This is a genomic window from Paenibacillus sp. cl6col, assembly GCF_900102125.1.
GTDB lineage: Bacteria > Bacillota > Bacilli > Paenibacillales > Paenibacillaceae > Paenibacillus_B > Paenibacillus_B suaedae.
Window position 1 is genome coordinate 164,241 of the sequence record NZ_FNAZ01000008.1, and the last position, 115,343, is coordinate 279,583.

Consider the following 115,343-nt stretch of genomic DNA (forward strand, 5'->3'; position numbering starts at 1 on the left):
GATCTTCTGTTGTCGACAATATCATCGATACGATAATGACCAAGAACAATGACAGCAACGTTAGCGTAACTGCTTTGAAGATACGATCCTTGGCGAGTCGATACCGGTAAATGACGATATCTTCTTTCCCGCGAATCATAGCAAATACAGCTCCAATGAGAATGGCGAACGTCGTCGTCTTAATACCACCACCAGTGGATCCTGGTGATGCCCCGATGAACATCAAAAGAACCATAAAAAATTGCGAGGCTTGGCGCATGGCTCCGATGTCAATCGTATTCGCTCCAGCGGTACGCGGGCTGACAGATTGGAACAGGGATGCCCAGAACTTCTCCCAACCATTCAAACTGCCTAACGTGCGTGTATTGGTAAATTCAAATATAAATATAACGACCGTTCCGATTACAATGAGCAATCCCGTCATCGTTAACACGATCTTCGTATGCAGAGACAACTTGCGAGTACGCTTATATTCCACCAAATCGGACAAGACGATAAATCCAATCCCGCCAAGGATAATAAGCAGCATCGATACCAGGTTAATAATAGGGTCTCCGACATAGCTGGTTAAGCTCGAAAACGGCCCACTGACAGAGCCGAATAAATCAAAGCCTGCGTTATTGAAAAAAGAAACAGCATGGAAGAAACCGAAATAAATGGCCTTGCCTAGCGGAAGATCAAATGCCCATCGCACGGAGAACAGTACAGCTGCCGTCCCCTCGATACATACCGCAAACAAGATCACTTTACGGATAAGGCGCACGATGCCTTCCATGCTGCCCTGATTAAGCGCTTCTTGCAATATAAGCCTTTCCTTCAGCGATATCTTCTTCTTCAGTGCTAATGCGAACAGCGTTGCCATTGTCATGAATCCAAGCCCGCCAATTTGGATGAGCAGCATGATGACCACCTGCCCGAATACGGTAAAATGAGTGCCCGTATCCACCACAATGAGCCCCGTCACACAAGTTGCTGACGTTGACGTGAACAATGCATCGAGGAATGGCAGCGGAATCCCATCCGCATTTGATATCGGAAGCATGAGTAGAAATGCACCCAATAATACAATTGCTGCAAACCCTACAACCAGAATTCGCGGTGGTGTCAGATTAAATCGAATGGCCTTTTTTGTTCCCTCCACGGGAGTCACCTCTTTTTTTCCCCACGAAAAAAAGCACTGGAAATCCAATGCTATCGCTGGTATCCTGACGTACATGCCTACGAGGTTAGCTGTCGGATTCGGGCACGTTCAGGCTGCCCTAATCGCAAGTGGATTCTATGCATCCACAACTGCGATATTCACCCCATTTATCGGGTCCCCCGCTTTCGTTCATTCACGAAACTCGGCTTGTATGCAATTCATAACGAGATTATATACGTTTCCCCTGCAGCATACAAAGTCAAGGAATGAACAAATTAACCAGAATAAGACGAAAAACTTGAAGAAATAGCGCTTACAATCCCCCATTTTCTTCAATTGTATTCAAAACACTCATTTTCGCTAGGTGTTTCTTCATTTTCTCTGCTGGACTTTACAAAGTTGAAGTAGATAAAATGAACAAATAAGCAACCATACGCTAAATGTGTGATGGAATGGAGGTTCCAACATGTCCTATGTATCCAAGCCGCTTCTGCTTTCTTCTGTGGCCGGATTTCTATTATTCCTCATTGTTCAGGTATTCATTCCCTTTCAGCAGACAGAAGCCATGATGGAATCAGCAGCCAGCCAATCCCTCTTAACCAAAGAGAAAGCAGCGCAAAAGGCACTCACATTTGTACAGGACTTAAAAAAGTTCCATATTTCAATTACACCTGAAGAAGATACTGCTCCAACCGTCATTTATCGCAGTCAATCAACGGTTTCCGGCTACATGAGCAAGGAGAAGCTGACCGCTTCATTTCAGAAATGGGAATCATCCAGTCCCTATGATACTTTTCAGGTATTATTGAATATGAATCGGGCTGGAAAATCCGGTGTCATGCGCATTGACGTTCACATGACAAGCGGTCGTATTATTGGATTCGAATGGGAGGAAAAGCCTCCTATCACCTCCTACATTAGCGGGGTTACGGGAAATCATGTGGATATGGCGTCAGCAGAAGATGCGGAGACTGCCTTGGATCCAGTGAACCGCAAGAAGCTTGCTGATACACTCTTGAAGCACATGGGATGGAATCCTACCCAATTAAAACTAATCGCATCATCGGCGGAGCTAGACACGGTAGAGTATAACGTGCCTGAAGCACGACTTGGTGAAGCCGCATTGAACGTGAAGGCCGTCTTCTCCCAAGATCGCATTGTCATGCTGAAGCCCTACTGGGTTATCCCGAACAGCTATCTAGCTGAAGAACTACATCAAACGAAGACTGCATCGTCCATTTACAATATCGGCTATATGTGGATGACGATCCTACTAAGTGCATGTTCACTGATCGCTTGCATCGTCTACCGTCATGGCCTGAAGTTCGGATCGAAGACATTGTTCGCCCTTACTGCCGTCTCATGCGGAATTTCTCTGCTGCATCTATGGAACGTGCTTCCGGGCCTCTTCGCTCTGGAACTCCGTACCCCTGTAGACGGGGTGAATATGGGGCTGCCCTTTGCCATTCAAGGCGCAATTACAGTAATTCAAGGCGTTATCCTCTACTTCTCTCTCCATGCGGGAAAGCGAGCATGGGAGTTGTCTGCGTACAGAGATGTTCTGCCTACCTGGAGTGATCGCGCATTTGGCGGCAAGCTCATACAAGCATTATGGATCGGAATCGCGTACACAGGCGTATTGCTCGGCATGCAAACGGTTATATTTTTCATTTTGGAATCAGGGTTTCATGCGTGGTCATCGACCGATGCCTCACAATCTCCGCTCAACCTGCGAATTGCACCACTGTTCCCTCTTCTAGCTTGGGTTGCAGCTATTTCGGAGGAAGGGATATACCGCTTGTTCGGGGTTGGACTGCTGAACCGATTGTTCCGCAACCCATGGTTAGCCGGGATTATCCCCACCCTTGTATGGGCATTCGGACATGTCACCTATCCGATCTATCCGTATTACTCTCGTCCGGTAGAGCTCTTGTTTATCGGCATGTTCTTCCTGTTCATTATGCTGAAGCATGGCTGGTGGACGGCCATGTTCGCTCACCTTATGCTCGACAACTTCTTAATGTCCCTGTCATTCATGCTTGATGGAACAATAGTCGGTTTCCTAATCGGTCTTGTGTACCTCCTTTCTCCAATTGGGATTGTATATGCGCTCGCGAAGATTCATCGCAACCAAGAACACGCTAGAGCGATCACGACATGGACATAAACATTAACACCGTTGAATGCAGTTGAATCCATTTGTTCGTACAGAAATAAAACGAGCACATGAGCACATCTCATACCCTTTCATTTTGGAAAACCAAGAGCCGTTCATATCGAAGGATGCATGTACGTAATGCACCTCTTCGAAGGAACGGCCCCGCTTATTTCACATTATTTCTTATTTCTTCTCAATAAATTTTTTCGCTTCCTTTACTGCCGTATCTAACGCTTTCTGTGCATCTTCACCCAGCATGACTGAATCAACTGCAGTAGACAGGTGACGGTTCATCTGGTTCCAGTTGCTGTTAAGCAAGAAGGCTGGCGTGTTGTCGGAACGCTCCAGCATGCGATAGAACGGTGCATACAGCTCGGATGTATCCAGCTTCATTTCCTGCACGACGCTCTTACGTATCGGCAGGTCAGCATCGCTCTTCATCTTGACGGCTTCTTCCGAAATAAAGAACTTCACGAACTCCCATGCCAGATCCTTCTGCTTCGATTGCTTCGCAATCGATACTGCACTTACCGAAATTACGCCTTTCACAGGCTTGCCAGGGAACGCTGGCATTTCAACAGTACCGAAATCAACCTTCGCTTCCTTAAACCCGTCTAGCGGCCATACACCGCTCTCCCACATTCCGATTTTACCAGCTTTGAAGATGTCGTTACCGCCAAGCTGCGTTTTTCCTCCTACGAGGACCCCGTATCCGTCCTTCACCATATTCCCGAACATTTGAACAGCCGCTACCGTATCCGGCCCGTTCATAATGCCTTCAATCGTCTTGCCGTCTTCGCTGATGAAGCTGCCCCCATTACTCCAGATGAATCCTTGCAGGTCATACGGGTCGTTCTCAGCACGGACACCGAATCCATACTGCTTCTTCGATTTATCTGTCAGCTTCGTTGCAATATCCTTGAAGTCATCCCACGTCCAGCCATCCTTCGGATATGGGACGCCCATTGCGTCGAACACCTTCTTGTTGTAATACATAGCCCGTGTCGTGAAGCCCGCAGGCATACCAAACGTCTTGCCATCTACCTTCACGTAGTTGAACAAGCCTTCGTATATATCGTCTAATTTCAGGCTTGCATCCTTCTCTGTAAAGGCATCCAGCGGCTCCAAGTTCGAATGGTATGTTGGGAAATCCCACATCAACATCACATCCGGCGGATTGCTCGCACCGAACGATGCCGCCAGCTTCTGATCGAAACCGTCTGCATAAGGTTCAATTTGTACTTTGACACCTTGATGCGATTTTTCGAACGCCTTCGCGATATTTTCTTGAACCTTCAGCTTCTCACCAGTATCCCATGTTGCAAAACGCAAAACGGTTTGTTTTCCCTTGTCTCCTCCGGAGGAGGAACCTTGTTCTCCAGATCCTCCGCCACAGCCAGCAAGCATAAGTGCAAAGACCGTTAACAGAATAACCAATCTTGACGTTCTCTTCATCTTGCTCATTCCCCCCAAATGGTTGCATCTCAAACATACCTTCACTTTAAAGACAATAAAGCGTTTTCAAAACGGCGAATTGTTCCGAATATGGGGTGATTTTGTTCGGTGAAAGGGCGTAATATCGTACGCCCCTCGTCATTTTTGAGCAAAATGTTCTCCCTTTTGTCCGCTTCGGTATTGACTCGGTGTCATTCCACAGCAGCGTTTGAACCATTTGCTAACATATTTTCCATCCACCATACCGATCCGTTCTGCGATATCCTGCAGCGTCATCGTTGTATTCAGAAGCAAATCCTGCGCTGTCTTAAGCCGCATACGGTATAAGAAGGAGACAAAATTCTCTCCGGTTACCTTCTTAAATAAAGTACTGAAATGACTTCGACTCAATCCAACTCGATGTGCTACATCACTGACGGACCAAGGCTCACTCACATTCTCTGCTACCAAGAGCACCGATCGCATCACCGTTTCCGGCCATGAATTGACTCGCAGCTCAAATTTGCGTTCCAACTCCGCCGCTCGGTGCAGCTCCTGAACCGCCTCCAGCCAGCCGTCCATGCCCTTTAACGGGCCACGACTGCTCCAATGCAGCTGCGGACAAGATGCTTTGCTCTCTTTCAACAGCCGTTCCACCTTCAGGCGAGCTGTAGGACGATAGAAATAGAAACATCGTTCTACACCGCAGGGAATATAGGCGCACGGGCCTTCCGTTTCTTGCAGCAGCTTATCGCCAAGATACTTCCAGTACTCCCCTCCACGGTTGGATGATTTGATAGCGGCAGGGAGCGATTGCTCGGAACTGTCGAATATTTTAACCAATATAATCTCATGAGGTTCATTCAACCAATACCATTGCGTCTCCCAGCGCAGCTTCAGCTCGCCTTGGAAGTTGTTGCGGAAGCCGCATAACCAGGCATAGAACGCCGCATTCCACTGTGCATCCTCTTCGTTAGAATTTGCAGTGCGAACCGCTGGAGGAGACTCCGAATTCCCAGCCAGCTCCTCCCCGAACTTTTGAAGATAATAATCCAGTTCCTCATCTTCGAAAGCCATTTTCAACAAATAGCCGGAAGCCCCAAGCATCATTCCCTTTTGTGCATATTCGAAATCTCGATGACAGCTCAGCAGCAAGACCCGAGTATGCGGCGACTTTTCCTTCACTCGCTTGGCGAGTTCAATTCCATCCATCTCCGGCATCACGATATCTGTAATGACAACCTCCGGCTCATGGAGAAGGAATGCTTCCCATGCCTTCTGACCATTTGGGGCATCGGCTACGACTACCATGTTGAATCTGCTCCAATTTACCGTTGCCATCAAGCCTCTGCGAACAATGCTCTCATCATCCGCGATCAGTACTTTAATAGGGTTGTCTGTCATCGGATTCCTCCTCCTTTTTGGGCCAGCGTATCGCAATCGTTGTACCGCTTCCTAACTGGGATTCGATGCTTAATCCATATTCGGAACCAAAGTGCAGCTTGAACTTCTGATCCACATTGTACATCCCGAGACCATGTCTCTGATTGTGGTCTTTCGGAGCTTGCAGCAGAGAGATTCGACGCTCTTCGCTCATCCCTTTACCATTGTCCGATAAGGTTAAATGCAGCTCTGACCCTGTATCTACTAGGCGGAGTGCAATTGTGCCATACCCATCCTCGAAGGCGTAGAAAAAGATATTCTCAAACAGTGGCTGCAAGCTCATACGCGGGATGACTGCTGCCAGCGCACTTGGAGCAATTTCAGACTCATATATAAATTCACCTTCATAACGAACCTGCTGGATTTGCAGAAAATGATCAATAAGCTCCAGCTCTTTCGATATCGGAACCAGTTCACGCGTCACGTCTAAGTTGGCTTCTAACACGATCGTTAAGTGAGCGAGCATTTTCCTTATATCATCATTGCCCTGCAGCCTAGCCTTCCACTGTATGGAGTTCAACGTATTGAACAATAAATGGGGATTGATCTGATAATGAAATGCTCGCAATTCGGCTTCCTTCTTGAGCTGCTCCTTAGCCGCTATTTCCTTCACAAGCTCTTCGATCTGTCCGATCATCTTATTGAAGCTATTCGCAAGCGTTCCCAGCTCATCCTCATCCTGAACTTGGATTCGTGTCTTCAAGCGACCAGCTCCTGCGGAGTTCATCGATTCCTTGATCCGCTTAATCCTGCCCGTTACACGAGTGGAGAACAAGTAGGCGAGCAGAAGAGCGAGAAAGCCTGACAAGCCTAAACCAAGTAAGGTATAAGACTTGATAACACTTGATGGTTGATTAAAATATTCATAGGGCAGTCTAGCTTCTATCGTCCAATCATTTATTTTCAAGTTCTGCTTCCACACGATATCATTTTCTTGCGCAGTATAATTGCCCGGCGAGTGATAGATCGTCTGACCACTTGCACTTTGCACCGTCACAATCGACTTCGTATCCTGTTCGAACATACGGAACAGTTCGATCAGCTTATCTGCCTTCATTTCAATAAGGATTTTGCTGTCCTGCAAGGGCCCTGCCTGATTGCGGATCGGCACAACCAAGCCAAGCAGCTTCTGATCCGGTGTATCCTTCTCATCGCGATAATGCAGTGGAGGGTAGAATCCTGCCCAATACTCTCCTGCATGATCGGCAGGTATCCGCTTCCACCATGGCTGTTCAACCAGAACATCCACATTCAAGATGCTGTCCCCGTAATAATATCCAGATTTCGTAATTATGAATATCCCGCGATCATGCAGCCTTTTAAGCGCTTTCAAGAAATCTTCCATGTTGTTCTTATCCTGCACTTGCGAATACGTCTTTGGAATCTCCGCATTGATGACACTCTTATATGGATTAAGCAAATATGAATAAATATAACCCGCAATCATGCTCATCTGATTTAATTCCGTATCCAGCTGATACTGCAGCTGATTAACACTGTTCTGACCGTATTTGCCGAACTGCTCTTGCAGAAGGCGTGAGGATTGTTGATAGGATAGCACGCCCTGAATCATGAGCGGAAGCAGTGATGCTGCCAAGAAGAACAGCACGAGCTTTAAGCGAAGGCTTCGCCTCGGATTGGGCGGCATATTGGCCATCCATTGCTGTAGCCGATGCAAGACACCCGATTGTGTCACATGGGTTAATCCAGTAAAAGTTTCACGTGGCGGTGCGATAGGAATCATCCCCTGTTGCTTATTGGACTAGTCATGATGCTGCGAAGCGTTGATGTATCAGAAGTGTAACATAACCAATTTTAATCTGACAATGGAGACGGAAGCACCGATTTGTCCTCATCGAGACATCGATTAGGCGGGAAGATGACAAAGATAACAAAACAGCTCCCTTACGCGCTAAGCGGCAGGGAGCTTGTTTCACCTCGTCTATTGAGCTGGCTGCATTACATATTCATTCGCTAGTATGAGGAACACACTCGACGTCCACGTAAATGCCCGATCGCGAAGTCCGCACCCTGTCTGTGCATCAAAATTCTCTGCCATGCCGCTGCGAGCAGCCATGCGGCAGAATCGCGTCGCTGCTTCTTGCGCCACTCCCCGCTCCCCACTGCGCTGCAATCCGTCGATCAGCAGCATCATGACTGGAGCCCAGATTGGCCCAAGCCAATAGCCGTCCGGTTCATAGAACGGACTTTTCAGGCTTTCTGTGGCGAATCCATTCGGACTGAAGAACCGCTCTTCATCGGCAACTGCCTTCACAAGCGCTTGGCGCACCGATTCCGGCAGACGATCACCTAGTAAGATCGGCATAAACGGAATCAAGCTGTCTCCTTGCGCCGGCTCATGTGTGCCTGAACGAACCGCCCTGAACTGGCCGTCATGCCAGAAATGCTCCAGCATGCGTCCGAGCAGGCTATCCGCAGCATTGCGCCATTCCTGCGCCTCGTATGGCTTGCCCAATTGATCGGCAATCTCCGCAAGAACCTCGAATTGGATAGTTAAATAAGCAGATAAATCCGGACTCTCAATAGGTCCCACACTGCGGAAAATCGTGCTATTATCCCAGCCGCTGTCATTGCCATGATTGTACTGAGGTATCCCGTCCCGATCATCATCACGGCAATTCATCCACCATTTGCTCCACCGTGCAAGCGGTCCATAGATTTCACGCAAGCGATCGGCATGGCAGAACCACTCATTACGCTCCATCATCCAGCGCAGCGTCCAGCCATGGATAGGCGGCTTGCAGCAATTCCACAAGGCGTACTTGTCATTGACGAAGTCCGGAAGCTGACCAGATTCATCCTGCTTGTCGAACATGATCATGAACTGATCCCAAGCCAGCTCTGGCTGATTCGCCGCGAGCGCCATTGCATTAAAGCAATGATCCCAGCTCCAAATGTTCGTCATCCAATTTTTCGACATGTACATCGCGGGACGAGACAAATGACCGGCCTCAGGCACCACACAGGACCATGTGATGTATGCAGCCAAGATGCGCGCCTGTTCCAACTCTTCCAAGGCAGCAGGCAGACTCTTATCGAGCCATACAGCAAATTCCTGCTCCACGCTGGCAGCAGCCTCGTCAAAGGAAACCAGCGACTCGAATGGACGAATGGATGGCGGCTCTATCCGATACTCTTCAAGCATGAGTTCTCCTTCAGCTGCTTTGTCTTGATTATCCCCACCTGGGAAGCATTCCACCACCGCATATTTGCATCTGGAACGTTCCCATGGAGCATCGACCGTAAGCTTCCCTTGAAGCGAAGTCAACATAAAGCGCATTTCCGTAGTAAAATGATTCACCTCGTAACGTCCATCCTGACGTGGAAGCACATAATCATAAGTACCCGCAACTAATGTCAGACGGATTCCCGTTTCACGCACACGTATCCGTATCGCTCCCGGCTCCGGCAGGCATAGTTCTGCCCTCCCTTGTCCACCTTCTCCAATAAGGGTTAAGGAGGATGGCGCGCTATGAACCGAATAAGGTACAACCTCGCCGCCAGCTACCAGCTCTAGGCGGAATACTGCACCGCTCGTCTCGTCACCACCACGAACGGTGCGCAAATACAAGCCTTCCTCTCGCTTGCCATTCTGCGGCAAATGCGATACCGTCAGAAAAGATCCAAATCGGCTAAATGGAATGTGCTGAATATCAAATGTAATCATTGCCGACATCCTTTACTCCTTATCCGGCAGGCCATTCGCCTGTCCCGTCTTTTTCAAGTAAGCTCGCCATGTAATGCACCATTCAGCCGGTTCATCCAGCGATTCCTCGATATTCCGATGTACCGTGCTGTGATGTGGTGCTGACTTGACGATCTCCGGTACGCTGCGAGCTTCTTCTGCAATATGGGCTAACGCTTGAATATATTCATCCAAGTCATCCTTGGAGTATGATTCCGTTGGTTCCAAGGTGAATGGCTGAGGTACAATATAAGGATGATGACTCGTCCAGTAATGCAAGCCGAAATCACACATTCTGCGCTGAATGTCTTCGGTCGTTACTCCTGTCTCACGCGTCAGCTGCTCCCAGCTATAGCGTACCTGCTCAAGCCGTCCACCTTTGACATATGGAGCGCTTGCGCCAGAAATCTGTAATATTTTATGGTACAAATAGTTATTGTTCAATACCGCAATTTCCGCAACATCCCGCAGCCCTCTTGCCCCCAAGCTGCGAATCCAAGCGTACGCCCGAACAATCGTCTGCGCAACGCCATGGAAGCTTCTGACCTTGCCAATACTCAGCTCTTGATTCGAGCGAAGCACGAATTGTTCGCCAACACGTTCAACAATTGGGCCGGGCAAAAATGGCTTTAGCTGCTCCGTAACGCCCAGAGCGCCTGCCGCAGGGCCACCGCACATATGAGGCGCCGCGAACGTCTTGTGCAGATTGAAGAAGCACATATCATATCCCGCTTCCTTCGCACGAGCGATGCCAAGAAGTCCGTTCGCGTTAGCTTGGTCGTAATAGCAAATGCCTCCTGCCGCATGTACAATGTCCGTGAACTCTTTAATGCGTGAATTAAAGATCCCTGTATCTTCAGGATTCGCTACCACGAAGCCTGCTGTTCGATTCGATACCGCCTGCTTGAGCTTCTCAATATCCGGGAATCCATCCTCGTCCGGATGCAGGGTAATGATCTTATATCCCTTCACCGCTGCGGTTGCGGCTTGAGAAGGATGAGAGAAGATCGTTGTAATAATCTCATCGCGCTGCTCGCCTTCTCCATTCGCCTCATGATACGCACGTACGATGGAGGCCATTGCGAACAATGCTTGTGTTCCGCTTCCAGGCTGGAAGGAGAAGGCGTCCATGCCCGAAATCTCACGCATCGCCTCATCCAGTCGATAGGTGATTTCCAGCATTCCCTGTACCGTGCTTACATCCTGCAACGGATGCAGCTCCGTCAGCTGCGGATTGCGAACGAGCAGCTCATTGACGCGCGGAATATATTTCATCGTGCAGGTTCCCTGACCGATTTCTACATTTAGATCACTGCCGAGTGTCTCCTGCGACAAGCGCAAGTAATGGCGAAGCACCTTGGCCTGACCGATCTCAGGCAGCTGCGGCGCACTGGCTCGCTGCATCGAGGCTGGTATGCTTGATACGACGTCACCAACAGCTTCGACAAGCTCCTGCTCCGCTTCTGGAACGAGAACGCCGCGCTCTCCTTCTCGATGCAGTTCAAATATTACCGGTTCATCCCATTTCGCTTGATGAAATTGTCTGACTGTACGATCCTTCCGAACGATTTGTTGCATCGCTTGTCACACCCCCTCTGCCATATTCACTGTCTCCGAAACCCCTGCTGCAGCTACTCCTGCAAGCGAACCATTGTCCTGCTCAGCATCCGTACTCAGTACAGCTCGAAGCTCTTCCACCAGATGATCGATCTGTTCCTTCGACATGACCTCAGTGACACAGAACAACGCGCTCTGTCCAAGTTCAGGGAACGTTCTGGACAAATCCAGACCGCCAAAGATGTGCTTGGTAAGCAAGTATTCATTGATCTCACTCACCGTCCGGCCTGTTGCGGTAAAGTCAATGACGAACTCCTTGAAAAAGGAATTTGCATAACGCAGATTTACGCCAGGCAATGCGTTCAATGCATTCGCTGCATAGCGGGATTTCTGCATAATCGTCTCGCCAACTTCGCGCATGCCATGTGGGCCAAGCAGGGCCAAATATACGCCTGCCGTAATCCCCCATAGTGCCGTCTGTGTGCCTACAGACTCCTTGCCCTGCTCGCGCTGTGCGAAGGAGGTACGTTCATAGGCAACGTCACCGAAGCCATACTCGCCTTCTACAACGGTCGGCACAATGCCGAACAGGCGGGATGGGTATTCCATGACGAACCGCTCGTCATCATGAGTTGCGATAAAGCCTGACTGACCACCGCCGTAGTTCATACGAATACCGAGCGGCTGCAAATCGCCACATACGATATCTGCGCCATAGCCGCTTGGCGGCGTCAGAACCCCTAGTGATATCGGATCAACGCCTACTACGCTGATGGCCCCATATTCATGAGCTAAGCGGCTAATTTCCTCGCCTTGCTGCTCAATGACACCGAAATAATTCGGATTTTCAATATAGACAGCTGCTGTCTGATCAGACAGCTTGCTCTTCAAATCGTTCAAATCCAGAAGCCCGCTATCCGACTCGGCTTGAACCGTGATGACTTGGATTTGTGGATGCAAATAGTTCTCAATAATCATGCGCTTATCAGGGCAGAGAATCTCCGGCACGAGTACCTCTGTACGCCCTGTCATTCGGGCAGCCATCCGCAGTGCGGTCGAAGCTGCCTGCGGCCAGTCGAATGTCGGTACGTTGACGACATCCATATCAACTATTTCAGCGACAAGACTCTGGTATTCGAACAAGGCCTGGAATCGTCCATGATCCTCGTAAGGCTCTCCCGCGTAGGCTGTCACGAATTCCGACCGTTGATTGATCTCATCGCATACAGCAGGCACAAAGTGCTGCCAGCAGCCTCCACCCAAGAAACTCGTTGCCTGCGAAGTACTCACATTCGCAGCAAGCAGTCGTTCAATATGACGCTTCAGCTCGAATTCATTCAATGCAGGTGGTAGCTCCATCTCTGACTGCATCCGCAAATGCTTCGGAATATCCCGATACAGCTCGTCGATATTCGCAATGCCTATCTCCTGCATCATCTGCGCTTTGACTTTCGGAACCGTGTTCGGAATATAAGGGTGCACATTCGATTGACGTTCCTTCATGACCTATGCTCTCTCCTTCATTATTCAGATCAAGTGTTACGCCAGTCCTCCGCCATCCACGACCAACACACTGCCGCTAACCCACTGGGACAGATCACTAGCCAAGAACAATACAGCGTTCGCAATATCCTGCGGTGTGCCGATTCTCTCCAAAGGTCTGCCTACCGCAGAGGAAGCAAGGAATGCTCCTTCTTCAACAGCAAGCTGAACCGCCTCTTCACGCAGCAGCGGCGTATCTGTATCGCCCGGACATACGCAGTTGACACGAATATTGTCCTTGCCGAAATCAATTGCCATCGCCTTGGTCAAGTTCACAACCCCTGCCTTCGCAGCACAATACGCCGCAGCTTGGTCGCCGCCCTTCAAGCCCCATCCGGAACCTGTATTAATAATGCTACCGCCTCCTCCAGCAGCCATTACCGGAATCGCGTATTTAGACAGCAGGTATGCCCCCTTCAGGGAGACGTCTATGACCAAATCCCAATCCTGTTCCTCCAGCTCAACGACCGTCTTGCGGCGAATGACGCCTGCATTATTAAACAGAATATCAATGCCTCCATACCATTCCTGCGTCATGCGAGCTGCACGCTCACAGTCTTCGGCCTTCGTTACATTGCAGGACACAAACTGTGCTTCTCCGCCAGCATTCCGAATCTCTTCGACTGTCTCCTGCCCTTGCTTTTCTCCAATATCAGCGATGACTACATTCGCTCCGAAGCGCGCCAAGCATTGTGCCGTAGCACGTCCAATACCGGATGCTCCTCCTGTAATGATCGCTGTCTTGCCTTTCAGGCCAAATACATCTATCTGCTGCGTCATTCATAATCCCTCCGTTATCTGCGTTATGTGCTCAAGTTGTTAGCCCTTCATGCCTGTTGTTGCAATTCCCGTAACGATATAACGCTGTGCTGCGAAGAAGATTGCAAGCGGCGGCAAGCAAATCATACTCGTTACGGCCATAATCGCATCCATCTTCACCTCATACATCCCTTTGAACTGCGACAAGCCCAGCGTCAGCGTGTACTTGCTCTGATCGTTCAAGAAAATGAGCGGACCCAAATAGTCGTTCCATGTGCCGAGGAAGTTGAACACCGCAACCAGAATCAATGCTGGAGCCATGAGCGGCACAATGAGACGTATGAACGATTGCAGCGGATTAGCGCCATCGATGCGTGCTGCTTCCTCTAGTTCCGGCGGAATCGTCATAATGAACTGACGAAGCAGGAAAATATAGAATGCTGAGCCGAAGAAAGAAGGAACAATCAACGGCTTCAACGTATTGATCCAACCAAGTGCGTTAAACTCCATATACAGCGGAATCATCGTTACTTCCCAAGGAATCATCATGGATGCTAGCAAAATAATAAATAATACTTTGCTGCCCTTGAACCGGAATCTGGCGAATCCATAAGCAACCAGTGCTGAGGATACAACCTGACCAATAAGTGACATAACCGATACAATCAATGAATTTTGTAAAAACACGTCAAACGGCTGTGAATTCCATGCTTTTGCAAAGTTGCCGAAATTCAAAGTGCTCGGAATCCATTGCGGTGGGAACAAGAACAATTCTTCGGGCGACTTCAATGATGTTGAGAGCATCCAATAGAAGGGCGCCAAGAACAACACGGTAAAAAAGATGAGCAGTGCGTAAGTTATTATTTTTTTCATCAGAATCTCCCCCTCCTCAGCCTTTGCCGCCCTTCATTTCACCTTCGTAATACACCCATGCCGACGAAGAGCGGAACACGAGCATCGTCAGAACAAGCACAATCGCGAACATGAACCATGCATTCGCAGAAGCGTAGCCCATCTTGGAATATTTGAAGGCATTTTCGTACATATACATCGCATAGAAATACGTGGAATTAAGCGGACCTCCACCCGTTAACACCAAGGCGAGCGTCAACTGCTGGAACGCAGAAATAATCGTTGTAATCAAGTTAAATAAGATGGTCGGACTAAGCATTGGCAGCGTAATCCGGAAAAATTGCGATACCGTCCCTGCACCATCAATGGCGGAAGCCTCATACAGCTCACGAGGGATGTTCTTAAGCCCCGCCAAGAAAATGAGCATCATGGAACCCTGTCCCCACAGGCTGGCGAACACCATCGCTACGAGAGACCATTTCGGGTCGTTCAGCCAGTTCGGCCCTTCTACCCCAATCAGCGATAAGGCATAGTTCAAAATTCCATATTCTCCGTCGTACACCCACGACCAAATCATCGCCAGCGCGACACCGGAAATAACGGAAGGTACATAGAACGCTGTACGGAAAAATCCACTGCCCCGCACGTTGCGGTTCAGCAGTATCGCAAGTCCAAGCGCAATTAGAATGTTAACGGGCACAAATATAATGGCGAACTTCACCGTAACCGTCAATGATGTCCAGAATAACGGATCATCCGTGAACATGTTAATAAAGTTATCCAAGCCGACAAACGTCTTCTCCCCAACAATTGGCCAATCAAAGAAGCTGATAATAAAAGAAAAAATGAGTGGACCGAGGGTGAATGCGAGAAAGCCGATTATCCATGGCATGATGAATAAGTAAGGCACGGCAGAATGCATGCGAAGCGAAAACGATCGTTTTTTTCTTATTTCCATAGGGGCTTCGTTCCTTTCTTTGTTGTTCGTCATCATAGGTTGCAGTGCAACAGGCGCTGCCGTACGATAATGTTGAGACTGGATGATCGGCTCTTTCTATAGCACAGCTCGAATTGATGGGCACATCGTAGGTATCATTGTAGATGAGATGTAAGCGTTTTTACACGGAAGGCTGTTTCTCATTGGGGGGGACTTTGTTTGAACATCCTCTCGCTCATCCAGGTATGGGGGTGTATTTGTTCGCTAAGTGACGTCTTTTTGTTCGATTGCAAGAAGATTGGTATGAGGAAGATCAATTCACTCATGTTTCACTATCAACAAGATCACACTTGAATCACTTGCGGGAAACGTGCGGGAAGTGCATCATTTAGCTATGTTGAGATAGGGGGTGTAGGTTGTACTATGGAAATTCGATATGAATCGGAACTTCCAACACCAGAGGAGATATATGAGTTGTATGAATATCTTCAATGGAACACTTATTTGGGGCTGTCACAAGAAAAGCTGCTAAAGGCGATGCAGCAAAGCTACTGCGCTATTTACGCCTATCATGAGGAGCAGTTGATCGGCACGGGAAGAATTATTTCAGATGGGATAATAAATGCGTACTTGTGTGGGCTGGGCGTTCATCCAGACTATCGAGGCCAAGGGATTGGGACTGCAATCAGTCGGTTGCTAATGGAGCAGTGCAGCAATCAAAACCTGCATCTTCAGTTTTTCTGTGAAGAAGAACTCGTTCCATACTATGAAAAATTAGGCTCTACCGTATTTGCCGTGGGGATGAAGCCTGCGAATAAGAGATAATGCGCAGTGGGTGCTTCGTTCGGAGAGCCCTCTACAAAAAAACATGACTGAGGCAGCCAGTGAGCCAAGGCCTCAGTCATGTTTCATACTTCTTATATCGTCGATCTTATTAGAGCATTCAGCACATACCACCGAGGCTAATCGGCGCTATTGTTCGGTTCATGCTCACGCTCGCTTCCATCCGGCTGATCCTCTGTATCAAGGAGTCCATCAGGTGTAAGCTGAGCACTATCTGATCGCAAGGCATCCAGAATCGTTTGAGCAAGTTTCTCTCCGATCCCTGCCTCGCGCAATTGTTCGATCGATGCTTCCCGAATCTTCTTCAATGATCCGAAATGCTTCAACAGATGCTTGCGCCGCTTCTCGCCTATACCTGGAATTGAATCGAGCGCTGACGCGACCATAGACTTCGCACGCCGCTCCCGATGGAACGAGATTGCGAAGCGGTGAACTTCCTCCTGAATGCGCTGTAGCATATAGAATTCTTGGCTGTCTCGTCCAAGTGCCACAATTTCAGGCGGATCACCGGCCATCAATTGCGCTGTCTTATGCTTATTGTCCTTCACGAGACCGCACACTGGTATCGTCAAGCCAAGCTCATTCTCCAGCACATCAAGGGCAGCGGACATCTGGCCTTTCCCACCGTCCACAATAATCAGATCAGGCATGTCGAGCTGTTCTTTCAAGACCCGCTCATACCGTCTGCGGATGACCTCGCGCATCGTTTCATAATCATCCGGCCCTTGCACTGTGCGTACCTTGTACTTCCGGTATTCTTTCTTCGCGGGTTTGCCATCGATAAAGACCACCATAGCCGATACCGGGTCTGAGCCTTGAATATTCGAGTTGTCAAAAGCCTCAATACGGCGGGCATTGTCGATGCCAAGCGCTTCTCCGAGTCGTTCAGCAGCACGCAACGTACGATCCTCATTGCGTTCCTGCATCTTGAACTTCTCATCGAGCGCAACACGCGCATTTTCCATCGCCATCGAAATCATCTGCTTCTTCAGCCCGCGCTTCGGAATGTGCACTTTGACGTTCAGCCACTGCTGAAGCTCCTCGGCACCCGCTATACTGCCATCCGAGCCGCCATCCGCTTCCTCATCGATAGACTCCGCCTGCGTAGGCTCATGCTCATCCTGAATTGCAGCATCTTGTGCATGCTCATCAGCATCAGGATCTACGCTGCCCGCGTCCTTCTCTCCTCCATCTTCCTCGCGAGTGAATAGTCCAAGGCGATCCGAATTAGGGAGCAGTATTTCCTTCGGCAGCGCAGGATTCTCACTATAAAATTGGGTAACGAACGACATGAAGTCTGCATAAGGTTCCCCATAGAATGGGAATTTGGTTGCATGCCGTTCGATCATTTTGCCTTGTCGAACATATAGAATTTGAACGCACATCCAGCCTTTATCTACGGCAAAGCCAAATACGTCGCGATCAAGCTGATCAGCCGTATTAATGTTCTGCTTTTCCATAATGGCACGAATCGCGATCAACTGATCCCGATATTCCTTAGCACGCTCGAATTGCATCTCTTCAGCGGCTTCTTCCATCTTCCGCTGCAGTTCCTTCTTAATCTCCTCATGTCCACCGCTTAAGAACTTCGCGATTTCCTGCACCATCTCTTCATACTGTGCCTCTGTTACCTCGTATACACAAGGCGCAAGGCATTGTCCAATATGGTGGTACAAGCACACTCGATCCGGCAATGTATTGCACTTGCGTAGCGGATATAAGCGATCAAGCAGCTTCTTCGTCTGCGTTGCAGCGAAGGAGTTCGGGTATGGGCCGAAATACTTCGCTTTGTCCTTCAGCACACGACGTGTAACCTCAAGCCGTGGATGGCGTTCATTCGTAATTTTAATATATGGGAACGTCTTATCATCCTTGAGCAGCACATTATATCTAGGATGATGCTGCTTAATTAGATTACATTCCAAAATGAGGGCTTCCATGTTACTGGAAGTGACGATATATTCAAAGTCGCGAATTTCCGAGACCAGCCGCTGTGTCTTGCCATCATGGCTGCCATTGAAATAAGAACGCACTCGGTTCTTCAACACTTTGGCCTTACCGACATAAATAATGGTTCCCTCATGGTTCTTCATAAGATAGCATCCTGGCGAATCAGGAAGCAAAGCCAGCTTATTGCGTATTCGTTCCAATGCCTGTTCCCGTTCTGCAAGTTCCTCTGGCGACAGCTCCTGCTGCTCGTCCGTAGAATAACGTTCGTTCCAACGCTCCTTCCAGCGAACTGCCCGCCAATTGGATTGGTTGTTGTCTATTTCGCTCATCGTCCTCCCCCTTTCTTCTATAATACGAATATATGATCCTATTGTATACGAGCGGAGACATAAGAAAAAGCCCTCCCACAACGGGAAGGGCTGGCAATCTATAGCTTGCGCTTCGACCACATCAAGCTCATTCAAGCTGTTCCGCAACAGAACAGACCTTCTATAGGTTGTCCTCTGTGGACAATCTCGATTATTGATGCTTGCTGATCAAGTTCTTCAATGCATCCTTGGAGTTCAAGCCTACAACCTTATCAATAGGTTGGCCGTCCTTGAACACGATGATTGTAGGGATGCTCATTACGCCAAAGCGAGATGCGGATTCAGGATTCTCATCCACGTTTACTTTTGCAACAGTCGCTTGACCGTTTACTTCGCTTTCCAATTCATCAAGAATAGGAGCAAGCATTTTACAAGGGCCGCACCATGGCGCCCAAAAATCGACCAATACAACGCCTTGCTGACCTTCAACTTCAGTCTTGAACGTTTGGTCGGATACGTTAACGATAGCCATATTTGGTTCCTCCTTTATGTGAGAAGCTTACAATTTGAGTCAACATGTAAAGTATACCACAGTTCAAGGTTTTATGTGAAATTCGCACCTCATTTTTGCATCCAATTTGTCACATCCTAAGAGAGCGCTGTCTTTACAGTAACGACGCAGTTCGGTATACTAAAAACGATAAGAAATTGGGTGAAAATACCTGTCGCTGCCATGACATACGTCATTGCAACAGACATGTAAGATAGGAGGCCCCTTGATGGAAGCGAGAGCAATTGATCCGCGTGAGCATGTGAACGAGGAACCGCGCAACGATTTCTCCGATCTGATGTTCGGGTTCGGTGCAATGGCCGGATTTATGACGGTTGTCTTCTTCGGCATGGTTATCGTGAAGTTCATCATCTCCTAACCCTGGCTACGGTGCGTTCCCTTCGTGGAACGCACCACAGTGGTATCCACAGCTCGTGAAATAAGCCCGGTTCGCACTAGATGCGACCGGGCTTTATTGTAATTTGTATGGAGCCACTGAAACAAGGCTCGTATACAACACTCATTGGATATTCAACTTTACTTTCCACGCTTGTTCCGACCTTGTACGTGCACCTCTTTGACAAATGGAGCGATCCGATTCATCAGTCGCTCGGCCTTATGGACATCCTCACCTTCACGCGTGAAGCTAAAGTGCTTCTGCAAGGCTTCCATATCATAATTCGACGTATAGAACGTAGGTTTGCGGTTCATCCGATAATTCAAGATCGAGCCAAGCACATGATCCCGAACCCATGGCGTTATATTCTCAGCACCAATATCATCGAACACGAGCAGATCGGTTTCCTTCATCATCTCAATGGTCTCCCGCAGCCTTTGCGGCTCCTGGAACATCGACTTGAGCTCTTCTACGAACTCAGGCATATACACGATAACCCCCGTATAGTTGGCACGGGCAAGCTCATACAATACATAGCTCATCAAGAAGGTCTTGCCGGTTCCGAACGATCCTACGAGATACAATCCCTCTGACATTAAGCCTTCGCTCTTCGTCTTCTCAATATATTCAATGATGCTTAAAACAGCAGGCGTCCGTTCAATATCATTCTCAAGTATTTCAGATGCCGAATACCCCCGCTTCAATGCAGTCTCGTCCACATAGAAGGAGCGTACTCGATTATGAATCGCCTGCTGGCGTTCACTTGCCAGCAGCTTCTTGCAGGGCACCTTCCGATCATAGATATAATTGTGCCCATTCAAGTTGTCAGCGCTCAACATCGTGTAATGTCCATGGAAGTCATTTGGGCATTGATCCAAGCCCGGACAATGGGAACAATGATCATATTCCGTTACATACTGATACAGCTTGTTCATATTGATGCGAAGGTCGCGTTCCGTCAGCTCTGGATACTTGGAGCGAAATTGCATGATCTGCGGATCAGTAAGCAGCTTTTCAATTTTTTGTTCCGCATGAGCTCTGCGGGCATTAACCGGCAATTGCTTCAATATATCTCCGATTGATTCCATACTTCGCACCTCCATTCTGATCTAGCTCTATTATACGCGCCCTTCGTCCAAACGTCGCGCTAACTCACGTGCGCGCTCCAACTCCTCGGGTGACAACCCTGATCCAGCTCCCGCTCCACTAGGCTGCACGACCGGAATCGAAGGCTTGGCGGCTTTGTTATTATAGCGGCCACGCGAACGAGGCTGTCTGCTTGCATCTGCACGAGAGGCTTGTGTTCGGCCTGCTCCATTCACCTGCGTCTGCTCACGCGTATACGTAACTGCTTGTTCATACGTACGAATCTGCTTGACCAGCATATTGGACACAATCGCCTCAACGAAGTTCCGGTTCAATCTGTGCTCCGATCCGCTTACCAGCATCGTCATCAAATAATGAATAAGAACATTGATAACCTCATCAGGCATCTTATAATTCAAGTCCATCTTGGTAAACATATCAAGGAATGAGTCCGGAACAGCACCCGGGAAGAACTTCTCAAGCAGCTGCGTATACGGTGTATTGCGAAGCAGCATATTGTATTGATGAATATCGCATTTATCACGGAATTGCGGCGGCACTTCTACATAGAATTCCATTTGCACCGCGACTTCCTCTTCATGATCTTCCTTCACTTGATCCTTCTGCTCAATCCGATGCTGCACTCGCTCGCGATGTTCGCTTCTTCGCTTGTTCTGACGGAAGTGAAGGTGGGCCCGGTGCTGAAGTTCCTCCAGTGCAACTACCCCATCCTGCGAGAAGACACCGTCTTCATCCAGCAAGCGGCACAGTTCCTGAAGAGTCAGCTCGAACTTGCGGACAACGTAATTAATTGTGCCCATACTTTCTTTATTGTATCGAAGTTGTTCTACGAACTTCCGATTATAGGATTGCTTCGGGAACCGCATAATAATATCTGCATAATTGATGTCAACGGATTCTGGATCGGAATCTGAAATTGTCGTTCGGCTCGGGGCTACTTCCTGGAGCGCCTGTTCCAGCTCGAAATCAATGACATGCGTATTTAGTCGGAACAGTTCATAGAAAGGAACAGATATGTTCTCCCGCTGCATATTGGAGGCGACTCCTTCATAGGGATCATCCGTCGTAAACTGCTGGCGCAAGGATAGCACCGCATATTTGCCGACCTTATCCCGTAAGAGAAGCGTCAAATGCTGTGTCTCGAAAAATTCCTTCGGAGACAGCGGACACTGCATCTCATACTCATACATACAATCATCCATATCTGGAAGCATCACTCTTGACGTGTTCAACAAACCTACAGCTTCAAGCTTGGAGGCTTGCTCTATGAAATACGTACGCCCCTTCTCACTTGGCTCCAATCCAAGAAGCAGGAACAACCGGCGCTGCGCATCTATAGCGGAATACCCCGTCTTGTCCGGTGCTACATGCTGGCAGAGAAGCTGATACATGCCGATCGCAAATGCCCCCACCATTGGCTGATACACATGGGACAGCATCTTCTGATCCAACTCGCTTAAGCTAAATTCTCGGTAAGTCACATAACGATGATGTTCTGTAAAATGGTGCATATTCGACATCCGCATCGTCGTATCTTTCTCTCCTTCCGCTCTTATCAGTCCACCTATTGTAACATAAATGGGGTTCGCTCGTCCGACAAAATCGTGGTAAAAAAGACACGCTATACCGATCGCAAACAGCATCAAAAAAAGCGCAGAGAGCAATTTATATGCTCATCTGCGCAGGTCGAAATATGAATATATTCTATTCATGATTTATATTTGTCTGCTCAAACAAAATCACGCTACAAGGCGATCGATCGCTTTCAATGAACGCTCCTGAATTGTGTAATACTTTATTCAATCCGATATCCACTCATCGAAATGATCAGATACAAACTGAATTTCGCTTTCATAATGCGCTAAATGTCCTTCTTCCACCATTTTTTGAAAGGCAGGATTTCCATCAGCGGCACCCGTTCTCAATGTATGGCACAGCGCAGTCAAACGCTCAATAATCCACCGCCGCAAATCGTTAGGCACCGGAATACCATACGCTTCAAAAAACAAATGAATTCGCCGACGGCGCTCTACAGCGTGCATATCTGCTCGGTATGCTACTGTATTACCAACACTATGATCCGGTGCGAAACTGGAAAGCGGAACCGATGTGTATAGAGAATACGCAATGTCCCACATACGCGGACCAGGGCCGGCCATGTCAAAATCAATTAGCGCCACAGGCGCCTCCTGTTGAAAGACTACATTATACAATGCAGCATCATTATGACAGATTACTTCATGCTCGCCTTCATCAGGATAGCTAAGCTGCCATTTTCCCCCTCTTAGGAAAGCGAACCCTTCTGTCGCATCATGGAACCGGCGCTGAAGACGCGCCAAGCCTACAAGCGTCTCGTCCGACCACATGTATGGTTCAAGGTCAGGGTAGTTGTTCCCTGGAGCTTCTCCAGAAATAAATGACAAGATTTCACGATCAGAGTCATCGATTCCGAGAAATCTAGGCGCCCCCTCAAAACCTTGCTGCTCCAAATGTAGCAGCAGTTCATGTACAAACGGACTCCAATAGCCTGTGGGGCGGCGAACCGTGTTCGCCATGCGCACAATATGATTCACATTGCCGCCTGTTAATACTTCCTCCTGCGTCACTTGCTTCTTACCTCATTTCTTGTACGCTGCACATTGATGTGATCCATCCGTTTTAATAGATGGCAATGACCGCTATTCACGTTCTGCTAATCGACATGTTCTGCCGCAACTGCTGACACCGCTTCTTGTTCATGATGTCGCTTCAGGAATTCGACGATGCCTCGATAGACACGCATCTCATTCTCTTTCTTAGAGAATCCATGTCCTTCATCATCCAGTACAATATATTCCACCTCGCGCCCAAGCTGGCGAAGTTTCTCAACAATCTGATCAGACTCTTCCTTCACAACGCGAGGATCATTCGCCCCTTGAATAACCAGCATCGGATTCGTCATGCTCTCCAAGTACGTAATCGGAGAATCCGTGATGAAGCGTTCCTTATCCTGTTCCGGATCCCCTACCCATTGCTTCATAATCGGCTTCCAATGATCCGGTACGGAATGATAGAACGTGAATAAGTTGCTGACACCGAAAATATCGACAGCAGCTCGGAAGTAATCGGCATGTCTTCCAGCAAGCAGAAGCGTCATATAACCTCCATAGCTGCCACCTACCACGAAGAGGCGCTCTTTCGAAGAGATGCCCTGCTCGAACAACCACTCCATCCCTGCCACACAATCGAGACGCGGCCCTTCACCCCAGTCGCCTTCGACAAGCTTGACGAAGGAGCTGCCATAGCCTGTGCTGCCGCGGAAGTTCGGTGCGAATACATGGTACCCTTGTGCAAGGAAGTATTGGAACATACTGCGGAAAAAGCGGCGTTCCGCGGACTGAGGCCCGCCATGCGGCCAAAAGATCGTATAACCGTTCGCCAGTTCATCCTTTGCACGGAACAGCAGTGCCTCGATTTCCATCCCATCGAAGGACGGATAGGTCACTACCTCAGGATCAACTAATTGCTCAGATGTCAGACCAACCGGCATATTTTGCGTAAGCTGAACCCAAGCTGTGCCTTCCTCCAGCTTATAGATATTGGTCGGTGTAACCGCACCACGATTAAGGATGTACAAGGCTCCCGACTTAGCAACGTGAAGCTGGTTCAAGATTGGCGTCGGCATCTCGATTGCTTCTGGCGTGCCTGTATCAAGAGGAATACGGTACAATCTATCCTCTACTCCGACCTCTGTCACGAGATAAAGCGTCCGTGTATCCTTATGCCACTTGAGTTCCATGCCGCTCTCATGCTCAATTCGGCACAATTCAGCATATTGCTGGGTAGGAATATGGTAGGTAGCCACATAAGCGAACTCTGCCTTGTAGTCTGTCAAGAAGGCGACCGTATCCTCATCGACAAAGACCGCACTCAAGCTCAGATGCACCTCATCCGCCCCAGCTTGAGGAATAAGAGGGAAATCCCCCTCTTCCGTGCGTACGTAGCAAACTTGATAGGTGTTGCCGTAAGACTTGGCATACACGAACTGCTTCTCACTCGGACTTACTGCCTCCAGCTGATGCAGAGCACCCTGCCCCTCAATAAGCAGTTCATCCTGCTTCGTACGGAGATTGTATACACGAGCATTCAAAAAGGACGGGTTATTCCGGCTCGTGCAATAATAGATACGCTCCCCGTCATCAGACAAATGTGCAAAATAGAACTTATCTTTTTCATCTGCCTCAAGCAACGGCAGCGGATTTCCTCCCTGTGTCGGAAGCGCATACATATGATAGTTCTCATCGCCGTCTCTGTCGAAGCTGCAGAGGATATGGCGCTGCTGCGGATCAATCGAGATAAAATTGCTTACTTGATTGTTATAAGTTAATGGATATGGGAAAGATGGCTTGTCTTGGTTCAAATCTATGGCCCACAAGTTGTTATGACCATTCAAGTTACTGCTGAATATAAGCCTTGTCTCGTCCAGGCTCACCGTGAACTGGCGGATGACTGTCGATTGAAAATATTGTTCAACATCAGGTGTTGGAAATTGCAACAACATGCTTCTTCCTCCTTATATGCCCAAACATTGGGTTAAGTGGTATATGAATATCCAAGATGTATAATAGTTCCATCATAACGTGTTCATAGATCGAGGTAAAGCCCCCTACCTTGCACACACAAACCGCAGCACCTCCTTGCAAATGCTGCGGCGGTTGGGGTTGTGTATGCTCCGCTGAATTGTTAAGCTGCTTGCTTATTGCTGCTTGCGCCGCTTAAGCAGCTCCGTATATTGCCGCTCCAACTCTTCGATGTTGTCTCCCTTGCGCGGAGCAGACAAACGTCCAATCAAGTCTGCCCATTCCAGATCCAGCTTCAATCGCTCCTCAGCCGACATCGATGTGAGCGATTGTTCATTTTTTAGAGCTTCCTGTGCAAGTACAAATTCTGAAGAGCCTCCTGCCTCAGCAGGTCGAGGGCGCTGTCGCTCACGAAATGCTTCAATCGTCATCCATTCCAGCTCGCCGTCACGGAACACAATCGTATGGGTAGCCGTTCGATTCAGCAGCATGCGATCATGCGTCGCGAACAGGATCGTCCCCGGATACTCAAGCAGTACACGCTCCAGCTCCTCACGCGTGTCGATATCCAAATAGTTCGTCGGCTCATCAAGCAGCAGCATATTTGCTTCGCTCATGAACAGTTTGGCGAGCTGTGTCTTCACCTTCTCGCCCCCACTTAGCTGCCATACCGGCTTCAACGCCTCATCCCGGCACAGTCTAAGCCGAGCCAATACCGTCCGCACCATCGTCTGATCATAGACGCTCGACTTCAATACATTGTCCAGTACACTGGCCTGCAGATCTAAGGCATACAGCTTCTGATCGAAATATGCCATTCGCGCACTAGGAGAGAAGCGAATTCGTCCTTCCCCCATCGTCACATCTCGATCTCCTGCAGATCTCAGCTCATAGGCCTCCACCAATCGACGGAGTAAGGTTGTCTTCCCAGCTCCATTCGAACCGACTAAGGCGACACGCATATTCGGCCGAATGCTGAAGGAACTGCTCTGTAACAACTCACGGTCGCCTGCACGTAGCGCAAGCCCTTGAACCTCCACAGCCTGCTTGCTGCGAATCGGGGCATGGCATTCCGCATTGAACAACACCTGCACCTGCTCAAATGGCTTTTCCACGACCTCCAGCTGATCAAGACGCTTCTCTATCGCCTTAACCGTCTTCTCTACCTTCGCCTGCTTGCGATTGAAGTGTGGACGCGCAAGCCTCATTTCCTTACTGGTCAATCCTTTTTTAGGCTTGCCGACCTTACTTGCATGTTCTTTCTTCTCTACAATCGCTTCCTGCAATCGGCCTCTCTCCGCGACATAATTGTCATACGAGCGTTGGTGCTCCAGCCGCAGTCGTTCCTTTTCCCTGCGATAATCCTCATATCCGCCAGTAAAGACATGAATCTGTTCGTTCTCCACTTCCCAGATTCTCGTTGCCACATGATTGAGCAGCGTTCGGTCATGTGAAATGAACAATAACGCGCCTGTCCTGGAATATTCGATCATTCGATCCTCAAGCCACTCCATTCCTTCCACATCCAAATGGCTTGTCGGTTCATCGAGCATCAACAGTCCTGCACCTGCGTTCATGGCCTCATTCAATCGACGCTTCGTCCGTTCGCCGCCACTTAATGTTACTTCCTCTGCTTCTTCCTCCCGCACATCATCTAGTTGTGGCACGAAAGATGTTACTACATTGCAGACTACGTTTCCTTCATCTGGCTCTACCATGCCAGCCAATATACGCTGCAATGTTGTCTTCCCGACTCCGTTGGCGCCAATAAGTCCGATTCGATCTCCTGCATAAATGCGAAGAGAACCGTCCGTGCGGAACAAGCGGCGATCAGCTACATAGGCTGCCAATTGGTGGGCTTCCAATACAAGATGGCCCGATTTATGTTTGAATTGTGCTATATGGTTGTTAGTCATAAAAAAACCTCCCTGGGTAACCCAGAGAGGATAGTGTGCATACGGCTGCAAGCTTGCGCTTCACTTATGGTATGGAATCGAACAAGTATGCTATGCACGTGCCTATACACATATGCCACAGCAAACCGTCCTAAGCAGCGATGCGTCTCTCCCCAATTTTCTCCTCATTCAAAATTGACACAGAGGTAATGAGTACAAGTGCAGCACCGTGCGTTATTCCATTAAGTGATGAATGATGCAAGCTAAAATATAACGGCCGATATCAATCTGCGAAAATGGGCAGACCTATCCTCTCTGAACGTACATTTTGAAATATAAAGCTGTCAAAATGACTTCTATCAGATCAGATTAGTTCTCCATCGCAGTAGATACCTTGCCCTTTCATTCGAATAAAATCTTACGCATAGAAAAGTTCTGATGCGATCTGTATCATTGTATGCCAATTTACTCAGATTTATCAAGTACAATTTGACATTAGAACATCTGATATCCGCTCTTGCGCAAGAAATGAATCGTCTTTCCGCTAATATATGCCCCTGCAAGTCCAGCTATCGCCGTTAAATATCCCTGCAAGCCAATGCCCGCCAAATTGTCCATAATCGATACATCCTGCTTCCACAGCATAATGACCATTGCTGGCAGCAATACGACTAAATAGATGCCGATCGGGAACCACGTTGTCTTCATCAGCATGTTCAAAATAAAGCCAATGCCGAACATCATCACGAAGAATAGCACCATTAAAATGAAGACCATTATCCAGCCCAACATGTTGCAACCCGCCTCCTGCTTCGCTTCGTACAATCTATTATTATCCAATTAAATATCCATATTTCGCTAATTCCTGAATAGTCTTAGTGTACTTGTACCAGGGCCAAAAATCAACGAACATTCAGTGACATTTATCACCTCTTAGTTGAATGCACTGCAAATAATAGCTACAATGACTTTAGTATGGCGATTTACACAAAAGTGGTTGTGGTACACAATCTTTTACGATAACGGAGGATAACGCGATATGAATGAAGCAGCTTTAACGCTCGACGGTTGGTATGCACTCCATGATTTCCGCACGATCAACTGGGCTCAATGGAAAAAAGCGGACGATGAAGAGCGTGCGCATGCGCTTGAGGAATTGCAAACGTTATGGTCGGAATGGTCCGAAACGGAAGCAGATAAGAAGGGCAGCACTGTCGTATACAGCATCGTAGGCCAAAAAGCCGACTTTGTCATTTTCCACCTTCGTGAAACACTCGAAGAGCTTAACGCGCTTGAAAATGCGCTGAATAAAACGTCTTTCGCTCAATTTACAACACCAACTTATTCCTATGTCAGCATCGTTGAATTAAGCAATTATATGACGAAGCCAGGATCGACCGAAGATCCAATGGAGAATCCGGAAATTATCGCGCGTCTGAAGCCAACCTTGCCGCAGAGCAAGCACATCTGCTTCTATCCAATGAACAAGAAGCGGGACTTGGCCGACAATTGGTACATGCTGTCCATGGAGGAGCGCCGCAATATGATGCGCAGCCATGGCATGATCGGCCGAGGCTATGCGGGTAAAGTGAAGCAAATCATCACAGGCTCGGTAGGTCTGGATGATTGGGAATGGGGCGTTACGTTATTCAGTGACGATCCGCTTCAGTTCAAGAAGCTCATTTATGAAATGCGCTTCGACGAAGTGAGCGCCCGCTTCGGCGAGTTCGGCTCCTTCTATGTAGGCAACCTGCTTACACCAGATACCCTGAATGATATGATGAAAATTTAAGATAAGATTTTGAGATTCATCCGTATGGAATGCCAATTCTGGCATCAAAAGGCCTGTATGATTGCGATCATACAGGCCTTTTTCGTCTCTGCTTGTCATATGGCAGCAAACAAAAAGCCGCTGGTATCCCCGATTAAAGAACGAAGATGCAGCGGCATATATTTGATTTAACACTATGATCTTAACCAATCAACCGTAAAACTGGTCACATTCTTCTTACAGGAATTTACCTTTGCGAAGAGCAAGAGAAATTCCGCCAATGATGAACAACCAACGGATATCGATGACTTTTTTCAATTGAGCAGCCCAGAAGCCTTTCAACTTCTTCTTACCCACTACGCCGATCGCTTCGCCTTTACCCAAGGAAGCAACTGTACCTTTGTTGTGGTACTCGAACTTCTTAAGCGGCTGGTTGCGAATTGAAGCAACGATGTTGCTCGCGCATACCGGACCTTGCTGCATCGCCATTTGCGCTGTAGGCGGATATGGACGATCAATTGCCGGATTAATCATGAGCGAGTTGTCCCCAATAATGAAGACATTATCATGACCTGGCGCTCTCAAGAATTCATCAACCTTCACACGACCACGCATTGCCTCGAAGCCTGCTTGCTCGATGAGACGATTACCACGAATACCACCTGTCCATACAACCGTAGAAGACTTGATTTCTTCTCCAGTTGCAAGTAGAACACCTTCAGGTGTGCATTCCTTGATCGCTGTTGCCAGCTTGAATGTAACGCCTTTTTTCTTCAATACATTCATTGCATATTCAACAAGCTCAGGATCGAAGCCTGGAAGTGCTGTTGGCGCCGCTTCCACGTTATAAATATTGACCAATTTTGGATCGACATCAAACTGCTTGCACAGCATAGGAATGCGATCGGACAATTCACCGATGAACTCAATGCCTGTGAAGCCTGCGCCACCTACAACGAAATTCAGACGATCAGCACGAGTCTCATCTTGCTTATATAGAGCAAATTGATGTTCGATATGCTCACGGATTACGCGAACAGAGTTGATGCTGCGAATGCTGAACGCATACTCGCCAAGTCCAGGAATACCGAATGTTTCAGGCTCCCCGCCAACACCAATCACCAAGTAATCATAAGACAAAGTTCCGTCCTCAAGAATGACTTTCTTATCTTGAATACGAATTTCCTTCACCGAAGACTTCACAAAGTCAATTTTGAACTCATCGATCAACTTCGAGATAGACACTCGAGCATTCTCATAGGAATCCGTACCAGCAGCAGGCATATGCAAATGAGTTGTGAAGTAATGATAGTCATGTTTGCTGACTAATGTTACGTCTGCTTCATTATAGTTTAATTCTTTCTGAAGACGTTGCGCTGCCATGATGCCGCCGTAACCTGCGCCTAGGATTACGATTTTAGGAATGTTACTCATCTTTCATTAGCTCCTTCCAAATCGGGTCAATCATTTTGTGTAGGTTGGTAATAACATGTTACAACTTGAATATGAATACCTTTGTTCTAGAAACCCGCGTATATACATCAATCTTGTGAAGTTGTGAAAAACCCCACAAAAAACAACAAACGTCATTATACAACTGGTAATCATTTTTATTATGGTCTAAATGATTGAAAGTAACTCATTCAGATAGATCCATAATCACGTGCACATCGCATTATGCCCAACATCGACAAATTGTCGACAATTTACAAACAATTCAACTGCAATGATATCGAGTTTCCAATTAAATTACAAGCACCTTTTTTGTAGAACAATGTATGAAAGCGTTTAATTTTGATAATTTTCACATTTATATCGAAATCCCTGGAAAATGTACGGTTTCCTTCTTGTCGAGCACCGTTTATAATGATAGATGTGCCAAAACACACAATGACCATGATCACATGGTCAGACATCGCCATTGGAGGTGCTCAGCCTTGAATTCACAACTTGTATCACAACAAGATGTAGTAGATATTTTAATTATTGGGGGCGGGCCTGCCGGCATGTTCGCTGCATTCTATGGCGGCATGCGACAAGCTTCCGTTCGTCTTATTGAAAGCATGCCTCAATTAGGAGGCCAATTAGCAGCATTATACCCGGAAAAGTACATCTATGACGTTGCCGGATTCCCGAAAGTAACAGCGCAAGAACTTGTTGATTCCTTGAAAAAGCAAATGGAACATTTCAATCCTGATGTTCGCTTGGAAGAGAAGGTTCAGGGAGTAGAGAAGCTCGACGAGCGTCTATTCGCCGTTACTACAGATAAAAGCGTTCATCACGCAAAATCCGTTATCGTAACAGCTGGTGTAGGTGCATTCGAACCACGCCGCTTGGAGCTGCCTGAAGCAGCCCAATACGAGAAATCGAACCTGCACTACTTCGTTAGCGATCTGCAGAAGTTCAAAGGCCAGCGCGTGCTGATCAGCGGCGGCGGAGACTCTGCTGTCGATTGGGCACTCATGCTGGAGCCTATTGCTGAACAAGTTACACTTATTCATCGCCGTGACAAATTCCGCGCGCATGAACATAGTGTTGAGCAATTGATGAATTCCAAGGTTCAAGTGATTACGCCTACAGAAATTACCGCTTTGCATGGTGATGCTAGTCGAATTGAGCGCGTAACACTGACTAACACCAAATCAAAAGAAGCAACGGATATCGATGTCGATGCAGTTATCGTCAACTTCGGCTTCGTGTCCTCCCTCGGACCAATATCTGAATGGGGCCTTAACATCGAGGGCGGTTCCATCGTTGTTGATTCTCGTATGGAGACGAACATTCCAGGCTTGTTCGCTGCTGGCGACATTACGACTTACCCAGGCAAGCTGAAGCTCATCGCTGTCGGTTTTGGCGAGGCACCAACCGCTATCAATAACGCTAAGGTGTATATTGATCCATCAGCTAAGCTGTCTCCTGGACACAGCAGCAGCATGAAAATGTAACTAAATAAACGAAAGAAAGGGTATCCTATCTCCAACATCTTTATCTAACGGAGGAGGATACCCTTGTTTCATGTTTGTCCACTATGCAACGGCATGATCAGTCCCGAATTTCAATGTCCGAACTGTTTGAACCCAACCACTGACAGCGGCAAACTGGAAGATTATGTTGGACCTTACGCCCCATATCAGCCAGACGATTCCGTATCCCATCAAACGATGCTGGATGATAGTTCTGTATCTAGTTCTGTATCCATGCAGTGCCTGCATATAATCTATTGTGAGCACTGCCACGCAACCACTTATGTGAACGGACTGGCTTGGGAGTAAAGCCTCGGCATGCCGGTCATCTATGTGCACACCGGTATTCGGAAGAGGGTCGGACAAAGGCAGCGCCTTTTCATTTCCTCAAGCAGCAACGCGATGAATTCTTCATCCAATCGGAGCCTGATTGCCTGCTCATAGGAATCAATAAGCAGTTCATCGGAAAGCAAAGCCATCTGCATCACAACCTTTCCTAAACTTTCCTGCCGCATTCATCATATCACGGCCTCAGAAAGCAGAACAAGCGTTCCAATATCCACAGGCGTTTGTGGAAAAATTGTGAATAATTTGTTGATAAACGTCAAAAAACGCTATCTATCAGTGGGGATGATGTGGATATACTTATTCACATCTTTTTGGATTGTTTTTTTAATAAAAATGTTTAATCATTTTCCAATCTCTAGTAAATCTAATCTATCAAATCCCACTTCCAACGCAGATTGCCCCTTACTGCGGTCTTGTGTTCACCTCGAATATCCAGATATGACCGGAGCGATCAATGCCATAATCGAAGCCTAACTGGCCAATCCCCGGATATTTCCTCTCTAATAGCGATGTGCAGATCCGTGTCAAATATCTCATCTTACTCTTCTTGGCGCGGACGCTCTGTCCAGAGAGCGATCTTGCAATTCCTTGTGCTGCGGTTACCATCGTACCTCCTTTGCACAAGTTCGTCACGAACAAGCCTCTTCTCGCCAAGCGCCCAACCATCGAGCGTACACCCCATTTGCCATTTGACTTCACTACTTTAACCCGGTAATCGATCGGTCTTCCATTAATCGTAGCTAGATGAATTCCCCGTTGAATCAGGTAGGTACGCTTCTTTTTCGTACTGGACAATGATCGCACCATGGCATCGAAATCTCCAAAGCTGCGTGTATTGGCCTGATACGTATATCGATAAGTCGATCCGCTCTTCGTTACTTTAATAACACCGGCACCGCCAGAACCAACGACAGGCTTGATGACGACGAAGCCGTGTATGTTTAACATTTCATGGAGATTAGACGTATTGTATATACGCGTTGCCGGAATATGCCCTGCTACACGTGAATCCGATATTAGCGCCGCGGTTTTCAACCATTTGCTGGCTAACTGTCTGCCTTCCATTCGCCACTCCCCTTTCGTCCTTAATACTTATACATACTCATGGCTCCCATCCGATTCTTGTATGATTGTCCATGGCATGTGCCTGATTTGCACAAGACTAGATCAAGTTGGACGCATAGTGCTTGTCTTTTTCAAGATTGGGATGGTATCGTATAAGGGATAATAATGGATGGATATAAAGGATGGGAGCGACCGTCATGTCAACTGCAGCTGTATATGAAGCGTTGTACTGGATTGCGATCGTATCTATGTCTGTCGTACTCGTGCTTGCCAATGTAGGTATACTTGCGATCGGTTTTCAATTTTGGAGAAAGCATAGACGGGTACTTGGAACAGCATGTTGGCTGTTTTCAGTATTTTGTTTTTATTTGATCTCCATCATGATCAACAAGACGTTCTTATAATTGTCAGTTCTGATCATCTAGGATGACTTGATCGACTCCCGCAAGACGGACAATGGGGCAAAATCCTTGGACTTCGCGCTTGGCGACTGCTCCAGGGATTTTTGTTTTTGTGCTTCTCCCCTCATAATTAGACCTGATCACTCCCCACCTTGGAATGGAGGTAAATCGCATTGATCATTCATGTACTCGTTGCGGATGATGACCCGAATATTGTAACGATGCTGCGGCTTGTGCTCGAATCTGAGCAGTATCATGTGTTCGACGCGAGTGATGGACAAGCTGCAGCACAACTATTGGAGCAGGAAACCATTCATATTGCGATCGTAGATGTCATGATGCCGCTGAAGGATGGCTGGACATTATGCGCCGAAATTAGACAGCAATATGATATCCCGGTGATTATGCTCACCGCGCTCGGCGAACTTGAAGATAAGGAGCAAGGCTTCGCAGCCGGCACCGATGACTATATGGTGAAGCCCTTCGAGCCGAAGGAGCTGCTATTCCGCATGAAGGCGTTGCTTCGGAGGTATCAGATCGTATCTGACAGCCTCATACGCCTTGGTGCAACAACTATCGACCGCAAGAGCTATACCGTTGCAGCCTCCGGCGAAGAACTGACTCTTCCCCGCAAGGAGTTTGAGCTATTAGCGCAGCTTGCTTCCTATCCAGGGCGCATCTTCACACGCGAACAGCTGCTGGCTTGGATATGGGGTACTGACTACGAAGGGGACAGCCGAACCATTGACGTGCATATTAAGCGTCTTCGGGAGCGTTTTCCTGAGAATGCAAGTGGATTCCGAATTACTACAATCCGAGGCCTTGGCTACAAATTGGAGGTTCTTGAACCTTGAAGACACTGTATACCCGTATCGTGTTTTTCTCAGCTGTAATCGTATCTATCAGCTTCGTATGCGGCGTCTTTCTGGCGAATATCGCGCACAATCAAGCGATCTCCAGTCATTACGAGCAGAAGATGGAGAAGGTTGGGCAAGCGCTGGTACGCATGAACAACATGTTATCGTCTGGTGAAGACACGGCTGACGAGGCGTTAACGAATCTCGCTGAACTGGGCTATCAGCTGTACCTTATCGCTCCTGATCATCATGTGAAGACATTCGGCAGACCATTCAAGCATGCTGATCTTGCTCCTGAAGCGATTGACAGCGTTCTTCAAGGGAATACGTATCGCGGCATGCTTCAGCAAAGAGCATGGAGCAGCTTCTTCGTCCCCGCTATATTCGAGAATCGACTTGCCTTGAGCCACGGTATCCCGCTCACAGTTAATGGCGTGCAGCACGCTCTGTTCATTCGCCCAGATATGGTGCAGCAGACTGAAGAAGTGCGTGTTCTCATTGCGGTACTACTCGTCTCTACCTTCGTTATCAGCCTAGTGCTCATTTCCGTGAAGACACGTTATCTCGTTAAGCCGCTGCAGCGGTTAACCCGAGCCACTATGGAACTGGAAAAAGGCAATTACGAAGTTAAGCTGGATCTCCACCGCAATGATGAAATTGGTGAGCTTGCAAGACGATTCACCGTAATGGCTGAAGCTCTTGGGCAACTGGACGCCGTACAGAAGCAGTTCGTCGCGAATGTGTCCCATGAGATTCAATCTCCCTTGACTTCGATCCAAGGATTAGCGCAGCAGCTCATGGATCACCCGCTGCCGCCCGAACAAGAACGACGCTATTTGCACATCATTGCGGATGAGTCGCGGCGGTTATCCGGGATAAGTCGGCAATTGCTGACGCTCGCCTCCTTGGAACGAGGAAGCGAGATGATGAAGCAAGCCTCTATCCGACTGGATGAACAACTGCGAGAAGTCATCATCCTACTTGAGCCGCAATGGAACGTGAAAGACATCGAACTGGATCTTCAGCTTGATAGCGTGATGTTAACGGGAGATACAGGATTGCTGTATCAAGCATGGACAAATCTGCTAACGAATGCGATTAAATTCACTGCGTCGCAAGGAACCATCGGGATACAATGCAAACAACAAGGAGAAGACATTATCGTAGTTGTATCTGACACAGGGAGAGGTATTCCAGAGGATGTACTGCCACATATCTTTGAGCGATTTTACAAATACAGTGAGCTTGCTGAACCAGGACAGAGCCAGCATGGAACAGGGCTTGGCTTAGCCATCGTAAAGCGAATCATTGAATTGCACAACGGAACGATCCGCGTGTCTAGCGAAGTAAGACAAGGAACCATATTTACGATCCGATTCCCTAAATAGCGTATAAGCAGAACATGACCCCGTTGTCATGTTCTGTTCATATTGGGTTCATACAACTGCGGTACACTCCTATCATCCATGCGAATGACGAAACAAAGGAGAGAGTTTACTGTGAAAAAACTGTATTACACTTCGTTCTTCTATGCCATTCTTGGCCTCATATCGGGTATCTTTTACCGGGAGTTCACCAAAATAAATGATTTCACAGCTTACACAGCATTAAAACCGCTGCACACCCATATTCTCGTTCTCGGCTTCCTGTTCTTCCTGCTTCTCACCTTGCTTGCGAAGCAGTTCCGCGTGCATGAAGTCCGTTCATTCAAAGGTTGGTACTATGTATATAATATCGGTCTGATGCTAAGTCTTGCAGCGATGACGGTTCGCGGCATCCTTCAGGTTAACGGAACAGATATGAAAGGCTTGAGCCACATGGCAGGTCTTGGTCATGCAATCCTCGGAGCAAGCATCATTTGGTTCATGATCTTGCTAGGCAAACGAGTGAAGGAATAAACTGACCCTAACAGGCATATCCGAAGGCTGCACCTGCTCTTCTTATAAGAGTAAGGGCAGCCTTCTTCAGTTGAGCAGAATAGATGGCTGCACAGCTTCTGTGATCTGTGATCTGTGTTCTGTGTTCAATTCGTTCTATCCCCACGCAAATTAACAGCTGCCTGAACTCTCAATAACGGTAGCTCCCGTGGTTCCAGCATGGTACGTATTGTTGTGATTCTGGGCATCCCTCGTTGAATCTTGACGGGAATCATAGCAAGTCCCATGCCACCCTCCTGGACATTCCGAGCAATACGCTCTATAAGACACCAGCAGTGTACGGTCTACATCAGTGGATTGCTGTACTTGATGTGCATCATGATGTTCATTCATAGGTATCACCTCCTGCTCGTTATAAGGTTCGCCGAAACAATTTGCAGTATGATTAGAAATATTAGGATTAGCGCTATAGAGCCAAAAACAGCAAAAAAACCTCTTACAAGGTAGCGATGCTCAACTCTACCGTAATAAGAGGTCTTCTATATTTCATTATCATCTAATCACGAAGTCTAATCGCAATTATCGAATCGAATGGAATCAGAATGTATCATTCATCTATATATAAGGTATCATGCAAATAGGTGGAGACTAGTCGTCGCACTTCTCCGCTTTTCCCTCATTTGTTGCTGTACGGAAACTGGAGCCGCAGCCGCAAGTTGCTACCGCATTCGGGTTGTCGATCGTGAAGCCGCCAGACATGCCGGATTCCTTGTAGTCGATTGTAAGTCCACTCAGATGAGGAACACTTTCCTTATCGATGACGACCTTCATGCCGCCAATCTCCAAATGCACATCTTCCTCAGTCTCTTCATCGTCAAATCCCATACCATAAGAGAATCCACTGCAACCGCCTGGACGAACACCGACGCGCAGGAACATATTTTCATTTTCCTCTTGCGCAATCATTTCCTTTATCTTCTCAATCGCTTCATCGCTGATTGTAATCATTCTAATCACCCTCCTCGTATTACTAAGTATAACCATCCCCTTCGGCATATACAAGAGAACATCGCTGCTGGTAACTTGCACCTTTACTTCCTGTAGACGTATTGCCCCACCTCTTATGCGAATGTATAATGGAACTGACATCAATTAATGTGATTCGTTTCACTGCAATCTCCGACGGAACTTATCCGCCGCGGAGTTTTTTATTTGTCAACAACAGCATATTGTGCTGAATTGTAAAAAGATACCTTACCTGAAGGGGGCCTGTGTATGACTACAGTCATGACGCGTCATGCCGATCCACGTATGGCCGAAATCGCAGATAAAGTCGAACGCGGTGAGCGCCTGACGCTTGAGGATGGCGTTTACTTGTATGAAACGGACGACCTGTTGACCTTGGGTCAATTGGCAAATCTTGCGAACATGCGCAAGAACGGCAAAAATGTTTATTTTATTGAAAATATGTCCCTATACTTCACGAATGTATGCGAAGCGCACTGCGCATTCTGCAACTTCCGTAAAGATCAAGGAGACGAAGGTGCTTATACATTATCCGGTCAAGAAATGATTGACTTCGTAGATCAGCACATCCATCCGGGCGTACGCGAGTTCCATATCGTTGGCGGACACAACCCGCATGTACCGTTCTCTTATTATGTAGATTCGCTTCGTGCACTGAACGAGAAGTATCCGGACGTCACACTTAAGGCGTACACAGCAGCTGAAATTGATTTCTTCACACGCATCAGCGGCTTGAGCATTGAAGAGGTGCTTAAAGAGCTAATGAATGCCGGACTGGAATCTCTGACAGGTGGAGGAGCAGAAATTCTATCCGATGAATATCGGAAGAAGATGCGTGTCGAGAAAGCTGGCGTTGAGCGCTATCTCGAAGTTCACCGTACAGCACATCAACTTGGCATGAAGACACATACAACGATGCTGTACGGCGCAATCGAATCGCATGAGGATCGTATTCGCCATATGATCTCGATCCGCGAACTTCAAGATGAGACGAATGGCTTCCAAGTATTCATCCCATTGTCTATGCAGCCGAAGAGTCCTAAAGCCAGCATCAAGCGCCGCAACTCCGCGTATGAAGACTTGAAGACAATTGCGATCAGCCGCCTTATGCTGGACAACATTCAACATATTAAAGCGTACTTCATCAATATCGGAACCCAGTTGACACAAGTTGCACTTACGTTCGGTGCTTCCGACGTGCACGGCACGCTTGTGAAGGAACGCATTAGTCATGCAGCCGGCGCGCTTACACCGGAAGGTTTGACGCGCGATGAACTCGTATGGCTCATTAAGGGAGCAGGCCGTACGCCAATCGAACGCGATACGTTCTACAATCCGATAAAGATATATGAGTAATGTCGATGTAATTGATCATTGAGCATATTAGAGAGATAGAGGTAATGCATGACCCTATTGGATAATACAACAGAGAATCAGCAACCGCGGGCACGATTCATAACACCGAAGACATGGCTTCCAGCTGGCTTCACGGAATCGCGTCCCAGGCAAATGAGTGGAGCCATACGACGTAATCGCCGCTTGCGGCGCAGCACCTACCATCTTAATTTTTCGGCAACATGGGGGGAGTCGAACAGATGAAACGATACGTCATACTCGGTGGCGGCTACGGAGGATTGGCCATCATTAGTCGGTTGTTGGAGGGCGAGCTGCCTTCCGATGTACAACTTGTATTAGTTGACCGCATGCCTTATCAAGGCCTCAAGACGGAATATTATGCACTAGCAGCCGGAACGGTGTCTGATATGGACATTCGCGTGTCCTTCCCGGATGATCCGCGCGTGCACCTTCATTATGGGAATGTACAATCCATTGATTTGGACGGGCAGATTGTCCACTTCACAGATGGAGATGCACTCGCCTATGATCATCTAGTCATCGGTCTGGGTTGCACGGATAAGTATCATGGCATTCCAGGCGCCGAGCAGTTCGGCAACAGCATTCAATCACTCGCCAGTACAAGACGCACCTATCAATTGCTAAATGACATCCGTCCATACGGACACGTAAGCATTGTGGGCGGTGGGCTTAGCGGTGTTGAAATGGCGGCAGAGCTGCGTGAGAGCCGACCTGATCTCAATATCCGGATTCTGGATCGGGGATCGCGCGTGCTATCTGCGTTCCCGGAGAAGCTCTCTCACTTTGTCTCTGGCTGGTTCCTTGAGCACCATATTGAGCTTCGTTCTTTTGTGAATGTGAGCCACCTCGAGGATGGAGTCATCTATAACCGGAAAGAAGACATTGAAGAAGAGATTTTGTCGGACGTTACCGTATGGACTGCCGGCATTCAGCCTGTTGCTCCGGTACAGCAGCTCCAAGTTGCGAAGGATCCACAGGGCCGTGTCATCATTAACGAATATCATCACATTCCCGAATATCCGAATGTTTTCGTTGTAGGAGATTGCGCAAGCCTCCCGTTCTCGCCTAGCGCACAAGCAGCAGGCGCCCAAGGGGAGCAGATTGCGGATGTCATTCGGGCGAGATGGAACGGGGAAACTCCTCGCTTAGGTAAAATTAAGCTGAAGGGCGTGCTTGGTGCATTAGGCAAAAAATCCGGCTTCGGCGTTGTTGGCAAGCGTGCCGTTGTAGGGTATGTGCCTCGCGTCATTAAGAGCGGTGTATTATGGATGTCTAAGAACCATTTCGGATAATACCTGCAACATTCTATGATTAACAAAACATGGGAGCAGCGACATCAATCGATGTCCAGCTGCTCCCATGCTTTTATTTCCTCTATTTTGATCATAATTTTGTCATATAACTCATCTGCCGTTTCCCCAGCAACGATTTCACCATTTACTAATGCAAACGGAAACATGTAGCACTCCCCGCAATTCCCTAGACAGCCATACTCCAGCACGTCATACTCCGGGTTGCCTTCTAGGCGCTTCATGACATTATCTGTCCCGTGATGCATATTATTCACACAAAACTCTATGATTGGCCGCATTGACATTATCCCCCGCTTTCATGTTGCGCCTTTGAATTCGGATAGCTTTATAATATAATAAAATCAGCATGGATGAAAGGAGTTGTCATAGATGAGTGAAAATGCACAAAGCACAGTTTACGATGAAGTGCTGGAAGTGTTGGATAAACTGCGCCCGTTCTTGCAGCGCGATGGCGGCGACGTTGAATTGGTTGATGTTGAAGACGGCATCGTTAAGCTTCGCCTGATGGGCGCTTGCGGCAGCTGCCCAAGCTCCACGATCACATTGAAAGCGGGGATTGAGCGCGCTTTGGTGGAAGAAGTGGAAGGCATTACAGAAGTCGTACAAGTATTCTAAATTGAATAATTGGACTTCATAAGAAGGAAGGCTGTCCACCAGCAGTTGAATCTGCCGGGGACAGCCTTTTTTCAATCCCGAATCATATCATTGCGTTAACTTATCACTGCTAAATAATAGGTACAGCGACATTGCTGGATAGCTGCTACTGCTGCGGCTGCTTCGCTTAACTGCAGCTTGTTCCCCATCATTCTTCCGTTATTTCAACTGAATTCCAAGCTTCAAGGCCATGCCAATGTTATAAGCAGTACGTTCCATATTGTCAGCAGCTTGTCCTAAGGCCTCCTCCAATGTCGTAACTCCCGGAACAATCGTGAACACCATATCGATACCATGCTCATGAACCACTTCATGTCCAGCTGCAAGCGTACCCGCAATACCGATAACTGGTACTCCATGCAGCTTCGCCGTCTTCGCTACGCCGATTGGCGTCTTGCCGTAAATGGTCTGCCCGTCAATCTTGCCTTCACCGGTAATGACCACATCAGCATCAACTGCATGATCTGCTAAGCCGGTTGCGTCGATGACAATATCTACTCCTCGCTTCAATTCAGCTTGCAGGAAAGCCACCACGCCTGCCCCAAGCCCTCCGGCCGCCCCCGCGCCTGGCATATGGGCGACATCACAACCGACGTCCTCCCGTAGCTTCGCCGCGTAGTGTGCCAAGTTCGCATCCAGTTGCTTCACCATCTCCGGCGTAGCTCCCTTCTGGGGGCCAAATACTGCCGATGCTCCCCGCTCTCCGATAAGCGGGTTGTCGACATCGCAAGCCGCGACGAATTTCACCTTCGCAAGCCGAGGGTCAACACCGCCCAAATCGATATGTGCAATGCGGCCGACCTCTTCGCCTCCATCACCAATTTCCGTTCCATCCTCAGCTAACAGCCGAATACCAAGCGCTTGAGCCATCCCAGCGCCGCCATCATTCGTAGCGCTGCCTCCAAGCCCCAGGATAATCGTCTCTACCCCCTCATTCAATGCGGATAGGATTAGCTCTCCCATCCCCCGCGTCGTCGTAACGAGTGGATTCCGCTGTGCCGGTGGAACAAGCGCCAGTCCCGATGCCGCAGCCATCTCAATAACTGCGGACTTGCCATCGCCTAAGACACCATAGAATCCTTCCACAGGTGTTCCAAGCGGCCCGGTTACTGTCGTCCGTACAATTCGGCCGCTTGTCGCGTCTACAAGCGACTGCACGGTCCCTTCTCCGCCATCTGCCATCGGTACATATACGAGTTCCGCCTCCGGGAATACCCGCCCTAAGCCGCGGCCAATCGCCTGACACGCTTCCCACGCAGACAAACTTTCTTTAAAAGAGTCTGGAGCAATTACGAATTTCATACTGATCCACTCCTATCCATCCAATCTGACTTTCTCTCCGAGTTGTACATTAGCTGTTTATCTACATTTCTATTTCTATTTCTATTTCTATTCCTTTACCTGTCTCTCATTACGAACCAGCAAGTTCCTCAGTTATACCTGCACAACTTGCGAGGTTTACGGCCTTGTCCCAGCACATTGTATTGTCCTTGGCTTACAAGAACCAGCCGAAGACACCGAATACGAGCGTAGATACGATAGCGAGCACGAGACCGATTAGCGTTTCATAGGGGATAAGACGAAGACGTTCCTTCATCGCCATATTCACGCTGCCGCCAGTGGCATGGAAGAAGCTGCCGTGCGGCATATGGTCGAATACCGTAGCACCCGCATGTATCATTGCTGCTGCCCCTAAGGATGCGACGCCAAGCTCCATAATGGTCGAACCGAATACCGAGCTTGCTACCGCAGTACCTGCAGTTGTGGACGCTGTCGCCAGAGACATCAAGGCACCACTGATTGGTGCAAGTAAATAGGCTGGCAAGCCTGAAGCCGTCAAGCCATCGATAATAACATCCTTCAACTGTGAGTTCGAAATAATTCCGGCAAGTGTCCCCGTCCCAATAAGCATGACGGCAACACCCGTCATTTTGCCAAGTCCAGAGGTTGCATATCGGTTAATCTGTGTAATGCGTCCCATACAGAGTGCCCCTACTAAACCACCAACAGGGAGAGCGATAATGGGGTCAATGGCGATGCCTGCAATCGGGCGCAAGGCCAGCAATGCAATTGCTGTTATTGGCGCCATCATTGCAGCAAGAAAGCTAGGAAGCTGCTCCTTGCTATCCTCCACCTGCTCTACACCTGCTACCTTCGTTCCTTTATGAGACAACTTTTTCGCAATCCAATACGTTACGAACAAACCAATCAAAGCTGGGATAATTCCTGCTGCCATTATCGAAGTCAACGGGATATGGAAAGCGTCCGCCGCAGAAATCGCGTTCGGGTTCGGCGACATAATGTTGCCTGCCTTGCCTCCCCCAATCATAGCGAGCAATATCGCCATACGGGACAAGTCTGCACGCTGCGCAATTGCAAGTGCGATTGGAGCCACCGTAATCACCGCCACGTCGATAAATACACCAACAGCTGTCAACACCATCGTTGCAAAAGCTAGTGCGAACAATGCGCGAGTCTCGCCTACCTTGCGTACTAATGTCTCTGCAATCGTCTTCGCTCCGCCTGATTCAATCAATACGCCTGCAAGAACACCTGCTGCTAATATTCGCAGCACTGCTGGAATCATCGTCTTGGCTCCATCCATCATTAGCGTTACGGAGTCAATTAAACCAATTCCTCCGACTACGCCGCCTACCAGCGCGCCAATCATCATACCGTACGCCGGTGGGACTTTTCGTAAAATAAGCACGATAGCAACCACTAAAGCCGCCAGTGCACCGAGTACAGATACCGTTACTGTCATAGTCCCCATCCTCCTTGAAGATGCAGTGTTTCGTTGTTGTACCTTTACTTTACCTCCAATATGAAAGCGCTTCATCATGCATAAACATGAAATGAAGCGCTTTAAAAAGTGTATTTTTTGTTCAATTGCACAATACAAGATCCATCAACCTTTGTCTTGCTGCTATCAGGCCGGTATGTGAAATAAGATACATGAAATAGACATGCTCAGCCTTTCCATTGTTAACTGGCTAAGACTCATTACTGCGCAGCATCGCGTGAATCCACCACGCCGACATTAACGTAAACAAATCGCGAAAGCTCTTGGGATCCTTGCCTGTCACATCCGCAATCCGCTGAAGACGATAACGGAGCGTGTTGCGATGGATGGCCAGCCGCTGTGCAATCCGCTGCTGCTCGCCGCTTTCCTCATAATACACCTGCAGAGTCTGCCTCAATTCCCCGCTCCGATCTTCTTGGATGAATCGCTGCCACATCTGCTCCATTTCATCCGTAACCCAGCTGCGGCCCACATTCGCCAGCACCGTCTCATTTGGCATATCCTCACTATAATAGACCGTATGCTCAGGAAGGATTGCTTGACCCGCGCGCATCGTATCTTGAGCAGAGCGATAGGATGCGATGAGCCCATCGATTCCTGAATAAGCCTTGCCCACCGCGATACGAAGAGGTGCAATCTGCTTCTCTTCCAGCAACTTCCGAATTTGCCGTATTCCCTCGCATATATCCATATTCGGCTTCCGTGGGTGCAAATGCGGCTTGAATAGGACGATTTGCCGCGTATTCCGTATCGCGATAAGATCAATTGTCGGCCGCCCTTCCAACAGTTCTACAACTCTGCGCAGTGTAGGCACTGAATCCGCATCCTGTTCATCCGTAAGCTCCAGAATACAAGCAACACGAGGCTTGTCCGGCTTCAGGCCTATTCGTTCCGCCTGCAGGCGAAGCATGGCTTGATCTCCCGGTTCCGCATGAATGACCGATAAGAGGAAATCCTCCTTCATCCGCTTATCCCAGCGCGCCTTTTCCAACAAATCCGCCTGCTCCAAATACATCTCAGCTGTCATCTTGACAAGTTCCCCATACTTCGTCACTTCAGCAGGATCTCCCGTAATCCCGATAACGCCGACAACTTCTCCGCGAAATTGAATAACAAGATTCGTCCCCGGCATAACACCCTGAAGATTGCGTGCACTCTCTTTATCGATCTCGAACCTTCCCTTGCGCTCAATGGCAATGAGTGCCCCTTCATGCTTTTGATTAATGCGGGACAGGTCGCCCGAGCCAATGATCCGCCCACGCTCATCCATCACATTTACATTGTACCCAATGACCTGCATCGTCCGTGAGACGATTGCTTGCGCCAATTGCTTGGTCAGCCAACTCATATCTTCATACCACCTATCACGCGAAATCAGAAAGAGGTTAGGACATCCCACATCCCGTCCATCCTTCTTCTCCAAAATATGAAAACGCCCTCGTTCCAACAGGGCACAGCAACCGCTGTGTCTGTCAGCCGACGGGCGTACTTGCAGCATTAGGATTTCGAGCTAATCGTTGTACGAATAGGATCGAGTCCGCCTGAGACATTAATAATATTACCAGTTATAAAGTCAGAAGCATCCTCACATAGGAAGCGGATGACTCGTGTCACATCTTCACCACTGCCGGGACGGCCGCGCGGCGTTTCGTCATCGGTTAGATGAAGTACATCCTCGATTTTTCGCTCCTTGTTGTCACCACGAATATCGCCAGGGCAAATCATATTCATCGTAATGCCATTCTGTGCTTCCTCTACCGCCAGTGTCTTCGTGAAAGACACTAGTCCCACCTTGGCTGCGGCATACACCGCCCGATGCGGCCAAGAACGCGCCTCAGACGCATGGCCGAAGCCATAATGAATAATGCGCCCCCATCCCTTCTTCCGCATCGATCCGAGCAGCAAATGATCGAGCAGTATGACACCACTTAGATTCCCATTCAATAAATACATAATGTCCTCTTCCGAGTAATCCGCGAACAATCTCCGCTCTCTGATGAACGGCCCAGCATTGTTCACCACAATATCAGCCATACCGATGCGTTCATTCATTTCAGTAACGAGCCGCTTCACTTCCTCCGGCTTGGAAATATCCGCGCGAATGGCAATACACCGTATTCCCGTCTTCTCGAGCTGGAGCCGCAGTGCTTCAGCCTCTGCCTCGCTATGTACATAATTTAAGACAATATCATGCCCGGCTTCGGCCAATGTCATAGCTGTCATCTTCCCGAGGCCTTTGGCGCTCCCCGTAATAAGAGCAATTTTACGCTGCTGTTCCACGTCGTAATCCTCCTTTTGAGCGCTTCAAAGAACTTCCACGTTCAGTATAAGATATTTGCCTTGGCAGAACAACTTTGCATTGGACACTGATGTAGACAGACTGTCCCGCTCCGTAATGCAATGCACTTGAATCCCTTCCACCTAGATTACAAAGAAAAAAGCCCTAGCAGCAAGCTCCACCTTTCTTATCGAAAGGCAGCTTGCCTCTAGGGCTTCTCTCATTGAAAGTATTCTACAATTAGAATGCAGGTACGATCGAACCTTGGTATTTATCTTCAATAAATTTCTTCACATCGTCAGACTGCAAAGCTGCAAGCAATTTCTTCACAGCATCACTATCCTTGTTGTCCTCGCGAGCCGTCAAGATGTTCGCATACGGAGAATCCTTATCTTCAATGAACAACGCATCCTTCGTAGGATTCAAGTTCGCTTGCAGTGCATAGTTCGTATTGATAAGCGAGAAGTCAACTTCATCCAGCGTACGAGGCAGCATTGCAGCTTCCAGCTCTTTGAACTTCAAGTTCTTCGGATTCTCAGCAATGTCGTTAACCGTTGCTTCCAGACCTACGCCATCCTTCAACTTAATAATGCCCTGCTTCTCCAGCAAGAGCAGCGCACGTCCTCCATTTGTTGCATCGTTCGGAATCGATACCGTTGCGCCATCTGCAATTTCACTAACCGACTTAATCTTCTTGGAGTAACCTCCGAAAGGCTCAACGTGAATATTGCCTACAGTTACAAGGTTGTATCCCTTCGTCTTCACTTCATTGTCCAAGTACGGCTTATGTTGGAAGAAGTTCGCATCAAGCTGCTTCTCGTGCACTTGTACGTTCGGCTGAACATAATCCGTGAACTCCTTAACTTCCAACTCAATCCCTTGCTCAGCCAGCTTCGGCTTGATATGATTCAGTATTTCTGCATGAGGCACAGGTGTTGCACCTACGACAAGCTTCACTTTTTCTGTGCCAGACTTGCCTGCCTCACCAGATGCGTTCGTGTTATCGCCTGCTGTATTTTTGTTGCCGCAAGCAGCGAGTACCGCTACGAGTGTAATAAGCGTTAATACAAAAGTCCACTTTTTCATGTCATTCACTACTCCTTCCAAGATCCCCATTTTAATTGATGAATATTTGTAAGTTGAAGCTCCTAAGAGCGTGCTTCCTATGCCTATTAGGCTTTGATTCAAATGATCATTTCATCCAACTCGTAACTACCGATAATTCCAATTGAATTACTGGGATTATATCATATTTTGTGCTGCCGTCAACCATGAAATGACCGACTCAGCACAATATTTTTTATTTCCTTGTATAGCGGCGAACAAATGCATCGCCAATCCATTGCAGCACCTGTACGAGTATAACCATAATAACGATCGCCACGATCATCATTTCAATCTCATAGCGATGGTATCCGTAGCGAATCGCTAGGTCACCGAGACCGCCGCCGCCAATAAGACCTGACATCGCTGTATACGATACGAGCGTAACTGCCGTTATCGTCGTCCCTGCAATCAAGCCTGGCATCGCTTCGGGCAGCAGAACCTTATATACAATCTGCCAAGTGGATGCTCCCATTGCCTGTGCTGCCTCAATAACGCCCCGATCAACCTCACGCAATGACGTCTCCACGAGACGAGCGAAGAATGGTGCAGCCGCGATAACGAGCGGCGGGATTGTTCCTTCTACACCGATAGATGTGCCTACTACAATTCGTGTAATCGGTATGATCGCAATCATTAGAATAACGAACGGTACTGAACGCAGCACGTTCACAATGAATGACAAGATACTATATACGATCTTCCCAGCTCTGCTACCCGTGCGCCCAGTTAAATACAAGAGCACGCCTAGCGGCAAGCCAACAAGGAAGGTGAATAGTACAGAGAACAGCATCATCTGCAATGTTTCTCCAGTAGCCGAAGACACATCGCTCCAATTGACAGTAGAGAAATCGAAATTCATCACGCAATCACCTCCACTTCAAGACCCTGCGCCCGGAGAGAAGATAATGATTGCTCTACAGCACTTGTGTCGCCATCTAGACGAACGACCAATTGGCCGTAAGGAGTATCCTTCATCCGAGAGATCGTTCCCTGCAGTATTGCGAAGCTGACGCCCGCTTCCGTAAGGACACGATGCAGCACCGGCTCATACGTGACATCACCCAAATAGTTGATCTTCACAACACGGGAATGCTCAGCAGCCTGGCTCTTGAATGCCGCCCAAGGCTGAATATCCGCATCGCTGCGCTCTTCAAGAATGAATTCGCGCGTTACCGGATGCTGAGGCTTCAAGAACACGTCTACAACCTTGCCTGCCTCAGCAATCTTCCCGCCATGAATAACGGCAACTTTGTCGCATATCGCTTGGATGACGTGCATCTCATGGGTGATTAGCACGATCGTAATTCCGAACTTGCGGTTAATATCGAGCAGCAGCTCCAAGATCGCATTCGTCGTCTGCGGATCTAGCGCCGAGGTTGCTTCATCACAGAGCAGCACCTTCGGATCATTCGCAAGCGCACGCGCAATCCCTACGCGCTGCTTTTGTCCACCGGACAATTGAGCCGGGTATTTATGCTTGTGTTCTTCCAAACCAACAAGCCTAATCAACTCATTTACTTTCTTCTCTACTTTATCCTTGGATGTTCCCGCCAGGCGCATCGGAAATGCAATATTGTCATATACCGTTGCTGAACTGAGCAGGTTAAAATGCTGAAAAATCATCCCGATTTTGCGCCGCTGCTGCTGCAGCGCCGACTTCGACAGCTTCGTTAAGTTAACGCCGTCTACCTCAACTACGCCTGCCGTAGGCCGCTCGAGCAGGTTAATGCTGCGCAGCAGCGTACTCTTCCCTGCACCTGAATGGCCGATAATGCCATAAATCTCGCCAGATTCAACCGACAGACTCACATCATCCAGTGCCAGCAGCCCTTGCACCTTACCGTTAGCACCATATTGCTTACTTATATGTTCCAACCGAATCAACGGAATCGTCACCTTCCTTCATGCTAGCCACATTCTAGAATAGATAGGCGCTACAGCCTTATCTTCATCTATTCGTATGCTGTATCCTCTCAATAACTGTCGCCAAATATACCACATTGCCTTGGCTGCCTTCACTTCTCCATTTTGGGGACGCTCGTTCATGCAAAAAGCCCCCTCTTGGCAGATGCCAAAAGGGGGCGAACGTTCGGTATTCTGTGAAGAAACCAGATGAAAAATCGACTCTCCCTTTCTTATCTGCCAGAACATTACGTTCTGAAGGAATTAGCACCATTGACATCTTGCAATCACATAACTTATTGTTATGCATCCGGGTTGCAAGATCGGTTGCCGGGCTTCGCAGGGCCTGTCCCTCCGCCACTCTTGATAAGAAAACAGTTATGAAATTAAGTTGAGTATAATGCAGCAGGTGAAAGTTGTCAATTAACTTTTATTCCCTTTTCAATTCCATTACTTGATGGGAAGCAGTCGAAACACATGGATTAATGCACCACACACCATCTCCAGACCATGCTGCAAATCTGCCACATTGGCCTGAATATCCTCAAGCTTAATTTTGTCATTCAAGCTGCGATGCCGCTGCCATAAATCATCCTGCATTTCTGGGTTCATATGATGAATCTCCATATTGCGTCGCTTGCGCAGCCGCTGAAGCGCATCTTCATGCTGCTCCTTCAATGCCAGCAGGGCATGTTCCAATTCAGGATGCTGTCCCTTGAAGCGCAATTGGCGAAGCACCGTAAAGTAAGAGAAATGATGCTTCACCCTCTCGGTCTCCAAGGACAGCACTGTATTCAGCAGCGTTCCAAGCTTGTCCAAGATCGAGAACACGCGAATAAATCCATTTTTATAAAAATAGACGTACCGGTAATAATCATCCTGCTCCGATTCAGACATCTCGGCCTCATAATGCTTCGACACACGATCGGCGAACTTGTCAGACGCATATACGCTTTGTTCCAGTTCATCCAAGGAGGTCTTCAGTCCGACTGTCCATACTTCTATCTTGCGCCAGAAGTGATCGGGATCGCCTGTTCCCTCCATGCGACTGCGTATTGCTTCCAAATAATTGTCCATCCCCGCCATTGCATCCTTCAACGTTCCGCTGTCAACACGGGGCGGCTCCCCGAACAAGCTGCGCAGCATGGAACTCACCCCCGCTTAATTCCGTTTGGGAAATAGTCTTTCCAACGGCGGTCGACCAATTCCACAATATCCTCACGCGGGAATAACTCATCTGGGTAGCCTGGCTTCATGCGGGCATCGATAACAATTGGCAATTTATACGAGAGATGGTGATTACGGACTTCCATTGCCGCGTATATATCTGATGCGGGGTTAAATCGCGTAAACACCGTCCACAAGAACGACAACTGCGTATTGGCAACCTGAGCGTCGTCAACGAGGAAGACGAGCGGCCACTTCGTCTCTTGTGCAGCAAGACGATGTAGCAATCGTTCCGCCAGCTGTGGTTCTGCTTCATACGAAGCACCTGACATTGTCAAGCAGCCACGGCAAAATACAGCCACATCGTTAATCTCATCGATCGGGCCTTCTTCGTACACGCCAGGCAATTCACGGACTACATCGCCCACGCCGAGCAATATCCCCTTGCTGCCATGGTTCAGCTTATGCCCCGTATAGTCAAGTGTGTCATGGGACGTATTATTAATCACGTACAGATCCGTCTCTGGCTTGAAGCGCTCTAGCACCGCTTCCGTAAGCTCTGCAAAGTTCTCTAAATCAACCGGCTGATCCGTCAACATCAAGAACTTCGTCAAGCTAAGCTGCCCTTCGCCAAGAATACGGAAGCCAGACAGAAGCGCCTCACGAGAGTAGCTCTCACGTACAACAGCTGCTGCAAGCGAGTGAACGCCTGTTTCTGGATATGGATGTACCTTGCGTACCGCCGGCATCACCATCGGGAACGCTGGCGACAACAATCTAACCAGGTACTCGCCCAAATAGTAGTCTTCCTGACGCGGCTTGCCCACGATTGTAGCTGAGTAGATTGCATTCTTGCGGTGGTACATGTGCTTCACATTCAGGAACGGGAACTCATGCGCCCATGAGTAATATCCGTAGTGGTCGCCAAATGGCCCTTCCATGCGGCGCTCATGTGGTGGAACGTACCCTTGGATAACGAATTCTGCTTCCGCTGGGATGCGATGTCCTTCGAATCCGCTATCTACCACTGGAAGACGCTCACCCATGACGAATGATGCCATCAACAGCTCAGGGAGCTTCTCCGGCAGTGGAGCGATCGCAGCCGCGATCAGCGCTGGCGGCCCGCCCACGATGACGGATACCGGAAGCGCTTCATTGCGCAGCTCAGCCTCATGATGATGGAGGCCGCCGCCCTTTTGAATTTGCCAATGCACACCTGTCGTGCTGTCATCGTAAATTTGAATTCGGTACATACCGAGATTGTGATCAGCGCTCTTCAGCTCCGGATGTTCGGTATAGACCAGTGGAAGCGTAATAAATGGACCTCCGTCCAGCTGCCAGCTCGTCAATGCCGGCAAGCCCTGCATCGGCTTGTCTGTACGCTTCACCTGCATAATTGGAGCTTGCGAAGAAGATACATCCTTCATGCCAACCTTCATAAGGCTAAGGAGCTCTTTCACCGTCGAACGCTCTTGCCACAGCTTCTTCGGCGATGGAGGCATTAGACGGTTTACGGCCTCTACGCACTTATTCGCGAGCTGCTCAGGACGCGTTCCGAAGGCCATATCCACCCGGCGCATCGTACCGAACAGGTTCGTCGTCACTGCAAAGGGGCTGCCCTTCACATTGGTGAATAGAAGCGCAGGACCTCCCTCTTCAATGACGCGTCGATGAATTTCTGCAATTTCCAAATACGGATCAACTTCCGCTTCAATAACGACGAGGTCATTCTCACGCTTCAGCGTGTCGACAAAGTCGCGTATATTCGTAAATGACAACTACGAGCCCTCCTTGAAAAAAATAAGCGTATCTGTGTTGCTGTACATGAACAGTTACATGGATGCCGCAGGATGTCTGCAATAATTTGCGTTCACAAGCGGGCATTGATGACAAACGAAAACTTCCTCTTCTGTAGTATAGCTGTTTTTTTGATGAACCTAAAGCCTGACCGAGCAGACAACTTACGACATTATTACGACATTGTAAGATAGCCGTAAGCCGATTACATGGTACGAGCAGAATGTCTACAGGTATAATGAGGTCATCAAAGGGAACACATCAAAAATAATTGGAGGTAGAATGGTATGAAAAGCAACAATCAAGTTATCGTACGCAAGCCGTGGAATGTTCGCTGGTTGGCAGCAGCAAAGGCTGCCGCATCTATCGTATTGCTCGGTGCGCACTCGAATGAAACACAGCAAGTAAAGGAAGGCGCCTAATCCAATGAATGTTTCTCAGAGAAAAAGAAGCAGCTCGCTTGCCTCTCGTTGACAATCTCCATTGTCCAACAGTAAGCGATCTGCTTCTTTATTTATAACCACTGAATCCATTCTATAACTCAAACTCAATCTTCTTCGGTTCTTCTTACCACCATCACAGCCAAGAGAAGCGATCCTTATTTTTGCCGCAGCTGCCAGACACGGATGCTCATATAACAGAGTACACTGAACAGTCCACAAATCAATACCGTATGTAATAAGCTTGCAAATAGGAATAAGTCAGGATTCGTGATCGTACTCGCAACGACCGCGCCGCTTGCAATCTGTGCTGCACATAGGATAAGCGCCCAAATGCCGCACAACTGAATCTCGCGATTGTCCTTGTGGTTGTGGTAAGCAAAATGTGACATAATCGCGATTACAACAAATAATAGTGCTGCTGCCACACGATGCATGAAGGCAATTCCCGTCCCCCCCGACAGCTCCGGAATCAACTCCCCGTTGCACAGCGGCCAGCCCATGCATGCCCCTGAAGAGTCCGTGTGCCTAACAAATGCCCCTACGTATATTACGATATACGTATATAGAAGTGTGAACCATACCCCATACCTAAATTCTGCACGAACGGAGTTTACAACAGATGTAGAATCGATGCCGCGTTCGTAGCGCCTTGCCACTACACTCATCATGAAGGAAGAAGCGAACGCCAGCAGCGAGAATCCGAAGTGAAGCGCCATAACAGGCGGAGACTGGGTAAAGACTACCGCAAGCGCTCCCATAATTGCTTGTATAATAGTAAATAATAAGGTGAGAGAAGAGTAATATAGAGCCTCACGATGATGCTTCGCATAGCGAAGAACGTAGATGAACAAGGCCAGAACAAGCAATCCTACAACACCCGTCACAGATCGATGAGAATATTCGATCATGGATTCGATCGTATATGCCGGAACAAACTTGCCATTGCATAGTGGCCAATCCGTGCCGCAGCCACTTCCGGAGCCTGTCTTCGTTACAAGCGCCCCGTTTAACACTACGATAAACATACCGATGCAAACCGCGTAAGATAACCGCCTCAATATCCGGTAGATGTTCGCGTTCACTAGTTTCACCTGACCCGTTGTTCAATTTTTTGCCATTACAAATTATGAAAACAGTTCCAATCGTCCTCCATTATACAAGATTTCCTAGCTGAGTGTACGGCTAATTTGTGACAAATATTACATCTTTCACTTCCAATTCGATGCATCAGCCCCCTTACCTCATGTACAAGATTGACTTCAGATAATATCGGCTTGCTTCGGATGTACATCGTTCTGCACTCCCTTTCAAGGCAATAAAAAAACCGCCCCACCAGCGGGACGGTTCTCATATGTGCATCTTATTATACAGCTGCAGATACTGCAATTGCCCGATCAACGAACTGCTCGATTTCAGGACGAGTCTTACGCAGCTTGTTCACGAAGCGAATGGTTTCCTTGCCGCCCTTGAAGGCTACGAAGCTTGGAATACCAAGAATGTGGTATTGCTGTGCAACATCAAGGAGTTTCTCCGAATCGATTTCAACGAATGTCACCTTACCTGCATAATTCGTCTCCAATTCAGGCATGAAAGGATCGATGAAGTGGCAATCTGGGCACCAGGATGTCTTAAATATCGCTACAACTGGCTCGTCTTGTGCAATGATCTCATTGAACCGCTCAACAGTTTCTATTCTTTCCATACACGCTTCACTCCCTACTAAGTTCACAAAATCTAACATGGAACTTCTCTTATCCAACATCCAACAGATGTATTATGATACTTCTGCTTTCTTGAACTTATAACATTTGGAGAATGGAAAAGTCAAACCCCACACATGAACGTCTACGGCTGTTTTTGGGCATACTATGAAGAAAATCAATGAATTCGGTCACGTATCGTCGTCTCGAAATGGAGGGGAACAATCGATGCTGTCCAATCTGTCCAAGCGCATGCGCCACGCGATACAGCTGATGCGTCACTCGTTCGATACGGCATATAGTGTCGTCCGTTCAACTTGGAATGAACTTTATCAACAACTCTTACAATGGCGGGAACGCCCGTCGTTTGATTGGAATCGCGCCGCAGCCAAACGTGCGGAAGAGCAGGCCAGCCGACTGCTGAATGAGAAAGTACGTCAGCAAGGAACAGCCAGCAGCTTTCGAGAGCGAGGAGATACGGAATTCTCAGCGGAGGAATGGCGGATCATCCGGCAAATTCAGAGCTCTGTTCGTACAGCCAATCGCAACAATATTACACGCACCGCAGCCTATGCGCGAATCTATCAGTCTTACCCAGAGCTGCATTGGGCCCTGCTCGCGCATATGGTCTCACGTAATGGCGGCTGGAGTATGACTGATTTGCAGGGAGAATGGCTGCCCCGCATTATGAGTGCGAACCATAGATTGTGGACCTACCGAGTGCTGGAACGATCGAATGCACTCATATTCCATGATGCCTATCCACAGCTGCTGCTGTATGCAGCCAGCCGCCGAGCCGGCAAGAGCCTGTTCCATCTGCTTCCTGCCTTTGGCGTATCTGCCTTCATGACCCCATTCTGGGACGGCTTCTGGGTACAGCAGACAAGTTCGCTGCTCACGACAGCACTTATTATTAACGAACAGAACGTCATTGAAGGCAGAGTTATGCGCAATCCCACCTACCAGGCACATGTGCTTAATGAATGGGATTTCCAATTGCATGGTTGGCTGCAGATGAATCAAGTCATTTTCCCGCTTGGCGTTCCATCTCTACGAGAGGAAGAAGCGATTCCGCTCGTTGGGCTTAATTTAGAGAACTTTACTGACTTAGATGAACGCATAGCGTTCGGGGAGAAGCTGTATGCGCTGTTATTCCATACGCCCCATATTTATAATCATGCTATTCGTTTCATGCGCGCGGCCCCTCATACGGGATCGAGAGCAGACTATTGGCCGCACCGCTTTGTGAAGCAGGCGATCCCGCCCGATCGAACCGAACTATCTGTTTCATACCGCGCTTATAGTCCGGCCTTGACCGATGTCTGGAAGGACGAGCCGGCACGGCAAATTGAAGAAGGCGATTGGTTCATAGATGAGCGAATGTATCGGCATCTCCAACCGATTTCAGCTCCGCTGCAGGCTGACATGACCAGCTCTCATGATCGGTTGTGGCGGGAGACTGCCTCGCTCGCTGGGTTCATTCACCCGAGCAAAGGATAACGAAGCAGATTTTATAGGATTGCAGTCAAAAAAGGACACTTCTCCAGTAAGTGTCCTTAGAGTCCTTCTTCATTCAGCCTGTCGATTCCATGTATTCATCCGGCTTAATGCCTTCATATCGTGTAAACGCACGTTTGAACGAATATACGTTTTCGTAACCCACTCGGCGTGCGATGTCATCAATGCCGCATTTCTTTTCTCGCAGCAATTCCTTAGCCATTTCAATACGAAGCCGGCATAAATAATCGTAGAAATTGATTCCGGTAACTTCCTTAAATAGTTTAGACGCCTTGGAGACCGACATCTGGAAGATTTCAGCAAGCTGTTTTAAGGATACGTCGGCACTCGTATAATTTTGGTTTACGTACTGCAGCAACTGACTTCCAGCTTCAATCGTCGATGACGTATTGGAGTACCGATTTCGCTCGCATAGTAACGTTCCCACTTCAAACACATAGCCCCACATTTCCTCCGTATTTTTGCCCTTTGCTCTATTGGCAAATTGTTTCGCGTAAATGCCCGTATCGAGATTGAGCTCATGCAGCACTCTTAGCAGCGTTTCCATCAATAATGAAACAAGCTTGATCGTACTTGCTTCAGACAGGTTTCGTTTCCCGTTTTCCGTGCTGATTTCGTAAAGAATCTGCATCGAGGTATCTAGATTCCCTATTTTCAAGTTATTAATCAACTGAACCTCCCAATCTGTCGGATAATAATAGTCAACGATGCTTGGAATGGCCTCCTCCGGCGCGACCCGTAGATGTTCCCGTGAGAACAACGTATACTGCAAACTTTCATTAGCCGTATAGTACGACTTACTAATGCCAACGAGCCCCTTCTCCATCGTTCCATACAGGACAAAAGGCTGGAAACCACATGTATGTTCAATTTCTTCCGTAATTCCGGTCGCAATTTGTTCCATCATGCCATCTTCTCCAAATCGGTTTGTGGAGGATAGGATCAACGCTTTGTCCGCATTCGTCACTTCGAATAGCTCATAGTCCAGCCGATGACAACTCATTACTTTTTCGATAATTACCATCGTCATCATTTCGATTTTCCGGATCTTATCCAGATCGGAAAAATCACGGATGGCATGAAAGCTGATCAACATCGTGCAATAATGCATTTCCTCGGTATAGCCGATACCGAATTTCTTCAACCCGTTCAAGTGCTGATCATCGGCGAAATACCCTTTAAGCAGCTGGAGGAACAAATTCGACTTCGCCGCTTTTTCGTAGTCCTGCATAGATTGCTGAAGCACCTGATTTTCACTCAACAGCCGGTCGAACGATTCCTCAATGTAATTGTATTCAGAGCCGGATACGGGACTATTTTTACCCTCCTCGTAACGAATCCCTGCGGAGAGCTTGTGAAGCAAGGTTCCTAGAGGTCGGTAACTGACCTTGGCCAACAGAAAAGCCGACAACGTGCCGACCGCAATGGAGATCAAGATAGCCAGCAGTGAACTGAATAAGTTATTGATACCGATGACACTGTTATCGAAGTAAGAGATTTTATATTGCAGACTGCTCTCTTGGGAAGGCACAACAAGCTCATAGGTCTGCTCATTTTCCTGAACCCCGTTATCCGGATTCCGGCTCTGCTTGAAAATAGGCGTCTCATGTGTCGTAATTAAGATGTCTTTGGATTCCACACTCCCGAAACGACGCATGTATTCCGAGAAGTAATCGCTGTCAATAAATAGAGCCAGTACCGCCCGCGGGTGATTGACCACCTCCAGACTTTGAAGGACAGGAATAACCCTCTTACTGCTACCCCACAAATTGACCGTTGCTGGTGCCATTACTTTGAAATACTGTTGCTCCCGAAGAGCGCTTTGCATCATTTGCCGTGTATCTCCATCAAATACAGCAATATTAGAGAAGAAGTGGTCTTCCGAAAATGTCCCCCAAGTTGATAACATCTGTTGTTTATCTGGAAAAATGACTGTGCCGAAAGATAGCACATTTGTAGAATTAATTGAATTTTCGAAATTTCTTCGGATTTCGAGCATCTTCAACAAATCAAATTCATCATCATAAACATCCGTATTCTGCATCATCTTCCGAAGCCATGATTCAATGCTAATCATCTTCGCTATATTTTTGAGCTCGTTCAATTTATTGTCCACAACCGCCGCAATCCGATTTGCATCCGATACATGCTTCTCATGCAGCTTCTGACGTTCCTCCGTTATGTTCCGCTGTACATTTAAGGTGCTGAACACGATGATGGGGATGATCAAAATCGCAGTATAGGACAGAAAGATCTTTCGAAACGTGCCGCTCCCAAAGCTCCAATGTCGCATAGTCCGCACCTCCTTCGTTTTGAAGACCGCTTCGCATGATGAAGCAATATGAAGAAAACGGCGAACTCCTCTAAGGAAGCCGAGGAGAACGCCAATTTTCCAGATTATTGGTGCAATGTTACTGGATGCTGTTGTATCTATCCAGCAGCTGCTGATCAATCTTCATTAATTCATCGAGCCCAAGCTTTTTCAGCTCGGAGATATATTGATCCCAATCGTCAAGAGATTTTTGGCCTAGAGCAAGCTTGGTCGCAAGTTCCTGAGAGTACGTGTTCAAGTTAGTTAAAATTTTTGTTTTCTTCTCGAGCTGCTGATCATCAGGAATGGCCAAATAGTTCAGGTTCATATTCACAAAATATGGTTTGTAATTTAAAATATTCAGCTCATGATCGGCTTTTGCTTTGGGCACACCAGAGAGCTCGAATTCCAGATTGGCGAATTGAACACGCGGAAAAACCGTGTCCCCAAATAACGGACGCCCAGTAATTTGACCCGATTTAGCCAACTCTTCGTCTGTGCCATTATTAATAAACACCTTCGCGCTGTTGCTGTCCTTCTTGTAAGTTTGCCCTTCGATTCCCCAATACAGAAGATCTGCATATTTTTCTGAGTAAATCGTATCGAAAAACTTGATGGCTGCTTCCACATCTTTGCAATCTTTTGTAATTGCATACTTCTGCCACACAAGGAAAGGAGGTTCCAACTGTGCTGCCGGAGTGATGCCGTCGACCGCCTTGAGCGGCATCAATGGGAAGAACTCCCCTCCACCGTTAATGGTAGGCTCCTGATAGGTCTCCAGATTATAATCACTCAATGAAGCAACCTGGTTTTCGGTCATTTTTTGTTGCTTTTGCTCCCCTGTCGCCCCAATCAGGCTTGTGTCGAGAATGCCCTCTTTTGTTAACTGCTGCAAGTAGCGGAAGTAATCTTTAATTCCGTCTTGATACCAAGGGGATACTACCTTTTTGTTCTCAACATCTACTGCTGTGATATCTGTACCAAGCCCGAACCATTGCGCGATAGCGCCTTCAAATTTGCTTGGATCGTATACGAGCACTTCGTTTTGCTTGCCATCTCCGTTGGCATCCTTCTCCCGGAACGTCTTCAATGTTTGCAAATATTCTGCAGCTGTGTTTGGAACCGGGAGCTTCAGCTTATCAAGCCAGTCTTTACGAAGGAGCATCGTCAATGCAACCGGTGCTGGCGTTTTACCCTGATATGTTTTTTTGTGAAGATTGCTGAACCAGTACATTTTGCCGTCAGGCGATGTTGTCGTCTTTTTGGCGTATGGGAATTCTTCATTGTACATTTTCTTAATGTTGCCGTTGCTGTACTTCTCGATCAGTGGATTCAGATCAAGCAGGACGCCCTGCTTCGCCAAATTCAACACTGTCGTATTATCTAGAGCCGAAATGTTCACGATGTCTGGAAGCGAGGAACCGGACGCCATTCTGGTTTGAACGACCACTTTATATTGCTCGCCTGGAACCATCTCGTAGTCCAATTGCAAACCGGCATCTGTGAGCATCTTATCGACTTCTTTCCACACCGGATATTTTTCTCTCTCATCGAATTTGATATATTTGTTCGAACCTTGCGGCCCAAGCAGTTTTAACTTTTTGACTTCGGTAGAAGCAGATCCTCCTGCTTCCTCCTTCTTGTTATCGCCGCTGTTGGCGTTGTTGCTGGAGGTGCTGCATGCCGTGATCGACCCAATCACGAGAATTGCCGTTAATACGGAGATCATTGTTCTTTTCCATTGTTTCATTTTTAGATTCCCCCTCGAATCGATAAAAACGAATTTCAAAATGATTTCACCAAAATCTGGCCCTTGTAGCCGAAATGCTAAAATCTTATCCCAAGATATGTTGCAAACGCTTTCAAATTGTCAAAAACATTTTTTCTAGTCCATACCGCAATTCCCTTCGACGTTAATTCGATCTGTTCCCTCAAAGAGTATAGTCCTACTCTTTTAAAGAACCCAGAAGCGCTCCTTTGATGAAATACTTTTGAAAAAATGGATACGTAAATATGACAGGCAATGCCGTAAAAACGATAATCGCGTATTTTAACTGGATGTTGGTCAACATGTTCGCCACCGCATTTTTGGTATCTTCCAGCGATAACATCTTTAGATCCACCGACTGTTGAACGACCACACGGTATAGATACATTTGCAGCGGATGAAGCTTTTCGTTCGGCAGATAGACAAGCGCGTCGAACCAGCTGTTCCAAATGCCGACAATCGAATAAATCGCAATAACGGCAAGAATCGGCTTGGAAATCGGCAATATAATCTTAAACAACAGCTGCAGATGGGAAGCCCCGTCGATAAAAGCCGATTCCTTCAGACCATCTGGAATCGTCATAAAAAACGTCCTGACGAGGATAATATTCCAAATACTAACCATCCCGGGGATAATAACTGCAAACATGGTATTGTACATCCCGAGCTTATTCACGAGCAGGTAGGAGGGAATTAATCCACCCCCGAAATACATCGGAATTAGTAAAAATACAACGATCCATTTTCGTCCCTTCAGATTGCGTACCGTTAACGGGTATGCACCCAATACAGCCATTAAGCAGTTTAAAAGCGTGCCTGCGGCGACGTAAATCAAAGTGTTCGAATACGCCCACCACATTTTCGCATCTCTCACAATCAATTCATATGAGCTTAGGTTAAAGCCTTTCGGAAACCAAACAACATTCATGGCGGCTACTTCCGAAGGCGAACTGATCGACATGATGATGACGAAATAAAACGGATACAGGGTGATTAAGCAAATGACAAGTGCGATCGCGTACAAGATAATGTCAACCACGACAGAGCCTTCCCTGATCTTGTTCGGATTTTTCCTGACCGAGGCCATTGTACTCCTCCTTACCACAAGGCATAATCTGAATATTTACGGCTTAGCGTATTTGCGAAATACAGCAGCGTGAAGTTGATGACCGATATGAACAGCCCAACTGCAGTCCCTAAGCTGAATTGTCCGCCAAGCAAGCCATCGCGGTACAAATAGGTGCCAATGACATCCGCCGTTTCATATACCATTGGATTATAGATCAACAAAATAAACTCGCTGTTCGCTGAAAACAGACTGCCAATCGCGAATATAAGCAGGAATAAGATGGTCGGACGAATGGATGGCAACGAAATATGGAGGATTTGTTTAAGGCGGTTGGCTCCGTCCATCTTGGCAGCTTCATATAAATGAGGATCAACAGAGGACATGGCTGCCAAATACAAAATACTGCTCCAGCCAAATGATTTCCATATGCTCGTAATCGTATAAATGGCCGGAAAATACCCCGCTTCCGTGTTTATCGCGACCGGTGTCCCGCCGAACATCTTCACGATGGTATTAATGATTCCATCTGTATTGATGAATGACAACACCATGCCCGCAACGACGACGTTCGAAATAAAGTGAGGCAAGTAGCTTGCGGTCTGTACGTACTTCTTGAAGATGCCACTCTTCAGTTCGTTAAGCAGTACCGCAAACAGAATGGGCACCCAGAAGCCAAACACCAGAAAATAAAAGCTGAGCGAGAACGTATTACGCATCAATCTTCCAAAATACGGACCATTAAAAAATTCAATAAAGTGTTTAAAGCCTACCCAATTCGTATCTGTAAATGAGAAAAAAGGTTTTCCCGGGAAATAATCTTGAAATGCGATGATTATCCCGTACATCGGAATATAACTGAAGATAAAAATATGAAGTAGAACGGGAAGCATTATAAGGTAGAGTTGAGCATTTTCACGCAAGTGAAATGATCGGCGCCCCCCCGGTTGACTGTTCGTCTTCATGATCTTCCCCTTTCCATATCGATTGCGGTAATTTTTGGGTCCCTTCCGCAATTTCATGATAATCTCGCCCGGTTTTGTAAGGCAAGCAACATTTTTTGATAGCGCTCACAATATTTTTGCTGCCTTGAAAATCACCTCGAACAGCCATTGCAGACGCAGGTGATGGAGGCGAAGCAGCAATAAAACAAAAGGTCGAGTTAGGGTACCAACGTCCCCCTTACTCGACCTTTCACATTACCAGTTATCATCTTACAGGCAGTAAATCAGCCTCAGCTTATGAGACAGTCTCTATGACAGTCCCTATCGGAACAGATCCTCTCCCATCCATTTCAGCTGTGGACTAATGCGAGGCACGATGTCCATATTGGCTAGAATGTCTGCTTCCAGCGATAGTCCCTGTGCCATCTCGATAAGTTCAAGTTCCCCTGCATACAGCCGGAATACTGCGCGCTCTGTCACATACAGCACTTCGATGCCACGTCGCTGTGCATAATCTGCGCAGAAGGTAAGTTGCTCTACCTGCCGAACGAACTTCCGGAAGCGTCCCTCTTGAAGGATACGAAGGCCCCCATCAGCCATCTCCATCTTCAGACCGCCAGCCGTAAAGGTGGAGCAGAAGACAAGCTTCTTCGCATTTTGGCTTATATTAATGAAGCCGCCGCAGCCTGTCAGCTTGCCGCCGTACAGACTCACATTCACGTCTCCTCTGCCGTCTGCCTCTGCCATCCCCAGACAAGCAACATCAATCCCTCCTCCATCGAAGAAGTCGAATTGAGCAGGCTGATCAAGAATGGCCTCCGCAAACGCAGATGCGCCGAAGCTTAACCCTCGTGCAGGTATACCACCAACAGGGCCGGATTCAAGCAGCAGCGTCATATCTGTTCGTCCCGCTTCAAGTGCTGCATATCCAACCCCCTCAGGCAGTCCGATGCCGAGATTCACAACACTGTGGGAAGGGATTTCCATGAGAGCTCGCCGTGCAATGATTAGCCGCTCATCTCTTGCCATTGGAGGCACATATGCGGCGGACGCTTCCTGCTGTATCTCCCCTGCATATGCTGGATTGTATGCCTCAGCGAACGTCATCGTATGCTCCTCTGGCCTAGCGACAACGACAGCATCGACCAGCATGCCTGGGATGACTACCTGCTTCGAATGCATGGTTCCGTGCGGCAATATGCGCTCTACCTGCGCAATCACAATTCCTCCACTGTTCCTCGCTGCTTGAGCAAGTGCCAGCATTTCTAACGTTACTGCCTCTCGCTCCATGGAGATATTGCCGCGCCCATCAGCAGTCGTGCCGCGCACGAAAGCGCAATGAATCGGAAAAGCTCGATAATAGAGCTGCTCTCGGCCTCCAAGCTGCACCAGCTCTACAAGCTCTTCCACCGTGCTTGCATTCAGCCTGCCCCCTCCATTCCTCGGATCGACAAAGGTATGAAGGCCGACATGGGTCAATGTCCCCGATCGGCCTGCAGCAATATCACGATAGAGATGTACAATCACACCCTGCGGAAAGTTGTAGGCTTCAATCCGGTTATCGAGCGCAAGCGCGCCCAAACGCGGAGCAAGTCCCCAATGCCCTCCAATGACTCGCTTCACCATGCCTTCATGTGCAAGATGGTTCACGCCGCGAACAACGCCATCCCCTTGTCCGGCTGCATACACAACTGTAAGCCCTGTCGGCGCCGCCTCTTTCAAGAAACGGCGCTCCAACGCTGACGTAAGTGCTTCTGGGTGAGCACATCCAACGAAGCCTCCCACAGCAACCGTTGCATCATTCGCAATAAGCGCCACCGCTTCATCCGCGCTCATAACCTGAGCGCAGCGGCGCGGGACAAGCGGTTGATTCAGCCGCTGATCGAATCGGCTATCCACAGTGCTGTGACGAGCATCTAGTCCATTCAAATGGACAACCCTCCGTTCACTTCCAGCACTGTTCCATTTATATAATCAGCTGCATCCGAAGCGAGGAATAAATATGCTTGTGCAACTTCATCCGGCCGTCCTAATCGGCGCAGCGGTACTTTTTCACGCATGCTGTCAATAATCTTGTCCGGCATCTTGGCCACCATCTCTGTTGCGATGAAGCCTGGGGCAACCGCGTTCACACAGATCCCCTTATATCCTAGCTCCCGAGCCCATGTACGCGTCATGCCAATGACGCCTGCTTTGGTCGCAGCATAGTTCGTCTGTCCAATATTGCCTTGAACGCCAACAATCGATGAAGTATTAATGATTTTACCCTTGCCTTGCGCCGCCATATAAGGAGCTGCAAGACGCGTGCATAGAAACACTCCATTCAAGTTCACATTGATTACATCCTGCCATTGCTCTGGGGTCATCTTCAGCAGCATTGCATCACGTGTAATTCCTGCATTGTTGATCAGAATGTCGATACCGCTAAATGCTGCAACCGTCTGCTCCATCAGTTGCCGCACGCTTTCTTCATCCGCTACATTCGTCTTCACGAATAACGTGCGATCACGCTGTTCATTTGCCAGCTCATCGATCACTTGCTGTCCCGCCGTCTCATTGAAGTCAGCGATGACAACATTCGCCTCTGCCTCAAGAAATAAGTGTACCGCTGCAAGCCCTATGCCGCTTGCTCCGCCTGTAATGATTGCCGTTTTCCCTGTAAGCTTCATCGTCATCGTCTTCCCCTGTCTCCCTTCAATCTGTATGGCCGGCCGATGCAGTTGACCCGCTAGGAGCCGCTTCTGATGAATCTCTCCCCAAGAAGGACTCGATTGCATGCAGCAGCTGCGGAAGATCGTCAACTAACGGTGAGTGACCGCATCCTGTCAATGGAACGAACTCCGCAATGTCTCCCAGATCAGCCAGCGTCTCTCTCGTCATCGCCTCAGTAATAACTAAATCCTGCATGCCCCGCAGAACCAAAACGGGGGCTGTTATTCGTTTCACAGCCCCGCTTCCCGGAGATGCTTCATGATCAAATACACTCACGTTAAACGTGTTCAGCGCATGATACACGTCCATCAGATTACGCTGCGTCAAAATATCGTCTATATAGGTTTCGTATTTTGCCTCTTCCGGTTGATTCCGATCATAGATAACGGCCTCATACAATTGCTTCATAAATCGGCGATCCCGACGTATGTTTGCAGATTCGATGAGGGTATTGCGAGCCAATGATCGAATACCTTCGATGGTCGTAATCCGGCGCGTAACATCTGGCAGGCCGTTCGATCCGTCCTCATAAAATGGGTAACCACGAGTCGAGACGCTTGCCAGCAGCACTAGCCGCGTTACCTCATCAGGATAAGCGGCAGCATACTCCATTGCCACCCCGCCGCCAGTCGACCAGCCGATGAGGGTGAAACGAGTTAGACCGAGTAAATCGACCCATTGTTTCACATCTGCAGTGAAATCAGACAAGGACTCAATCGGCGTATGATAGGTAGAAATACCAAATCCACGCAGGTCGACCGCATACAGCTTATACCGAGCATCCATCTGTTCCAGCACGACGTCCCAATGACAGGACGAATTCATGTTGCCATGTATCAGCACAACTACCTCAGCGCCGCCATCACGTTCACGGTATCCGAGTGTTTCCCCATTTGGCAATTCAACGGATTTTAAATGAATCTTCATGCTTCGTCCCCCCATCTTAAGGTGAGTGCGCCCCACGCATACCCGATGCCCGCAGCTGCTAATACAACAATGCTGCCCGGTTGAATCAACTTCCGTCTTACGCCTAATTCCAGACATAGAATCGGATCGAATTGACCGATATGACCATAGTCCTCTAAATAAACGGAACGTTCTTCAGTAATCCCTAAGGAGCGCAGCACGAATTCATGTGCGGATCGCTTCATATGAAGCAAGCCGATAAAACCAATATTCGAGACCGTATATCCACTACCCTGAATGGCTTGTTCCACCACCTGAGAGAATCGCTGCATCGACACCGCATCCAGTCGCGACTTCATCCGTTCTGGATCTGGGACTCGGAAGCAAGCCTGACCTTGCGCCAATAGCTCTGCCGTCAATGGCTGCTTCGTTCCCCCTGCTTGAATGATGACATCCTGCGCAAATGATCCATCCGTAATAATTGCTGAATCCAGCACCTCTGGATACGAAGGGCCAGCCCCACGCTGGAGCAGCATCGCTCCGCCGCCAGCACCCAAGTTCGCCATGAAGCGAGTGTTCGGATCCGTTAAGTCAATCAGGTCGCCGTTGCGATAGCCGCCAGCAAGCAGCACAGTGCGAATACGAGAATCCCCCAACATCATCGACTTCGCTGTCCGAACAGCCATAATTGCCGTACAGCATCGGGAGCCCATATCGAAGCCCCACGCATTTACAGCTCCAATCTCATGCTGCAGTTGAAGAGCCGCCGTCCATACCGGGTATTCCTTGTATTCTTCACCGATATATATAATGAGATCAATTTCCTCAGGCGCGATCTGGGCACGACGAATCGCTTCCTTCGCTGCTGCAACCCCCATCGCGCAGGGATGATCATCAGGCCCTGGGACAGGCTTCTGCCGGATGCCCAGCTTCGACTCCACAATATGCTGAGGAATGCCTGACGCTTCTGCAATATCGCCGCTAGTCATTTTCTGATCAGGGATGTAAGTTCCTACGGACAACAGACGGACGATCGACTGTTCATTCTTTTCTCTTTCATTCATTCCGTTCTCGTTCATGCGCGTCATTCCCCCGCTTCATCATCAGCTGCATATAGCCAACCGCTTCCTCCCATGAAGCAACGGTCTGCTCTTCCTGGCCCTGTACATAGGTAATTCGGATTCGCCAATCGTCCAATCCCTCGGTCTCCTGCCGTATCCGGCAGCGGACGACAAAGGAACCGACCACAGAGGTATCCTCAACCAAATGATGTCGATTGTCCTGATTTCGACTGTCATGAGCCTCCAAGTGCACATCCTCTTCCAAGTGCTCCGCAGCCGAGTCCTTCTGCCTGCGAGAAGTCATCCTGCCTCCTCCTTCCCATGCCGTGATGCTGTTTCCGTAGGAGACGAAGAGGCTCTCCTTCCTCTCCGCTTCATCCACCACATTCGGAGCGTTCCGGTTATGCCTGCTGGGAAGATGAGCACGACGACAATGTAGAGAAGGCCAAAGAAAATAATCCATCTCTCGAATATGGGGTGGAACTTAGCCAGCTCAGTTAGGCCATGGTGCGCCCATTCAATAATCGCTGAGCCAATAATCGCCCCAAATAGCGTCCCAACGCCGCCAATAATCGTCATCAGAAGCGCGTTCAAGGTCATATCCATCGCGAACACCGTCGTATTGACGAATCGCAGTGTCAGCACATACATGGATCCGCTAATGCTGGCGACTACACCTGCGACTACACTTGCAAACACCTTGTAGTGGATGATCTCATAGCCGAGCGAAGCGGTTCGCTGCTCATTTTCACGTATCGCCATCAACACACGACCGACGGGGGATTGCGTGAACCTTCTGAGCAGCATATAGATGACAACCATCACAGCGAGCGATACCATGTACAGCACCGTCCGATCCTTTAGCTCCGAGGGAATCGGGAACGTGAAGCCGTCATTTCCTCGCGTCAGAGACCTCCACTTCTCCGCCAAGACAAGCAGCAATCCGGAAAAGGCCAACGTAAGCATTGCGTAAAAGTGATTCTTCAAACGCAAAGACAACATGCCTACCAGATAGCTGAGCAGCGCCGACAAAATCACACCTGCTGCAATCGACAGCAGCAAGACTCCGATGTTGGCCCCCATCCGATCAAGCATGACACCAGTTGCGTACGCGCCAATACCGAAGAACATACAATGACCGAATGAGACAATGCCTGTATAACCGAGCAAGATGTCGTAACTCATCGCAAAGACGGCGAAGATGCAAATTTGCGTCATAATAATGAGGAAGCTGCGCGAGTCATTGATCCACGGCAGCACGGCAAGTCCAATGACGAGCAGAAGGAACCATTTCGTTCCGATGTTTATATGTCTCATTACGCTCCCCCCTTCGCCCCGAACAAGCCTGAAGGCTTAATGAGAAGGACGACCACCATCAACAGCATATTGCCTGCAAGCGACAAGTCCGGCACATAATAGGCCATAAATGCTCCCGACAAGCCAACTAACAGTGCAGCCAGTGCAGAGCCTTGGATGCTCCCCATGCCGCCAATGACAACGACGATGAAGGCAAGAATGGCAAATTGCATGCCCATTTCGGCAAAGATCACTCCTGAGTATGGAGCAAGCAGTACGCCTCCCAGTGCCGCCAGACCTGCCCCAACCATAAATACAAGCGTGAATACACGCCGAATCGGAATGCCTAGCGCTTGAACCATTTCCGGATTCATAACGCCTGCGCGCACGATTAGACCAATCTTCGTACGCTTCAATATGAACAATAATCCGCCGTACACGAGCACACCAATTACGATGATGAAGATTCGGTATTTAATTAGAATCACTCCGCCAACTTCCCAGCTTCCGCTGAGTATAGGCGGGGCATCCGCCTTAAGTGGATTCGGGCCGAATACAACTTTGAGCAATTCACTTAACACGAGCATAACGCCTAGCGTGACCAGAATCTGCTGCACATGATTGCCGTACACGGGCCGAATGACAATGCGTTCCATCATGAAGCCAAGCAGCATTCCAACAAGAATTGCCCCCACAATCGCCAAGACGAATGAGCCCGTTGCCGCATACAACCACACCCCGCTATAGGCACCCCAGGCAAACAAGCCGCCGTGCGCGAAGTTGAGCACGCTCATAAGTCCGAATATAAGTGTCAGCCCCGACGCGAGCAGGAAGACGAGCATTCCGGTCGCAAGCCCATTAACAATCAGATTGATGAACCCGTTCAATACATACTCCCTCCTCTTTGGCGCATCGGTTACGCAATGCCCAAATACTTCCGCCGTGTCTCCTCGTCGTAACGCAGTTCATCCATCGTTCCTGCCTTCACGACGCGCCCTTCGTCCATCATGTAGTACGCGCTTCCAATGCGGCTTGCCATAAGGAAGTTCTGCTCAACTAGGAGCACGGTCGTCTTCTCCTTCATCTGCTGGATAGCTTCCATCAGCTTCTCCACCATAATCGGGGCAAGCCCTTTGCTAGGTTCATCGATGAGGAGCAATTCATTGTCGTTCATATATGCCCGAGAGATCGCCAGCATCTGCTTCTGCCCTCCGCTCAAGAGCCCACTCTTGCGGTTCCAGAAGCGGCGCAGATCTGGGAACAGCTCCATGGTCCATTCCAGCCGAGCAGCAGCCTCTTTGCTATTCCCTCTCATCGCAATACGCATCGTTTCTCCTACCGTTAGATCCGTGAAGATTCCCTGATCCTCTGGAACATACCCGACCCCTTTGCGAGCAATAAGATGTGTCGGAAGCTGATCCAATCGTTCTCCCTTATAGTGGATTTCTCCCTTGGATGCCGGATTCAATCCCATAATGGAACGCAGTGTCGTCGTCTTGCCCGCCCCATTGCGGCCAAGCAGTACGGTAATCCCACCAGCCTTCACTTGGAAGGTGACCCCTTGCAAAATGTGAAACTGTCCGATATACGTCTCAATTTCATTCACCTGCAGCAGCGTCATCATACAACCCTCCCAAGTAAGCAGACTGTACCAATTCATTATTCATAATCTCATCCGGATGACCATCTGCAAGCAGCTTCCCATTAAACAGAACGGCGATCGTATCGGATAAATCCAGAACCATCTCCATCTTGTGCTCAATCAGTAATATCGTTCGATCTTTGGCATCCTTCACCCGACGGATCACTTCCATAATCGCTGGAACCTCTTCCACCGATATGCCAGCCGTCGGTTCATCGAGCAGTAGAAGCGACGGCTGGAGCGCTAGCAGCATCGCTAGCTCCAGCTTGCGCTTCTCTCCATGCGCCAAATGCTTCGCTGTAGCACCGCCTCTTCCTCCAAGCAGCACCATTTCGAGCCAATGCTCCGCTTCTTCTTCAAACTGACGATACGCTCGTAGTGATCGATACCAATTCATGCGAACACCATGTCTGGATTGGACAGCAAGCCGTACATTCTCCATCACCGTCAGATTGGGGAATACATTCGTGATCTGAAAGGATCGCCCCATCCCAAGCCTTGTCCGTTCGAATGGGGGCAGCAACGTCACGTCGCGCCCCTCGAATTGGACCTGGCCAGAAGTTGGCCGCAGCTCGCCGCTTAACAAGTTGAACAAGGTCGTCTTACCTGCACCATTTGGGCCAATGATTGACTTGAAGCGATTACGCTCAACGGTGAGGTTCACTTCCTGTACTGCGATATGTCCGCCGAACGCAATCGTCAAATCTGTTGTGCTCAAAATCTTATCCACCGCTTGGGACGAATGGGAGCGGCGAGCTCTATTCGTCCCCTGTTCAATCGGCAGCGACTCGGCCGTCCTGAGGTTGTTCTCCGCTCCGCTCATGTCCCGACCTCCTAGTTAACGTTTGTTGTGAATCGGCGGTGCCGTCTCTTCTGGCGACAGTTCACGGATAAGTACAGGAACCGGATAATCGGTACCATCCTTCTTCTCCAGCTTCACCGCATACATCGTCTGCAGTGCTTGGTGATCCTCCGCTCGGAACGTCATCTTGCCCTTCGGCGCATCAAATGTCATTCCTTCCATCGCTGCAATCAGCTTGTCGGCAGTCGTATCCCCGCCCGTCTTCTTCACCGCTTCCACGATCGCGATCGCTGCTGACATGCCTCCAGGTGTGAACAAATCTGGCAAATCTCCATTGAATCGCTTCGTATGTTCTTCTACGAGCCATTTATTCACATCATTGCTCGGAAGTGAATGGTAGTACACCGAGAAGCCTTCCATCCCCTCCAGCTCCTGCATTGTCTTCAGAGCCGCGATATCTGGAGCTCCAGTAGACAGTTTGATGCCTTGCTCCGTTACCTTCATATCCTTAAGCTGCTTCCACGGCGTATTCGCTCCCGCCCATACTACGAACAAGTAATCCGGTTTTGCACTTACAATTTTCTGAATGTTCGCGGTAAAATCTGTTGCAGTAGCGTCCGCGTACTGCTCTTCTACAATTTCCGCACCAAGCTTGATCGCTGCTTCCTTGAACGCCTTAATGCCATCGCGGCCGAACGCGCCATCCGGTGCGAACGTTGCAATCTTAACGCCCTGCTTCGCTATCGCCGCCGCGCCTGCAACCGCGTCCTGCGAGGAATTGCGTGCAGTGCGGAATACGTATTTGTTCCACAACTCGCCTGTAATGCTATCCGCAACAGCCGGCTCGACGACCATAATCTTCTCGTATTCCTCAGCAAGCGGAAGAACCGCTAATGTATCCCCTGAGCTGGATGAACCAACAAGGAAATCAACCTTATCGGTTTCAAGCAGCTTGGTTGCCTTCTTAACAGCTACGTCCGGCTTCGTTTCTGTATCTTCTACAATGAACTCAACTGGCCGTCCATCAATCGTCTTCGTACCTTGTGTGGCATAGTCGATGCCAAGCTCGAATCCGCGAACCGTCTGTTTGCCGTAACTTTCAAGCGCCCCCGACATGGAAGCAAGCACTCCGATCTTGATTGGCGTCTTATCTCCATCGGACGATTTCTTCTCTTCCGTTTGATTATTCTTGTTCTCTGTCGATGCTGCACCATTGTTCTCTTGCTTCGCGGAGTTCCCTCCCGCATCACTTCCACTGCTTCCACAAGCAGCTGTCAGCAGCAGGAGCAAGGACATGAAGCTGAGCAGCAATAGTCTTGACATCTGTATGCGAACCGCCCGTTGCTTATCATGGCTGCGATGCAATTGTTGCTTCTGATTGCTTGTTTCACGAATAAATAACTGTGTCATAGACACCAAAAACCCCCTTACGAATCATTTCCCATTCATCATAAGAGGGTATAGTTACAAATGAGTTGCATCGGTTAGGAAACCGCAGCACGACATACTGCCAGCTTAATCAACAGATAAGCAAGCAACATTCCGCAGCAGTACCCTCTTACTCGTCATCTCTCAGTATTACACTCGATATGTCCCGAACAAGTTCTCGGATATCCTTCATCGGCTCGATCCCTAGCTCTTCCTCCAACGCCTTTCGGCATTTGTTGTACCAGCGCAAAGCTTGATTGCGATTGTTCATTTGAAGATGACAAGCAATCAGGATTCGGTACGCCTCTTCCCAGCAGCGATCTTTCGCTACAATCGATTCCGCCCAGCGGATCGCCTTGTCGAAGGTATTCATAGCCGCATAGTGGCCAGACAATCTCTCTGCTCCACGCATGAACAACACTTGCAAGCGTTCCCGTTCCTCAATGCACCAATCCTCGTAACGGCGTTCAGGCATATAGTCGCCTTCATAGATAAGGAGTCCTTCTTCCAGCAGTTTTATTGCCTGCTCCACATCGCCAGCTTCAAGCCCTTGTTCGATCGCCATCTCGAAGCGATTGGCGTCGAGCACCCAGCCCGCAGTCGGATTCAATTGATAGGTGCTTCCCCGTCTAATGATGTAATAAGGGTTCGAACGAACACGACGATGCGGTTCCAAGGCCGTATTCAAGGCATTTAGCGCCACCTTGAAGTCTCGATTGGCCGCCTTCTCCTCTGATTGAGGAAACAGAGAATCCAGCAGTTCTTCCTTCGTCAACGAACGAGTCCGTCTAGTCACCAGAAGCTGGAACAGCTCTTTTGCCTTGCCACGCTGCCAGTCTTTGTCCGACAACTCAATATCGCCAAGCTGGACGACAAAATTCCCAAGCGTATGTATATACAAGGTATACCCAGGGTGGTACGTAAGCTGATCTAGTCCTAATTCCGTAAGCATCGTCGATGCGTAGGAACGGCAAATATCAAGTCGTACCGCTTCAATAAGCAGCGGAATGAGCTGCTGCGTGTCGCTCGGCCCGAACAATGTACGCCGCGTGATCAGGAACGAGTAGCCTTCCCGCTCCGTCCGCGCCAAAAAGCGCTCCATCGCAACCGCGAACTTGCTGTCCTGCTCTGTCCGATAGGCGCATAATGCGAGCCACATCTCAACAGCAGCGCTGCCGAATCCATCACCGCAAGCGAGGAAACGTTCACTACATTCACGGAAAACATCCTCGGCTTCGGCATACCGATTCGCGTTGAACAGTGCAATGCCCATGCTCAGCCTAATTAGCGAGGTGAGCCAGCCATCATTCGCGAATTGCGTCTTCTCCCAAGCACTATGCCCGTATCGTAGAGCCGTATCCGTTGACCGAGCTCTGCCGAAGAGCAAGCAGAGTCCCATATATGGCTCAGCGCTGCCGCGCTTCACTTCCAGCCGTTCCATGATTGACAGCGCCGCCTGATAGCAATCAGCAGCAACCTTCGCATCATACTTCCCAGTCAACTGCGCAGCATGCCCCATTCGCATCCATCCGCAAGCCTCTACGAAGGGCGCCTTGAGGCGAATGCCCTGCATCATTCCCGCTTCTGCCGCCTCCTTCGCCGCAACTGGCTCTCCGCACATACTGCTGATAAGCGAGAGCAGCAGATCAATCTCGCGGTGCGAGCGGGATAATGTCTTGGAATGGTAACTAAGCCCGCGGAAGATCGAACCCTGTTCCTGTTCCATCATCTGGGCATGCATTAGCTTCGACTTCGCCTTGTGCAGTCTGCCGGTGCGGAGGAACAACCGCGCTTCAAGCAGCCAGTCTCTTCCCTCTGCGTGAATATGAATAGCCCGATCGTACCAGAGCTGCGCTTCTGTTCCTCTGCCCGCATTAAGCATATTTTCAGCCATCAATGTATATAAGCGGCCAAGACGCTCACGCTCGCCCGTTCGAACCCTTCCACCTGATTCATAGCTTGAATGCCGCAAGTGAACGCTTTCAATTCGATCTACATGCATGATCCGGCCTCCATAGAGCGACTCTGCAATTGCAATCGCACGCTCCAGCAGAGGCTCTGCCTTGCCAGGTTGTATCGTATCCAGAAATAAGAGAGCTTGCCCTTCAAGGGCCATCATCTGAACAATGCGATTGCTGGCACTATCTGCTTCATATTCGGCTATGCGGTATTGGGCTGACGCCTCTTCATACTGGCAGCGATAACGCATAATATCCCCATGCAGCACATGCAAATATGGGTATCTTCGCTTCGTACGCTCTGGAATCGTCAGCAAGGAGGCATGGACGAATTCCAAATGACCGCCCTGTATCAACTCTTCGCCCCCATCCTGCAGCAGCAGTGCCGTCTCTTCGCCATCCTGCAGAACCATCGCTTGTGCCATCGCCAGATCATAGCGGCCGCGCGATGCGAAGATGTGAATGGCCTGCTTCGCCAAAGACACGTAACGATCATGCTGTCTTCTCAACTGATCGAGCAGGAATTCACGGAACAGGGCATGATAGCGGAACTGCTTGTCATCGACTGCTGACAAGAAGCCGCTGCCGCACAGCTCAAACAACAGCGCATGTGAACCGCTTCGCCCGCATACGGCATCACACCAGTCGCCGGTAAGCTCGTCAAAGATACTCGTCTCCAGCATGAAGGAGCGCATCGACAAAGATTGCTTCTGGAACAGCTCCAATGCCAGAAACTGGAACAACTCCTCCATCGTATCTCTTGGCGCCCGCAGAAGTTCTTCTAGCGAGCCATTGGAGGACAGCAGCCGCTGCCATATAAGCTGTACCGCAATAATCCAGCCTTCCGTCTGCTTATAGATACGCTCAAGCTGCTGCTTCGTAAGCGGGTACCCGTAATAATCGCTGTACAACACTTCAATTTCTTCTTCATTGAATGCAAGCTCTTCCTTGCCAATTTCCAGTACATGGCCTCGAATGCGCAATGCAGCTAGACCATCCCATTGAGGCTTGGCGCGTGAGGAAATGACGATGCCCATCTTGTCGCAATCAGGCAAATAGGACACAACATACTGCATCCATTCGTCAATGCTTGTAGTCGGTTCGACGAGGTGGTAATCATCAATGATTAATATCGTCCGTTCTGAAAGCGATACCAACTCATTCAAAAATAAGTCTGCCAAGGCAATGATATCTTCACTGCTGTTCCGATTTCCACCGCTGTGCAGCTCAGCAAGCAGCGATTCCCCAAAATCGGGAACCGATTGCCGCAACGTATAAATGATATGGGATACAAATGGGATAAAGTCATTGTCTTGGGGAGATGCTCCGTACCATGCATACGTCATGTCCGAGGAGCGCAAATAGGCGGACAGCGCCGTCGTCTTGCCGAATCCCGGACCAGAGGTCAATATGGTGAGCGGGAAATCTGTAATGCGGGTTAGCACTTTAGCAAGACGAGGACGGTGGAGCAGCTGCTTCTTCAAAGGGGGCGGCATTAATTTCATTTTAAGCACGCGGCCTTCTTTCATGCAGAACCTCCAATTCCTCTATTTTCCAATGTTGTCCTGTATATTGTATCACAGTTATACCTGCTTCAAGCACTTTTACAAAAAAATGAGCGGCTGACCTCGGTCAACCGCCAAACCATGCTTTCATTGCCTTTTTGTCCAGCTTGCCCACTACTGTCTTAGGAAGCTCTTCAGTGAGAATAAAGCGCTTGGGCACTTTATACTTCCCAATCCTCGCTTGACAGTATTGCTTGAGTTCTTCTTCCGTCAAGGAGGAGATCTCTCCTGTACTGACAGCAGCAACGACAACTTCGCCCCACTTCGAATCTGCTATGCCAAGCACAGCTGCTTCCATTACCTTCGGATGACTCTCGAGAATATGCTCCACTTCAAGCGGATATACATTCTCTCCTCCGGTAATAATCATATCTTTCTTCCGGCCTACAATATAGTAATAGCCGTCCTCATCCCTTCGAGCCAGATCCCCCGTCAACAGCCATCCATCCTGCATCGTCTCTTCCGTTGCCTGCGGATTGTTCCAATAATGAGAGAACAAATGACCTCCTCGAAGCACCAGCTCTCCGACTTGACCTGCTGCCAGCACGCGCCCGTCAGATCCAATAATCCTTGCCTCTCCGAGCAGCATCGGCACACCTACCGATCCGGGCTTCATTCTAGCCGCTTCCGGCTCGATTACGAAATTGTTTGGACCAGACTCTGTCGCGCCGTATCCTTCCTTGAAAGGCAAGCCTCTAACATGAAATGCTTCATATACGGATAATGGACACGGAGCACCTCCCGAGAGAAAGGTTCGCATATCCGGAAACATATCATTTCTAAATAAATCGCACTGAACGAGCAGATGATACATCGTCGGCACCATTAACACAATCGTACAACGTTCTTCCCGAAGGAGTCGGATCATGTCATCCGCTTGGAAATTGCGCACGAGCACGACCGTTCCCCCAGCCATAAGTACAGGGAATGTCAGTGCATTAATGCCTCCAGTATGGAACATAGGCAAGATCGTCGGCGTAACGTCCGATTCGTTCAACTGCCAGCTAATTACCGTGTTCGCCGCATTCCAGAATACAGAGCCATGCGACAGGACAACCCCCTTCGGTTTCCCTGTCGTTCCCCCGGTATAGATCATGAGCCATGGATCATCGAGGCAGATTGCTTCCTGTGCCAATATGTCACGAGGTTGTGCAAGCTCATCTGCCGTTGCCCCGGCTGCAATCTCAGCAGCTGCATCCTCGATTGCATTGACTGTCGAACTCCCCGGCTGTTCACATTGGAGCTCCGCCTGTTCATGCAGCAGCGCAGACACATCCAATACTTCTACGCTTCTTTCTTGTAATGCTTCAGATAGAGCAGCAAGCGAAGGAACCGTTCGATCATAGAGCAGCACCTTCGGCGAACAGTCCCGTACAATTTCATGCAGCTCTGCTTCCGCGAGCCTCCAATTCATTGGGGCGGCAATCGCGCTCAACAGTCTGCAGGCAAGCAGTGCATCCAGCATCTCAGCCTGATTTAGCAGCAGTACAGCAACCCGATCCCCAGCGCTAACACCATGATGCTGCAGTACTAACGCCAACTGCCTTGCACGGCATGCAAGCTCTCGATACGTGTATCGATTCCCTGTATGAGCGTCTACGACCGCGACTTTATCCGGCGTCTTCTCGCAGCGATGCTCGAACCAGTATGCAGCACTGTCCACCGTTTCAAAGCTTCGCCATGAATGCTGTCGTTCCGATTCAGCTCCGTTCGACGATGACAGCGACACCATGACCGCCTCCTACACAGAGCGCAGCCGCGCCGTATTTCACCTTTCTTCGCTCCATCTCGTGAAGCAGTGTCACAAGCACTCTTGTCCCGCTGGCACCAATCGGATGTCCGAGCGCAATCGCGCCTCCGTTCACATTGACGATCTCTGTATCAATGCCCAGTTCCTCGGTAACAGCCAGCGCCTGTGCCGCAAAAGCTTCATTGATTTCGAACAGTTCAATATCCTGCATGCGCAGGCCTGCCTTCTCAGCAGCCTTCCGCAGCGCAGATACAGGTCCGAGTCCCATCCATTCCGGCTCCACGCCTACTGCTGCATAACCGCGCACCACCGCAAGGGGGGATAAATTACGCTTCACAGCTGCTTCCGAGCTGCACAAGATAACAGCAGCTGCCCCATCATTAATCCCGGACGAATTGCCCGCTGTAACTGTGCCATTGCTAAGGAAGGCAGGTTTCAGTTTGCTTAAATTGTCCATGGTCATGCCATGGCGAGGGTGCTCATCCGTATCCACCGTCCGGAATGCCCCCTTGCGTTCAGGTACTCGGATTGGAACGAGCTCAGCTTCGAATCTTCCTTCACGCATCGCTGATTCCGCACGTTGTTGGCTCTTTAGTGCAAATGCGTCCTGCATGTCACGTGTGATATGATAGCGTTCCGCTAATTTCTCTGCGGTAATGCCCATTGGCTGCTGTAGAAAGGCACAGGTCAGTCCATCATGCAGTACAGTATCCAACAGCTCCCCGTGCCCGTACTTATATCCCTGTCTTGCCTGCTTGAGTATATAGGGAGATTGGGTCATATTCTCCATTCCGCCAGATACGACGATATCTGCATCACCCGTCCTGATGTTCTGTGTCCCCAGCATGACAGCCTGCAGCCCTGATCCACAGACTAGGTTGACCCCCGTCGCTGGTGCATGGATAGGGATGCCCGCCTGTAAAGCCGCTTGTCGTGCCCCATTTTGCCCAACTCCAGCTTGCAGCACCTGTCCCATCCATACTTGATCCACATGTTCTCCCATGATGCCAGCGCGGCTGCAGGCCTCTTGAATAGCAGCTGTGCCCAGTTCCACTGCAGTCACATCCCGATAATTGCCTTGAAATGAACCGATTGGCGTGCGTGCCGCACCCATTATCCACACTTCATTCATCTATTCCACCCCACGTTCAGGATTTATGGCTGCCGCTTGCAGATATGTCCTGCAATGTTCAGAGGCTAACCCCCTCCCCAAATGCCCGTTCACCCGCAAGCCTGTATATCCACCATTTCCAGTAAACGCGATGACAGTTGCAAATCAGTTGCATAACGGTACAGACATGAACGCACTCCATGACCTTGCTCTGCACATGGGCTATTTCGAAATGGATGCTGCTGGGAAGAAGTGAACCGATAGGACAACAAAAAAAGCACTCGAACCGCGGCGCGGTTCAAGTGCTCTCCGTTATTTGTATATCTATATGCATCCGTAACGCCGCACCTAGCAAGGCAAGCTATGCCTTGAACTTCGCAGACAACTGCTGCAAATCATCAGCAATGGTAGCCAAGTGGTTCGCGTACGAAGCCATTTCCTGCATGGCTGCATTTTGCTGTTCACCCGCTGCCGCCACATTTTCCATTTCAAGCAGCGTTGTATTAGTCATTTCACTCGCTTCATCGAACGAAGTGATCATCGTACCATTGGCACTAGTGAGTTGAGTGCTCATTTGTGCAATATGACTCAGTTGTACGTTCATTTCATCAACTGCCGCGAACATGTCGGCGAAGCTGCTCGTCACCGTCTTCGTCACCTGCTGACCTTCCTCTACCGAGGCTGAACCGTTCTGCATTGCTGTCCATACCGCTTCAGAACGTTCATGAATATGCTGAATCATGCCTGTAATTTGCCCAGCCGCTTCATTCGTCTGCTCTGCCAGCTTGCGAACCTCATCAGCTACAACTGCGAATCCACGGCCATGCTCGCCCGCATGTGCAGCTTCAATCGCCGCATTCAGGGCAAGCAGCTTCGTTTGTGCAGACAACTCTTGAATGAATACGACAATACGGCGAATATGCTGAGACTGCTCAATCAACTGCTCCGTTTCCTTGGTCGCCAACTCTGTATGTTCTGTAATTGCATTCATTTGCGAGCGTACACTGCTCAACGCCTGCTCTCCTCGTACTGCCCATTCACTCATATCATTAGCAGCCTCAGAGGACAGATTAACCAGTTCGGTAACTTCCTTCAACTGGCGGCCTGACTGATGCGCATCAGAGCGAACCGCTTTGAGACGATCATTAAGGAGGGATGATTGTGCAGACACCTCCTGATAAGAGGCAGCAACCTGCTGCAGGGACGCTACATTCTCTTCTGTATTAGCGGAGAGCTCTTCAGCAGAAGCTGCAACCGTCTCGGACACTTCGCGAATGCGAAGCAGAACATCAGTCAAGGACTGTGCCATCGTGTTGGAGTTTTTCTCCAAGCGTCCAATCTCATCGCTGCGATCCGACTCCGGAATCCGTTCTGTGAAGTCACCCGCAGCAATCCGTTCCGTCAGCTGCTGCACGCGGAGAACGGGACGAATAATACTCTTTACAAACCGCCATAAAAATAGTCCCATTAATGCGATAAGAACGACTAGGAAGATGGATGCGACAATAAAAATGTAGTTGGCTTGGCTGTTGATTTCCGACAAGGCGATGACCGAGACGATGTTCAGTCCCATTTTGTTGCGTTTGTCGTAACTGACGAACTCATTTCTTCCTGCCGCATTCGACTTATATGAGCCGTTGTCTTTCGCTGTGGCAAGCTCTCCGTACGTAGCTTCGTCCAGAACCGTCCCCTGCTTGTACACCGGATGCGTTACGACCTGATTATCCTTGTCAACCAGGCTGATATAACCGCTTTTCCCTACTTTGTATTTCTCTACAGCCTTGTTAATCCGATCGATTGCCACATCAATGGCAACAACTCCATTCTTCCCTGGGAGCTCTTTAGCGAACGTAACTACCAAATCATTCGTTATCGCATCGCGATACGGCTTCGTCACAATTACTTTCCCAGCACTTTTCTTTGCCTGCTGATACCAGTCCCGCTTCATCGCATCAATCGTCTCATCACTGTCATTAGAACTGTGTATGTATTGATTATCTACAAAGACATATGCCGCATATATATTCTCAATATCTTTGGCAATCTCCAGCATCCGATCATGGATCCAGTCCTTTTGTTGCGAATTCTTACTAATGCTGTCAGCCAGGCTGTTTACCGTATAGGCATTTGAATCATACATGTCATCCAGCATACCGACAATGGATTGGGTAGCCCCATTCACTTGATTGTAGACCATGTCTTTCGTATTGCTTGCTGCCGTACCTGTCAGGATAATGATAAGAATAATCGTAGGAACGACAATAAATAACGCAAGTAAGCATATTATTTTCTTTTGTAAGGATTGTTGTATTCCTGTAGTCCACTGAATAAACCTCTTCATGTTGACACCCCTTTGCTTGCCAAGTCTCGTTGCCAAAATACGTTTGGTATATCGGTATAAAACGGTAAAAGTTTATACATTGTTACAAAATCAACATATGGTAATTAACACCATATCATCCTTGTATCCTCCCGTATCGCTTCCTTTCCCTTGTGCACCCTGGTGTACGACAAAAAAAGCTCCATGAAGGAAGTGCATCGCTTGCGCTTCCTTCGTGGAGCTTGTCAATTTTTTTATTCTCACTACGCTATAAATAGCGCGTATGTGAATTAACCACGTTCTCCCTGCAATCGCATCAATGGACGCAGTACCTTCTGAACCGCACGCGGATAACCCGAAAGCTCATCATATCGAATAACGCGGAAAGCAACCAGCCCAACAACGAACAGAGCTACTACCCCCACGCCTACAACACCTGCCGTGAACATGAAGGCAAGCTTGGCCGGCAAGATGCCCACTAATTGCTCGCCCAACCATTCGCAGCCATATCCTACGCCACCCGACAGCACGATGGTCATCAGGAAGCCTATCCAGCGATTGCCTAGTACCGAGAACGGAACAACCTTCTTCATGACACGAAGATTGAGCCATGTAATAAGCAGGAAGCTTAATGCTGTTCCTCCAATAATGCCGTAAATACCAAAGAAGTGAACAAGCGAGAAGCTGGCAATAAGCTTAATAATAATACCTAATGTTACACTGATCATGGCAATATAAGGCTTGCCAAGTCCAATTAGAATCGAGCTTGACGTCATCATCGTAATTTGGAATATCGTACCGAGCGTCAACGCTGCAATAATGCCTGCACCGTCCAACGTACTGAACAAGAAACCGTTCACGGAATATGCTGCAACCGCTAGAGCCAATACGATCGGCATGCCACTCAATACGGAAATACGCATTGCCATTGTAGTCTGCCGCTTCAAGTGAACCATATCCCGCTTCGCAAAGGCAGCGGAAATGACCGGGATGAGCGACGTGCTTAACGCAATCGCCAGAATTGGCGGAATGCCAGCGATCGATTGTGCACGCTGACCAAGGATACCATACAGATGCTTCGCCTCATCTACCCCAACTTCCGGTGAGAGAAGTGGAATCGTGATGGACGTATCAATAAAGTTAACAGCCGGTACGGCAAGTGAAGACAATACAATCGGTACGGACATCGCGAAAATAGAACGGAAAATATCGCTAAGCGGTACTTTCTTCGCACCTCTGCGGCGTGCGCGTACTCCAGCTTCCCGATCTGCCTGACGCAGCTTGCGCAAGTAATAGATCATAATAATGAATGCGCCGACACTCCCTAGCACACCGCCGAAGGAAGCACCTGCTGCGATCCACTCTTGGTTCTGCCCCGTGCTCATCAAGATATAGGCAAGTCCGATCGCCGTAAGAACACGTAAAACCTGCTCTACGATCTGCGATACACCGCTTGCCTGCATCATATTGCGCCCTTGCGTATACCCGCGCATCATGGCAATGACTGGGAACAACAGCAGCGCAGGTGCTAATGCACGAATAGCAAGTGCAGCCTCAGGCAGCTGAATCATATCCGCATACACACCTGCGAACGCGATGAGCAGCAAGGTTGTAATCACACCGGATATGAGTCCGAACAGCAGCGCAGCATAATAGACCCGCTCCGCTTCGCGCACCTTATTCAGCGCGTAGCGTTCGGATACCATCTTGCTTAATGTACTCGGAATACCTGCTGTCGCTATTGCAAGTATCATCAAATAGACTGTCTGTGAGGCAGCAAAAGAGGCATTACCCACAGAACCGAGCATATGCTCAAGCGGAACGCGCTGAAAGAGCCCTAAGACGCGAGCGACGAGGGTAGCCGCTGCAATAATGAGCGTTCCTTTAATAAATGATTCCTTTGCCAAACGTTTCCCTTCTTTCTGTATGCTAGCCCGTATCCTAATATCCCGTCCGAACATACTACATTCAATTCTATTCATCATGGCAAAAGCCACCGTATTTTCTCCAAAGAGCAGGAAGCCGCTCCATAAGACAGCCCTAGTCTATATCAGACCGTCAGACCGTCTTATGGACACCTTTTCTATTAAAACATTTACAACCAAAGGAAGAACAGGACAATCATCACGATTTGCAGCGCAAATTTTACGACAATGCTCGTAAATAGTCCGACAACCGCACCAATGGCCGATTTTGTCGATTTATCCATACTCGCTCCTGTCATAAGTTCCCCGATAAACGCGCCTAAGAGAGGCCCAAGTATAAGACCGAACGCCGGAATGACGAACGGGCCGATGATGACCCCTATTGTACTCCCGATAATCGAAGCCTTAGAGCCTCCGAATCGCTTGACGCCCCAGGCATTGACCACGTAATCGGCAATAAACAGCACAGCTACAATAATCGTCTGAATCGCCCAGAACCAGAACCCGAAGGGTTCAAAGCTAATGCATAATCCATACACAAAGAAAGCTGCATAGATTGCCAACGCACCTGGTAAAATCGGATAGATAGCCCCTGCCATACCGACAAGAAACAGGACTATCACACTAATCCAACCGAAAATAACCATCCGTTCCACCACCTTGCACGAGAATAAACGCTCGTGAACAATCGATTACAGCATATACTCCCTAATGACTTGGGCAACACCATGCTCGTTGTTCGTTCGTACGACGATGTCCGCAACCTGCTTCACTTCGTCCTGCGCATTCCCCATAGCTACACCAAGCCCTGCCGCTTGAATCGCGGCCATATCATTCAAGCTGTCGCCTACAGCAACCACTTGCGACATCTCGCAGCCAATAAGCTCGCATACAGTTTGTATTCCCGTTGCCTTGTTGACTCCTCCAGGATTAATCTCAATATTATGTGGCGAGGAATTGGTCAATTCCAATCCGCCCATGGCGCGCAGTTCGCGCCACAGAATTTCGCGCACACGATCATCCTTCGTAAAGTAGCCGAACTTCAGCCATTCCTCAGCCTCGATATCGGCTCCCCAATTCTCTTTGTTGTACAATCGTTCCGTCGAATAAGCCCAGAACCACACATTATGCTCCTCGGACATCGCGTGCATGCGCTTCACTGCCTCGCGATCCAAGAGATGACGCAAGTGCAGCTCACGTGTATTCTTCCACACTTCACTCCCATTGACTGTTATCATTGGAGCATTCAATCCTAGTTCTTCCGCATAAGGAAGTGCATTGACGAACGCGCGGCCAGTGGAGAAGATAACCGTAATTCCCTCATCGCAAGCACTGCGGATGGCATCAGCATTTTCCTTGGAAATGCGCTGATCATCATCCAATACCGTTCCATCCATATCGAGAGCCAACAACTTATATTTACTCATCTCATCCGTCACTCCTGTCTCTGATGCGTTCCGCTTCAGACGAGTTGTGATTCGTTATTTGTCGAAGCTTGTAACACTCATTGTCAATCATTGTCGTGCACAAATTTGCATAACGCCATTGTATCATATGCAGGCATTTACAACAAAGAATTCCTTTCCTTTACAAAGAGGCCGCTTACGCAATGGTTCCTATCTGGCAATAACAAAAAAACACCCCTCTCCATAATCAGGAGCAAAGGGTGTTCCTAAGCTGCTTCTAAGCAGTCATCTCTGCAATCCGACGACGCTTCAACACGCGTGCCAGCATTCCATGAGTCGGGGACAACAGAAAGGCAAGTATGAACAATGCGCCCGCTACCGTGACCATCATTCCCGCTATTGACGCATCCAATAAGGAGGACAGGTAGTAGCCAGCTATTGCACATCCAATTCCAATGGCCACACTGTACACAATCATGAGACTCAAGCGCTCCGTTAGCAAGTAGGCGGTGGAAGCTGGAACGATAAGCATGCCGACGACAAGGATAGCTCCTACACTTTCAAATGAAGCCACTGTCGTCATGGACACGAGTCCCATCAGCAAATAATGAAATAACGCAACAGGTATGCCGCAGGCGATAGCCATCGCCGGATCGAATGCACATATTTTGAACTGCTTATAGAACAACCCGATAACGAGCAATATCACTAGCAGTGTAAAACTGAGTATCCATACAGCCTTCGGCACCATGTCGATGCCGAACAAGGTCGTTGTATTCCAATGGACATAAGCGATTTCACCAAACAGAACACAATCCAAATCCAGATCCACATTGCGTGCATTCAAGCTTACGAGCACAACGCCAACCGCGAATAATGCGGTAAATACCACTCCAATTGATGCATCCGATTGCACGCCGCTATTTTGAAACAGCTGAATGAGAAATACCGTTACTAAGCCTACTGCGGACGCACCCAGCAGCATGACGAACGAATCACGTGAGCCGCTTAGCATGAAGGCTATAACGATGCCGGGAAGCACGGAATGGCTGATGGCATCCCCGATCATGGACATTTTGCGAAGCACGAGGAAGCAGCCCAATATCCCGCAAGTTGCAGCTACTAGCGCACCGGTCAGTATAATCCATAGGTCTGTCACAACGACGCCTCCTTTCGCAATCGAGGCTCCGTCTCCTCTAGACGAATTCGTTCCTCCACCCGAATCGATTGATGGTTACGGATCCGACGAATCCATTTCGCAAGCACACCGCGGTGCGGGGCAAATACAACCGAGCAGCAGAAGACGAAGGTTGCAGCCAATACACTGAGCGGGCCAGTAGGTAAATTGCTCGTCGTCGTACTGACAAGTGTGCCAATAATGCCGCTTACTGCTCCAAACAGCCCGCTGAGCAGCACCATTAATCCGAGTCGATCGGTCCAATAGCGTGCAGATACGGCAGGAGTAATCAATAGTGCCGCAACAAGCACAACGCCGACTGCCTGAATGCCAACAACGACGGCAATTACGGTAAACAGCATAAGCAGCTGCTCCAGCACGCCAACCGGAAACCCGAGTCCGCGCGCAAAGCCAGGATCGAAGCTGAGCAGCTTGAATTCCTTGAACAGCAGGCTGCATGCCACAATAATAAGCAGCGACACGCCTGCCATCGTATAGACATCACTCTGCATCATGGAAGCTGCTTGGCCGAACAGAAACTTGTCGAGCCCGCTTTGGTTACCGTAGCTGGAATGTTGAATTTGCGTCAGCAACACAATGCCTACACCGAAGAACACCGACAGCATGATCCCCATTGCCGCATCCGCTTTGATGCGCGTATAGCGCGTCACGATTGAAATTCCCGCTGTTGCCAACATACCGGATAAGAAGGCCCCTAGGAAAAATAAGGGCAGCGATTTAACCCCAGTGAGCATAAAAGCAATGCATATGCCTGGCAGCGCAGCATGCGCGAGCGTATCCCCAACCAGACTCTGCTTCCGCAAATAAGCGAAGCTGCCCACAATGCCACTCATGAGACCGAGCAGCAAACAACCGACGAGAATCCACTGTGTATTCGGATCACGCAACACGTCCCAAGATATTCCGAACATTGCACTCACCTCGTTCCTACCATGACGGCACCCGCATTTTGATCCAACACGGTAAGTCTACCGCCATAGGTTTGCTGCAACATGCTTGTGTTAAATATTTTTTCTGTTTCTCCACAGGCAACCAATTCTACATTCAGAAGCATTACCCAATCGAAGTATTCCTTCACTGTTGCCAAGTCGTGATGGACGACAAGCACGGTCTTCCCCTGACGCTTCAATTCATTTAATAATGTAATGATCGCCTTCTCCGTCATCGCATCTACACCAACGAACGGCTCATCCATAAAATAGATGTCCGCATTTTGGGCAAGCGCCCTTGCTAGGAATACACGTTGCTGTTGTCCGCCGGACAGCTGACTTATTTGCCGATCTGCAAAATCCGCCATCCCCACCTTGGCCAGACAATCGAGCGCAATCTCCTTCTCCTTCGCGCCCGGTCGCTTGAACCATCCTAAGTGTCCGTAACGGCCCATCATTACAACATCGAGTGCGTTCGTGGGGAAATCCCAATCCACAGATTCGCGCTGTGGGACGTAGCCTACCCGTTTGCGGCTTTCCGAGTAAGGCTTACCGAATATATTCACCTCTCCGCTTACTCGAGGAATTAATCCAAGCACAGATTTAATAAGTGTAGATTTCCCTGCACCATTCGGGCCGATAATGCCGATTAAATTCCCCTCCGGTATCGTAAAGCTAACATTGCGAAGCACGGGCTTCTTCTGGTATGCAACAGTTAAGCCGCTCACACGAAGCGGCGTATTCCCCTTATCCATCATGCTCATTTCGCTCCTCTCCTACCGTGTTATATATCTCGAAGTTATGTACATTACTTCAGTGCATCGACGATCGTATTGACGTTGAAGCGAACCATGCCTATATAAGTCCCCTCTTTTGTCCCCGGCTCGCCCATTGCATCCGAGAATAATTCACCGCCAATGACGACCTCATGGCCTTTTTTCTTCGCTCCTTCGATGACCGCCTCAATTGCCTTCTTCGGTACACTCGATTCAATAAAAACTGCCTTAATCTTATTGTCCACCAGATAATCGCGAAGATCGGATACATCCTTGCTTCCGTATTCAGAAGCCGTGCTGATTCCTTGAAGCCCCATAACCTTCATGCCGTACGCCTTGCCAAAATATCCGAACGCGTCATGCGCCGTCACGAGCACGCGGCTCCCTTCCGGAATCTCTTCTATCCGCTTGTGTACATACGCATCAAGCTCTTGCAGCTTGCTTACATATGCCTCTGCACGCTGCTTATAGGCTTCTGCATGTGCCGCATCATATTCCACCAGCGTGTCACGAATGACCTCTGTCGCCTTGATCCAATTCTGCACATTGAACCAAATATGCGGATCATGCGATTGTGCTAATGTTGGATCTGCGAGCAGCTCAGATTCCGAAATTGTTCTGGAGACGGGAACCGTCGTCTTGCTATCGCTCATTTTCTCCAAAATATCGACCATCTTCCCTTCCAAATGCAAGCCGTTGTAGAATACGATGTCCGCATCATCCAGCTTCTTAATGTCTCCTTGGGACGCCTTGTATAAGTGAGGGTCAACCCCTGGCCCCATCAACCCAATCACATCAACACGTTCTCCTCCTACCTCTTTCACCACGTCAGCAATCATGCCAATCGTAGTTGTTACCTTGATTGGATGAGCATCGGCGGACGTTGCAGTTCCCTCTGTCTTGCCCTCCTTTGTGCTGCCGCCACATGCTGCTAATCCTACAGCTACGCTTAAGAACAATATCGTCATAACCAACCGCTTCAACGCCGAATTCATTTTGAACTTCCCATTCGGTCTTTCAGCTGCCTTCGTCATCTTTCGTTCCCTCCCACATAAATGCCCAATGTTTTTTTGTAATGATTACGTTTATCACTGATCATTGTTTAATATACACAAATATGTTTCCCTAATGCAACTATTTTTGTATAAAAAAAATTCTTTCCCTAGACATATAGTTTTGCAAAAAGAAAAGACTTTTCCATATCGTATGCGATGTGCTCCCTGATCGGTGACACCATGTACGATATGAAAAAGTCTTTATTTTGAGGCTTGCAACGCTCAGAAATTCATCATTGCCACTGAACGCAGCGATTCCTCCTGCTTATTGATTGTTGTTAGCTGCATCCGTAGATTCGCCACCTGTAACTTGCTTCTTCTTCGGCGTACCCGTCAGTCCGTATACCTCATCATACGCATCGAACATAGCACGCGCGATCGGAGCTGCCCCGTAGGAACCATATCCGCCCTCTGGTACGACAACCGCAACCGCAAGCTTCGGCTTATCCGCCGGCGCATAGGCAATGAACACGGCGTTTTCTAGTCTTTTCCCTGCTATATCTTGCTGCGATGTACCCGTCTTTCTATAGAACGAATATGGGAATCCATCAAAACCGTGAACGTTAACCTTCGACATCCCTTCTTCAACGACACGCCAGTGCGTGTCATCGAAATTCGTCTCATTTAACACTTCACGACCGAATGACTTGACTACCTTGCCATCCCCATCTGTAATCTTGCTTACGAATTGCGGCTTAATGCGCTTACCATGATTCGCTAGGGTAGCTGCATATTGAGCGAGCTGCAAGGTTGTATACTTCCCTTGCTGACCGAAGGAGGCGTATACGAGAGCGGACTGTGCATTGTTGCGCTCCGCCTCTACCAGATAGTCCTTCAATCCTGCGGATTCACCAGGCAAGCCGCTATCTGTCTTCACGCCAAGACCAAAGGCTTCCATGTATTTATCCCACAATTCCAAACCGTTTCTGTCGGAAAGGGAGAAGAGCCTCTTACCAATCATATCCACCATAAAGGCGTTAGAAGATACTTTCAAGGCTTTTGCTGCATCCATATAACCGTAAGACGTTTTGCTTGAGTTCCATACCTTCGTCTCATGGCCGCGGCGTCCGAATTCACCGTAACCTTTGTCATAGTAATCTTCCCATGGACCGAACAATCTTTCTTTCAACCCGACGAGAACCGACAATGGCTTCATCGTAGATCCAAGATAGACAAGGGAAGTTGGATGACGTCCGCGCTCCTTGTCATCATTATACGGACCATAGACTTCGCGAACGGCCCCATTTCCCATATAAAACTGGATCTTCTCATAATCCTCGACGCTGATTTGGCCGTTGCGCCATACATTCGGGTCATAATCCGGCATACTGGCAATCGACACGATATTACCGGTATCCACTTCCATCGCAACTGCATAACCAGTACGGGCATTTGGCGCATACTCAATGCGGTTCGAGGAATTGCGAATCTTCTCCAGTGTATCTATGATCGATTTCTCTGTTGCCTTCTGAATATCGCGATGGATCGTCAAATGTATGTTGTTGCCGCGCTCCGGCTTCGTCAGCTGCATCGGCCCGATAATACGACCCGCCACGTTGACCGGGAACTTCTTCACCCCGTTCAAACCGCGCAGCTCGTTCTGATACATCAATTCGATGCCGTCAACGCCAACATCCTCGTATTCCAAGTATTCCTTCTCCGTAGGAAGCTGTTCCTGCTTCTCATACTGTTCCTTGTAGAACGGCATCCGCTCGCGAACACCCTTGAACTTTTTCAAATAACCGACCGTCTGTACTGCGATCGTATCCTTATCATAGTTACGGACACTATCCTCGACGATATCGATGCCTTTGAACTGCGATTTATGCTCCAGGAAGTAAGCAACCTCTTCCTTCGTCAATCCTGATTTAATGAGCCTAGGAACGAAAACAAAGTTCATCTTTCCACCCAAGTCCATTCGCTTCAAAATTTCTTCAGCTGTTAATGGCTTGTCTTGAGGACTGCCTATCTTCTTGAATATTTCCTCGAGCTGCTTCGCAAGCTGCTCTACCTCAGCTCGATTCTTCTTCTGGTCATCCGTCATCTTCTTGCTCGGATCCCCGTAATTCTTCACCACATTGAAGTAAAGAGATTGCGACGCTGTAGAATAGGCTAGCCGCGTATTCGAAGCATCATATATGGTTCCCCGAAGCGGCGGTACCGCCGTTTCCCGGAATCCAAGCTGGGACTCCTTCTCCTTCAGGGCGGGACCTTCAACGAATTGCAAAATGGCCAGTCTCACGATAAGCACGGTGAAAATCAAAAATGTAATAAAAAAGAATAAGTTCAACCGAAACGAAAACGTACGCCGGTTCTGTACTTCCCGCTTCTGCGGATCATCCGCATTTGGATGACTCAATGCCAATCATCCTTTCTTGCTAACTTTTGCTGTACAATCTTATTTATTTTACCATACTGATTTGCCTATATTCAAAGGTTGTGCAGCTTCTAATCGCCATCGCCGCAAATTATCTTATCGTCAATGGCTTATCTGGAATATGAGTGGTGTCGAACTTAGGAGGATTGAACCAATCTCCCGATGATGCCCATGTGCTATCTAGCGGCACCCACTTCTTCTGTTCGCTTAGCCAGACCTCATTCCAGGCATGCGGTCCATAGCCGCCATTGCCATTGTATCCAAGACCGGTCACAACCTTGACTTGAAGCCCTGAGGAACGAGCCATAACTGCATACAGACGTGCATAATCGATACATACCCCCTGCTTCGTAGCGAAGGTATCTTCCGGGGTCTGCTCCTTCCAAATCCGCTTCGTCTCGTATTGCTTGGCCTTATCCCAATCATACTGAACCCGGGAACCGACCCAATCATACAAGCGTCGCGCCTTCTCTTCATCGGTTGACGCTCCTGCCGTCACATCACGCGCGGCTTGCTTCACATCGGAAGAAATCTGATTATCAATGACTTCATATCGTCGCTGCAGAAGTTCTCCGAATTCTTGCCCCATTTGGGAGGTGAAGACAGGCAGACTCTCTGTAATTAATGACCCCGCAAGCGGCTCGATCACTTGGTTAGCCACCGTACGATAAGCAGAAGAGGATTGAATGATATCGCTTGCCTTCGTAGCAGGCTGAAGGGCAACATATACGAATAACACCATAATAATGATGAAGGCGCGCACACCACCAATTAGCGCACCAATTGCACCACCCGTTAGCCAATTGGCCATACGGCCAATCACTTGCATGAACCCTGAGCGAGAAGATGAGCTTCCTTCTTCTTGACTCGCCACAGAAGCCCCGCTCCAGATCAAAGAAACGAGCCAACCCATTATTCCTCGTACGAGCATATAGATGATGCCGAATAAGATTGCAACGCGTAGCAGGGCGAAGTCCCGTATCCCTGTCACGAAGGTATAATAGATCTGCTCCCACCAAGCCAGTGCATGGGAGGGTATAACAATATTCCAATCAACGAACTGACGCTGTACCATGGGCGAGAGCCACATCGCAGCAGCGAAGGACAGAATAAGCGATGCAATGGTGCAGGCCGACTGAGCAACAAATAGAAAGAGGTGGCGCATGGACCCCGAAGCGCCTCTCGCCACCCCTTGAACTGCGGAAAGAAGCACGACCGCAAGCAGTACTAGCGTTATCGCGTTCCATTCCCACTGCAATCCGGTACTCATTTGTTCTGCTTCGCTTCCTTCACGAAATCGCGAATCGTATCGTTCATGCTCCATTCACCAAGGGAGACTCCATTGAACGATAATTTCACTTTGTCACTGTTAGGAGTGCCTGTAAGCTCCAAATTCGGCGACTTGATCGTATAAGTCCCGTCCTCATTGCTCTTGAACGTCGCCTTCTTCGCTTCCTCCATCATGGAGTTCATCGCTTGATCCTTCAGCTTCAGCACAGTCTCATCCTTCACTGTCGTCACTACGTTGTTCACGTCGTCCCACGTAATTCCGCTATAGACGGCTACAGCAGCGACAATTACGACGACCAGCGCCCATTTTATCATCGTTTTCACGAAACTAACAATTACGAGCAGTACGATGAGTGCGATTAGGAAGACAAGCCAATTTTGCTTAATAAATTCAAACCACATTTCGAGTTGACTCACTTCTTCAATCACCCTTTCCAAAGCGTATTATACATCATTCCCATATGATGCAACAGTCAGACCATCTAACATCATCAGCCAAATTCGGGTACTAAGTTCGTCCGCTAATACGTACAAGTATACCATAGCGATCTGGAGGTGACTTGGCTTGCGTTCTGTCTTTTGGCTCTACCTGTTTTTATTCGTTGCGTTTTTCGATTTGCATGCGCAGTACCCCATTCTAACCCCATTTGCAATCTCTCTTGGTGCTGCTCCATCCTTCATCGGATTAATGATGGGTATGTATTCGTTCACCCATCTGCCTGGCAACGTCATGGCCGGTTACGGAGTAGACCGCTTCGGCAGCCGCATCTTCATCGTGTTCAGCCTCATTGGAGCCGGCATTATTCTCATGCTTCAGGCCCATGTCGTCAACCCATGGCAGCTGCTTATTCTACGCTCTATAAGCGGATTCGTACTCGCGTTCCTCTCCCCTGCTTGCCTGTCTCTGCTTGCACGAATGGCACGCGATCATGTTCATCAAGGCAAGTTGATGGCGGGCAATGGGCTCGTCCATACATTAGCCTCTGTTGTCTCCCCTGCCGCTGGCGCTTATCTCGTTTCCCAAATCGGATTCGTCATGGCGTTCCAAGCGCTGGGCATTGGCCTTATCCTTGTTGGTATGTTGGCATGGCTGTTTATTCAAGATGTTCAAGAAAGTGAAAGTCCCTCCTCTAAGACGACAGCACCAAGCATCCCTACTTCAACACCAGCTGCATCTTCTGAGCATGCACCTGCTATCCCATGGCGCTTCTACTTTATGCCGCTTGCCATTGCCTGCTCGCAGGGCATCTTATTTTTTGAGTTGCCATTTATGGCTGACGCGTTAACCTCAATAATGAAAACAGGCGTATTGTTCTCGGCCATCAGCCTCGGGGCGCTCCTTACCTTAAGCATGTTGTTCTTGAATCATTATTCTGCTTATATGCGCACATGGCTCGGCTCCTTTTCGCTAGCGATTCTGTTCTTTCTATTGGCAATTCACTGGCCTGTTCCTTTACTTCTCTCCTTATTTCTTATCGGGATGACGAAGGGAATCATTTTACCGGCTTTATCAGCACATCTCTTGTTGCTGAGCGGCGGGGCCAGATACGGACGAATCTTCTCTATTTTATCGATTGCTTCTTCTATCGGCTCCTTCATTGGACCGATGATTGCCGGGCAGCTCCGTGGGCAATTATCGCCGTACTTCATCGCATTTCTCGTCCTTATGACAGCCGTTACGCTGCTCCCGCCAGGCAAGCCTACATCGTTAGTGAAGAAGACTGTCCACAGCACGCGTCCACCTTCGACGAACCCAACTACATAAGAACAAGAGCTGAATGTCCTGTCCCGGCATCTTGATGCCTTCACATGGTTTGCGCCCATATTCCCAAATATGGGTGAATACACAGAACAGGATAATTCCGCGAACATACTATAATGATGAGAAATGACTACCGACGAAAGCAGGTGAACCTAGTTGGGGTATTATACTGAGCCTGGCGGTGGGCCAGAGCTGGCGTTCGGCGCACGCTTCTGGACAATAACCACCGTAATTCTCGCCCTGTTCATCCTGCTCGTCATCATTCTGCGTGCTCCTCTGCTGTAACCCCCCATCTTGCTCTCTCCTTATACGGCTTGCCTACGGGCAAGCCAATTTTGTCATGCGCTTCTCGTTGCATCGCCGCAATGGATTTCATCATTCGTGGTACACTATTGATAATGGGAGAATTACTGGCCGGATCATTTCCATCAGATTCGGAATGCTGCCCGTACCGCATAGAGGAAGAAGGTGAACACGATGGAAATCGCTCTCATCGTAGAAGGCAAAAACGATCGCAGCCGCTTGCGAAAGCTGCTGGCTGACAAAGTTGACATCCTGTGTACATACGGGACATTGAATACCGATCGCACAGAAAAACTGCGTAAGCAGGTTGGAGATAAGCCCGTATACTTATTTATGGATAATGACTCTTCTGGGAAACGTATTCGATCTGTACTGCGAGATACGTTCCCGGATGCAGATCATCTCTATACGCGCCGAGGATATGCTGGAGTAGAAGGTACGCCAGATGAGTATTTAATCCAACAATTAGAAAAAGCGGGGTTAGACGAATACATCGTGTATCCGGATCTTCCCCCGCTTAACTAATCTCTTATTTAATTAATTTCATGACATCTTCCGCAATCACTTCGGGCGTTGTTCGCTCCCGATCATTCGCATTATACGCTTTGCGAATATTGCCCTTCTGATCGACCAGGGTAATGACATTGAGATGTGTAAAGTTTCCATCCTGATCCTTCATCACAGCAGAGTCCAGCGCTGGCATCATGTTGGCCACGTCCTCTTCTTTTCCGCGAAGGAAATACCAGCCTGAGTAGTCAGCGTTGAATTTCTGCGACCACGTCTTAATCGCATCCATCGTATCCCGCTCCGGATCGAAGGAGATGGATACGATACCTGCCTCTTTACCAAATACGCCTTTCTCCTGCAGTAAAGTCTGTACTTCAGACAGCATAAATGTCGTCGGCGGACAGACGTCTGGACAATTCGTGAAATAGAAATAGAAGAGCCTTACCTTCCCGTTCGTACTATCAAGACTTACTGTGCTTCCATCCACATTCTGCATAGAAAAATCCGGTGCCTTCTTGAAATCTTCACGCGGCCAGTATAACCAAGCAGCAATAATTGCAAATACCGCAACCAGTGACATTAAGAAGATTTGCAAAGAATACTTCTTCGCCCATTGAGACATCGTCTGTTCCTCCCGTTACACTCCCTTTAGTGGTCAGGCTGAATTCCAATTAATTCGATTTGATGCGATATTACATTTTCCCCATCGTATCCAAGACAAGAATGAACAAGTGCAGCAATAACCAGTTAATCGAAAACAAGAAGTTGCGCTTCGCCCAAGCTTCATTGTCCTTCGCCTTGAAGCCCGAGATGCAAATATACAGCCAAATCACATTAAGAATGGTTCCTAATACCCCGTAAATCCAGCTTACATAGCCATACGAATAGAACAGCCAAGTAACCGGCAGAAGCAGCACAACATACGGGATCATTTGCTTCTTCGTCCGCTCGATTCCTTTGACTACGGGAAGCAGCGGGTATCCAGCGGCACGATATTCTTCAACACGTCGAATGCCTAGCGCCCAGAAGTGAGGCGGCTGCCACAGGAATAGAATGAGGAACAACAGGATAGCCCCTTCATCCACTTGACCTGTCACAGATGTATACCCAATAACGGGTGGCATTGCTCCCGAAATGGCCCCAACAGAGGTGCTCCATGTCGATGTTCGCTTCAACCATAATGTATAAATGACTACATAAACAAACATGCCCAGAACGCCAAACCATCCTGTCAATGGATTGGTCATCAGGAACAAGACCGACAGACCTGCAATACCAAGAATAATGGCATACCAGAGCACAACATTCGGCTGTAAACGTCCCGTAGGAAGCGATCGATTGCGCGTACGTTCCATTTTCATATCGAAATCTCGATCAAAATAGTTGTTGAACACGCATGAGGACGACATCGTAAGTGCTGTACCAATTATCATCCACAGCAAGGTCATCCACGGAATATCCCATTTGGCTGCCACCCAAAACCCTGTAAATGCAGCCATTAAGTTGGAGCGAATAATGCCCGGCTTCGTTAACTGAACAAACTCTTTCCATAATTCGACCCGCACCGGTTCCGGCGATAGCGGGATAGAGTCGGAAGGAGCCTGGTACGTATATTGTTTATCCAAAATGACCTGTTCCTCCTTGTGTTGTACAAACAAGAGCAGAAACTTTGTGTTTCCGCTGTAATTTTCATCATATCAAAAACGTCCAATTGCTGACAATGTCTCGTAGCATCGTTCATCATTTTGACAATCTATTGGATCTTCCTCACAATAGCGTTTGTGGCTATACTTATTTGGAAATTGATGCGAACTCCCAGATATGCAATTTGGATCTGCCGCCAGGAATGCAAGCGGTAATAACGTCCCATTCACTTGTTTCCTCCAGACGAATCCGTCTTAGCTGCAAATACTCTTCGTGTGTGGTATCCATCCACTGCTCCACGAATACGTTAGGTTGGTCAGTTCCTTCATATAATACGACTTGAGGAAAAGGCTGCAGGCGCTCTGTAATCTGTTTCAAATATGCTTCTCGCTTGTCCGGATCAATTCGATACTCGACAAATATAATGTTCATGGTTGATTCCCCCTCTTTCTTATGTTGCCCCCACTAAATCCTTCTTGTGAATTGTACTCATGAGTCATATTCTGGTACATAATTGCTCACAATACAAGAGGGTGATTACGAATATGGATACAAGCACACATGCTGTTATTGGATTGGGACTTGCCGGACTCTCACACATTGATCCTGCCGTCATGACCCATCCTGCTACGGCTTCGGCCGTCTTCTTCGGTGTTCTGCTCGGATCACAGGCTCCAGACGCGGATGTTGCACTCAAGCTGAAGGACAACACCACCTATATTCGTCAGCATCGAGGCATCTCACATTCCATCCCGATGCTGCCAATATGGGCACTGCTTATCGCAGGTCTAATGACTTTGCTGAACAAGGGTGCCTTGTTCTGGCACGTTCTGCTCTGGACCGCTCTCGCCGTAGTCATACACGTCATAACTGATCTGTGTAATGCCTATGGGACCCAAGCGGCATGGCCTGTCACAGACAAATGGCTGTCCTTTGACTTCATCTCGCTGTTCGATCCGATTATTTTCTCTTCCCACCTCGTAGCTGTAGCATTGTGGGGATTGGGTGTCTTGTCACCAAGAATAGTATTTCCCGTGCTGTATGCGCTGCTCCTTGTGTACTTCTTATGGAGGGCAACTGTACACAAGAAGCTCAAGGATCAGATGCTGCTCTTCGATGAAGAGTACGTCCATTCGGACACGTATACACTTATTCCGACCGTATCGCTATCCAGATGGAATGTAGTCAAGCCCCTTCCAGAAGGGGCATACCGAATCGGGAACTGGAATCACAATCGTCTCCATTGGACAGAGACGGCCTACTGCGATAAGCATCCAGCAGTAGAAGCTTCCAAGGAACACCCTGCTGTAGAAGCGCTCCTGTACATTTCACGCTACGCTTGTGCAACGGTAGAGCCAACCGGTTATGGATATGCCGTTCGCTGGGCCGATGTCAGGTATAGGCATCGCAAGCAATTCCCCCTCGTTGCTGTCGTCATGATGAACGCCAAGTATGAGACGCTTGATTATTTCGTAGGCTGGCTGAACAAAACTCACTCCGGCAAGCATTTTGGATTGGAATACGAATAGAAACGGCGTGTAAGGGCACTTAGAAGAAGAAGGTACAGGGAATCTGTGAAGACAGGATCCACTGTACCTTCTTTTTTGGCCAAATGCTGTTGATGCTCACTTTTCATAATAAAAGGCTACCCCGCGCGCAGGGTAGCCAAATCATTAGTGCATTTCGATTAGCGGGAACCGCCGGAAAGCGATTGTTGTGCCATTTGCACCAAACGCTTCGTCATGTATCCCCCGATAGAACCGGTATCACGGGAAGTGTAGTTCCCGTAGTAGCCGTCTTGTGGAATTGGAACGCCCAACTCCTGAGCAATTTCGAATTTCATTTGCTGCAATGCAGCAGTAGCTTGAGGAACAACCAAGTTGTTGGAACCAGAACGATTAGACATAGGTGAATCTCCTTTCGCAATTGACGCTTCTAGTTGTGCAAGCTTGCAAACTTATTTTATCCGGCCTGCAAAATGTTATACTTATCTGTAACATTATTTTGCGAAAAGGAGTCTTCCCCATGAACAAATGGTTATCACTATGGTTCGCATGCTCTTCCATCGCCCTGCTGATCGCAACAGCGATCTCCATCAGCCAAAGTGTCTGGCTTGCTCTTCTCTTTACCATACTTGCTATCGTGAATATGGGATGCGGCTTCATTGTGAAGGCCAAGCTTCGTCGGCGAAGCTTAGCCCAACAAGATCATACATCAGGCCAGTAGGCAAGCAGGCTTAACAAATCGTCCTAGATTTATTGCGGGAGCACGAAGCCCATCCGGCGTTTCACTTCCGTCAATGTCTGCTCTGCCGCTTCACGTGCTCGCTCAGCACCACGACGCAGCGCCTCGTGATGTTCACCTGTGCGTCTTACTTCATGATAGCGGGCCTGAAGCGGCTCGATGAGCGCAGCGACATGCTCAGCCAAATCTTTCTTGAACGGCCCGTACATTTGGCCTTCGTATTTCGCCTCAATTTCAGCAATGGACATACCAGCGGCATGTGTATAAATGCTCATCAGGTTGCTGATTTCCGGCTTATTCGCAGGATCATACTTCACAAGTGCCTCTGAGTCTGTCTTGGCACGACTGATTTTCTTACGAATGACAGCAGGATCATCTAGCAAGGCAATATAGCTTCCAGAGTTCGGGTTGCTCTTGCTCATCTTCTTGGAGGCATCATCCAATGACATAATCCGTGCGCCGACTTCCGGGATATACGGTTCTGGAACAGTCAGGAAGTCGCCGAAGCGCCCGTTGAAGCGTGCAGCCAAGTCCCGAGTAAGCTCCAAATGCTGCTTCTGATCATCGCCAACGGGAACAAGATCGGCTTGATATAATAAAATATCTGCAGCCATAAGAGATGGATATACGAACAAGCCCGATCCAACTGACTGCTTCCCTTCCGACTTATCCTTAAATTGCGTCATCCGCTCCAACTCACCCATATAGGTGAGTGTCGTCATCAACCATCCAAGCTCTGCATGCTGATGAACATGAGATTGGAGGAAAATGTTCGACTTGCTTGGGTCGAGGCCTGCCGCAATATACAAGGCAGCTACAGATTCTGTCTGCTCACGCAATTTTTCCGGATCCTGCGGTACAGTAATGGCATGCAGGTCTACCACCATGAAGAAGCACTCATGTTCTTCCTGCAGCTTCACGAAGTTTTGGATTGCTCCGATGTAGTTGCCAAGTGTCAATTGACCGCTTGGCTGAATACCAGATAATACGCGTTTCATCACGCAACACTTCCTTTTCCACAAATATCATTATTCTTGTATCGTCATACTCGTGAACGCAAAAAAGGCCCTTCATCCGCAAGGGACGAAGAACCGTGGTGCCACCCTAATTCGCCTGCATAATCGTATGGCTGTGACTTCTAACAAGCACAGTCCTACGAATGTTAGGAAGCATCAGCAAACGATGCTGACTCCCTCTTTGCAAGCCTTGACCTCTGTAACGCAGAGCTGCGGCTATGTCTACTTCATGCACATCACTGGTTCAACACAGCACTCCGAGGCCCATTCCAACTATGCATTCGCGTCGGTTCACAGCGACCACCGACTCTCTGGAGCTACCGCATAGCGTACTTGTCCTCATCATCATTTTACACGAATTCAATTATATCCTATCACTTATGCGAGCTCTACATAACTAGGAATTAGCCATAAGGATAGCGAAGATCATTGTATTTGTCAATCTATCCTTTGTCCGTTTATCGCCCGCTTGAATTAGACCTTGTGTGCTTCAATGACTTTAATGCATGAATTTGCTATCATGAAAATAACAAACCATTACATAACTTCACGAGCAAAGGGGCAATTCGCATGTATCAGATTACGAGAGGCAAATGGAACGATCATGAGACAGTTATTCTTCACAGTGACACGCTTGAGGCAACATTGCTGCCTTCCCTAGGCGCTAATCTCATTCGTCTGTGGGACAAAGTGCTTGAACGCGATATTTTGCGTACGCCAGCTGAGAGCGATCTGGATTATTATATGACCAAACCTTACCACTTCGGCATCCCTATGCTTATGCCGCCTGGACGGATACGCCGCGGACAATTCCAATATGCAGGAGTGTCCTATCAGTTTGATCAGAACACAGCCAACAACAATCACATTCACGGCTTGCATCGTTTGCAATCGTGGCAAGTTACATGTGCCGAAGCAACCGAAGATCACGCTATCGTCACGGTTCGGTTCCATTCTTCTGAAGATAAGCACTGGATGGAGCAATATCCAACACCTCTCCAGTTCGAGCTTACTTACGAACTGAAGGGAAGCCAACTGACACAACAATTGCAAGTAACCAACGTTGGTGGGCAGACTGCACCATTCGGCTTCGGAACACATACGTGGTTACAACTTGATGGCGAACCGAACCGCTGGACCCTGCAGGTTCCTGTTACAGGTGTGTATGAGCTGGACGAAGAGCTTATTATGACAGGAAATACGTTGCCGCTGGGTGATAACGAGAAGCTGCTCTCCGGAATGAACTTAGAAGGAACCGACTTCGATACGGTATTCAGCATAGGCGAGCATAAGCCTGAAGCTTGGCTGTCCCGCGAAGACGGTTATCGTATCCGCTATACAGGCAATGAGCCCTGGTTCAAGCATTGGGTTCTCTACACTCGAGGCACTGCGAATGAAATTATCTGCATAGAGCCTTATACTTGGCTTCCTGATGCGCCAAATCTTCCATTCGGCAATGAGGTTACAGGCTTGATTGAACTTGAGCCGAACAAGCCAGTTATCCTCAACTTAGAGCTTGAAATTCAACATCCATAACAGGGGAGGCGACAAGCCTCCTTTTTGCGTTCCTCCCACGATTGCCAGATCAGGACAACTTGGCATTATTTACATTTCACAACGAGCACTTCCTCTCGCATATTTCATCTCTATCTCTCCATAATAACTATCACAAGGAGGTGAACAACATGCCAAATCAACAACAAGGAAGCGGAAGCCGTTCCAACAATCTCGTTGTTCCTCAAGCAACAGCAGCACTTCAACAAATGAAATTTGAGATTGCTCAAGAATTGGGTATTCCAATTTCTCAAGATGGTTACTACGGTAACTATACTTCTCGCGATATGGGCTCCATCGGAGGCTACATCACGAAGCGTCTTGTACAAATTGCTGAACAGCAATTGGCTGGCCGCGCTCGCTAAGCTTAGCTGTTGAACCTTTTTAAGCTAGTTACGCAACACCCCATACTTACGAAAAAAAGCAGGACGTCCTACTACAACCAACTGGTGTTAGAAGGGACTCCTGCTTTCTTATTTACAAATAACATTCGACAATTGCGAATGAACACATTAAGATACATTTCTGTAAGTATGTAGATTCTCTTCCTTCTTATCCAAAATATGAACCATATTATGATTCGATTCAAACCATGTGCTGACATGCAGCTCCCCATGCCTAACTGTGAAATCGTACACAATCTCCCCATGCGTCCAATGTTTTTTATGTTTCAGCGCATCAATCGCCGTTTGCAGAAATTGGGCAATTTGCTGCCTCGACAATCCTTGTCGAATCGGCTTTAGTTCACCAGCACAGCTTTCCAACGCATCGTGCTTCACACCGAATTTCCCAATGATATCATTGCGAAGACAAACTACAATTGTTCCACCTGTCAAACCAATCAGCTCTGATTCTAATTTCTCAAAAACTAGGCTTATTTGCCTAGCTAATGGAATCGAGACAGACTTCATCTTATTCATTCCTCCCTATTTTGACAGAAGCTTAGCTTCAATTTTATGGTTCTTTAGTCACAGTATAAGGGATTATTTTCCTTTAATCAACACATTTTTACATCATGCAAAATCGTCTTGACGAATTTCGTCTAATCGTGTTGAATTTACTAACATTTTCATAGACCATCTTCACAGCCGATGCTATAATGATTTCAAATTCTAAATTTTGGCATGATAGGGGAAAGGAGCGGTCCTATGAACTGGTTCTACAAGTTAAACTTCAAACAAAAGCTGCTGTTCGGCTGTTACAGTATCGTCGGCCTATTCGCATTAGCGACAATAGTCCTACTCCTAGCTGATGTATCGCTTACAACCGGGATAATCATTATCGCCATTCTAATCGGTGTTAGCTATCCCATTATTAACTTTCTGGAAAGTTCATTGAGTGCCCCGATCAAAGACATTGCCCAGTCAGCCCTGCAAGTATCGAAGGGTGACTTCTCCCAAACGTTGAACGTGACAACGAATGATTCACTTGGCGAGTTAGGGCATGCTTTTAATTCCATGATCATTAAGCTTCGTGAAATTTTACGCCAAACGACCGATATTACGCGGCACGTATCCGAATCAAGCAGAGAAATGTATCATATGAACCACAATTTAAAGCTCGTTATGGAACAGGTGACAGCTTCATCAAATGAACTTGCGATTGGAGCAGCGGAAATCTCCGAAGATGTCGCATCGATGTCGGATTCCGTCAAGCAAATTGAGCAGAAGGTTGAGTCCTATACATACTCTACGAAGGAAATGAATGAGCGTTCTGCCCTTACAGTCGGTCTCGTTGCTAAGGGAAGAACGGCAGTCGAGACACAAAGCGCAGGCATGCAGCGCAACATCGAGGCAACTGATCAAGTAGCTTCGACAATTGAGGAACTTGCACGACAAGCAGATGGCATCTCTAAAATTACACGCACCATCTCTGACATTGCTGAGCAGACGAACCTATTGTCCCTTAATGCCTCTATCGAGGCGGCACGTGCTGGCGAGCATGGCCGTGGCTTCGCAGTCGTCGCACAGGAGGTTCGCAAGCTTGCTGAAGAATCTTCCGCTTCGACGAAGGAAGTATTTACTCTGGTGAAAAGCATTGAGTCAGGCATCCGCCAGGCAATTACGAATATTCAAGTCAATGAAGAGGTCGTTCACGCCCAAACGGAATTAATTAAAGAAACAGAGCGCATCTTCCTAGAAATTGTAGATAGCATTCAATTTATTACCGAACAAATTGCCGCCTTCGCGAATGAAAGTGATACGATGCTGGAAGGAGCTGTTAACATTTCAAGCTCCATCGAGAACATCTCAGCAATTACACAGCAATCTGCTGCGGGAACAGAGCAAGTATCTGCTTCTATGAATGAACAAATTACATCCGTCCAAGCGATGGCCGATGCTACGGAGCAAATGCAGCAAAAGGTGATCCAGTTGCAGCGTACGATTCAAGTATTCAAATTCTAATATTGCATATAACCAAAACAAACGGGGCAGCCACTAGTAGAATGCTACTAAGGGCTGCCCCGCTGTTATTGGATTACCTATTTACCTACCTTACAGCTATTCAGCACTGTAAATGATAAGTTTAATTTCCAATTCCATTATGCAAGTTATACGGTTGCTTCTTGTTCAACTGCAAGTGTCGCTTGCGATCCTTGCGGTTCCACAACATGAAGCCAAATGTTCCAAGAAGGGCAAGGACAAAACCAAGGCCATACATGACATTACCGCCATACGATTCCTGCAGTGCTCCGCCAATAACTCCTCCTGCCAATCCGGACAAGCCAAAGAACACCATACCGAGCAGCGATTGTCCTGTAGCTGCTAATTTTTGCGGGAGAAGCTGCACTACGAATTCGATTGCTAAGGCCCAGAAGCAAGCATACGTAATCGAATGCAGTCCTTGCAGTACGATTAACATCACCGGCTCCGTCGTTATGGAATACAGCAGCCATCGAAGCGCATATAGCATGCCTACGGCGGAAAGCAATGTCAGCATTCGATACCGCTTCATGATTCGTCCCATAATGATGAAGCCAAAAACTTCACTGAATCCTGCAACAGCCCATGCAATCGATACCTGCCCGGAGGTTGCGCCCAAATCGCTCATATGCAGCGATAGCAGCGCATCATTCATCCGGTGGGGCATCCCGATGACGAAAATAAGAGCAAGCAATACAAGCAAGGAAGGAATGGTGAGCGCCTTTTTCAAAATGGTCATGTTCACCGCTTCATCCGGCTCACCATCATCATATCTCGGTTCCTTCAAAAAGAACATACCGATAAAAAAGCTGGACCAGACCGGCAAATACATCCAGAACAGTGAATCCACTCCGCCCACCAAATCAAATACCTGTGCTAGCGTTACAGCCGTTACGGTGAAGCCAACTGAACCCCAAAGGCGAACAGCTCCATATGATTGCTGCATAGAATTAGCTATTTTAACTGTTAACGTATCAAGCAATGAAATCGATGGAAGATAGCAAATATACAAAATCAGAATACTTACCGCGACAAGGATACGATCCGTTGTCAAAAAAGCTAATGACGCTGATATTCCCAATACAATCCACAAGCCGATTAGTAGCGGGCGAACCTTTCGGATGCGGTCGCTAATCAGACCTGCGGCAGGCTGTGCAAACATCGCCAGAAAAGGCCCCAACATTAATATAGTGCCTACTTCAAACGGTTCGAAACCCCGCTCCCGCAATAGAAGCGGCAAATAAGAAAGCAGAACGGCATTCGTTGAGTAAAACAAAGCATGGAACAGCTTAAGAAGCCTAGTTGATGTCGCCAAGTTGTTTTTCCTTTCTATGTAAGCCTCATTTAACTTGCACGGTCTATCCGTTGTCACTCTAAATTATTCAGTCATTTGCAGGAACAATTCCACGTCTTGCAATGTCACATCTATCGCCGATTGCCAGAAATCTGGCTTCGTCAAATCTACGCCAAGGTGCTTCTGTGCAAGATCCTCTACCGTCATTACCGCTGTATCCCTCAGCAATGCATCGTACTTCGCTGCGAAGGATTCGCCTTCTTGCAGAGCTCGCGCATACAATCCCGTACTAAACAAGTAACCGAATGTGTAAGGGAAGTTGTAGAACGGCACACCCGTCATGTAGAAATGCAGCTTAGACGCCCAGAAGTGCGGGTGGTACGAATCAAGTGCACCACAGAACGCTTCCTTCTGTGCCTCTTCCATAAGCGAGCATAGTTCCTCAGAGGACAATACGCCTTGCTTGCGCTTCTCGTAGAAGCGAGTCTCGAACAGGAAGCGCGCATGGATATTCATGTAGAACGCAATTGACCGCTGAAGCTTATCTTCCAGCAGTGTCAACTTCTCTTGCTCATTCTTCGCCTGCTTCACCGCAGAGTCAGATACGATCATCTCGGCAAAAGTGGAAGCCGTCTCTGCTACGTTCATCGCATATGACTTTGCAAATGTAGGAAGATCCTCCATCACATGCGTATGATAACCATGTCCAAGCTCATGGGCAAGGGTGGACACGTTCGATGGTGTGCCGGCATAAGTCATGAATATACGCGTTTCTTTGCTAACAGGCATCGACGTACAGAACCCACCTGGACGCTTGCCAGAGCGATCTTCCGCTTCGATCCAGCGCTTCTCGAATGCATTCACTGCGAACTTGGACATACGCGGGCTGAACTTCTCGAATTGCTCGACAATCGTACGCGCACCCTCATCGTAAGAAATCTTGGATTGCGTGTCGCCGAGTGGAGCTTCTACATCACACCATGTGAGTTTCTCTACACCAAGCAGCTTTGCTTTTCGCTCCAAATATTTCACGAACGGCTGCTTATTGCGAACGATCGTATCCCACATTGCATCCAGCGTCGCCTGCGACATCCGGTTGTAGGCAAGGGGCTCCTTCAACACTTCGTTCCAGCCACGGTTCTCATACAGTTTCAAGCGGAAGCCTGCAATTCGGTTAAGGGCGTCAGCACAGTAGTCCGCACGCTCTTCCCATGCTTCTTCCCACTTCGCGAACATGTCCTCACGTACCGAGCGATCAGCATCAGACAACTTGTTGTCAGCTTGTCCTGCAGAAAGAAGCACTGTCTCCCCATTCTCTTCATGCTTGATACGGAAATGGGATACGATAGTGTTATAGTTGGCACTCCATCCGTGATAACCATCTGTTGCCAAATCCCCAACAAGCGCTTCCTTCTCCGGTGACATTTTCTCCTTTGCCCATTCTCGGCGTTCAGTCAAATTGAAACGAATGCCTGCAATTTCAGGCAGTGCAACAAATTCAGACCATACTTGCTCATCCATGCCGCGCAAAAGCTCATCATACAGCGTATCCAAAGTAACCAGTCGGGCACCGATTGTACGTACACGGTCGGATAATTGAATCGCTTTCTTATCCTTTACATTTTGTGCCGTCAAGCACCCTATGTAAGCACCTGCCTCACGTAACTCTGCAATCAACTGCTGAAGCTGTTCAGTCAATTTGGCAAGCTGTCGTGCCTCCTCAACAGATTGAGGAATAGCCATTGCCTTAAGCTCACTCGTGATCGAAGAGATCTTCTGTTCACCGGAAGACAGTGCAGCCTGAAGTGCTTCAGATTCTGATCCACCTTCAAAAATAACATCCAAATCCCACGTTTGACTTAACGGTTGTTTCATCGTGCACACACCTTTCAATTGGCTTAATTTGTCCACACCTATTCAACCTTGCAAAGTTTGAGTTTTGCACCTTGACCGTGTATAACTAAACTATATCAAAATTTATAGGAACTCGTATAGGGAGGAACGTGAGATGAGACCATTACCAATCTCCGCAGACACCGCTGTCAAACTGTCTAAGGCACTTAATGTCCCCTTAGAGCAGCTCATGCATATGCCGCAGCACATTCTTATACAGAAGCTTGCCGAGCTTAACAAGGCAGAACAGAGTCCTTCTGGCACAGAACAAACATCGGAGAGCACCAAGGAATGATACCATTTGAAAATACACTGCCGTATGATCAGCTAATGGGCGACCTGTATATATCAACCTGCCCGTTTTGTAAGAAAGACAATGTCCTTCTTCCCATTAAGCCAAATGAGCTTCCCGATATCCATGACGGCAAGAAACGGCTCCTTGTATTCCCTTGTTGTCGCAACCGCCTCGTCATCATCGATGCGGATAACGATTATTTGCTTGCAGACCGCGCGATTCGATAGAATGCATGGATCAGTGAGGATTGATTTTCACTGGTCAAGACAAAGACGTGTACCCGCCACTTCTGCCGGATACACGTCTTCTTGTCTCCTCATTCAATCGGCCATACTCGATGTAGCGTTTTCAGTTGCTTCTCTCATTTCCTCACGAATAAGGGTCCACTGCTCTCTAGCAGCTCGGATCATTGCCGCATCCATGATCCTTTTATCATGAACAATTTTACTGAAGCATTTCACAGCCTCATTGAATTCGCCTAATCTGCGATACAGCTCCCCGATAATAAAAATGAGCCGCGCATCGTTCTGATCGCGCCACTCCTGCTCCAGCACGGCAACATAGGCGTCAAGTGCATATTGCATATATCGACGCTCTTCTACCACATCATTGCGGTATCGATACAACCATGCGATATGGTGAAGAAGACCAGCAACCACACGATGGCTCTCGCCAATAGTCTGAGCTGTTAACAGAGCCAGCTGGTACGTTGCAAGCGCATCCTCCCAAGTCCGCTCGCCACCGTAATCACGGTTCTTCCACTGGTTCGCGATGCGTGCTTCGAACTTCTTACGCTGCGGCTCGTACCAATGCTTTAGGGAATTTTCTGTGGATGCACATCCACATGAAGGACATACCCGAACTACGTAATAGTCCGGATTCACCTTGCCCTCGTCATAATGCGTACAAAAATCACTGTCAATGCGTGAGGGCTTCTTGAAGCGAGGCCGTACACGCGAAGTAACAAATACCTGTTCACAGTACGGACAGCCTACCTTCACCGTAAAAAGCGGTTCAACCTCCATAAATCGTTCCTCTTTTCTGCTGATCGATTATGTGAGTCGCACGAAGTCCATGAAAACGAATCTATTATGGAATACATGAGCCGTTCTATATGAACAAGGAATTAAGCCTCATCATTCGTATTAATAAAGTGATACGCTGGGCCTGATAAGCGATCGATAACCATCGCTGCCAGCCCTGGCTCCATTCCTATCTCATGAAGCGCTTCCCGCATACAGCCTAACCATGCATCTGCACGATCATGCGTTATCGGAAATGGCAGATGACGTGCACGCATCATTGGATGTCCGAACTGATCAGAGTAGAGAGATGGTCCTCCGAAAAACTGCGTCAAGAACATGAATTGTCGTTCCATTACCGGCATAATATCCTCTGGGAATAGTGGCGCAAGCAAAGGATGAGCCTGGACTCGTGGATAGAAAGCCTCCACCATCTTCCGAACCGTCGCCTCTCCGCCGATCGCCTCATATATTGTTTGATTGTACCGTTCCATAATCGCTCCTATCTATTCCATCATGCGACTGCCAACAACAGCCAGCATATCGTCAATAAAGTAGTCCTTGTTCAACACTTTATTACAAACGAGCAGAAGTTTCAATCAAATGAGTCATGAACACAAAAATAAGCACAAAAAAAACGCTGAGCATCTGTTCAGCGTCTGGCCGTAGTTTGTAATCTCTTCTTACCTTGTCTTTACCAATCTTCTTCTGGTGATCCCATTAACGATTCTCGAATGACATAAACAAAAGCGCAAACAAGGATGCCTGCAATAATGCTCACACCAATCACCCCTAACGATCGGATACGCATTTCATCTTTCTTGTATTTTTAGTGTACCATAATGCTTCCCGAAATGACACGGATAAATGCAAGCGTTTCCTTTACGTTTTGATTACAGAATAAAGACAGAATTGTATCATCACAGCGCTGTTCTGAAGGTGAACAGCATGATTGTTGTCCCTTTATCATATGTTGTATTGCAGTGGTCGTCCCATTGACTGAAGAAGTAGAGGGAGTGAATATACAATGAGCCGCTCTCGGACAAGCTCCTCCATCCAGATTGTACTCATCGCAGCAACGATTGGTCTTTTCATTTTATTAATGATCATATATCCTGACACCGTATTATCCGCTTCGACACGGGGGTTGGCCATCTGGTGGGACGTCCTGTTCCCATCCTTGCTCCCGTTCTTTATTATATCCGAAGCTCTGCTTGGTTTCGGCATTGTACACTTCATTGGCACCTTGCTTGATCCAATCATGCGCCCGATGTTCCGCATCCCTGGAATCGGCGGGTTTGTGGTCGCTATGGGGTATGCTTCCGGTTACCCTGTTGGAGCCAAGCTCACCACTCAGCTGCGAATGCAGAGGCTCATTTCCCGTGAAGAAGGGGAGCGCCTCGTCGCCTTCACCACGTCATCCGATCCCATATTTCTAATAGGTGCTGTATCCATCGGATTTTTTGGAGACGCCAGCCTAGCTCTTACGATTGCAATTGCTCATTACGGAGCGGCATTTGTCGTCGGGCTATTGATGCGATTCCATGCTCCGCATGCTCCTATGACGCCCATAGCAGCAGCTGTCGAGCCGATCTCCTCCCATGGACAGACGAAGCGTGTCAGGCGGGTTCCCCTTGTTGTCCGCGCCTTCTGGGCCATGCATGAGGCAAGGCAGAAGGATGGCCGCTCCCTTGGCACCTTATTGCAGGAGGCTGTTGCCTCCTCTTTAAAGCTTATGATCGTTGTAGGAGGGCTGGTTGTCTTTTTCTCCGTTGCGATGGACTTACTGTCTGTAATTGGGGTTATGCGAGTATGGGAGGCTGTGCTGCAAGGGCTTCTTCAGACTGTTCAACTCCCCGGCTCCCTCTCTTCCGCCTTTTCCGGTGGAATATTTGAGGTCACTCTTGGCGCTAAGGGCGCTGGAGCCGCGGACTCAGCTGGCACTCATGCACAAGTGGTAGCCGCAGCTTGGATTTTGTCATGGGGCGGATTGTCCGTCCATGCCCAAATCGTTAGTATTATGAATCAGTGCGATTTACGATATATTCCTTTCTTTGTTTCCAGACTCATTCACAGCTTCCTTGCCGCATTCGTCGCTTTTATCCTGTATCCGCTGCTCCGTACAAGAACGGTACAATCCTTGCTCCCTACGTGGCTGTCTGACTTAGACCACAACATAATTCCAACGAAAGTATGGAATACAGCATGGTCAGCCACACATACTGGTCTTCTAGCAGCCTTCGCCATTCTCATTATATTGAGTATCGGATCAGCGGCTGTTGGATTGCTGCGATACTTCCATCGAATGGGCAGATAAGGGAACGGCTAATCTGCTTCAGATGAAATGGCGATTGTATTCCAGATGTGGAACGTATAATATGGAATTGGATATACTTCGTTATAAATCTTAATGAAAAGCAGTGCAAAGGAGCCAACGCCTTGAAGTACGCAGTAATGAACCGGGGAGACGACGTATCTGCCGCATTAGCTGACACGTTCCACCAACTGGCCAACGATCGGGGCCTAGTACGTGATGATGACGAACCGAATATTGTATTATCCATAGGCGGAGACGGCACGATGCTTCAAGCGTTCCATCGATACATCGATCAGCTTGATCAACTTGCATTTGTTGGCATCCATACCGGCCACCTCGGGTTTTACGCGGATTGGAAGCCAGATGAAATTGAGATGCTCGTTCAGTTGATTGCAGATAATCGAACTCAAGATCAAATATCACCGCGCATCGTCAAGTATCCGCTAATTGAGCTGCAAGTCGCTACTCATGACAACGGCTCCAACAAGACATACATCGCATTGAATGAGTTTACGCTTAAAGGGGTAGAAAATACGCTCGTCGCTCAAATTGATATTAATGACGAACTGTTCGAAATGTTCCGTGGAGATGGGGTGTGCGTATCTACTCCGTCTGGAAGTACAGCTTACAATAAGAGTCTCGGCGGGGCTATGGTTCATCCCTCGATCCCATCGATTCAACTTGCTGAGATTTCATCCATCAACAACCGTGTGTATCGTACGCTTGGATCGTCGCTTATTTTGCCGAAGCATCATCATTGTGACATCCATTCTCAGAAGAAGCAGAAATTGCTCCTGACGGTTGATCATATCAACATTCCGTTGGAGCAGCTGTGCTCCATACGCTGTAGAGTCGCCGATCAGAAGGTAACATTTATTCGCTATCGTCCATTCCCGTTCTGGAATCGGGTTCGTGAAGCCTTCCTCGGATATGACGAGCACGGCTGTTATAACGTATAAGTTCAACTTCACAATGCCCGCTGTTCACTGGACGGCGGGCATTGCTATGTCCTATTCATGCAAACGGCACCGCTCCTCGTCTTGAACAGATGAGAAGCGGTGCCGGTAAGTCCATCTACTATGGTATTATGCTGTGTCTGCTTAGGAACGCACTTCTTTAGGTGCGCGTTCTACCCGCTCTGCCCGTTCCTTCGATTCCGCAGCAGGTCGTGGCTGCGCAGCTGCCTGATTCGGTGTACCGCCTTTGCCATGATTCTGCTTATTGCGATTGCGCGAATGACGAGGCTTACGCTCAGACGAGGATGGCTTCGCAGCTGGTTCCGCTGCTGCATCCTGATTATTTTGCTTCGGCTGGAGTACGATCCCCTGCTTCGGTTGCTGCGGCGGCAAATCCGCAGTAGGCGCTTCCAATGCTGCTGCACCTTCTTGTTCTGCTTCATCTCCCTGATCTCCAGCAGTCCTTACACGGACATCCTTGTTGCCTACCCTTTCCAATATGAAATAGGCGCATCCGAAATTGCAATATTCATTAATGTAATCCATCATTCCGGACAAGGCGCTATCCTTAGTGGATTTCGCATGAGTGTCACGGAAGAAGCCTTTGAGGCGAAGCTGATTGTATCCCCAATCCCCTAGAATGTAATCATACCGTTCTAGTACTTCGCTATAGCGACCCTTGAATGCTTCCGGATTCCATGCGTTCTTGTACTCATGAATGACTTCGTACGATCTGCCTCCAATTTGAATCACGTCCGTGATTCCCCCTTCCCCTGCCGCAGCAGGCTCAAGCACGAACGGAGGAGCGCGCTTTATCGAGGTTGTTCCCATAACATAGAGGCCTGCATGCTCCCTCTCCTCCCGATTGCCGCCGCTGCTCCTTACAAGTCGCTAGCAACTTGTAAGGAGACTGGGACATCGAGTAGATGATGCATTCTTCCCGCTGCTGAACATCGGCTTCTCGAACGGTCACTCTTTAGGCGAACTCCGTCTCATCGCCAGCGGCTAACAACACGATTACGCTTGTGTAGCCATGGACTTATGAGCGGACTGGACTTGTTCATGCGCATGGTAGGAACTGCGGACAAGCGGTCCCGATTCCACATGGCTGAACCCACGCTTCAATCCTTCGTTCTTCAGCTCTGCAAATTGTTCTGGAGTGTAATATTTCTCAACGAACAAGTGTTTCTTCGTCGGCTGTAAATACTGTCCAATTGTCATAATGTTGCAATCAACGGCGCGAAGATCGTCCATTGTCTGCAAGATTTCATCCCATTCTTCCCCTACGCCAAGCATAATGCTGGATTTCGTAGGAATGTTCGGCTGCATTTCCTTCGCACGCTTCAACAATTCAAGTGTGCGTTCATACTTCGCCTTTGCACGTACACGGTCGGATAACCGTTCTACCGTCTCGACGTTATGATTGAGAATGTCTGGCTTTGCGTCCATAACCAACTTAAGTGCATCCCAATTACCCATGAAGTCCGGGATAAGCACTTCCACACTACAGAGTGGCAACCGGCGACGTAGCGCCCGGATCGTCTCTGCAAAGATCGATGCTCCTCCATCATTCAAATCGTCTCTGGCTACGGATGTAACGACACAATGGCGCAAGCCCATGCGCTCTGCAGCTTCTGCTACGCGTTCTGGCTCCTGCAAGTCCAATTCCGTCGGCATGCCGGTATTGACCGCACAGAAGCGGCAAGCACGAGTGCAGATGTCTCCCAAAATCATAAACGTCGCCGTACGATTTGCCCAACATTCATAAATGTTCGGACAACGTGCTTCCTCGCATACGGTGTGCAACGTTTTGGAGCGCATCATATCTTTAATCTCGGAATAGTTCTCTCCGGTAGTCAGCTTGATGCGTATCCAATCTGGTTTCTGCTTCTGCTCTCTCGTTTTCATGGAGTCTACCTTCCTTCTTGTTCGCTTAACCTTGACCTAATTCTGTATTATACCATGAACCCTTCAAAATCTATACCTACGTGTCCATTGCTTGGATAAAAAGGCCATTTACGCACATTCTAACATTAAATCAACCTTTTCAGGTATGGAATAAGGAGGAAATGAAGACATGAGACAAGCTCCATCTTATCTATGTGCAGGACTTGCCTTATGGCTGGGGCTGATGACACCACATTCAGCAGTGTTGGTTCACGCCGCTCCGTCTGGTTCACAGCAGCAGAAGATTCAGTCTAGCCAGCAGTCTGGAGCTGCCAAAGATTCTGGTCAGGCACCATCCCCGGCAGGGGATGTATGGAAAGCGCGTCGAAATTTATATGAGCAAATGTCGATACTGACCGGAATCCCTTGGTACCGATTAGCTGCCATCGACCAGTACGAGCGGGCGTTGACCAAAGCCAACCCAAAACAGCGTAAACATCCAGATCGACTAACAGGCGTATATGTGGATCCCCGTAAATGGGCTGGCATGCTGAACCCGGATATCAATGATGACAACCCGAAGTCGATATCTATCTTTAGAGGTATTGGACGCGACGGTTCCGGGGACAAGCGTGCGGACGCCTCGAATGATGTGGACTTGCTCTACAGCGTCGCTTCGTTCATTGGAGCCTATGGGCCTAATGTCGAAGATTTTGGCAATGGACTGTGGCATTATTATTCCAATCCGCGTGCTGTTCAGCGTGTCCAGCAGTATGCGCGGATTTTCGAGCATTTCGATAAAGTAGATCTGTTCGAGTACACTTTCCCATTGCCTCTTGGAAGCTCCTATTCATATCGAAGTACTTTTGGAATGGGACGGCATTACGGGGGATATCGTATTCATGAAGGCACTGATATCTTTGCCGGCTATGGGGTTCCTGTGCGCAGCACCTGCTATGGCATCGTTGAGGTGAAAGGCTGGAACCGTTACGGCGGCTGGCGGATCGGCATACGTGATCTGAATAACATATATCATTATTACGCCCACCTGTCTGGTTATGAGAAACATATTAAGGTTGGCGATATCGTCACCCCAGGTCAGACAGTCGGATGGGTTGGCAGCTCTGGATATGGCAAGCCTGGCACATCAGGCAAGTTCCCTCCGCATCTCCACTATGGCGTATATCGCGATCGCGGCTTAGTCGAGTACGCGTTCGATCCGTATCCGCTTCTGTACCAGTGGGAACAATCCGATAAACGCAAGCGGCTGAATTCCAAGCGGCGCTAACGATTGGGTTCTAAATAAGGCAAAAAGGGCACATCTTTCGGCCGTACCGATGAATGTGCCCCTTCTTCATATACGAATCCCATACACATTCCATTGCGCATCTGATACAGTGCGCCATAATCCGATCACGATCCAGTATTACCGTTACCGCCATGCTGCTGCACATCACCAGTCTCGGCCGGAGCTGTCGGATCAGCATGCGTTTCCGTCTGTGTTGGAACTGTTATCCCTTCCTGCTTGCTGCCCGAAGAAATACTCCCACTTCCTCCGCTGCTTGGAACCGACTGCATAGGCAGCGACAAGGCAGGGGCTTTTTCCCGATTCGCTCCCACTGGCTGGCCCTTGCCATCATAATAGTACATTGGAACATCCCCTACAACGAGCAAATAGGAGATTGGAATTTGAGTTTCAACCACTTCAGGCTCCAGATCGAATGGAATGACAATCGCGACCTCTTCCGTAACCTTGATATACACCTCAACCAGTACCATATTGATGCCAACGTCCATAGGGCGGGTATTCAACTCCACCTTAACCGCACCCTGCGGCTCCATCTTAACCGGTATCCGTGGGCCGAAGGAAGCGATCAGTGGACTGCCCAGCGCTTGACCAAGCGGAATCTTGTCACTGATTTCATGAATATTCTTGAGAGAGGACTCTACAATATCTACCGTTTCGGAGGTAATCCGCATATGCTCGTTGTAATTCAAGACGAAGCTTGTCACTTTACCGCGTGAATCGGTTTTCCATTCAATCAGCTTATCGAGTTCTCGCCCACGCATCACCTGATCGGTAATCGCTCGGTTAATGGCCTGCGTCGCAATTTGCTTTACACGAATTTTAGCCAAATGCATGAGCGGCCCCTTCACATTTCTATCCACGTAGACGAACAATTGCACTGTCAATAGCGTGAAAATAACGAGCGCAATGAAGAAGGCTCTGCGTTTTCGCTTCGGCTTCGCTTGTCTGCTGCTCCAGCCTGATGATACATTTTTGGCTTCTGATTGACTTGCAACTGGCATCCTCGGCCGTGGACGCCACCCTGACGCTCTCCAGCCCGGACGGCGCTTGCTCCAAGATATTTTCGGCCATCTCCATCGCCGCGCACGGAACCCGCTCGAACGCCACCTGTTGTTCACATCCGATTCCCCCTCCCGGTCGGTGCAACGAGCAGCCTGTACGTTCTCAGTGTATGCTTGCCCGAGGGAAAAAAGAAGAATTCAACCGTGTAATGTATTGCAGGACAAAAAAACGAGCAACCAGATTAACACGGATTGCTCGTTCGATATGAATGATAAAAATAGTCTCCTGAATTCCGATTTGCTCCATTACTTTTTCATTCACCATTCAATTTATTACGTACATGTAACCTGTTTCAAAATGTTAACGAAGAATATCTCCACTGATTATCTAGTGCCTTCCATACATCGTTCGTCTCAGCACCTACATACCAATAGGCAAATCCCGCCACATTGCGTTTGCTCGCCATTGCATACTTCGAACTCAGGGAGCGGCTTTCTTCTGCCCACACTTGATGTCTTATTCCTCGATCCATGAAGTCAGCGATATACTGTGAAGTTCGGTCATCCCATTTGACCTTGCGGGAACGAAGCAGTTCACCTTGCTCGTTCAATGTCATTTCACGGGAAGTAACACCTTTTTCTTTGATCGCCCAATCTCTCGTATAGAAGGGAAGTGCTACGATGACTTTGTTAGCCGGCACCGACTCCACAAGTTTATCCAGCGCGCGCTGCACCCATGGCAGCGATGACACGGATCCCGCATTCGGCGCACCGTCCCAGTGCTCATCGTAACTCATCAGGACCATATAATCCGC

The 115,343-nt window shown here is 48.5% G+C and carries 105 protein-coding genes, 1 pseudogene, 2 riboswitches and 1 other annotated feature (2 of these 109 cut by a window edge); of the genes and pseudogenes, 28 read left to right on the forward strand and 78 right to left on the reverse strand.

Annotation, left to right across the window (positions count from 1 at the left end; all coding sequences use genetic code 11):
• On the reverse strand, positions 1-1,141 hold the 5' portion of the coding sequence (locus BLS15_RS20620) for a TrkH family potassium uptake protein (protein WP_028533744.1). The gene continues 218 nt to the left of window position 1, outside the view; only the first 1,141 of its 1,359 coding nucleotides appear in the window; it begins with the start codon at positions 1,139-1,141; its stop codon lies beyond the left edge, outside the window.
• Positions 1,142-1,200: 59 nt separating this feature from the next.
• Positions 1,201-1,359: riboswitch (cyclic di-AMP (ydaO/yuaA leader) on the reverse strand.
• Positions 1,360-1,607: 248 nt separating this feature from the next.
• Between BLS15_RS20620 and BLS15_RS20625 the strand changes: the two genes are divergently transcribed.
• A complete protein-coding gene (locus BLS15_RS20625) occupies positions 1,608-3,308 on the forward strand; it encodes a CPBP family intramembrane glutamic endopeptidase (RefSeq protein ID WP_028533743.1) in 1,701 nt (566 codons plus the stop codon).
• Positions 3,309-3,482: 174 nt separating this feature from the next.
• Here the strand turns inward: BLS15_RS20625 and BLS15_RS20630 are convergent, their stop codons facing one another.
• The 9 genes from BLS15_RS20630 to BLS15_RS20670 form a co-directional block, all read right to left on the reverse strand.
• Positions 3,483-4,754 (reverse strand): ABC transporter substrate-binding protein, encoded by a 1,272-nt coding sequence (locus tag BLS15_RS20630; protein WP_036667649.1) that lies wholly within the window; start codon positions 4,752-4,754, stop codon positions 3,483-3,485.
• A gap of 138 nt (positions 4,755-4,892) precedes the next feature.
• Positions 4,893-6,137 (reverse strand): response regulator transcription factor, encoded by a 1,245-nt coding sequence (locus BLS15_RS20635; RefSeq protein WP_090513597.1) that lies wholly within the window; start codon positions 6,135-6,137, stop codon positions 4,893-4,895.
• The gene (locus BLS15_RS20640) at positions 6,118-7,872 is read right to left on the reverse strand and encodes a cache domain-containing sensor histidine kinase (protein ID WP_231515215.1); all 1,755 of its coding nucleotides are present in this window, start codon (positions 7,870-7,872) and stop codon (positions 6,118-6,120) included. The genes BLS15_RS20635 and BLS15_RS20640 overlap by 20 nt, the downstream gene beginning before the upstream one ends.
• 246 nt (positions 7,873-8,118) lie before the next feature.
• Positions 8,119-9,873, reverse strand: coding sequence for an amylo-alpha-1,6-glucosidase (locus BLS15_RS20645; protein ID WP_175460813.1), 1,755 nt, complete (start codon positions 9,871-9,873; stop codon positions 8,119-8,121).
• Positions 9,874-9,876: 3 nt separating this feature from the next.
• Positions 9,877-11,460 (reverse strand): aminomethyl-transferring glycine dehydrogenase subunit GcvPB, encoded by a 1,584-nt coding sequence (gene gcvPB / locus BLS15_RS20650; RefSeq protein ID WP_028533739.1) that lies wholly within the window; start codon positions 11,458-11,460, stop codon positions 9,877-9,879.
• A 6-nt stretch (positions 11,461-11,466) separates the two neighbouring features.
• Positions 11,467-12,942 (reverse strand): aminomethyl-transferring glycine dehydrogenase subunit GcvPA, encoded by a 1,476-nt coding sequence (gcvPA, locus tag BLS15_RS20655; protein ID WP_028533738.1) that lies wholly within the window; start codon positions 12,940-12,942, stop codon positions 11,467-11,469.
• Between the two features lie 36 nt (positions 12,943-12,978).
• Positions 12,979-13,761: an SDR family NAD(P)-dependent oxidoreductase gene (locus BLS15_RS20660; RefSeq protein ID WP_028533737.1), complete on the reverse strand. Its 783-nt coding sequence runs from the start codon at positions 13,759-13,761 to the stop codon at positions 12,979-12,981.
• A gap of 39 nt (positions 13,762-13,800) precedes the next feature.
• Entirely contained in the window at positions 13,801-14,613 is an 813-nt protein-coding gene (locus BLS15_RS20665; protein ID WP_021252651.1) for a carbohydrate ABC transporter permease, read from the reverse strand.
• 16 nt (positions 14,614-14,629) lie between these two features.
• Positions 14,630-15,550 carry a carbohydrate ABC transporter permease gene (locus BLS15_RS20670; RefSeq protein ID WP_021252650.1) on the reverse strand — a complete coding sequence of 307 codons (921 nt, stop codon included), beginning with the start codon at positions 15,548-15,550 and terminating at the stop codon, positions 14,630-14,632.
• Positions 15,551-15,952: 402 nt separating this feature from the next.
• Here BLS15_RS20670 and BLS15_RS20675 point away from each other — a divergent pair, with 402 nt between their 5' ends.
• The gene (locus BLS15_RS20675; protein ID WP_021252649.1) at positions 15,953-16,354 is read left to right on the forward strand and encodes a GNAT family N-acetyltransferase; all 402 of its coding nucleotides are present in this window, start codon (positions 15,953-15,955) and stop codon (positions 16,352-16,354) included.
• 137 nt (positions 16,355-16,491) lie between these two features.
• Here BLS15_RS20675 and uvrC read toward each other — a convergent pair whose 3' ends face one another.
• On the reverse strand, positions 16,492-18,651 hold the full coding sequence (uvrC, locus tag BLS15_RS20680) for an excinuclease ABC subunit UvrC (protein WP_051614208.1): 2,160 nt from the start codon (positions 18,649-18,651) through the stop codon (positions 16,492-16,494).
• A gap of 190 nt (positions 18,652-18,841) precedes the next feature.
• Positions 18,842-19,162, reverse strand: a complete 321-nt coding sequence (gene trxA / locus BLS15_RS20685) for a thioredoxin (protein ID WP_090513600.1) — start codon at positions 19,160-19,162, stop codon at positions 18,842-18,844.
• A gap of 247 nt (positions 19,163-19,409) precedes the next feature.
• On the opposite strand from trxA, the gene BLS15_RS20690 reads away from it, so the two are divergent.
• Positions 19,410-19,559 carry a hypothetical protein gene (locus BLS15_RS20690; RefSeq protein ID WP_005551050.1) on the forward strand — a complete coding sequence of 50 codons (150 nt, stop codon included), beginning with the start codon at positions 19,410-19,412 and terminating at the stop codon, positions 19,557-19,559.
• Positions 19,560-19,717: 158 nt separating this feature from the next.
• Here BLS15_RS20690 and dnaI read toward each other — a convergent pair whose 3' ends face one another.
• The 6 genes from dnaI to BLS15_RS20720 form a co-directional block, all read right to left on the reverse strand.
• Positions 19,718-20,665 carry a primosomal protein DnaI gene (dnaI, locus tag BLS15_RS20695; protein ID WP_021252647.1) on the reverse strand — a complete coding sequence of 316 codons (948 nt, stop codon included), beginning with the start codon at positions 20,663-20,665 and terminating at the stop codon, positions 19,718-19,720.
• A 30-nt stretch (positions 20,666-20,695) separates the two neighbouring features.
• Complete coding sequence (locus tag BLS15_RS20700; protein ID WP_021252646.1) at positions 20,696-22,210, reverse strand: DnaD domain protein; 1,515 nt, start codon at positions 22,208-22,210, stop codon at positions 20,696-20,698.
• A 273-nt stretch (positions 22,211-22,483) separates the two neighbouring features.
• Complete coding sequence (locus tag BLS15_RS20705) at positions 22,484-23,290, reverse strand: phosphotransferase (RefSeq protein WP_021252645.1); 807 nt, start codon at positions 23,288-23,290, stop codon at positions 22,484-22,486.
• An 86-nt stretch (positions 23,291-23,376) separates the two neighbouring features.
• A complete protein-coding gene (locus BLS15_RS20710; protein ID WP_051249847.1) occupies positions 23,377-25,221 on the reverse strand; it encodes a S9 family peptidase in 1,845 nt (614 codons plus the stop codon).
• A 198-nt stretch (positions 25,222-25,419) separates the two neighbouring features.
• Positions 25,420-27,159: a ribosomal protection-like ABC-F family protein gene (abc-f, locus tag BLS15_RS20715; RefSeq protein WP_090513602.1), complete on the reverse strand. Its 1,740-nt coding sequence runs from the start codon at positions 27,157-27,159 to the stop codon at positions 25,420-25,422.
• A gap of 474 nt (positions 27,160-27,633) precedes the next feature.
• Complete coding sequence (locus BLS15_RS20720; protein ID WP_036590368.1) at positions 27,634-27,927, reverse strand: YuiB family protein; 294 nt, start codon at positions 27,925-27,927, stop codon at positions 27,634-27,636.
• A 250-nt stretch (positions 27,928-28,177) separates the two neighbouring features.
• Here BLS15_RS20720 and hemQ point away from each other — a divergent pair, with 250 nt between their 5' ends.
• Positions 28,178-28,930 carry a hydrogen peroxide-dependent heme synthase gene (hemQ, locus tag BLS15_RS20725; RefSeq protein WP_021252641.1) on the forward strand — a complete coding sequence of 251 codons (753 nt, stop codon included), beginning with the start codon at positions 28,178-28,180 and terminating at the stop codon, positions 28,928-28,930.
• Positions 28,931-29,146: 216 nt separating this feature from the next.
• Here the strand turns inward: hemQ and BLS15_RS20730 are convergent, their stop codons facing one another.
• The gene (locus BLS15_RS20730) at positions 29,147-30,343 is read right to left on the reverse strand and encodes an NAD(P)/FAD-dependent oxidoreductase (protein ID WP_021252640.1); all 1,197 of its coding nucleotides are present in this window, start codon (positions 30,341-30,343) and stop codon (positions 29,147-29,149) included.
• A gap of 503 nt (positions 30,344-30,846) precedes the next feature.
• Here BLS15_RS20730 and BLS15_RS20735 point away from each other — a divergent pair.
• Positions 30,847-31,854 (forward strand): NAD(P)/FAD-dependent oxidoreductase, encoded by a 1,008-nt coding sequence (locus BLS15_RS20735; protein ID WP_175460814.1) that lies wholly within the window; start codon positions 30,847-30,849, stop codon positions 31,852-31,854.
• 63 nt (positions 31,855-31,917) lie between these two features.
• Complete coding sequence (locus BLS15_RS28715; protein ID WP_139070670.1) at positions 31,918-32,181, forward strand: hypothetical protein; 264 nt, start codon at positions 31,918-31,920, stop codon at positions 32,179-32,181.
• 20 nt (positions 32,182-32,201) lie between these two features.
• Here the strand turns inward: BLS15_RS28715 and BLS15_RS20740 are convergent, their stop codons facing one another.
• Together BLS15_RS20740 and BLS15_RS20745 are read right to left on the reverse strand one after the other, a co-directional pair.
• Complete coding sequence (locus BLS15_RS20740; RefSeq protein WP_028533731.1) at positions 32,202-32,351, reverse strand: sporulation histidine kinase inhibitor Sda; 150 nt, start codon at positions 32,349-32,351, stop codon at positions 32,202-32,204.
• A 271-nt stretch (positions 32,352-32,622) separates the two neighbouring features.
• Positions 32,623-33,285, reverse strand: coding sequence for a YheC/YheD family protein (locus BLS15_RS20745; RefSeq protein WP_021252637.1), 663 nt, complete (start codon positions 33,283-33,285; stop codon positions 32,623-32,625).
• Between the two features lie 197 nt (positions 33,286-33,482).
• On the opposite strand from BLS15_RS20745, the gene BLS15_RS20750 reads away from it, so the two are divergent.
• The 4 genes from BLS15_RS20750 to BLS15_RS20765 all read left to right on the forward strand — a co-directional run bounded on the left by BLS15_RS20750 (position 33,483) and on the right by BLS15_RS20765 (position 36,441).
• Positions 33,483-33,689 carry a hypothetical protein gene (locus tag BLS15_RS20750; RefSeq protein WP_028533730.1) on the forward strand — a complete coding sequence of 69 codons (207 nt, stop codon included), beginning with the start codon at positions 33,483-33,485 and terminating at the stop codon, positions 33,687-33,689.
• Between the two features lie 170 nt (positions 33,690-33,859).
• Positions 33,860-34,540: a response regulator transcription factor gene (locus tag BLS15_RS20755; protein WP_021252635.1), complete on the forward strand. Its 681-nt coding sequence runs from the start codon at positions 33,860-33,862 to the stop codon at positions 34,538-34,540.
• Entirely contained in the window at positions 34,537-35,931 is a 1,395-nt protein-coding gene (locus tag BLS15_RS20760; RefSeq protein ID WP_028533729.1) for a sensor histidine kinase, read from the forward strand. The genes BLS15_RS20755 and BLS15_RS20760 overlap by 4 nt, the downstream gene beginning before the upstream one ends.
• A gap of 111 nt (positions 35,932-36,042) precedes the next feature.
• Positions 36,043-36,441: a DUF2871 domain-containing protein gene (locus BLS15_RS20765; RefSeq protein WP_021252633.1), complete on the forward strand. Its 399-nt coding sequence runs from the start codon at positions 36,043-36,045 to the stop codon at positions 36,439-36,441.
• Between the two features lie 150 nt (positions 36,442-36,591).
• On the opposite strand, the gene BLS15_RS20770 is transcribed toward BLS15_RS20765, so the two are convergent.
• A complete protein-coding gene (locus tag BLS15_RS20770) occupies positions 36,592-36,813 on the reverse strand; it encodes a hypothetical protein (protein WP_028533728.1) in 222 nt (73 codons plus the stop codon).
• Between the two features lie 255 nt (positions 36,814-37,068).
• The gene (locus tag BLS15_RS20775) at positions 37,069-37,428 is read right to left on the reverse strand and encodes a HesB/IscA family protein (RefSeq protein ID WP_021258546.1); all 360 of its coding nucleotides are present in this window, start codon (positions 37,426-37,428) and stop codon (positions 37,069-37,071) included.
• Positions 37,429-37,695: 267 nt separating this feature from the next.
• On the opposite strand from BLS15_RS20775, the gene mqnE reads away from it, so the two are divergent.
• Together mqnE and BLS15_RS20785 are read left to right on the forward strand one after the other, a co-directional pair.
• Positions 37,696-38,802, forward strand: coding sequence for an aminofutalosine synthase MqnE (gene mqnE, locus BLS15_RS20780; protein ID WP_021252630.1), 1,107 nt, complete (start codon positions 37,696-37,698; stop codon positions 38,800-38,802).
• 239 nt (positions 38,803-39,041) lie between these two features.
• The gene (locus BLS15_RS20785) at positions 39,042-40,115 is read left to right on the forward strand and encodes an NAD(P)/FAD-dependent oxidoreductase (protein ID WP_090513606.1); all 1,074 of its coding nucleotides are present in this window, start codon (positions 39,042-39,044) and stop codon (positions 40,113-40,115) included.
• Between the two features lie 44 nt (positions 40,116-40,159).
• On the opposite strand, the gene BLS15_RS20790 is transcribed toward BLS15_RS20785, so the two are convergent.
• Positions 40,160-40,414, reverse strand: coding sequence for a YuzB family protein (locus tag BLS15_RS20790; RefSeq protein WP_021252628.1), 255 nt, complete (start codon positions 40,412-40,414; stop codon positions 40,160-40,162).
• A 91-nt stretch (positions 40,415-40,505) separates the two neighbouring features.
• Between BLS15_RS20790 and BLS15_RS20795 the strand changes: the two genes are divergently transcribed.
• Complete coding sequence (locus BLS15_RS20795) at positions 40,506-40,751, forward strand: NifU family protein (protein ID WP_021252627.1); 246 nt, start codon at positions 40,506-40,508, stop codon at positions 40,749-40,751.
• A 198-nt stretch (positions 40,752-40,949) separates the two neighbouring features.
• Here BLS15_RS20795 and BLS15_RS20800 read toward each other — a convergent pair whose 3' ends face one another.
• The 10 genes from BLS15_RS20800 to BLS15_RS20840 all read right to left on the reverse strand — a co-directional run bounded on the left by BLS15_RS20800 (position 40,950) and on the right by BLS15_RS20840 (position 51,825).
• Complete coding sequence (locus BLS15_RS20800) at positions 40,950-42,092, reverse strand: glycerate kinase (RefSeq protein WP_090513610.1); 1,143 nt, start codon at positions 42,090-42,092, stop codon at positions 40,950-40,952.
• A gap of 193 nt (positions 42,093-42,285) precedes the next feature.
• Positions 42,286-43,554 (reverse strand): GntP family permease, encoded by a 1,269-nt coding sequence (locus tag BLS15_RS20805; RefSeq protein ID WP_021252625.1) that lies wholly within the window; start codon positions 43,552-43,554, stop codon positions 42,286-42,288.
• A gap of 229 nt (positions 43,555-43,783) precedes the next feature.
• A complete protein-coding gene (locus BLS15_RS20810; RefSeq protein ID WP_021252624.1) occupies positions 43,784-44,941 on the reverse strand; it encodes a sugar diacid recognition domain-containing protein in 1,158 nt (385 codons plus the stop codon).
• 149 nt (positions 44,942-45,090) lie between these two features.
• A complete protein-coding gene (locus BLS15_RS20815) occupies positions 45,091-45,873 on the reverse strand; it encodes an SDR family oxidoreductase (RefSeq protein ID WP_090513613.1) in 783 nt (260 codons plus the stop codon).
• Positions 45,874-46,111: 238 nt separating this feature from the next.
• Positions 46,112-46,957, reverse strand: a complete 846-nt coding sequence (locus BLS15_RS20820) for a MetQ/NlpA family ABC transporter substrate-binding protein (RefSeq protein WP_021252622.1) — start codon at positions 46,955-46,957, stop codon at positions 46,112-46,114.
• Positions 46,958-47,171: 214 nt separating this feature from the next.
• Entirely contained in the window at positions 47,172-47,837 is a 666-nt protein-coding gene (locus tag BLS15_RS20825) for a methionine ABC transporter permease (RefSeq protein WP_021252621.1), read from the reverse strand.
• Complete coding sequence (locus BLS15_RS20830; protein ID WP_021258552.1) at positions 47,837-48,862, reverse strand: methionine ABC transporter ATP-binding protein; 1,026 nt, start codon at positions 48,860-48,862, stop codon at positions 47,837-47,839. The genes BLS15_RS20825 and BLS15_RS20830 overlap by 1 nt, the downstream gene beginning before the upstream one ends.
• Before the next feature lie 18 nt (positions 48,863-48,880).
• Complete coding sequence (locus tag BLS15_RS29115) at positions 48,881-49,024, reverse strand: hypothetical protein (protein WP_155987357.1); 144 nt, start codon at positions 49,022-49,024, stop codon at positions 48,881-48,883.
• A gap of 86 nt (positions 49,025-49,110) precedes the next feature.
• A riboswitch (SAM riboswitch) is annotated at positions 49,111-49,253 on the reverse strand.
• 77 nt (positions 49,254-49,330) lie between these two features.
• A complete protein-coding gene (locus BLS15_RS20835; RefSeq protein WP_090513616.1) occupies positions 49,331-50,026 on the reverse strand; it encodes a Cthe_2314 family HEPN domain-containing protein in 696 nt (231 codons plus the stop codon).
• Between the two features lie 5 nt (positions 50,027-50,031).
• A complete protein-coding gene (locus BLS15_RS20840) occupies positions 50,032-51,825 on the reverse strand; it encodes a UbiD family decarboxylase (protein WP_090513620.1) in 1,794 nt (597 codons plus the stop codon).
• Positions 51,826-52,131: 306 nt separating this feature from the next.
• Between BLS15_RS20840 and BLS15_RS29865 the strand changes: the two genes are divergently transcribed.
• Positions 52,132-52,266: a hypothetical protein gene (locus tag BLS15_RS29865; protein WP_268633095.1), complete on the forward strand. Its 135-nt coding sequence runs from the start codon at positions 52,132-52,134 to the stop codon at positions 52,264-52,266.
• 176 nt (positions 52,267-52,442) lie between these two features.
• On the opposite strand, the gene BLS15_RS20845 is transcribed toward BLS15_RS29865, so the two are convergent.
• Positions 52,443-53,369, reverse strand: a complete 927-nt coding sequence (locus BLS15_RS20845) for a COX15/CtaA family protein (RefSeq protein WP_028533719.1) — start codon at positions 53,367-53,369, stop codon at positions 52,443-52,445.
• A gap of 281 nt (positions 53,370-53,650) precedes the next feature.
• Complete coding sequence (locus BLS15_RS20850) at positions 53,651-53,989, reverse strand: thioredoxin family protein (protein WP_090513623.1); 339 nt, start codon at positions 53,987-53,989, stop codon at positions 53,651-53,653.
• Between the two features lie 226 nt (positions 53,990-54,215).
• Here BLS15_RS20850 and BLS15_RS20855 point away from each other — a divergent pair, with 226 nt between their 5' ends.
• Complete coding sequence (locus BLS15_RS20855; protein ID WP_021252615.1) at positions 54,216-55,487, forward strand: DUF2515 family protein; 1,272 nt, start codon at positions 54,216-54,218, stop codon at positions 55,485-55,487.
• A 73-nt stretch (positions 55,488-55,560) separates the two neighbouring features.
• Here BLS15_RS20855 and BLS15_RS20860 read toward each other — a convergent pair whose 3' ends face one another.
• From BLS15_RS20860 to BLS15_RS20995, 28 genes are all read right to left on the reverse strand, one after another.
• Entirely contained in the window at positions 55,561-57,798 is a 2,238-nt protein-coding gene (locus BLS15_RS20860; protein ID WP_028533718.1) for a helix-turn-helix transcriptional regulator, read from the reverse strand.
• A 118-nt stretch (positions 57,799-57,916) separates the two neighbouring features.
• Positions 57,917-59,566, reverse strand: a complete 1,650-nt coding sequence (locus BLS15_RS20865; RefSeq protein WP_021252613.1) for an extracellular solute-binding protein — start codon at positions 59,564-59,566, stop codon at positions 57,917-57,919.
• A 196-nt stretch (positions 59,567-59,762) separates the two neighbouring features.
• Positions 59,763-60,671: a carbohydrate ABC transporter permease gene (locus BLS15_RS20870; RefSeq protein WP_021252612.1), complete on the reverse strand. Its 909-nt coding sequence runs from the start codon at positions 60,669-60,671 to the stop codon at positions 59,763-59,765.
• Positions 60,672-60,682: 11 nt separating this feature from the next.
• Positions 60,683-61,615 carry an ABC transporter permease gene (locus BLS15_RS20875; RefSeq protein ID WP_021252611.1) on the reverse strand — a complete coding sequence of 311 codons (933 nt, stop codon included), beginning with the start codon at positions 61,613-61,615 and terminating at the stop codon, positions 60,683-60,685.
• Between the two features lie 300 nt (positions 61,616-61,915).
• Positions 61,916-63,430, reverse strand: coding sequence for an acyl CoA:acetate/3-ketoacid CoA transferase (locus BLS15_RS20880; RefSeq protein ID WP_036667656.1), 1,515 nt, complete (start codon positions 63,428-63,430; stop codon positions 61,916-61,918).
• 89 nt (positions 63,431-63,519) lie between these two features.
• Positions 63,520-64,263: a 3-oxoacyl-ACP reductase FabG gene (gene fabG, locus BLS15_RS20885; protein WP_028533716.1), complete on the reverse strand. Its 744-nt coding sequence runs from the start codon at positions 64,261-64,263 to the stop codon at positions 63,520-63,522.
• 25 nt (positions 64,264-64,288) lie between these two features.
• Positions 64,289-65,233 carry an intracellular short-chain-length polyhydroxyalkanoate depolymerase gene (locus BLS15_RS20890; RefSeq protein WP_036667647.1) on the reverse strand — a complete coding sequence of 315 codons (945 nt, stop codon included), beginning with the start codon at positions 65,231-65,233 and terminating at the stop codon, positions 64,289-64,291.
• Entirely contained in the window at positions 65,230-66,291 is a 1,062-nt protein-coding gene (locus BLS15_RS20895) for a 3-oxoacyl-ACP synthase (RefSeq protein ID WP_081819989.1), read from the reverse strand. Before BLS15_RS20895 ends, BLS15_RS20890 begins: the two co-directional genes overlap by 4 nt.
• The gene (locus BLS15_RS20900; RefSeq protein WP_028533714.1) at positions 66,269-66,577 is read right to left on the reverse strand and encodes a hypothetical protein; all 309 of its coding nucleotides are present in this window, start codon (positions 66,575-66,577) and stop codon (positions 66,269-66,271) included. The genes BLS15_RS20895 and BLS15_RS20900 overlap by 23 nt, the downstream gene beginning before the upstream one ends.
• Positions 66,574-67,590 (reverse strand): branched-chain amino acid ABC transporter permease, encoded by a 1,017-nt coding sequence (locus BLS15_RS20905; protein ID WP_028533713.1) that lies wholly within the window; start codon positions 67,588-67,590, stop codon positions 66,574-66,576. The genes BLS15_RS20900 and BLS15_RS20905 overlap by 4 nt, the downstream gene beginning before the upstream one ends.
• Positions 67,590-68,456 carry a branched-chain amino acid ABC transporter permease gene (locus tag BLS15_RS20910; protein ID WP_021252604.1) on the reverse strand — a complete coding sequence of 289 codons (867 nt, stop codon included), beginning with the start codon at positions 68,454-68,456 and terminating at the stop codon, positions 67,590-67,592. The genes BLS15_RS20905 and BLS15_RS20910 overlap by 1 nt, the downstream gene beginning before the upstream one ends.
• Positions 68,457-68,485: 29 nt before the next feature.
• Positions 68,486-69,190, reverse strand: a complete 705-nt coding sequence (locus BLS15_RS20915) for an ABC transporter ATP-binding protein (RefSeq protein ID WP_090513628.1) — start codon at positions 69,188-69,190, stop codon at positions 68,486-68,488.
• Complete coding sequence (locus tag BLS15_RS20920) at positions 69,168-69,941, reverse strand: ABC transporter ATP-binding protein (RefSeq protein WP_028533711.1); 774 nt, start codon at positions 69,939-69,941, stop codon at positions 69,168-69,170. Before BLS15_RS20920 ends, BLS15_RS20915 begins: the two co-directional genes overlap by 23 nt.
• Positions 69,942-70,049: 108 nt before the next feature.
• Positions 70,050-71,429, reverse strand: coding sequence for a substrate-binding domain-containing protein (locus BLS15_RS20925; protein WP_090513631.1), 1,380 nt, complete (start codon positions 71,427-71,429; stop codon positions 70,050-70,052).
• Between the two features lie 142 nt (positions 71,430-71,571).
• Complete coding sequence (locus BLS15_RS20930; protein ID WP_175460815.1) at positions 71,572-74,928, reverse strand: AfsR/SARP family transcriptional regulator; 3,357 nt, start codon at positions 74,926-74,928, stop codon at positions 71,572-71,574.
• A gap of 103 nt (positions 74,929-75,031) precedes the next feature.
• The gene (locus tag BLS15_RS20935) at positions 75,032-76,696 is read right to left on the reverse strand and encodes a class I adenylate-forming enzyme family protein (protein WP_028533708.1); all 1,665 of its coding nucleotides are present in this window, start codon (positions 76,694-76,696) and stop codon (positions 75,032-75,034) included.
• Positions 76,665-77,846, reverse strand: coding sequence for an acetyl-CoA C-acetyltransferase (locus BLS15_RS20940; RefSeq protein ID WP_028533707.1), 1,182 nt, complete (start codon positions 77,844-77,846; stop codon positions 76,665-76,667). Before BLS15_RS20940 ends, BLS15_RS20935 begins: the two co-directional genes overlap by 32 nt.
• A 340-nt stretch (positions 77,847-78,186) precedes the next feature.
• Complete coding sequence (locus BLS15_RS20945; protein ID WP_028533706.1) at positions 78,187-80,166, reverse strand: methyl-accepting chemotaxis protein; 1,980 nt, start codon at positions 80,164-80,166, stop codon at positions 78,187-78,189.
• A gap of 269 nt (positions 80,167-80,435) precedes the next feature.
• Entirely contained in the window at positions 80,436-82,106 is a 1,671-nt protein-coding gene (locus tag BLS15_RS20950; protein ID WP_051240322.1) for a putative polysaccharide biosynthesis protein, read from the reverse strand.
• A 134-nt stretch (positions 82,107-82,240) separates the two neighbouring features.
• Positions 82,241-82,717 (reverse strand): DUF456 domain-containing protein, encoded by a 477-nt coding sequence (locus tag BLS15_RS20955; RefSeq protein ID WP_028533705.1) that lies wholly within the window; start codon positions 82,715-82,717, stop codon positions 82,241-82,243.
• A gap of 45 nt (positions 82,718-82,762) precedes the next feature.
• Positions 82,763-83,497: a Cof-type HAD-IIB family hydrolase gene (locus BLS15_RS20960; RefSeq protein ID WP_028533704.1), complete on the reverse strand. Its 735-nt coding sequence runs from the start codon at positions 83,495-83,497 to the stop codon at positions 82,763-82,765.
• 256 nt (positions 83,498-83,753) lie between these two features.
• Complete coding sequence (locus BLS15_RS20965) at positions 83,754-84,635, reverse strand: metal ABC transporter permease (RefSeq protein ID WP_072730692.1); 882 nt, start codon at positions 84,633-84,635, stop codon at positions 83,754-83,756.
• On the reverse strand, positions 84,632-85,585 hold the full coding sequence (locus BLS15_RS20970; RefSeq protein ID WP_028533702.1) for a metal ABC transporter permease: 954 nt from the start codon (positions 85,583-85,585) through the stop codon (positions 84,632-84,634). The genes BLS15_RS20965 and BLS15_RS20970 overlap by 4 nt, the downstream gene beginning before the upstream one ends.
• 5 nt (positions 85,586-85,590) lie before the next feature.
• Positions 85,591-86,361, reverse strand: a complete 771-nt coding sequence (locus BLS15_RS20975; RefSeq protein ID WP_090513654.1) for a metal ABC transporter ATP-binding protein — start codon at positions 86,359-86,361, stop codon at positions 85,591-85,593.
• Positions 86,362-86,411: 50 nt separating this feature from the next.
• Positions 86,412-87,413 carry a metal ABC transporter solute-binding protein, Zn/Mn family gene (locus tag BLS15_RS20980; RefSeq protein WP_090513634.1) on the reverse strand — a complete coding sequence of 334 codons (1,002 nt, stop codon included), beginning with the start codon at positions 87,411-87,413 and terminating at the stop codon, positions 86,412-86,414.
• A gap of 286 nt (positions 87,414-87,699) precedes the next feature.
• The gene (locus BLS15_RS20985; RefSeq protein ID WP_028533699.1) at positions 87,700-89,793 is read right to left on the reverse strand and encodes a peptidoglycan D,D-transpeptidase FtsI family protein; all 2,094 of its coding nucleotides are present in this window, start codon (positions 89,791-89,793) and stop codon (positions 87,700-87,702) included.
• Between the two features lie 109 nt (positions 89,794-89,902).
• Positions 89,903-91,081: a transglutaminase domain-containing protein gene (locus tag BLS15_RS20990; protein WP_021254251.1), complete on the reverse strand. Its 1,179-nt coding sequence runs from the start codon at positions 91,079-91,081 to the stop codon at positions 89,903-89,905.
• Positions 91,078-91,518: a hypothetical protein gene (locus BLS15_RS20995; RefSeq protein ID WP_021254252.1), complete on the reverse strand. Its 441-nt coding sequence runs from the start codon at positions 91,516-91,518 to the stop codon at positions 91,078-91,080. The genes BLS15_RS20990 and BLS15_RS20995 overlap by 4 nt, the downstream gene beginning before the upstream one ends.
• 148 nt (positions 91,519-91,666) lie before the next feature.
• Between BLS15_RS20995 and BLS15_RS21000 the strand changes: the two genes are divergently transcribed.
• From BLS15_RS21000 to BLS15_RS21010, 3 genes are all read left to right on the forward strand, one after another.
• Positions 91,667-92,866 (forward strand): MFS transporter, encoded by a 1,200-nt coding sequence (locus BLS15_RS21000; protein ID WP_028533698.1) that lies wholly within the window; start codon positions 91,667-91,669, stop codon positions 92,864-92,866.
• Positions 92,867-93,019: 153 nt separating this feature from the next.
• Complete coding sequence (locus BLS15_RS29870; RefSeq protein ID WP_260612440.1) at positions 93,020-93,148, forward strand: hypothetical protein; 129 nt, start codon at positions 93,020-93,022, stop codon at positions 93,146-93,148.
• Positions 93,149-93,340: 192 nt separating this feature from the next.
• Complete coding sequence (locus BLS15_RS21010) at positions 93,341-93,691, forward strand: toprim domain-containing protein (RefSeq protein WP_021254254.1); 351 nt, start codon at positions 93,341-93,343, stop codon at positions 93,689-93,691.
• A 4-nt stretch (positions 93,692-93,695) separates the two neighbouring features.
• On the opposite strand, the gene BLS15_RS21015 is transcribed toward BLS15_RS21010, so the two are convergent.
• The 3 genes from BLS15_RS21015 to BLS15_RS21025 form a co-directional block, all read right to left on the reverse strand.
• A complete protein-coding gene (locus BLS15_RS21015; RefSeq protein ID WP_021254255.1) occupies positions 93,696-94,295 on the reverse strand; it encodes an SCO family protein in 600 nt (199 codons plus the stop codon).
• A 70-nt stretch (positions 94,296-94,365) separates the two neighbouring features.
• Positions 94,366-95,298: a heme o synthase gene (gene cyoE / locus BLS15_RS21020; RefSeq protein ID WP_021254256.1), complete on the reverse strand. Its 933-nt coding sequence runs from the start codon at positions 95,296-95,298 to the stop codon at positions 94,366-94,368.
• Between the two features lie 166 nt (positions 95,299-95,464).
• Complete coding sequence (locus BLS15_RS21025; protein ID WP_021254257.1) at positions 95,465-95,749, reverse strand: hypothetical protein; 285 nt, start codon at positions 95,747-95,749, stop codon at positions 95,465-95,467.
• Positions 95,750-95,862: 113 nt separating this feature from the next.
• Here BLS15_RS21025 and BLS15_RS21030 point away from each other — a divergent pair, with 113 nt between their 5' ends.
• Entirely contained in the window at positions 95,863-96,846 is a 984-nt protein-coding gene (locus BLS15_RS21030) for a metal-dependent hydrolase (protein ID WP_021254258.1), read from the forward strand.
• 158 nt (positions 96,847-97,004) lie between these two features.
• Here the strand turns inward: BLS15_RS21030 and BLS15_RS21035 are convergent, their stop codons facing one another.
• The gene (locus BLS15_RS21035; protein ID WP_005551143.1) at positions 97,005-97,223 is read right to left on the reverse strand and encodes an alpha/beta-type small acid-soluble spore protein; all 219 of its coding nucleotides are present in this window, start codon (positions 97,221-97,223) and stop codon (positions 97,005-97,007) included.
• A gap of 119 nt (positions 97,224-97,342) precedes the next feature.
• Here BLS15_RS21035 and BLS15_RS21040 point away from each other — a divergent pair, with 119 nt between their 5' ends.
• Positions 97,343-97,543 (forward strand): DUF5325 family protein, encoded by a 201-nt coding sequence (locus BLS15_RS21040; RefSeq protein WP_021254259.1) that lies wholly within the window; start codon positions 97,343-97,345, stop codon positions 97,541-97,543.
• A 29-nt stretch (positions 97,544-97,572) separates the two neighbouring features.
• Here the strand turns inward: BLS15_RS21040 and trpS are convergent, their stop codons facing one another.
• Positions 97,573-98,559 (reverse strand): tryptophan--tRNA ligase, encoded by a 987-nt coding sequence (gene trpS / locus BLS15_RS21045; RefSeq protein ID WP_028533696.1) that lies wholly within the window; start codon positions 98,557-98,559, stop codon positions 97,573-97,575.
• A 78-nt stretch (positions 98,560-98,637) separates the two neighbouring features.
• Positions 98,638-98,932: a binding site (T-box leader), on the reverse strand.
• 215 nt (positions 98,933-99,147) lie between these two features.
• Here trpS and BLS15_RS21050 point away from each other — a divergent pair.
• Together BLS15_RS21050 and BLS15_RS21055 are read left to right on the forward strand one after the other, a co-directional pair.
• Positions 99,148-100,113: an aldose 1-epimerase gene (locus BLS15_RS21050; RefSeq protein WP_090513636.1), complete on the forward strand. Its 966-nt coding sequence runs from the start codon at positions 99,148-99,150 to the stop codon at positions 100,111-100,113.
• A gap of 149 nt (positions 100,114-100,262) precedes the next feature.
• Positions 100,263-100,496 carry an alpha/beta-type small acid-soluble spore protein gene (locus tag BLS15_RS21055; protein ID WP_005551150.1) on the forward strand — a complete coding sequence of 78 codons (234 nt, stop codon included), beginning with the start codon at positions 100,263-100,265 and terminating at the stop codon, positions 100,494-100,496.
• 147 nt (positions 100,497-100,643) lie between these two features.
• On the opposite strand, the gene BLS15_RS21060 is transcribed toward BLS15_RS21055, so the two are convergent.
• Entirely contained in the window at positions 100,644-101,042 is a 399-nt protein-coding gene (locus BLS15_RS21060) for a hypothetical protein (RefSeq protein ID WP_021254262.1), read from the reverse strand.
• 237 nt (positions 101,043-101,279) lie between these two features.
• Here BLS15_RS21060 and BLS15_RS21065 point away from each other — a divergent pair, with 237 nt between their 5' ends.
• Positions 101,280-102,536, forward strand: coding sequence for a methyl-accepting chemotaxis protein (locus BLS15_RS21065; RefSeq protein WP_021254263.1), 1,257 nt, complete (start codon positions 101,280-101,282; stop codon positions 102,534-102,536).
• 121 nt (positions 102,537-102,657) lie between these two features.
• Here BLS15_RS21065 and BLS15_RS21070 read toward each other — a convergent pair whose 3' ends face one another.
• Together BLS15_RS21070 and BLS15_RS21075 are read right to left on the reverse strand one after the other, a co-directional pair.
• Positions 102,658-103,869, reverse strand: a complete 1,212-nt coding sequence (locus BLS15_RS21070) for an MFS transporter (RefSeq protein ID WP_021254264.1) — start codon at positions 103,867-103,869, stop codon at positions 102,658-102,660.
• 63 nt (positions 103,870-103,932) lie between these two features.
• Positions 103,933-105,723 (reverse strand): M3 family oligoendopeptidase, encoded by a 1,791-nt coding sequence (locus BLS15_RS21075; protein WP_021254265.1) that lies wholly within the window; start codon positions 105,721-105,723, stop codon positions 103,933-103,935.
• 133 nt (positions 105,724-105,856) lie between these two features.
• Here BLS15_RS21075 and BLS15_RS21080 point away from each other — a divergent pair, with 133 nt between their 5' ends.
• Both BLS15_RS21080 and BLS15_RS21085 read left to right on the forward strand, forming a co-directional pair.
• The gene (locus tag BLS15_RS21080) at positions 105,857-106,036 is read left to right on the forward strand and encodes a YycC family protein (protein WP_021254266.1); all 180 of its coding nucleotides are present in this window, start codon (positions 105,857-105,859) and stop codon (positions 106,034-106,036) included.
• Complete coding sequence (locus BLS15_RS21085; RefSeq protein WP_021254267.1) at positions 106,033-106,263, forward strand: hypothetical protein; 231 nt, start codon at positions 106,033-106,035, stop codon at positions 106,261-106,263. Before BLS15_RS21080 ends, BLS15_RS21085 begins: the two co-directional genes overlap by 4 nt.
• 93 nt (positions 106,264-106,356) lie before the next feature.
• On the opposite strand, the gene BLS15_RS21090 is transcribed toward BLS15_RS21085, so the two are convergent.
• Entirely contained in the window at positions 106,357-107,061 is a 705-nt protein-coding gene (locus BLS15_RS21090) for a DUF2225 domain-containing protein (RefSeq protein WP_021254268.1), read from the reverse strand.
• Between the two features lie 101 nt (positions 107,062-107,162).
• Positions 107,163-107,552, reverse strand: coding sequence for a globin domain-containing protein (locus BLS15_RS21095; RefSeq protein ID WP_021254269.1), 390 nt, complete (start codon positions 107,550-107,552; stop codon positions 107,163-107,165).
• A gap of 533 nt (positions 107,553-108,085) precedes the next feature.
• Here BLS15_RS21095 and ylbJ point away from each other — a divergent pair.
• The gene (gene ylbJ / locus BLS15_RS21100) at positions 108,086-109,375 is read left to right on the forward strand and encodes a sporulation integral membrane protein YlbJ (protein WP_021254270.1); all 1,290 of its coding nucleotides are present in this window, start codon (positions 108,086-108,088) and stop codon (positions 109,373-109,375) included.
• 122 nt (positions 109,376-109,497) lie between these two features.
• Complete coding sequence (locus BLS15_RS21105; RefSeq protein ID WP_021254271.1) at positions 109,498-110,334, forward strand: NAD kinase; 837 nt, start codon at positions 109,498-109,500, stop codon at positions 110,332-110,334.
• A 141-nt stretch (positions 110,335-110,475) separates the two neighbouring features.
• Here the strand turns inward: BLS15_RS21105 and BLS15_RS21110 are convergent, their stop codons facing one another.
• Both BLS15_RS21110 and lipA read right to left on the reverse strand, forming a co-directional pair.
• Entirely contained in the window at positions 110,476-111,084 is a 609-nt protein-coding gene (locus BLS15_RS21110) for a YutD family protein (RefSeq protein ID WP_036591334.1), read from the reverse strand.
• A gap of 264 nt (positions 111,085-111,348) precedes the next feature.
• Positions 111,349-112,251: pseudogene (gene lipA, locus BLS15_RS21115) on the reverse strand (lipoyl synthase); the annotation flags it as partial.
• Between the two features lie 157 nt (positions 112,252-112,408).
• Between lipA and BLS15_RS21120 the strand changes: the two are divergent.
• Positions 112,409-113,506: a M23 family metallopeptidase gene (locus BLS15_RS21120; RefSeq protein ID WP_021254274.1), complete on the forward strand. Its 1,098-nt coding sequence runs from the start codon at positions 112,409-112,411 to the stop codon at positions 113,504-113,506.
• Positions 113,507-113,631: 125 nt separating this feature from the next.
• Here the strand turns inward: BLS15_RS21120 and yunB are convergent, their stop codons facing one another.
• Both yunB and BLS15_RS21130 read right to left on the reverse strand, forming a co-directional pair.
• The gene (gene yunB, locus BLS15_RS21125) at positions 113,632-114,645 is read right to left on the reverse strand and encodes a sporulation protein YunB (protein ID WP_028533691.1); all 1,014 of its coding nucleotides are present in this window, start codon (positions 114,643-114,645) and stop codon (positions 113,632-113,634) included.
• Between the two features lie 236 nt (positions 114,646-114,881).
• A protein-coding gene (locus tag BLS15_RS21130) for an S-layer homology domain-containing protein (protein WP_028533690.1) crosses the window boundary here: on the reverse strand, positions 114,882-115,343 show its 3' end. The gene runs 1,140 nt beyond the window's last position; only the last 462 of its 1,602 coding nucleotides appear in the window; its start codon lies off the right edge, out of view; the stop codon is at positions 114,882-114,884.

Excerpts from the sequence above, each read along its gene's own strand:
- BLS15_RS20625 (WP_028533743.1), top strand. The coding sequence starts at position 1,608 with ATGTCCTATGTATCCAAGCCGCTTCTGCTTTCTTCTGTGGCCGGATTT.
- BLS15_RS20630 (WP_036667649.1), bottom strand. The coding sequence starts at position 4,754 with ATGAAGAGAACGTCAAGATTGGTTATTCTGTTAACGGTCTTTGCACTT.
- BLS15_RS20635 (WP_090513597.1), bottom strand. The coding sequence starts at position 6,137 with ATGACAGACAACCCTATTAAAGTACTGATCGCGGATGATGAGAGCATT.
- BLS15_RS20645 (WP_175460813.1), bottom strand. The coding sequence starts at position 9,873 with ATGTCGGCAATGATTACATTTGATATTCAGCACATTCCATTTAGCCGA.
- gcvPB (WP_028533739.1), bottom strand. The coding sequence starts at position 11,460 with ATGCAACAAATCGTTCGGAAGGATCGTACAGTCAGACAATTTCATCAA.
- gcvPA (WP_028533738.1), bottom strand. The coding sequence starts at position 12,942 with ATGAAGGAACGTCAATCGAATGTGCACCCTTATATTCCGAACACGGTT.
- BLS15_RS20660 (WP_028533737.1), bottom strand. The coding sequence starts at position 13,761 with ATGACGCAGCAGATAGATGTATTTGGCCTGAAAGGCAAGACAGCGATC.
- BLS15_RS20665 (WP_021252651.1), bottom strand. The coding sequence starts at position 14,613 with ATGAAAAAAATAATAACTTACGCACTGCTCATCTTTTTTACCGTGTTG.
- BLS15_RS20670 (WP_021252650.1), bottom strand. The coding sequence starts at position 15,550 with ATGGAAATAAGAAAAAAACGATCGTTTTCGCTTCGCATGCATTCTGCC.
- BLS15_RS20675 (WP_021252649.1), top strand. The coding sequence starts at position 15,953 with ATGGAAATTCGATATGAATCGGAACTTCCAACACCAGAGGAGATATAT.
- uvrC (WP_051614208.1), bottom strand. The coding sequence starts at position 18,651 with ATGAGCGAAATAGACAACAACCAATCCAATTGGCGGGCAGTTCGCTGG.
- trxA (WP_090513600.1), bottom strand. The coding sequence starts at position 19,162 with ATGGCTATCGTTAACGTATCCGACCAAACGTTCAAGACTGAAGTTGAA.
- BLS15_RS20690 (WP_005551050.1), top strand. The coding sequence starts at position 19,410 with ATGGAAGCGAGAGCAATTGATCCGCGTGAGCATGTGAACGAGGAACCG.
- dnaI (WP_021252647.1), bottom strand. The coding sequence starts at position 20,665 with ATGGAATCAATCGGAGATATATTGAAGCAATTGCCGGTTAATGCCCGC.
- BLS15_RS20700 (WP_021252646.1), bottom strand. The coding sequence starts at position 22,210 with ATGCGGATGTCGAATATGCACCATTTTACAGAACATCATCGTTATGTG.
- abc-f (WP_090513602.1), bottom strand. The coding sequence starts at position 27,159 with ATGACTAACAACCATATAGCACAATTCAAACATAAATCGGGCCATCTT.
- hemQ (WP_021252641.1), top strand. The coding sequence starts at position 28,178 with ATGAATGAAGCAGCTTTAACGCTCGACGGTTGGTATGCACTCCATGAT.
- BLS15_RS20730 (WP_021252640.1), bottom strand. The coding sequence starts at position 30,343 with ATGAGTAACATTCCTAAAATCGTAATCCTAGGCGCAGGTTACGGCGGC.
- BLS15_RS20740 (WP_028533731.1), bottom strand. The coding sequence starts at position 32,351 with ATGGCTTTGCTTTCCGATGAACTGCTTATTGATTCCTATGAGCAGGCA.
- BLS15_RS20745 (WP_021252637.1), bottom strand. The coding sequence starts at position 33,285 with ATGGAAGGCAGACAGTTAGCCAGCAAATGGTTGAAAACCGCGGCGCTA.
- BLS15_RS20750 (WP_028533730.1), top strand. The coding sequence starts at position 33,483 with ATGTCAACTGCAGCTGTATATGAAGCGTTGTACTGGATTGCGATCGTA.
- BLS15_RS20770 (WP_028533728.1), bottom strand. The coding sequence starts at position 36,813 with ATGAATGAACATCATGATGCACATCAAGTACAGCAATCCACTGATGTA.
- BLS15_RS20775 (WP_021258546.1), bottom strand. The coding sequence starts at position 37,428 with ATGATTACAATCAGCGATGAAGCGATTGAGAAGATAAAGGAAATGATT.
- mqnE (WP_021252630.1), top strand. The coding sequence starts at position 37,696 with ATGACTACAGTCATGACGCGTCATGCCGATCCACGTATGGCCGAAATC.
- BLS15_RS20785 (WP_090513606.1), top strand. The coding sequence starts at position 39,042 with ATGAAACGATACGTCATACTCGGTGGCGGCTACGGAGGATTGGCCATC.
- BLS15_RS20790 (WP_021252628.1), bottom strand. The coding sequence starts at position 40,414 with ATGCGGCCAATCATAGAGTTTTGTGTGAATAATATGCATCACGGGACA.
- BLS15_RS20795 (WP_021252627.1), top strand. The coding sequence starts at position 40,506 with ATGAGTGAAAATGCACAAAGCACAGTTTACGATGAAGTGCTGGAAGTG.
- BLS15_RS20800 (WP_090513610.1), bottom strand. The coding sequence starts at position 42,092 with ATGAAATTCGTAATTGCTCCAGACTCTTTTAAAGAAAGTTTGTCTGCG.
- BLS15_RS20805 (WP_021252625.1), bottom strand. The coding sequence starts at position 43,554 with ATGACAGTAACGGTATCTGTACTCGGTGCACTGGCGGCTTTAGTGGTT.
- BLS15_RS20810 (WP_021252624.1), bottom strand. The coding sequence starts at position 44,941 with ATGAGTTGGCTGACCAAGCAATTGGCGCAAGCAATCGTCTCACGGACG.
- BLS15_RS20820 (WP_021252622.1), bottom strand. The coding sequence starts at position 46,957 with ATGAAAAAGTGGACTTTTGTATTAACGCTTATTACACTCGTAGCGGTA.
- BLS15_RS20825 (WP_021252621.1), bottom strand. The coding sequence starts at position 47,837 with ATGAATTTCGATTTCTCTACTGTCAATTGGAGCGATGTGTCTTCGGCT.
- BLS15_RS29115 (WP_155987357.1), bottom strand. The coding sequence starts at position 49,024 with ATGAACGAGCGTCCCCAAAATGGAGAAGTGAAGGCAGCCAAGGCAATG.
- BLS15_RS20835 (WP_090513616.1), bottom strand. The coding sequence starts at position 50,026 with ATGCTGCGCAGCTTGTTCGGGGAGCCGCCCCGTGTTGACAGCGGAACG.
- BLS15_RS29865 (WP_268633095.1), top strand. The coding sequence starts at position 52,132 with ATGAAAAGCAACAATCAAGTTATCGTACGCAAGCCGTGGAATGTTCGC.
- BLS15_RS20850 (WP_090513623.1), bottom strand. The coding sequence starts at position 53,989 with ATGGAAAGAATAGAAACTGTTGAGCGGTTCAATGAGATCATTGCACAA.
- BLS15_RS20855 (WP_021252615.1), top strand. The coding sequence starts at position 54,216 with ATGCTGTCCAATCTGTCCAAGCGCATGCGCCACGCGATACAGCTGATG.
- BLS15_RS20860 (WP_028533718.1), bottom strand. The coding sequence starts at position 57,798 with ATGCGACATTGGAGCTTTGGGAGCGGCACGTTTCGAAAGATCTTTCTG.
- BLS15_RS20865 (WP_021252613.1), bottom strand. The coding sequence starts at position 59,566 with ATGAAACAATGGAAAAGAACAATGATCTCCGTATTAACGGCAATTCTC.
- BLS15_RS20870 (WP_021252612.1), bottom strand. The coding sequence starts at position 60,671 with ATGGCCTCGGTCAGGAAAAATCCGAACAAGATCAGGGAAGGCTCTGTC.
- BLS15_RS20875 (WP_021252611.1), bottom strand. The coding sequence starts at position 61,615 with ATGAAGACGAACAGTCAACCGGGGGGGCGCCGATCATTTCACTTGCGT.
- BLS15_RS20880 (WP_036667656.1), bottom strand. The coding sequence starts at position 63,430 with ATGAGCGCGGATGAAGCGGTGGCGCTTATTGCGAATGATGCAACGGTT.
- fabG (WP_028533716.1), bottom strand. The coding sequence starts at position 64,263 with ATGAAGCTTACAGGGAAAACGGCAATCATTACAGGCGGAGCAAGCGGC.
- BLS15_RS20890 (WP_036667647.1), bottom strand. The coding sequence starts at position 65,233 with ATGAAGATTCATTTAAAATCCGTTGAATTGCCAAATGGGGAAACACTC.
- BLS15_RS20895 (WP_081819989.1), bottom strand. The coding sequence starts at position 66,291 with ATGAACGAGAACGGAATGAATGAAAGAGAAAAGAATGAACAGTCGATC.
- BLS15_RS20900 (WP_028533714.1), bottom strand. The coding sequence starts at position 66,577 with ATGACTTCTCGCAGGCAGAAGGACTCGGCTGCGGAGCACTTGGAAGAG.
- BLS15_RS20905 (WP_028533713.1), bottom strand. The coding sequence starts at position 67,590 with ATGAGACATATAAACATCGGAACGAAATGGTTCCTTCTGCTCGTCATT.
- BLS15_RS20915 (WP_090513628.1), bottom strand. The coding sequence starts at position 69,190 with ATGACGCTGCTGCAGGTGAATGAAATTGAGACGTATATCGGACAGTTT.
- BLS15_RS20930 (WP_175460815.1), bottom strand. The coding sequence starts at position 74,928 with ATGAAAGAAGGCCGCGTGCTTAAAATGAAATTAATGCCGCCCCCTTTG.
- BLS15_RS20935 (WP_028533708.1), bottom strand. The coding sequence starts at position 76,696 with ATGGTGTCGCTGTCATCGTCGAACGGAGCTGAATCGGAACGACAGCAT.
- BLS15_RS20940 (WP_028533707.1), bottom strand. The coding sequence starts at position 77,846 with ATGAATGAAGTGTGGATAATGGGTGCGGCACGCACGCCAATCGGTTCA.
- BLS15_RS20945 (WP_028533706.1), bottom strand. The coding sequence starts at position 80,166 with ATGAAGAGGTTTATTCAGTGGACTACAGGAATACAACAATCCTTACAA.
- BLS15_RS20950 (WP_051240322.1), bottom strand. The coding sequence starts at position 82,106 with ATGTTCGGACGGGATATTAGGATACGGGCTAGCATACAGAAAGAAGGG.
- BLS15_RS20955 (WP_028533705.1), bottom strand. The coding sequence starts at position 82,717 with ATGGTTATTTTCGGTTGGATTAGTGTGATAGTCCTGTTTCTTGTCGGT.
- BLS15_RS20960 (WP_028533704.1), bottom strand. The coding sequence starts at position 83,497 with ATGAGTAAATATAAGTTGTTGGCTCTCGATATGGATGGAACGGTATTG.
- BLS15_RS20970 (WP_028533702.1), bottom strand. The coding sequence starts at position 85,585 with ATGTTCGGAATATCTTGGGACGTGTTGCGTGATCCGAATACACAGTGG.
- BLS15_RS20975 (WP_090513654.1), bottom strand. The coding sequence starts at position 86,361 with ATGATGGATAAGGGGAATACGCCGCTTCGTGTGAGCGGCTTAACTGTT.
- BLS15_RS20980 (WP_090513634.1), bottom strand. The coding sequence starts at position 87,413 with ATGACGAAGGCAGCTGAAAGACCGAATGGGAAGTTCAAAATGAATTCG.
- BLS15_RS20990 (WP_021254251.1), bottom strand. The coding sequence starts at position 91,081 with ATGAGTACCGGATTGCAGTGGGAATGGAACGCGATAACGCTAGTACTG.
- BLS15_RS21010 (WP_021254254.1), top strand. The coding sequence starts at position 93,341 with ATGGAAATCGCTCTCATCGTAGAAGGCAAAAACGATCGCAGCCGCTTG.
- BLS15_RS21015 (WP_021254255.1), bottom strand. The coding sequence starts at position 94,295 with ATGTCTCAATGGGCGAAGAAGTATTCTTTGCAAATCTTCTTAATGTCA.
- BLS15_RS21025 (WP_021254257.1), bottom strand. The coding sequence starts at position 95,749 with ATGAACATTATATTTGTCGAGTATCGAATTGATCCGGACAAGCGAGAA.
- BLS15_RS21030 (WP_021254258.1), top strand. The coding sequence starts at position 95,863 with ATGGATACAAGCACACATGCTGTTATTGGATTGGGACTTGCCGGACTC.
- BLS15_RS21035 (WP_005551143.1), bottom strand. The coding sequence starts at position 97,223 with ATGTCTAATCGTTCTGGTTCCAACAACTTGGTTGTTCCTCAAGCTACT.
- BLS15_RS21040 (WP_021254259.1), top strand. The coding sequence starts at position 97,343 with ATGAACAAATGGTTATCACTATGGTTCGCATGCTCTTCCATCGCCCTG.
- trpS (WP_028533696.1), bottom strand. The coding sequence starts at position 98,559 with ATGAAACGCGTATTATCTGGTATTCAGCCAAGCGGTCAATTGACACTT.
- BLS15_RS21050 (WP_090513636.1), top strand. The coding sequence starts at position 99,148 with ATGTATCAGATTACGAGAGGCAAATGGAACGATCATGAGACAGTTATT.
- BLS15_RS21055 (WP_005551150.1), top strand. The coding sequence starts at position 100,263 with ATGCCAAATCAACAACAAGGAAGCGGAAGCCGTTCCAACAATCTCGTT.
- BLS15_RS21060 (WP_021254262.1), bottom strand. The coding sequence starts at position 101,042 with ATGAAGTCTGTCTCGATTCCATTAGCTAGGCAAATAAGCCTAGTTTTT.
- BLS15_RS21065 (WP_021254263.1), top strand. The coding sequence starts at position 101,280 with ATGAACTGGTTCTACAAGTTAAACTTCAAACAAAAGCTGCTGTTCGGC.
- BLS15_RS21075 (WP_021254265.1), bottom strand. The coding sequence starts at position 105,723 with ATGAAACAACCGTTAAGTCAAACGTGGGATTTGGATGTTATTTTTGAA.
- BLS15_RS21080 (WP_021254266.1), top strand. The coding sequence starts at position 105,857 with ATGAGACCATTACCAATCTCCGCAGACACCGCTGTCAAACTGTCTAAG.
- BLS15_RS21085 (WP_021254267.1), top strand. The coding sequence starts at position 106,033 with ATGATACCATTTGAAAATACACTGCCGTATGATCAGCTAATGGGCGAC.
- BLS15_RS21090 (WP_021254268.1), bottom strand. The coding sequence starts at position 107,061 with ATGGAGGTTGAACCGCTTTTTACGGTGAAGGTAGGCTGTCCGTACTGT.
- BLS15_RS21095 (WP_021254269.1), bottom strand. The coding sequence starts at position 107,552 with ATGGAACGGTACAATCAAACAATATATGAGGCGATCGGCGGAGAGGCG.
- ylbJ (WP_021254270.1), top strand. The coding sequence starts at position 108,086 with ATGAGCCGCTCTCGGACAAGCTCCTCCATCCAGATTGTACTCATCGCA.
- BLS15_RS21120 (WP_021254274.1), top strand. The coding sequence starts at position 112,409 with ATGAGACAAGCTCCATCTTATCTATGTGCAGGACTTGCCTTATGGCTG.